Below are 83,403 nucleotides of genomic sequence, written 5' to 3' on the forward strand. Positions count from 1 at the left end.
TGGCCGGTGCTCTCCGCAGATGTGATGGAAAACGGGCCGAGGTGGCTTTCTTTGGCAGAAAACCCCCCGCTCCCCGTGGGACGCCCCCCCCCCCCCCCCCACGGCGGTGGTGTTCCTTGGGGGAGGGGTTACCGGAATGAGTCCTGCCAGAAGACGCGGCATCCTGATCGGCGGCGCGCTGCTCGTCGTGATGGTGGTCGTGGCGGCGTTCTTCGTGCTGAACGGCGGGGGCTCGACCCCCGAAGCGGAAGCCGGGGCGACGGGCGTCGAAAGCCCGGGCGCGCTCGACCCGCGGTCGGCGATCACCGAGTACCTGCAGGACCTTTCCGAGAACAACTCCGACGCGGCGAGCCGGCTGACCGACGACAACACGGCGGCCGCGGTGGCCCTGCGCGACGCGCGGAACACGCTGAGCCCGTCGTCGGTGACCGCCAAGCTGACCGTCCTGCAGCCGACCCCGGCCGGGGCGAAGCAGACGGGCGGCACGTTCAGCCTCACCTGGGCGCTGAAGCCGGGCCAGGTCTGGACCTACGACGTCCCGTTCCAGCTCGCGCTGGCCGGCGGCAAGTGGCTCGTGCACTGGGCGCCGTCGCTGCTGCACCCGAAGCTGGAGACCGGGCAGCGGCTGGTGATCAGCACGGCCGTGCAGGACAGCACCGCGGTCGCCGACCGTGAGGGCAAACCCCTGCTGGTCAGCGGGGCCGGCGGTCTGCACCCGGTCGACGGCGACCCGGCGCCGCTGCTGCGGTCGGCGCTCACCGGCCAGGTCACGGCCGCCGCGGGCAGCGGGTTCGCCGTCCAGCGGGTCGACGCCGCGGGCAAGAGCCTGGAGACGCTGTTCGGCAAGACGTCCGCCGACGGCGCGCCGGCGCTCGTGTCGAGCCTGAGCCTGACCGCGCAGAACGCCGCCCAGAAGGCGGTGAACGGGTACCGGGGATCCGCGATGATGGTCGCGCTCGACACCGGGTCGGGTGACATCCTGGCCGTCGCGCAGAACGCCGCCGCCGGGGACGCGCCGAAGGCCCTGAACGGCCTGTACGAGCCGGGTTCGTCGTTCAAGATCGCGACGGCGGTCGCCGCGGTCCAGCAGAGCGGGCTCAACGCGGGGTCGCCGGTCGACTGCCCCGGCGTCGCGACGATCGGCACCCGCACGGTCAAGAACGAGGGGTTCGAGCTGGGCGCGACGAACCTGCAGACGGCGTTCGCGCGCTCGTGCAACACGACGTTCGGGCAGCTCGCGCTGGCCCTCCCGGCCGACGGCCTGCAGAAGGCGGCCAACGAACTGGGCCTGAACGCCGACTACGAGATCCCGGGGATCTCCACCGAGCTCGGCAAGGTCGAGCCGGCGGCGAGCAAGGACGAGCAGGTCGAGGACGGGTTCGGCCAGGGCCGCATCCAGGCGAGCTGCCTCGGCGGAGCGGTGATGGCGGCGACGGTGGCCTCCGGCAAGGCGATCACCCCGCGGCTGTGGCACGACGTCGAGACGCAGGTGGTCAAGGGCTACTCACCGCCGCCGTCCTCGGTGCTCGGCGAGGTCCGGAAGATGATGCGCGCGGTGGTGACCAGCGGAACGGGCCGCGCCGCCGCGGGGGCCGGCACGGTGTTCGGCAAGACGGGCACGGCCCAGTTCGGCGACGGCGCGTCGGCCACCGGCTGGTTCGTGGGCTACCGCGGCAACGTCGCGTTCGCGGTGGTCCTGGAGAACTCCAACGACTCGGGCCCGGCCGTCCAGCTGGCCGCCACGTTCCTCAAGTCCCTCTGACTCCTGGCCTCGACCGGAGCTTTCACGTGAAAGCTCCGGGTTGGTTCGGCCGCGGGCGAAGGGTGCGGGTCGTACCGTGGTCGTATGGAGACGATCGCGCTGGCCGAAGTGGCCGCCGTGCTCGCGGATCCGAGCCGGGCCACCATGTGCCTCGTGCTGCTGGACGGGCGGGCCTGGACCGTCGGTGAGCTGGCGAAGGCGGCCGGCATCGCGCTGTCGACGGCGAGTGAGCACGTCACGCGGCTGACCGACGCCGGGTTCGTCGCCCGGGTCAAGCAGGGCCGCGCGTCCTACGTCCGGATCGCCGACCCGCGGGTCGCCGAGCTGATCGAGCACCTGGCCCAGCACGCCGAGCACCGGCCGGTCACCAGCCTGAAGTCGTCACTGCGGGTGAAGCGGCTCGGCTTCGCGCGCACCTGTTACGACCACCTCGCCGGTGTGCTCGGCGTCGCCCTCCGCGACGGCATGCTGGCCACCGGCCTGATCGACGCCGGCGACGGGCTCGCGCTGACCGGCCGCGGCCGCGAGGTGCTCGACGGCCTCGGCGTGCCGGTCGCGGCCGGGCGGCGGCCGCTGCTGCGCGACTGTCTGGATTGGACGGAGCGGCGCGACCACCTCGCCGGCGCGCTGCCCGCGGCGCTGCTAGAGCGGGCCGTCGACGCCGGCTGGGTCGGCCACGACGGACATCGCGCCGTGAAGGTGCTTCCCGCGGCGGAGAAGCCGTTCGCGGCGCTCGGTGTCGACCTCACCGCGCTCGGTGGGCCTTAACACACCACGTCCGCGACGCGCCCCAGCGGTACACGAACGAGTTAACCCCACCGCCTCACTATTCTGAGGGCCCACGGCACTCGGAGGGAGGCGGCATGGACCAGCTTCCCGTGCTGCTCGGCATCGGCGGTGTTGTGCTGCTCGCCTCCGTGCTCGCCGTGCGCGTGTCGATCCGGCTCGGCCTGCCCTCGCTGCTGCTCTACCTCGCGATGGGCGTGCTGCTGGGCGAAGCCGGCTTCGGCATCCGGTTCGACAACCCCGAGCTGACCCAGTCGCTGGGGCTCGCCGCGCTCGTCATGATCCTCGCCGAAGGCGGGCTGACGACCCGGTGGTCGGCGGTGAAACCCGCCCTGGGCATCGGGATCGCACTGTCCACTGTGGCCGTCGTGGTCAGCATCGCGGTCACCGGCGCGGCCCTGCACTTCCTGCTGGGCCTGGACTGGCGGTTCGCCCTGCTGTGGGGCGCGGTCCTCGCTTCGACGGACGCGGCGGCGGTCTTCTCGGTGCTGCGCACGGCCGGTGTCGGCAAACGGCTCGTCGGCGCACTGGAGCTGGAGTCCGGCATCAACGACGCGCCGGCCTACATCGCCGTCGTCGTGCTGGCCGAAGGCACCACTGTGGATTGGACGCTGCCGCTGCTGGTGGTCTACGAGCTCGGCGCGGGCCTGGCCATCGGGCTCGCCTTCGGCTGGCTCGGCGGGATCGCGCTGCGCCGGGCCGCACTGCCGGCGACCGGTCTCTACCCGCTCGCCACCGTCGCGGTGTGCGTCGTGGCGTACTCGTCCGGGCAGCTGGCGCACGCGTCCGGGCTGCTCGCCACCTACGTCGCCGCGCTGGTGCTCGGCAACTCGCGGCTGCCGCACCGCTCGGACACGCTGTCGTTCGCCGAAGGGCTGGGCTGGCTGGCGCAGATCGGGCTGTTCGTGCTGCTCGGGCTGTTCGCCTCGCCGGGCCGGCTGCTCGAGACGCTGGTGCCGGGCCTGGTCGCGGGCGCCGTCGTGCTGCTGCTGGCCCGGCCGGTGTCCGTCGTGCTGTCGATGCTGCCGTTCAAGCTGCCGTGGCGGGAACAGGTGTTCCTGTCGTGGGCCGGGCTGCGCGGCGCGGTGCCGATCGTGCTCGCGATGATCCCGCTCTCGCAGGGGCTGCCGGACGCGCAACGGCTGGTCGGCGCGGTGTTCGTGCTGGTCATCGTGCTGACGCTGCTGCAGGGCGCGACGCTCGGGCCACTCGCGCGCTGGCTCGGGTTGTCCAAGAAGTCCGAGGCGCACGAGATCGAGGTCGACTCCGCGCCGCTGGACGAGCTGGGCGCCGAGCTGCTGCAGGTCCGCATCCAGCCCGGGTCGAAGCTGCACGGCGTGTACCTGTCCGAGCTGCGCCTGCCGGTCGGGGCGACCGTCAGCCTGGTCGTGCGCGAAGGCACCGGCTTCACCCCGCAGAAGACGAGCCGGCTGCAGGAGCACGACCAGCTGCTGGTCGTCACGACGAGCGTCGTCCGCGACACCGTCGAACGGCGGCTCCGCGCGGTCGACCGGGCCGGGCGCCTGGCCCGCTGGAAGGGCGAGTCGGGCCGCTAGCCCGTTCGTGGTCGTGGTCAGTCCGTGATCGATCGGACGACTGGGCCGGCGCTGGCCTGCGTCTTGTCCGGTCCTTGTCCGGTTCTCGCGCTGACCTGGTGATCTTTTTCCGCGAGGGTGATCATCGGGCATAAAAACGCCGTGTGATCTTCCCAGTGATCCAACCTTTGGCCTACTGTGCGCTCGATCCGGTTAGTTCGAATGGGTGAGTGAACAGCCAAAGGAGTACGCACGGTGACGAAGCTGCATGTTCGTGGGGCGGTTCTGGCCGCTGTGATGACCGCCGCCTGTGGGCTGCTTGCCTCGCCGGCCGCGAGCGCCGAAGTGGCGCCGTTCCCGGCCCTGGCCCTGCCGTTCAAGGCGGGCCAGCAGGTGTACTCGGCCGGCATCCACTCCGACGACGGCAGCACCAGGGTCAAGAACGCCGTCGACTTCAGCCCGGCCGACCGCACCGTGCGGGCCCCGCTGGCCGGCACCGTGCACCTCCAGCACTGCGCGGGCGGCGACTGGGTGACCCTCGACCACGCCGGCGGCTGGCGGACCGGGTACTACCACATGGAGGGCATCAAGGTCACCGACGGTGAGCAGGTCGAGGCCGGGGCCGAGCTCGGCTCGACCGGCAACGCGCTCCCGTGCGGCGGCAGCAGCACCGGCGCGCACGTCCACTTCACGCTCTGGACGCTGCCGGACGCCCCGGCGGCGAACTGGGACGGCAAGTCCTTCGCCGAGGTTTCGACCGCGGTCACCGCGGCCCACGGCGAGCCGGTCGACGGGAAGACCCTGGGCGGCTGGCGCTTCACAGCCGGATCCGAGCAGTACCAGGGCACCGCGACGCACCTCGCGGACAACGCCGTCACGCAGCTGCCGGGCCACTTCCGCGCGAAGCTCTGACCCTTCTCGCATCCTGCGCAGTCCTGTGAGCGGCGTCTCAGAATGCGAACCGGGGGTTGGCTGCCGCGTCCGGTTTCGGTTACCTTCGAGCCAGGTCATGAGTGCCAGCGTCAAGCCCCGGCTTGCTGGCCGGCAACCCTCCTGCCGCGGTGGGGTGCCCCGGGTGAAGACCGGGCCGGTCGTGTCGTGCGACGGGCAAGCGCGGGCCCCTCGCCGGGGTCCCCCGGACCGCCGAGGAGGCACCGATGACTCTCGCCATCGACCGCACCAGCACCGTCGAGCTCGTCGAAACCGTTGTCCCGCAGGAGATCCCGGCCGTCGTCGGCGCGTCGCTGCGGGTCCCGCTCGTCACCGGCGGCGACATCGGCTACGCCAACCTCGACCACGCGGCGAGCGCGCCGTGCCTGGCGGCCGTCCGCGACGCCGTCGACGAGTTCCTGCCCTGGTACGCCAGCGTCAACCGCGGCGCCGGCTTCGCGTCGCAGGTGTCGACCAAGCTCTACGAGCGCACCCGCGACGCCCTGCGCCGTTTTGCCGGCGCGCGCCGGACCGACACCGTCGTGTTCACCCGCAACACCACGGACTCCTTCAACCTGCTCGCCCGCAGCCTCCCGCCGCGCACCTCGGTGGTCGTGTTCGACACCGAGCACCACGCGGCGCTGCTTCCGTGGCGGGGCCCGCACGTCCGGCGGATCCCGACCCCGCGCACCCGCCTCGCCGCGGTGTCCGCTGTGGACGAAGCGCTCGCCGGCTGCCCCGAAGGACCGCGCCTGGTGGTCGTCACCGGGGCGTCCAATGTGACCGGTGAGCTGCTCCCGGTCGCCGAAATCGCCGCGGTGGCACGGAAACACGGCGCCCGCATCGCCCTCGACGCCGCGCAGCTCGCCCCGCACCGCCGCGTCTCGATCAAGGAGCTGGACGTCGACTACGTCGCCCTGTCCGGCCACAAGCTGTACGCACCCTTCGGCGCCGGCGCGCTGATCGGCCGCGCCGACTGGCTGCGCGCCGCTCAGCCGTACCTCGCCGGCGGCGGCGCGACCAAGCTCGTCACCGACGACGCCGTGGTCTGGAACGACGGGCCCGAGCGCCACGAAGCGGGCTCGCCCAACACCGTTGGCGTGTACGCGCTCGGTGTCGCCTGCGAAACCCTGAGCCGCAGCTGGGCCGCGGTCGAAGCGCACGAGCAGGCCCTGCTCACCCGGCTGCGCAAGGGTTTGGAGAGCATCCCCGGCTGCGCCGAGCTGCGGTTGTTCGACGCGCCGGTCGACCGCGTCGGCACGGTCGGCTTCGTCGTCGACGGCTTCGACCCCGCCTGGCTCGCGGCCGTGCTGTCGGCCGAGTACGGCATCGGCGTGCGCGACGGCGCGTTCTGCGCCCACATCGCGGCGAAGCGGCTCATCGGTGTCGCCGGCGGTGACGGCCGGCAGGCGGTGCGCGTCAGCCTCGGCCTCGGCAGCACCGAGGAGCACGTCGACCGCGTGGTGCTGGCGCTGCGCCAGGTCGTCGCCCGCGGCGCGCGCTGGGAGTACACGAAGGTGGACGGCCGCTGGGCGCCGGTGGGCGACCCGCGGGAGCTGCCGCCGTTCTGCTGAGCGCTAGCCTGGGCCGATGGGGAGGCACGGGGTTTCGTTGGCACTGCTCGGTTTTGCCGAGCTGGTCCTGGTCACGGTCGAGCTGTTCCGCCGCTCGGCCGTGACCGCCGAGCTGGCGTCGCACTTCGCGCCGGCCGCGCCGTCGTACCAGAGCGTCTTCGGGCTCACCGTCGACGACCACGGTGGCCCGCAGCAGTTCCTCAGCACTTCCGACACGGTGATCGCCTACCGCGGTGGGATCGGGATGGCTTGGCAGTGGGCGCTCATCGCCGCGTTCCTCGCCGTGGTCGCCGGGTACGCCCGGCGGCTCGGCGCGAAAGCCGCGGTGCTGTCCGCCGCCGGCGTCGTGCTCGCGGTGCCGCTGCTGGACCTGCTCGCCTACAGCTGGTTCGGCCTCGACGCCACGGCCCGGGGCCCGATCCTGGCGACGCTCGGCCTCGCCGTCGTCGCGGGGTGGGAACGCAGTCCGTTGATCCTCGCCGCCGCCGTGCTGTCCGGGGCGGTCGCCGTCCTCGTCGCGGACCTGCCCGGTGTGCTGATCTCGGCCGGCGTCCTGCTGGCGGGCGCTATCCTGCCCCGATGGGGAGATCGCGCGACTACTGGTTCCCGTTGGCCGCACTGGGGTTCGCGCAGCTCGTGATGGCGGTGGTCGCCCTGGTCCCGGAAACTCCGGAGGCCGGCCAGTTCGTGCACTCGCGCGCCTACGAGCTGACCCAGGACCTGTCCGGGGTCGGGCTCGGCACCGGCGGGGTCGGGGGCACGGGGTGGTATTCCACCGACGTCTACGCGACGAACGTCGTGCCGCCCGCGGCGCTCGGCTGGCTCGCCGGCCTCGCGTGCGTGGTGCTCGCCGTCGCCGGCTGGTACTGGCTGCACCTGCGCCGCGCCGGCACGCCGCCGCGGCCCGTCCGGTTCGTGCTCGGCACCCTGGCCGCGCTCGCCGCCGTCCCGCTGCTCGACCTGCTCGGCACCGTCGAGCTTCGGCTGCCCGGCGACGTCCGGGGCGCGCTCGTCGCGGCGCTGGGACTGCTGGTGCTGGCCGCCTACGAGCGCAGCTGGTTCGTGCTCGCCGTGACCGTGGTGTTCGCGCTGGTCAGCGTGCTGTTACCGACCCCGGTGACCGGGGCGCTGGCCACGACGAGCGTGCTGTTCGCCGCGGCGTTCGCGGTCCTCCTCCGGCGTCCCCGCGACACTGCCGCCGACACACCCTGACCAGGCGTGGACAATGGACCGGTGAGCACCGAGCCCAGCCACTCCGAACCCGAGACCGAAGCCGCCGCCGAAGCGGCGCCCGACCCCGTGGCCGACGCGCCGGAGAACCCCGAGGTCCCGGCGAAGCCTCTGCTGCCGAAGCGCCGCGTCGGCTGGGTGTTCGCGGTCGCGGTCGTGCTCTGGGCGATCGACCTGGTGACGAAGAACCTGGTCGTCGCGAACCTGGAGGGCAAGGAGCCGGTCCGGATCCTCGGCGGGCTGATCTACCTGCAGGTGATCCGCAACCCGGGCGCCGCGTTCTCGATGGCGACCGGGATGACGTGGGTGCTGGCACTGGTCGCGCTGGCCGTCGTCATCGCGATCATCTGGCTGTCGCGGCGGCTGCGCTCGATCGGCTGGGCGATCGGTCTCGGGCTGGTGCTGGCCGGGGCGCTGGGCAACCTCACCGACCGCATCTTCCGCCCGCCGGGCGGCCTGCAGGGCCACGTCGTCGACTTCATCTCGGCGTTCGCCCCCAACGGCAAGGGCTTCGCGATCTTCAACATCGCCGACTCGGCGATCTGCGTCGGCGGCGCGCTCATCGTGCTGCTGTCGCTGCTGGGCAAGGACTACGACGGCACGTCGACGAAGGACAAGAAGAAGGCCGAAGCACAGGAGGACCAGGCGTGAGCTCGCGGATGCTCCCGGTGCCCGACGGGCTTGACGGGATGCGCGTGGACGCCGGTCTCGCGAAGATGCTCGGCCTGTCCCGCACGGTGGTCGCCGAACTGGCCGAATCGGGTGACGTCCTGCTGGACGGTCGCCCCGCGGGCAAGTCCGACCGGCTGGCCGCGGGCGGGCTCCTGGAAGTCACGCTGCCCGAGCCGGCGAACCCGGTGGAGATCGTCGCCGAGCCCGTCGAGGGCATGAAGATCCTGCACGACGACGACGACATCGTGGTGATCTCGAAGCCGGTCGGCGTCGCCGTGCACCCCAGCCCGGGCTGGACCGGCCCGACGGTCGTCGGCGGCCTCGCCGCGGCCGGCCTGCGCATCGCGACGTCGGGCGCGGCCGAGCGCCAGGGCGTGGTGCACCGGCTCGACGCGGGCACGACCGGCGTGATGGTCGTGGCCAAGAGCGAGCACGCGTACACCGTGCTGAAGCGCGCGTTCAAGGAGCGCACGGTCGACAAGGGCTACCACGCGATCGTCCAGGGCCACCCGGACCCGACCCGCGGCACGATCGACGCCCCGATCGACCGCCACCCGCGTCACGACTACAAGTTCGCGGTGGTCCAGGGCGGCCGCCCGAGCGTGACGCACTACGAGGTCGTCGAGGCGTTCCGCGCGGCGTCGCTCGCGCACATCAAGCTCGAAACCGGGCGGACGCACCAGATCCGCGTCCACTTCTCGGCCCTGAAGCACCCGTGCGTCGGGGACCTCACCTACGGCGCGGACCCGGTCCTGGCCCGCCACCTCGGCCTGAGCCGGCAGTGGCTGCACGCGAAGACGCTGGCGTTCGCCCACCCGGCGGACGGCCGCTGGGTCGAGTTCGAGTCGGAGTACCCGGAAGACCTGGCGAACGCGCTGAAGATCCTGCAGGACGAGAGTTACTAGCTGTCCTGTAAGTCATCGGGGCCAGAGCACGATCGCGGCGATGGTGAGTTCGGCCTGGTAGTAGGCAGCGCATTTGGCGTGCCGTCCTTGGTCCACAACCGCAGCCGTTCATGCGCGGTTTCCATGGCCAGTAGCGCACGCCACGGGGCGCCGGTGCGCCGCTTCCGCAGGATCGTTGAGGTGGCAGCAACGGCTCGATCACCGCCCACGCCTTGTCCGTCAACTCACCGCGACCAACCACGTCCGCAACCCAACCGGACCGCGGCCAGACCACTTACAGGACACTCCCTAGTCGTCGATCGACCAGGTCAGGGTGCGCTCGTCCGGCTCCGGCCGCGGGCTCCAGCGGACCGAGACCACACGGGTGGTGTCCGGGAGCACGTACACGGTGTGGCCGCCCAGGGTTTCGCCCGGCTTGACGCCGATTTTGTGCGGCGGCCGCGACGTCAGTGACACCGGCGCCTTGCCGATCGCCGTGCCGTCGGCGGCGAGCAGCTCGAGGTAGTTGTCCGGCAGTGAGGCGAACGGGATCGCGCCGCGGTTGGTGATCTCGGTGTGCACGACCACCGAGCGCTCGCCGTTCTCCAGGCGGTAGCCGGCCGCGCTGAAGAGGAAGTCCGCCGGGTCCTGGACCTCCAGCAGCTGCACCGACAGCTGTTCGCCTTCCAGGCCCTGGGTCTCCATGACCTGGCCGAGCCGGCCCTGCTTGCCGCCGGGAGCGCCGGTGCGCGGGGGTTCGTCACCGCGGGCCCACGACGCCGTCTGCGGCAGGCCCCACGTGCTGACGGACGGGTCGAGCGGCGCCGCGAACTGCTGCTGCGGCGGCCGCGGTGGCTGCTGCTGCGGGGGCCGGGGCGGCGGGCCGGGGTACCGCCCGGACGGCGTGCCCTGGACGTTGTACGGCCCGGAGGGCGCGCCTTGCACGTTGTACGGCCCCGAGGGCGCACCCTGGACGTTGTACGGACCGGACGGCACCCCCTGCGGACCCGGGCCCGGCGGCATCGGCGGCTGCTGCGGCACCGGCTGCGACGGCGGGAACTGCGGCGCCGCGGGCGGCCGGTTCGCCCACGACGGCGGCGCGGCGGCGATGGCGGCGCGCAGGCCGTTCGGGTCGCTTTCGACGCCGACGAGCAGCGGGAGCCCGCTGCCGGACAGGGCGACCAGCCGGTAGGCGACCTCGCGGGGATCCATGCCGACCTTGGCCGCGAGCTCGTGCACCGCGGTCTTGCCGAGGTCGGCGAGCGCGGCGAGCAGGCGGATGTCCACGGGATCGGTCACGGCCACTCGGTGAACGCTACCGCGTCGCCCCGCCGGTCGCGCCGAGGCCGTCCGCCCCCGGCGAACGACCGGCCGTTCTTGTCGGTGATCTCCGTTAGGGTCGGCCGGGAGCACAACACCGATTGCTGGGGGTCCCGCCATGACCGCGGTCACCGAACTCGCCGACGAGTTCGTCGAAGCGCTGTTCGCCGCCGATCCGCTGACGCCGGCGGTGCTGGGCGTCCGCCCGGCGGCGACCGGTTTGCCGGACTTGTCGGCCGAAGCCGAGCAGGCGTCGCGGGCCCGGATCGCGGCGGTCCTGGAGCGGGCGCGCGCGCTCGGGACCGAGGGCCTGCCGGCCGAGGACCGCGTCACCCGGGACGTCCTGATCACCTCCGCCGAGGCCCGCATCGCGGTGATCGACGCCCGGACGGCCGAGTTCACCGTCACCGACCTCTCCATCGGGCCCGCGGCGACCCTGCTCCTGAACCTGCCGATGACCCCCGTGACGGCGGGTGAGACGGCGGAGGCGCAGCTCGGGCGGCTCGCGGCGGTCCCGGAGTACCTGCGCCAGGCCGCGCGCCGGCACACCGAGGGCATCACCGACGGCCTGGTCCCGGTGGCCCACCTGGTCGACGCCGCGGTCGCGCACCTCGACCGCTACCTCGCCGAGCCGGCCGCCGACCCGCTGCGGCGCCAGCCGGCGCCGGACGAGGAGTTCGAGCGCCGGCGCGACGAGCTGCTCGCCGACGTCGTCCGGCCCGCGTTCGCCGAGTACCGCGAGTTCCTGCTCACCGAGGTGAAGCCGCACGGGCGGCCCGCCGACCGTCCCGGTCTCTCCGCGCTGCCGGGCGGCGAAGCGGCGTACGCGCGGCTCGCCCGGGTGCACACGACCACCGACCTGACCCCGGCACAGCTGCACCAGACCGGCCTCGACGTCATCGAGTCGCTGGCCGCCGAATACCGCGAGCTGGGGCTCCGGGTGTTCGGCACCGACGACCTGGCGGAGATCTTCGCGCGGCTGCGCACCGACCCGGCCCTGCGCTGGACCAGCGCCGAGGAGCTGCTCGACACCGCCCGCTCGGCCGTCGCCCGGGCCACCGCCGAGGCGCCGAAGTGGTTCGGCCGGATCCCGGCGCAGCCGTGCACCGTCGAGGCGGTGCCGGCGGAGGTCGCGCCCGGCGCGCCCGCGGCGTACTACCTGCGGCCGGCCGACGACGGCTCCCGGCCCGGCATCTACTTCGCCAACACCCACGAGGCCACCGAGCGGCTGCGGCACCCGGCCGAGACGATCGCGTTCCACGAAGCCGTGCCGGGGCACCACTTCCAGCTCAGCACCGCGCAGGGCCTCACCGGGCTGCCCCTGCTGCGGCGGATCGGCATGTTCACCGCCTACGTCGAGGGCTGGGGGCTCTACAGCGAGCGCCTCGCCGACGAGATGGGCCTCTTCTCCGACGACGTCGCGCGCCTCGGCATGTTGACCGGCGACTCGCTGCGCGCGGGCCGGCTGGTCGTCGACACCGGGCTGCACGCGCTGGGCTGGACCCGGCAGCAGGCCGTGGACTACCTGGTCGAGCACACCCCGGAGGCGCTGCCCGAGATCGAGTCCGAAGTCGACCGCTACATCGCCTGGCCCGGCCAGGCGCTGGCGTACATGGTGGGGCGATTGGAGATCCAGCGGATCCGCACCCGCGCCGAGCAGCGGCTCGGCTCCCGGTTCGACGTCCGCGCGTTCCACGACGTCGTGCTCTCCGGCGGCGCGCTGCCGCTGCCGGTGCTCGCCTCCGTCGTCGACGAGTGGGTGGCCGGGCACGGGGACACGGCGAACGGCCTGGCGGACGAGCTCGTCACGCTGACGTTCGAGCAGGAGCCGCTGCACCCGTCGGTGCTCGGCCTGCCCGGTGACCACGACCGCCTCGGCGACCAGTCCCGGGCGGCGCAGGAGCGTTTCCACGCCGCGTACACGAGTCTCGCGGCCCGCGCGCGGGCTCTGCCGGCCGAGGGCATGACGGCGGAGGAGGCCGTGACGCGCGAAGTCGTGGCGGCCGCCGCGGAAACCGAGGCGGACCGGCTCGCGTCGCGGGCGACCGACATCGCCGTCAGCGACGGGTTCACCTCGCCCGCGCTGGGGCTGCTCATGTACCTGCCCTACTACAGGCTGGACGACGACCGGAAGGCGCGCGGGTACCTGGCGCGGCTCGCCGCGATCGAACCGTTCCTCGCCGCGCTGACCGAGCGGCAGCGCGCGAGCCTCGCCGAGGGGCTCGTGCCGCCGGCGTTCCTCGCCCGGGTCGGCGTCGAGTACATCGACCGCTACCTCGCGGCGGCGGACACCGACGTGCTGAAGGTCGGGACGACGGCGGCGGTCGAGGGGTTCGAAGCCGAACGCGACCGCCTGCTCACCGAGGTCGTCCACCCGGCCTACACGCGCTACCGCGACTTCCTGCGCACCGAGGTCGAACCGGTGGGGCGGCCCGACACCGAGCCCGGGATCGGCCACGTGCCGGGCGGCGCCGAGCGCTACGCCGCGCTGATCCGGGCCGAGACGACGACCGAGCGCACGGCGCAGGACCTGCACGACACCGGGCTGGCGATCATCGGGAAGCTCGCGGAGGAGTACCGCGAACTGGGCGGGAAGGTGTTCGGCACCACCGATCTCGCCGAGATCTTCGAGCGCCTGCGCACCGACCCGGCCCTGCGCTGGCGGGACGGCGAGGAGCTGCTGGCCGCGGCCCGTGACGCCATCGCGCGGGCGGAAGCCGTGGCGCCGCAATGGTTCTCGCACCTCCCCGCGGAGAAGTGCGAAGTCGCGCCGGTGCCCGAAGCGGACGCGGCGAGCGGCACGATCGCGTACTACCTGCCGCCGTCCCTCGAGGGCACCCGCCCGGGCACCTACTACGCCAACACCCACGAAGCCGAGAAGCGGCCGCGGTTCACCAGCGAGGCGATCGCGTTCCACGAAGCCGTGCCGGGGCACCACTTCCAGCTCAGCCTGGCCCAGGAGCTGACGGACCTGCCGCTGCTGCGGAGGGTCGGCATGTTCAACGCCTACGCCGAAGGCTGGGGGCTCTACGCCGAGCGGCTGGCCGACGAGATGGGCCTGTACTCCGACGACGTCGCCCGTTTCGGCCTGCTGACGCAGGATTCGATGCGTGCGGGCCGGCTGGTCGTCGACACCGGGTTGCACGCGCTGGGCTGGAGCCGGCAGCGGGCGATCGACTTCCTCGTCGAACACACGCCGATGGCGCGGCTGGAGATCGAAGCGGAGATCGACCGGTACATCGGCTGGCCGGGGCAGGCGCTCGGGTACATGGTGGGGCGGCTGGAGATCCAGCGGCTGCGGGCCGAGGCCGAGCAGGCGCTCGGCGAACGGTTCGACATCCGCGGTTTCCACGACGTCGTGCTCGGGCACGGCATGCTGCCGCTGTCCGCGCTGGCGAAGGTCGTCTCGGACTGGGTGGCGGGCCAGGGTGACACGCCCGACCGGCTGGCCGACGAGCTGGTGGCGCTGAACTTCGAGCGGCAGCCGATCGCCCCGTCGGTGTTCGGCCTGCCGGGGGCGCACAACCGGCTGCCCGACCCGTCGGCCGAGGCCGAAACCCGGGCCCGCGCCGGCTACGTGGCGATCGCCGCGCGCGCCGAGGCGATCGACCCGGCCGGGCTGACCGCCGCCGAGCGGGTCACGCGGGACGTCGTGGTTTCCCAGGCGCGGACGGAGATCGACACGATCGACTCCCGCCGGGCCGACTTCGCGGTCAGCGACGGGCTCGGCGCGCCCGCGCTGCAGCTGCTGCTGTACCTGCCGCAGACGGTGCTGGACGACGAGCCGAAGGTGGCCGGTTACCTGGCCCGGCTCGCCGCTGTGGGGGAGTACCTCGACGCGCTTGTGGTCCGGCAGCGGGCCGCGGTGGGCGAGGGGCTCGTGCCGCCGGACTTCCTGGTGCGCGCGGGCGTCGCCTACCTCGACCGCTACCTGGGCGCGCCGGAGAGCGACCCGTTGCGGGTGACACCGTCGTACGCGCGCGAAGGCTTCGAGGCCGAACGCGACCGCCTGCTCACCGACGTCGTCCACCCGGCGTACGCGCGGTATCGCGCGTTCCTCGCCGACGAGGTCGCGCCGGTGGCCCGCCCCGAGACCGAGCCGGGCATCGGGCAGCTGCCCGGCGGGCCGGAGCGGTACGCGGCGCTGATCCGCGCCGAGACGACGACCGAGCGCACGGCGCAGGACCTGCACGACACCGGGCTCGCGTTGATCGACGGTCTCGCCGAGGAGTACCGCGAGGTCGGGGCGAAGCTGTTCGGCACCACGGATCTCGCGGAGATCTTCGACCGGATCCGGACCGACCCGGCGCTGCGCTGGCGTGACGGCGAAGAGCTGCTGGCGGGGGCCCGCGCGGCCATCACCCGCGCGGAAGCCGTGGCGCCCCAATGGTTCTCCCGGGTTCCGGAGCAGCGGTGCGAGGTCGCGCCGGTGCCCGCGGCCGAGGCCACCAGCGGCACGATCGCGTACTACCTGCGGCCGTCGCTCGACGGCACGCGTCCGGGTGTCTACTACGCCAACACCCACGAGGCCGGGAAGCGGCCGCGGTTCACGAGCGAGGCCGTGGCGTTCCACGAAGCCGTGCCGGGGCACCACTTCCAGCAGTGCCTCGCGCAGGGGCTCACCGGGTTGCCGTTGCTGCGCCTGATCGCGAGCGTGAACGCCTACGCCGAGGGCTGGGGCCTCTACGCGGAGCGGCTCGCGGACGAGATGGGCCTGTACTCCGACGACGTCTCGCGGCTGGGCATGCTCACCCAGGACTCGATGCGCGCCGGCCGCTTGGTCGTCGACACCGGGCTGCACGCGCTCGGGTGGAGCCGGCAGCGGGCGGTCGACTACCTCGTCGAGCACACGCCGATGGCGCGGCTGGAGATCGAAGCGGAGATCGACCGGTACGTGGCCAACCCGGGACAGGCGCTCGGGTACATGGTGGGGCGGCTGGAGATCCAGCGGCTGCGGGCCGAGGCCGCGAGCGCGCTGGGCGAGCGGTTCGACATCCGCGAGTTCCACGACGTCGTGCTCGGCAGCGGCACCCTGCCGCTGCCGGTGCTGTCCGGCGTGGTCGCCGACTGGGTGGCGAGCCGCCGTGACACGCCGGATTCGCTCGCCGAGGAGTGCCTGGAGCTGATGTTCGAGGCCCAGCCGCTGTGGCCGTCGGTCTACGGCCTGCCGGGCACGCACGACCGGCTCGCCGACCAGACCGCCGAGGCGGCCGCGCGGCACCGCGCCGGGTTCGCCGCGATCATCACACGCGCGGAGGCGCTCGACCCGGCGACCGTCGCCGAGCGCGTCACCCGTGACGTCGTGATCTGGCAGGCGCGCACGCAGATCGACGTGCACGACTCGCGCCGGGCCGACATCGCGGTGAGCGACGGGATGGCCGCGCCTGCGCTCGAGCTGCTGATGATGCTGCCGCAGGTGGTGCTCGACGACGAGGCCAAGGCCCGCGGTCACCTGACCCGCTTGGCCGCCGTCGGCACCTACCTGGACCAGCTGATCGAGCGGCAGCGGGCGACGCTGGCCGAAGGGTTCACCCCGCCGGAGTTCCTGGCGCGCATCGGCGTCGGGTACGTCGGGCGTTACCTGGACGACCCGGAGAACGACCCGCTGAAGGTGCCCGTCCAGGGGCTCGAAGCCGAACGAGACCGGCTGCTGGCCGAGGTCGTGCGGCCCGCTTACGCGCGGTACCGGGACTTCCTGGCTTCGGAGGTGGTGCCGGTCGCGCGCCCGGAGACGTCACCGGGCCTCGGTGACCTGCCGGGCGGGCCGGAGCGGTACGCGGCCCTGATCCGCGCCGAGACGACGACCGAGCGCACGGCCCAGGAGCTCCATGACACCGGGCTGGCGATCATCGACCGGCTGGCGGAGGAGTACCGCGAAGTCGGCGGCAAGGTGTTCGGCACCACCGATCTCGCCGAAATCTTCGACCGGATCCGCACCGACCCGGCGCTGCGCTGGCGCGACGGCGAGGAGCTCCTGGCCGCCGCCCGGACGACCATCGAGCGGGCGGAAGCCGTGGCGCCGCAGTGGTTCGGCCGGCTTCCCGAGCAGCGGTGCGCGGTCGCGCCGGTGCCCGCGGCGGAGGCGGCGAGCGGTTCGATCGCGTACTACATCGAGGCGTCGCTGGACGGCTCGCGGCCGGGAACGTACTACGCCAACACCCACGAGGCCGACCAGCGGCAGCGGACGCTGGGCGAGGCGATCGCGTTCCACGAAGCCGTGCCGGGGCACCACTTCCAGGTGACGCTCGCGCAGCAGCTGACCGGCGTCCCGCTGCTGCGCCGGCTCGCGATGTTCAACGCGTACGCCGAAGGCTGGGGCCTCTACGCGGAGCGCCTCGCGGACGAGATGGGCCTGTACTCCGACGACGTCGCGCGGCTCGGCCTGCTGACCCAGGATTCGATGCGCGCGGCGCGGCTGGTGGTGGACACCGGCCTGCACGCGCTGGGCTGGAGCCGGCAGCGGGCGGTCGGCTACCTCGTCGAGCACACCCCGATGGCCCGGATCGAGATCGAAGCGGAGATCGACCGCTACGCGGGCCACCCCGCGCAGGCGCTCGGGTACATGGTCGGCCGCCTGGAGTTCGAACGCCTGCGCGCCGAAGCCGAGCAGGCGCTGGGTGAGCGGTTCGACATCCGCGAGTTCCACGACACGGTGCTGGGCCACGGAACCCTGCCCATCCCGGTGCTGGCGGACGTGGTGGCCGACTGGGTGGCGGCGCGGGCCGCGGCGCCCCGGGACGAGGAGTGAACGTGACCTGGCTCGACCTGCCCGACACCACGCCGTTCGGCCTGGACAACCTGCCCTACGGCGCCTTTTCCGTCGCCGGCGCGCCCGAACGCCGGATCGGGGCGGCGGTCGGGGAGCACGTGCTCGACCTGACCGCCGCCGCGGCGGAGACGGCCGCGCCGTTCGCCCCGCTGCTCACCTCCGGGGTGCTCAACCCGTTGCTGGCGGCCGGGCCGGGCACCTGGCGGGACGTGCGCGAGAGCGTCCGCGAGTGGCTGACCGAACCCCGCTACGCCGACCAGCTGCGGCCGCACCTGGTGCCGCTCACCGAAGTCACCACGCACCTGGCGTTCGAGGTCGCCGACTACGTCGACTTCTACTCGAGCGAGCAGCACGCCCTGAACGCGAGCAGGATCTTCCGCCCCGACGCGGCCGAGCTGTCGCCGAACTGGAAACACCTGCCGATCGGCTACCACGGCCGGGCCGGCACCGTCGTGACGTCCGGGACCCCCGTCGTCCGCCCGAACGGGCAGCGCAAGCCGCGTGCCGCCGAAGTCCCGGAGTTCGGCCCGTCGCGCTCACTGGACGTCGAGGCGGAAGTGGGTTTTGTCGTCGGCGTCCCGTCCGTCCCGGGCACGCCGGTGTCCACATCGGACTTCGAAGCGCACGTCTTCGGCGTCTGCCTGGTCAACGACTGGTCCGCGCGCGACCTGCAGGCCTGGGAGTCCCAGCCGCTGGGGCCGTTCCTCGGCAAGTCGTTCGCGACGTCGGTGTCCCCGTGGATCGTCCCGCTGGCGGCGCTGGAGCACGCACGCGTCGACGGCCCGCCGCAGGAGCCGGAGCCGCTCGAATACCTGCGCACCGGCGAGAAGTGGGGCCTGGACCTGGCGATCGAGATCCGGCTGAACGGGCACCTCGTGTCGAGCCCGCCGTTCGCCACGCACTACTGGACGGCCCCGCAGCAGCTGGCGCACCTGACGGTCAACGGCGCGAGCCTGCGCACGGGGGACCTGTACGCCTCGGGCACGGTGACCGGCCCGGAGCGGAACCAGCGCGGATCGCTGCTGGAGCTGTCGTGGGGCGGGCGCGAGCCGTTCGAGCTGCCCGGCGGCGGCACCCGCGCGTTCCTGGAGGACGGCGACGAGGTCGTGATCAGCGCGACCGCGCCGGGTCCGGCCGGCACGCGGATCGGGTTCGGCGACGTCCGGGGGACGGTGGTTCCCGGCTGAGGCCGTGACGATCCCCCCTCGGCGGTGTCCGGACTGCGAAGGACGGACGCGGATGAGAGGGTCGGCGAGTGGGACGTGGAGCGGTGAAGGCCGTGCTGGGCAGGCCGCTCCGGCGGTGCGGGGCGACGTTGGCGTGTTACCGGGAACGCGACGGCGACCACTACGCCGCCGCCGTCACCTTCTTCAGCCTGCTGGCGCTCGTGCCGATGATCATGGTCGCCGTCTCGGTGGCCGGGTTCGTGCTGGCCGGCGACCGGCTGCTCGCCGCCGAGCTCGACCAGGTCATCCGCGCCTCGCTGCCGCCCGAGCTGGCCGGGCAGGTCACCGGCGTCGTGCACACCGTCGTCGGGGAGCGCGGCCGCATCGGGCTGCTCGCGCTGGCCGTGGCCGCGTACTCGGGCTGGAGCTGGATCAGCAACGTCCGCGACGCCGTCACCGCGATGCTCGGCCAGGAACGGACCCAGCGGCCGTTGGTGCGCGGCATCGTCGCCGACGTCTTCGTGCTCGCCGGGGTCGGGCTGGCGATGACCGTGTCCTTCGGGCTCGCGGCGCTCACCGGCGCCGCCGGCAGCTGGCTCCTGCGCCTGACCGGGCTGGACGGCGGGTTCGCGCACGTTGTGCTCGTCGCGGGGTCACTCCTGCTCGGGCTCGCCGCGAACTGGCTGGTCATCGCCTGGTGCCTGGCCCGGCTGCCCCGCACGCCCCTGCCGTTGCGCTCGACGCTGCGCCCGGCCGGGGCCGCCGCGCTCGGGCTCGGCGCGATCCAGCAGGCCGGTGGCCTCTACCTGCACATCCTCGGCCGATCCCCGGCCGTCGCGACGTTCGGCACGCTCGTCGGGGTCCTGCTGTTCGGCTACCTGATCGTGCGCTGGCTGCTGATGGTCACGGTGTGGCTCACGGTCCGGGACGAACCGCCGGCCGGCACGCTCGCCGCCGACGTCCGCTACGCCGGGACGACGCTGGGCGCCGGGGCGTCGGCGGAGCTGGTGGTCCGCACCCTCACCGGCCGCTGAGTGGCGGGCCGCACATCGCCCGGGTGGTGACCGGGGTCTCCCGTTAGGATCCGACTAAGCGCTTGCTCAGCAACGGAGGTGGACATGCGGATCGGGACCGCGATCAACTACGCCGGAGGCTTCGCCGACAGCGTCGCGGACATCGTCGAACTGGAGAAGGCCGGCCTCGACGTCGCCTTCGTGCCGGAGGCGTACTCGTTCGACGCCGTCAGCCAGCTCGGTTACCTCGCGGCGAAGACCGAGCGCGTGCAGCTGGCGTCCGGCATCTTCCAGATCTACACCCGCACGCCGACCCTCACCGCGATGACCGCGGCCGGGCTCGACTTCGTCTCCGACGGGCGGTTCATCCTCGGCCTCGGCGCGTCCGGCCCGCAGGTCATCGAGGGCTTCCACGGCGTGAAGTACGACGCGCCGCTGGCCCGCACCCGCGAGATCGTCGAGATCTGCCGCCAGGTGTGGCGCCGCGAACGCGTGGTCCACGACGGCAAGCACTACACGATCCCGCTGCCGCCGGAGCAGGGCACCGGCCTGGGCAAGCCGCTGAAGCTGATCAACCACCCGGTGCGCGAGCGCATCCCGGTGCTGCTGGCCTCGCTCGGGCCGAAGAACGTCGCGCTCACCGCGGAGATCGCCGAGGGCTGGCAGCCGATCTTCTTCCACCCGGAGAAGGCCGCCGACGTCTGGGGCGAGTCCCTGGCCGAGGGAAGGGCCAAGCGCGACCCGGCGCTGGGCGAGCTGGACACGTTCGTCACGGTCGCCCTCGCGATCGGCGACGACGTTGATGGGCTGCTCGACCAGGTGCGCCCGGTCGTGGCCCTGTACGTCGGCGGAATGGGCGCGCGCGGCAAGAACTTCTACAACGACCTGGCCTGCCGTTACGGCTACGAGGCCGAGGCGAAGCTGATCCAGGACCTCTACCTCGACGGCAAGAAGGAAGAGGCCGCGGCGGCGGTGCCGATCGAGCTCCTGCGCGCGATTTCCCTGGTCGGCCCGGCGGGTTACGTGCGCGAGCGCGTGGCGGCGTTCAAGGAGGCCGGCGCGTCGACGCTCATCGTCAACCCGCTGCAGCCCGGCCGCGAGGCACGGGTGGCCGGGGTGTCCCAGCTGCGGGAGCTGATCGACTGAGGTGGGGCGGCGCCGCCCAGGAGCGGCGAAGCGCCAGCCGCTCACACCGGCACCGCGCAGCGCAATCCTCGCGGCGCCGCAATCCCACCCGCACCCGCCGCCCGGATGTGCAGGCTGTCGTTCCAATCAGACCGGCACGGCCGACACCGCAACTCGCGCCGCGTCCAAACCGGCCGTGTCGTTCACACCGTCGCTGGTGATCAGCCGCAGCTCCGGTCCCGTCCCTTCGGGCGCGACCAAAGTGCTGTCCGGCTCGTCCGCCGGATACAGCGCCGTCTTACGGACGGTGAACCGGGACTCGCGGCCGTCCTCGGCGCCGATGATGATCATCGCGCCGCGCTCGAGCTTCCCGAGCCGGGCGAACGCGCCGCTCGTGTACCCGAAGCCCGCGTGCCCGGACAGCACCGCCACCCCCGGCGCGCCCGGGACCGGGCCGTCGGTGAACCAGCCCACACCGAGCGCCGTGCCGGGCTGCTCGCGGCGGCCGCCGCCGACGTGGCCGAGGCCGATCAGGTGGTTCAGGACCAGGCCGAGCGACGGGATCCGCAGGGCGACCGGCGGGGCGCCGGACCCGAGGTCCGCGGGCCCGTTCACCGCCGACGCGCCGGGTGTGACCGACGTTACAGGAGTCAACACGGTCGTGACGCCGAGCAGCACGCAGCCGAGCCCGGCCACGACCGCGAGCACGGCGGCGGCCGGCCGCACGAGCTCGGATCGCCGTGTCGGTCGTTCGGTCACTTTCGCCTGCTCCGCACCGGTTTTGATGTCCGATTAATCGCGCTGGGACGGGGTGGCGTTACCGAATCGTGTCCACTGCTAGGCTCGTTCACTCGATCGGGTCAGCTCGCTGTGACCTTCTTGTCAAGAAGGCACGTCTGTCAGGGGTGCAATCCGTCAAGGTCCGGCAAATCGGTACGAGATCGGACATCATTAGATGTTTGCTGCAGTCGGACTGGGGATATCCACTGCCCGGGAGAGTGAGGTGCGCCGCGCTGTGCGAAAAATCGAAGAGCCCGCGGTGGGCGTGCTGGACGTCGGGTCCTTCAGCGCCCGGCTGGTCGTGGTGCCGATCGACGGCTCACCGCGCGAGCCGGTGCTGAACCACCAGACGCGGCTGCGTCTCGACCGTGAGCTCGACGACCGCGGCCGGCTCACCGACCAGGGCGTCGCCGCCATCACGGCCGCCGTCGCCGCGGGCATGACCATGGCTTACCGCGCCGGCGTGCGCAGCGTCTACCCGCTGGCGACCTCCTCGATCCGCGACGCGGCCAACGCCGCCGAGGTCGTCCGGCACGTCGCCGGCGAAACCGGCGTCGAGCTGCGCTTCCTCTCCGGTTCGCGCGAAGCCGAGCTGACCTACCTGGCCGCCCGCCGCTGGTACGGCGCGTCGGCCGGCCCGCTGCTGGTGCTCGACATCGGCGGCGGCACGGTCGAGCTGGCCGCCGGCTGCGGCGAGACGGCGTCGTTCGCCCGTTCGCTGCCGCTGGGCGCCCGGTCGATGACGCGGGACTGGCTGCCGAGCGAGAAGGTGTCGGGCAAACAGGTCAAGGCGCTGCGCGCGCACGCCCTCGACGTCGTGACGACCACGCTCGGCGCCGCGGGCGTCCAAGACCCCTGGGTCGTCGGCTGCTCGAAGGTGCTGCAGCAGCTCGCCCGGCTGTCCGGCGCCCGGCCGGGCCGGCGCCGCGAACTGCGGCTCGACGACCTGCGCGCCTGGATCCCGCGGCTCACCGCGCTGCCGCCGTCCAAGCGCGCCCAGCTGCCGGGCATCTCCCGCAGCCGCGCCCACCAGGCCCTCGCCGGCGCGATCGTGGCGGAGTCCCTGCTGACGGTGGCCGGCGGCAAGATGTCGATCTGCCCGTGGTCCACCCGGGACGGCCTGCTGCTGAGCCTGCAGGACAAGGCGATGGCCGCGGCCACCAGCCTGCCCGCGGCCTGACCCCTGGTCGTGGCCGGGAAAACCGGGTATGCCGGAAGCATGAGCCAGCAGCAGAGCAGTCACGCCCGCGACGACGAAGACGAAGAGCTCCCGAAGCTCCCGACCCCCGGCTCGTTGACCCACGACGTGCCGACCGCGCCGGACCCGGACGTCAACCCGGGCGGGACCGAAGACGTGCCGGCCCCGCCCGGGCGCGACGTCGTCAGCGACCTTCCGGAGTGACCGGGTTGGTCGGTTCCGCGTACTGACGCACCTTTTCCGAGTCACGGCGCATCGGGGCGCGCCCCGGCGGCTGCTTCGGCGGGTCGCCGGCGTCGATCTTCGGGATCGGGAGACGCCGGGGCTCGGCGGTGATCCGGACGCGCTCGCCGTGGTGCAGCACTTCGATGGGTTCGCCGGCCAGCACGTGGTAGGTGGCCTGGTCGGCGTCGATCTCGACCTGGAACCGGGTCTCGCGGAACATCAGGCGGAACGTGATCCGGTCCAGCTGCGCCGGCAGCCGCGGCGCGAACGCGAGCGTCGAGCCGTGGTCTCGCAGGCCGCCGAAGCCGGCCACGGCACCCTGCCACGCCCCGGCCAGCGACGCCATGTGCAGGCCGTTGCGGACGTTGTTGTGCACGTCGTGCAGGTCGGTCAGCGCGGCTTCGGCGAGGTAGTCGTAAGCCAGGTCGAGATGCCCGACCTCGGCCGCGACCACCGACTGCGTCCCCGCCGAAAGCGACGAGTCACGCACGGTGCGGGCCTCGTAGTAGGCGAAGTTGCGCGCCTTCTCCTCCGGGCTGAACGAATCTCCGCACAGGTACAGCGCCAGCACCAGGTCCGCCTGCTTCACGACCTGCTTGCGGTACAGGTCGAAGTACGGGAAGTGCAGCAGCAGCGGGTACTGCGCGAGCTCGGTGCCCTCGTAGTCCCACTCGTCGTGGTCGAGGAAGCCCTCCGACTGCGGGTGCACGCCGAGCTCCGGGTCGTAGGGCAGGAACATCGCCGCGGCGGCCGCGCGCCACGAGTCCAGTTCGACGGCGTCGACGCCGAACCGCGCCGCCACGTCCGCGTGCCGCTGGCAGGACTCGGCCGCGGCCAGCAGGTTCCGCTTCGCCATCAGGTTCGTGTAGACGTTGTTGTCCGCCACCGCGGAGTACTCGTCCGGCCCCGTGACGCCGTCGATGCGGAACGCGCCGTGCCGGTCGTGGTGGCCCAGCGACGCCCACAGCCGCGCGGTTTCCAGCAGCAGCTCGGTGCCGTAGTCCCGCTCGAACTCGTCGTCGCCGGTCGCGTTGAGGTAGCGCAGGACGGCGTCGGCGATGTCCGCGCTGACGTGGAACGCCGCCGTGCCGGCCGGCCAGTACGCCGAGCACTCGGCGCCGTTGATCGAGCGCCACGGGAAGGCCGCGCCGCGCAACCCCAGCTGGTGCGCGCGTTCCCGCGCTTTGTCCATTGTGGAGTGCCGCCAGCGCAGGGCGTCGCGCGCCGCGTCCGGCATCGTGTAGGTGAGCACCGGCAGGACGAACGACTCGGTGTCCCAGAAGGCGTGCCCGTCGTAGCCCGGGCCGGTCAGCCCCTTGCCGGCGACCGCGCGGCTCTCGCCGCGGGCCCCGGCCTGCAGGAGGTGGAAGAGCGCGAAGCGAACCGCTTGCTGCAGCTCGGGATCCCCGTCGATCTCGATGTCCGACGTCGCCCAGAAGTCGTCGAGGAACTCGCGCTGCTCGGTGACCAGGCCCTTCCAGCCGGTCTGGCGCGCGCCCGCCAGCGCGGCTTCGACTTGCGACCGCAGCGCGGGGACCGAGCGCTGCGCGGACCAGCCGTAGGCGAGGAACTTGGTGATGCGCAGCCGCCCGCCCTTCGGCACGTCGACCGCGACGGTGAGCCGCGCGAGGTCCTCTTCGGAGTGGATGCGGGCGCGGATCCCGTCGTCCACCTCGATCTTGTGGTCCATCGCCGCGGCCATCCGCAGCCCGGAGCGGCGGGTCTGGTGCACCAGCACGGCGTTGTACTCGTGGGCGCGGTGGAACTCGCCGACCAGCGGCGACTCCAGCGCGGCGGCCACCCGCGGGTCGCTGGTGTCGGACTCGATCGGCTCGTTGGCCAGCAGGTCGGACTGGACGACCAGCTGCAGGTCCTCGTCGAGCGGCTCGACCTCGTACCGGATCGCGGCGATCGCGCGCTGGGTGAAGGAAACCAGCCGTTCGGTGCGCACGCGCACCCGCCGCCCGGTCGGCGACGACCACTCGGTGCTGCGGCAGAGCGTGCCCTTGCGGAAGTCGAGCACCCGGTCGTGCTTGGTCGCCGTGCCGTAGCGCATGTCCAACGGCTCGTCCTCGACGAGCAGCCGGATGATCTTGCCGTCGGTCACGTTGACGACGGTCTGGCCCTCTTCGGGATAGCCGTACCCCGCCTCGGCGTAGGGGAGTTCGTGCTGCTCGTAGAACCCGTTGAGGTACGTGCCGGGCAGCCCGCGCGGCTCGGCCTCCTCGAGGGTGCCGCGCAACCCGATGTGGCCGTTGGACACGGCGAACGCCGATTCGGTGCGCTGCAGGGCGTCGACGTCCATGCCGCGCCACCGCAGCTCCCACGGCGCGCACTCGTAGCCGCGGGGTTCTTCCTCGGTCATCGGTCCTCCAGCAGTTCGGCGAGGTCGTCGACGACGACGTCGGCGCCGTGCGCCCGCAGCGCGTCGGCCTGGTCGGCCCGGTTGACGCCGACGACGTACCCGAAGTTCCCGGCCTTCCCGGCCTGGACACCGGACTGGGCGTCCTCGAACACGGCGGCGTGCGCGGGTTCGACCCCCAGCGCCTTGGCCCCGGCCAGGAACGAGTCCGGCGCGGGCTTGCCCTTCAGGTGCTGTTCCCGGATCGTGAGGCCGTCGACGCGGGCTTCGACGTACTTGCTCAGGTCACCCGCGTCGAGCACCTTGGCGCCGTTCGCCGACGACGTCACGACGGCGATCCGCAGCCCGGCGGCCTTGACCGCTTCGAGGTAGCGGATCGAACCGGGGTACGGGCTCACGCCGCGCTCGTCGATGATCTTCAGGACCAGCTCGTTCTTGCGGTTGCCGACGCCGTTCACGGTCGGGGCGTCCACGGCGTCGTCCGGGTCGCCCTCGGGCAGTTCGATCCCGCGCGACTTCAGGAATTCACGCACTCCGTCGGCGCGGGGGCGGCCGTCCACATAGGTCGCGTAGTCGGCGTCGGTGAACTCCTGGAACCCGGCGCCGTCCCGCGCGCGGAGAAGTTCATCGAATGTCCGTTTCCACGCCTCGCGGTGGAGCACCGCCGTTCCCGTGAGCACTCCATCGAGGTCGAACAGGCAGGCGGTGATGGTTTCGGGCAGTCCCGTCATGCCCGCACGCTACCGGTCCTCGTCTTCGTTCGCGGCGTGTTCGGGGTGGGGGCGCACCCGATGGATGAGTTCGTGCACGGTCGCGTCGGCGAGCCGGTAGCGCACCACCCGGCCGGAGCGCTGTGTGGTGACCAGCCCGTGGGCGCGCAGCAGCCGCAGGGCCTGCGACACCGCCGTGTCGGTCATGCCGGTCGCCGCGGCGAGGTCGGTGACGCTGATCTCGCGGGCGTAGTGGATCGAGACGAGCAGCGCGAGCCGCGAGGGGTCGGCGACCACGGAGAACCGCTGGGCCCACTCGTCGATGACGGCGCGGTCGCCCAGCCCGTCGACCGCCGCGGCCACCCGTTCCGGGTCGATCAGCTTGCGGCCGGGGTCGATGTCCACCCCCGGATGATTCCACCCGGGCCGCGGGGCGACCACCGGTGGTCTGGGTCACGCGCGCTTGACGCCGCGGGCCCGGGCGGGCGAGGCTGCGGTTAAGACACTTGTCATAGTCGAGGAGCCGAGATGACGGACGTGGCCGCCGGGGCGCAGACCCGCTCGAAGACGATCACCTGGCAGGACCCGGCGCCGACCGCCCGGCTCGGCCTGACCATGACCGGGCTGGAGTACATGACGGCGATCGCCGAGGGTCGCGTCCCCGGGCCGCCGATCGCCGCGCACTTCGGCCTGCGCTGGGAGCGCATCGCCCCGGGCGAGGTCGTCGCCGTCGCGGAGCCGGACGAGTCGCTGTACAACCCGATCGGCATGGTCCACGGCGGCGTCGCGGCCACGATGCTGGACTCGGTGGTCGGCTGCGCCGTGCACACGACGCTGCCGGCCGGGGTCGGGTACTCGTCGGTGGAGCTGAAGGTGAGCTACCTGCGCGCCATCCACGCGGGCCGCGGCGAGATCCGCGCGACCGGCCGCGTGGTGAAGGAGGGCTCGCGGATCGCGTTCGCCGAAGGGGAGATCCGCGACGCCGAGGGCAAGCTGCTCGCGACGGCGTCGGGGACCTGTGTCATCACGCGCTAGCACGACAGGGCCCCTGGCGCGCTCGACCCAAGGTTGCAGAGTCATCGTCTGCCGGGACTGGTGGTCGTGAGTGGTAATTCGGGTTAGAACCCTAATTGCCACTCACGACCGGCTGCGGCAGACCAGCGTCCGGGACTGGCCTGACAGGCGGTCTCCGGCCGCATCGAGCGAAGATCTGAGCTTGCAGTACTGGATCGCGAAGTCCTTGTGCACGAACAGGTTCTCGAGGCAGTCGACGATCATGCGGTTCGTTTCGCTCATGCCCGTGATGATCGGCCGTGGCAGGTAATCACCGGGGTGGGCGGACCCGGCGCTGCCGGACGGCGTCCTCGCCGCCGTAGCGGCCGATGACCGACGCCAGCAGGGTCCGCGCGTCCTCGACGCGCTCTTCGCCGTACTCCGCCACGAGTTCGTCCTGAAGCGCGCTTCGCAGGACTCGCGTCGCTTCGACGGCTTCGCGCGCGTGCTCGGTGAGGTGCAGCAGCTTCGTGCGCGCGTCGGCCGGATCGGGCCGGCGTTCGAGCAGGCCCCGGCGTTCGAGATCGGCCACGGCTTTGGACGCGGCCTGCTGCGTCACGCCCATCCGCTCGGCCAGCGCGGTGATGGACAGGGGTGCGGCGAGGACGTGCTGGATCACGACGCCGTCGTTGAACCGCAGGTCGCCGAAGCCCTGTCCGGCCAGACGCCGCTGCACCTCGTCGGTCAGCGCCCAGCCCGCGAAGAGGGCCGTGAGTGACAGGTCGAGGTTTGCTGCCGTAGGATGCACAACCATGGTTGTGGAATCTAGCAGAGTGCCGGCCGGGCTGGCCGGGGAGTTCGTGCGCGTGGCCCACCGGATCGTGTGGTGCACGCTGGTGACGGTCGACCGCCGCGGCCGGCCGCGGTCACGGGTGGTCCACCCGATCTGGGCCGACGGCCCGGACGGCTTGACGGGCCGGCTGTTCACCCGCCCGACGCCGCTGAAGCTGGCGCACCTGGCAGCGTCGCCGTACGTGTCGTGCTCGTACTGGGACCCGCAGCACGAGGTCACGGTGGCGGAATGCCGGGCGGAGCTCGTCGACGACGAAGAGACGCGCGAGTACCTGTGGGACCTGTTCGCGTCGACCGCGGAGCCGCTGGATTACGACCCGAAGATCCTCGGTGGTGAGGATTTCCGGGACCCGAAGATCACGGTCATGAAGCTGACGCCGTGGCGAGTTTCAACGGGCGGCGAAGCCTGGCGCGCGGCTTAGCCCGGCCCAGGCGTGCCGTGAATGACTCATTCATGGCGTCCGACGACAGCAATGAGTCATTCACTACGTCCGGGCGGGCCGTCCCCGGCTAAGCAGCGCCGACGCGGCGGTCGAAAACGAGGCCCTGCGCGGCCCGCAGCCCGACGCTGATCGCGCCCGTCAGGACCGCGTCCTCGCCCAGCTCGCCCTGGACCACCTTCGGCACCAACGGCGTGAAGGCCCGCAGCGCCCGGTCGATCGGCTCCAGCAGCAGGTCCGCCGCCGTGCCCATGCCGCCGCCCAGGACGATCAGCTCCGGGTCGATCACCGCCGCCACCGAGGCCACCGTATACGCGAGCCGGTCCGCCTCCGCCTCCAGGGCGCGGCGGGCCAGTTCGTCCCCTTCGCGGGCCAGGCGGAACACCTCGCGGGCCGACTTCGCCGTGCCCAGGCCGAGTTCCCGCGCGCCGCGGACGACCGACTGGGCCGCCGTCGCCTCTTCGAGGTGGCCGCGGGCCGGTGGGGTGCCGTCCTCGTCGCCGGCGCGGGTGCGGCCGTAGGGCAGGTAGCCGATCTCGCCCGCCGCTCCGGTCGCGCCGCGGAACACGCGGCCGTCGACCATCATGCCCATGCCGACACCCGTGCCGATCGTGATGCAGCCGAACACCGACGCGCCGCGCGCGGCTCCGCTCTCACCTTCGCCGACGGCGGTGAGGTTCGCGTCGTTCTCCACCATCAGGTCCGGGCCCAGCGCCGCCTCGAGGTCGTCGATCAGCCCGGCCCGGCCCCAGCCCGGCAGGTTCGGCGCGTGCCGGAAGCAGCGCTTCTCCGGATCGGCGACACCGGGGGAGCCGACCACGCGGACAACGATGTCGCCGGCCGCCAGACCCGCCTCCGCGACCGCCGCGGCGGCGATCTTCCCGACCGCCGTGACCAGCGCCGCGCCGGAGCGCGCCGTGTTGCGCTCGTCGCGGCGCGCCACGAGCGTGCGGCCGAGGTCGGAGACGGCCACCCGGAGGTGCTCACGGCCGATGTCGACGCCCAGCACGTACCCCGCGGTGGGGTCGGCTTCGTACAGCACGGCCGAGCGCCCGGTGCCGGTCGAGGTGTGCCCGGTCGGCCGGGCCAGCCCGGCGGCTTCGAGCGCGAGCAGCGCCTGGCTCACCGTCGGCTTCGACAGCCCGGTGTCCTTCGCCACCTGCGGCCGGGTCGCCGGTCCGCTGCGGCGCAGCAGGTCGAGCACCGCCCGCTGGTTGATCTTGCGCATCCCGGCGGGGGTACCGACCGCGGGAGCTTCTACGCCGGCCACCCGTGCCTGCCTCCTGTCGTCTTTCGTCCGTTCTGCCACGCTAGCCGCCCGAGCCCCGGTTTTCCCGGAATACGTCGTGTTCGGGACCCGTTGACCGGAGCATGAGCACTCCGGTACGCGGGCGGGTCCGCGTGGCAGCAGGCGCGAAGCGGGTACGCGTGTTCCTCGCCGGGCAGGTCGTCGCGGACACGGTGCACCCCCTCCTCGTGTGGGAAGTGCCGTACTACCCCACGTACTACTTCCCGCGCGCGGACGTCGTGAGCGGGCTCCTCACCCCCTCCGGCCGGACGTCGCACTCGCCCAGCCGGGGAGAAGGTGTTCTGTCGACGATAAAGGTCGGCGGGGCCGAGGCGGTGGACGGCGCGCTGGAATACCCGGATTCGCCGATCGCCGAGCTGCGGGACCACATCCGCTTCGACTTCGGCGCGTTCGACTGGTTCGAAGAGGACGAACAGATCTTCACGCACCCGCGCGACCCCGGCGTCCGCGTCGACATCCTGCCGAGCTCGCGCCACGTCCGGATCGAGGTCGACGGCGTGACCGTCGCCGACACCGTCCGGCCGCACCTGCTGTTCGAGACGGGCCTGCCGACGCGGTACTACCTGCCCCGCGTCGACGTCCGGATGGACCTGCTCGAGAAGGCCGACGCCGTGACGCACTGCCCGTACAAGGGCGCGGCCGAGCACTTCGACGTGACCGGCCACGAGGACCTCGCCTGGAGCTATTCGACGCCGCTGCCGGAGAGCGAGCGCGTCGCCGGCCTGGTGGCGTTCCTCGACGAGAAGGTGGACGTCTTCGTCGACGACGTCCGGCAGGAGCGGCCGAAGACGAAGTTCGCCTGACGCGTCACGCGTCCGGCAGCCAGTTCCCGTGGAAGCCGGCGGGGACCCGGCCGGGCAGGTGGACGGTCGCCACGGGCGCCGCGGCGACGTTCCCGGCGTCGAGCACCACGAGGTCGCTGCGGTCCTCCGCCGCGTCGTAGACGTAGCTGAGCAGCCAGCCTTCGCCGTGCTCCGCCGGCACGAACACCGCTTCACCGGGGATCCGCCCGGGCCCGAAGACGTGCTCGGCCGCCGTGCCGGCGTGCAGGTCGTAGCGGCGCAGGACGTCGTGGCCGGTCACGTGCCCGAAGCGCGAGTCGGAGCCCGCGAGCCGGTCGTCGATGCGGGGGAACTCGCCCGGCCGGTCGTCCAGCCGGTCTTCGGTGACCGTCCCGGCCGCGAGGTCGATCGTCCAGCGCCACAGGGACGCCGGCGGGTCCTCGTGCCCCGCCCACCACTGGTGGTCGTAGCGCATGACGTGCACGACGATCCGGCCGTCCGGCGTGTCGAACGCGTTGAGCGTGTGGAAGACGTAGCAGGGCTCGATCTCCAGCCAGCGGACGCCGGCTTCGGGCGCGTCCCGGCGCAGCACGCCGAGCCGCGCGCCGTAGCTCGCGTCCCAGCCGTAGGGCATGCCCTGACCGACCGCCGCCAGGTCGAACACGACGGGCAGGTCGTAGAAGACGACGTGCTCCTTCGTGAGGGCGAAGTCGTGCATCATCGTCAGCCCGGGCACGTCGATCGGCTGCTTGACGACGAGCTTCCCGGCGGCGTCGGCGCGGTAGTACCCCACGTGCGGCGCGGTGATGCTGCCGTAGCCGAAGAAGTGCAGCTCCCCGGTCGACGGGCAGATCTTGGGGTGGGCGGTCATCGAATCGGCCAGCTCGCCGTCGAAGTCGTACACGCCGACGGTGTCGAGCTCGGTGGTGATCTCGTACGGCAGCGAGGATTCGACGAGCGCGAGCGTGCGCCCGGCGTGGTTGACGACGTGCGTGTTGGCGACGCTGGTGCGCAGGTTCCGCGTGCCGTCTTCGTTGTAGAGCTTGCGGTCCGGGTCGCCGAAGCTTTCGGTGCGCACCCAGCGGTTGCGGTACCACGCCGCGCGGCCGTGCTCGAGGCGGACGCCGTGGACCATGCCGTCGCCGGTGAACCAGTGCTTGCTGCCGTCCTGCGGGTTCGGGCCGTTGCGCAGGTACCAGCCGGTCAGCTCGGGCGGCAGCGCGCCGGTCACCGGGAGGTCGGCCGCGGTCAGCTCGTCGTGGACGGGGGCGTAGGCGCCGGTCAGGTGGAAGTCCGTGGTGGTCATGTCAGACGGCTTTCTGGGCGCGGGCGCGCACGATGCGCGGGTAGCGGATGGTGAAGGCGACGGGGACGGCGAAGCCGAGGACCTTGAGCGTGATCAGCGCGGCCGTCGCGTGCGGCGCGAAGTTCAGCAGCGCGATGCCGGCGAGGCCGGTGACGGTGAAGCTCAGCGCCCAGACGAGCGTGATGACGACGTTGACCCGCTTGAAGACCGGGTTGCCCCAGAGCTCCGGCGGCGTCATCGTCCGCGCGATGCCGAGGGTGAACGGCCGGCCGATGGCCAGCGAGCCCCAGGCGGTGAGCGCCAGCCAGGCGTCGGTCAGCGCGCCGGTGTAGGTCTTGAGCGGCGACGCGGGGAAGGTGAACGCGACGGCCGTGAGCAGCGCGAAGAAGGCGAGCGCGCTCCACTCGATGATCAGCGCGTCCGCCTTGCGGCCTTCGCGGCGGGCCAGGACGAGCAGGCCGGCGGCGAGGACGAGCCCGGTGAGGCCGGACCAGCGCCAGTCCGCCTGCGTGGCGACCACGGCGAACGCGATCCACGGAAGGAAGCTCTTGAGGTAGTTCATGTCCCGCTCTCCCCTGACGTTCCAACTTTGACATGTCGAAGTTAGAACCTGCTACATGGACATGTCAAGACTGGAATGTCATGATGGGGTCATGAGCCTTCGCCACGCTGTCCTCGGTCTCCTGGACGAGCACCCGATGAGCGGCTACGACCTGCTGAAACGCTTCGAGCAGGCGATGTCCAACGTCTGGGCGGCGACGCAGAGCCAGCTCTACGGCGAGCTCGGCAAGCTGGAGACGGCGGGCCTGATCCGCGTCCACGCCGAGGGCCCGCGCGGCCGCAAGGAGTACGAGCTCACCGACGCCGGCCGCGCCGAGCTGCGTCACTGGCTGGCCGAGACCGTGCCGAACCGCGTGACGCGCAACGAGTCGCTCCTGCGCGTCTACTTCCTCGGCGCGATCGGCCCGGAGCGCGCGCGGGAGTACCTGGCGAACCTGGGGGAGACGGGCCGCCGCCGCACCGAGCGCCTGACCGACCTCGAGAAGACGATCGACTGGGGCGACGACGCCCCCTCGGTGTACGGCCGGCTCGTCCTGGAGTGGGGCAAGCGCTTCTCGGAGATGCAGCGGGAATGGGCGGAGTGGGCGGTCAAGCAGGTCGAGTGAGGCCTGTATAACGCCGTGTACGGCGGGTGTCTTCGCGGCCGAACGGGTGAACCGGCCGGGGAAGCGTCAACAGGGCGCGACGGCCGCGCGTGGTGGTCGTGGCGAGCCGGCCGGGCCGCCGACACGACGCGAGGGAGCACCCGTGAGACGACGGATCGGACTCATCCTGGGAGCCGCCCTGCTGCTGACGGCGCCGGCCGGCGCCGCCTCGGCGGCGCCGGCGAATTTCGGCGCGGCCGCCGTGCACGCGAATGGCGCGGGCGCCACCGCGGTCTCGGCCACGGGAAACCTCGCCTGGTCGGCTTCGCGGCGGACGGTCACCCTCACCAACGTGAAGATCTTCATCAAGGGCGGTGAGTGCGGATACCTGGACATCTCCGGGTACCAGGGCAGTACGCGGCTGGACTCCACCGACCGCTACCCGGCTTCGGTTTACCGCTGCGCGCCGTCCGACGCCGTGTACGTGGCCGGGACCGAGATCCTGACGACGGATCGGCCGGGCGGCATCGACCACGTGATCGTCGAGGTGACGGACGACAGTCACTCGATCATCGGCTGGGCGAACTGCGAGTACGCCGACACGAAGTGTTACCACGGGCAGTACTGAGCGAACCTCAGGCCGCGTGGCGGCCGTGGGCCTGGCGCCGGAAGGGCCGGGGCCGCGGCCGTCCCGGCGCCGGGGTGTCCACTGTGGACCCGGTCGCCGTCGCGCTCGAGTCCGAAGTCGCCGCCGGGAGCGGGGCCGTGCGGTCACGATGACTCCGGTGGACCGCCCACAGCAGCACCAGCCCGAGCACCACCAGCACGTGCGTCGCCAGCCGGGCGAACGTCACCCGGCCCGCCGCCAGGTCGCCCGCCGAGAGCACCAGCAGCACCCCGACGAACCCGGTCAGCAGCGGCAGCTGTCCCCCCGCGGTGCGGGGCCGGACGACCGCCGCCAGCAGGCCGATCCCGACCGCCAGGTTCCACGCGCCGCTCTCGTGGGCGAGGTGCCCGGCGAGCGCGACGGCGTCGTGCAGCGTGTGTGCGTCCGCCGTGCCCAGCAGCTGCGCGAACGCCAGCCCGAGCTGCGCGATCGCCACCACGGCGAGCGCGATCCGCAGTCCCCACCCCTCGCCGGACGGCGCCGGCGTGCGGTCGAGGATCACCGCGGTGAGGTCCGGGACCGGCGGGGCCGGGCGCAGGAGCATCGTCCGCCGCAGGTCGGACGCGCGCCCGAACCACTCCCGGCACGCCGCGCACGACGCCAGGTGCGCGTCGGGCGACACCGGCTCGTCCTCGCCGTCCAGCCGGGCCGACAGCGCTTCGCGGCAGTCCTCGCACTTCATCTCCCAGTAGTCGGACGGCGGAACCGCGAAGTTCCCCGTCACTGCTACGTTCCGGGTTATGACTCGCGGTGAGGACGACGAACGCGTCACGGCCTTGGCGATGGCCGCCGGCCGCGGCGACCGGCGCGCCCTGGAGGAGTGGGTCCGCGCGACGCAGGCCGACGTCTGGCGCTTCCTCGCGCACCTCACCGACGCCGCCTCGGCCGACGACCTGACCCAGGAGACCTACCTCCGCGCCTTCGGCAGCCTCCGCCGGTTCGCCGGGCGGTCGTCGTCACGGACCTGGCTGCTGGCCATCGCGCGGCGGGTCGTCGTCGACCAGATCCGGGCCGCCGGCGCGCGGCCCAAGCTCGCCGACACCGACTGGGAAGCCGCCGCCGAGCGCACCCGCGACCCCGCGGCCGGCTTCGAGGAGCTCGTCGAGCTCGGCCTGCTGCTCGACGGCCTGGACCCGGAGCGGCGCGAGGTCCTCGTGCTGACCCAGGTGCTCGGCCTGTCCTACGCCGAGGCCGCCGACGTCTGCGGCTGCCCGGTCGGCACCGTCCGCTCCCGCGTCGCCCGCGCCCGGGAGGACCTGATCCAGGCCCGGCGCGCCCGCGGTTCGGACGCCGGCTGAACCACCCGGCGCAACCGCTTGCGCCGTCCGGCACTGTGGCGGCGCACACATTCGGGGGCTTCCGCTGTCATCTCGTCACAGAGATGGGCGAACACGACTACTCCGCGTTGACGCCCTGACAACGCCTGCTTAGCGTGGCGCGCACCCCGCCACCACGCTGCAAGGGATCCCCGATGGCCAGTCCCACCACCAGTCCCGCAGGCCCGGAACCGGGTCAGGTCGGCCGCCGCCGCTTCCTGACCTACCTCGTCGCCGCGCCCACGCTCACCGTCGCCACCAAGCTCACCGCCGACGCGGTGGCCCCGGCCACCGCCGAAGCCGTCGTCCCGACCCTGCCGCAGCCGGCGGAGATCCTCGACCTCGGCGACGTGCTGACGCTCTCGTGCGTGCCGACCGCCGGGATGCTCGTGCTCGAGATGACCACCGACGGCCGGGCGCGCCTGCAGCTGCCGCGCGCCGAGGTCGGCCAGGGCATCACCACGGCGACCGCGATGCTCGTCGCCGAGGAGCTGGACCTGCCGCTCGACAAGGTCGACGTCGTGCTCTCGGACGCCCGCACCGAGCTGCTGTTCAACCAGCTCACCGGCGGCTCCAACACGATGCGCTCGCTCTACGACCCGGTCCGCGCGACCGCGGCGACCGCCCGCGCCCGGATGCTGGCCGCGGCCGGGGCGCAGTGGGGGACCGACGCGTCGCGACTGTCCACTCGCGACGGTGCGGTGCACGCGCCCGACGGCCGCCGGGCCGGCTACGGCACGCTCGCCGGGCCCGCGTCGCGCTCCGGGCTGAGCGTCGGCGCGATCCAGCCGAAGGCCGAGGCCGCGCACACGCTCGTCGGCACGCCGACCTCGCGCAAGGACGCCCGCGCGATGGTCACCGGCAAGCAGGTCTACACGCTCGACCTCGACGTCCCGGGCGCGAACCCGGTGATGGTGCGGCGCCCGCCGACGATCAACGGCACCGTGAAGAAGGTCAACAACGAGGCCGCCGTCCGCGCGATGCCGGGCGTCATCGACATCGCCGTCGTGAAGACCGGCGTCGCGGTGATGGCCGAGACCTTCGGCCAGGCCCTCGACGGCAAGGAGGCGCTCGACGTCACCTGGGGCGCGGGCACGGTCGACGGTGAGGACAACGAGAGCATCAAGAAGAAGCTGCGCGGTGCCGCGCTGCCGTTCGTGGTGCCGCCGCTGCTCACGCAGTACGTCGACGGCGAGTTCGACTTCGCCTTCGCGAGCCACGCGCCGATGGAGTCGAACTCCGCGGTGGCCGACGTCCGCGACGGCAGCGCCACCATCTGGGCCGGCCTGAAGTCGCCGATCGTGGCGAAGCAGACCATCGCCCAGGAGCTGGGGCTGCCGGAGAACAAGGTGACCGTGCACGTCCAGCAGGGCGGCGGCTCCTTCGGACGCCGGCTGTTCTTCGACGCCGCACTCGAAGCGGCGCACATCTCCCAGGCGATGAAGAAGCCCGTCCGGCTCATGTGGAGCCGGATCGACGACATGCGCCACGGCCGCGGCCGCGCGGCGAGCTACCACCGGATCCGCGCGACGTTCGCGCTCGGGCAGGTGCTCACGTTCGAACACCGCGTCGCCAGCGTCGAGACCGACTGGAGCCACGGCCTCGGCGAGATCCTCACGGCGTTCGCGGCGAAGCTGCCCGTCGGCGGCAACCTGAGCTTCGCGCAGACGGTGTTCCTGCTGACGATCAAGTCGCCGTACAACTTCGGCGTCACCACGCAGCTGCTCAACGAGGTGCCGCTGAAGTTCCACACCTCGGCGTGGCGCTCGGTCTACTCGGCGAACACCCGCGGCGCCGAAGAGATCATGGTCGACGAGATCGCCGCGAAGCTCGGCAAGGACCCGCTGCAGTTCCGCCGCGAGTTCATCAAGGAGCCGCGGCAGCGCGCGGTGCTCGACAAGGTCGCCGAGCTCGGCGAGTGGGGCAAGAAGATGCCGAAGGGCTTCGCGCAGGGCATCGCGGTGCACGGCGAGTACAAGTCCTTCACCGCGTGCCTGGTCGAGCTCGACGCGCGCGACACGAAGTACCCGCGCGTCACGAAGGCGACGATCGCGGTCGACGTCGGCAAGCCGGTGAACCCGCGCGGCATCCAGGCGCAGATGCTCGGCGGCCTCACCGACGCGATCTCCACGACGCTCACCGCGGGCCTGCACATCGACAAGGGCCTGCCGCTGGAGGGCAGTTACTCGCAGTTCCACTACGCGCGGCAGAAGAACTCGCCCACCGACGTCACCGTGCACGTGATGCCGGCCAGTGGGGACGACATCGGCGGCGCGGGCGAGCTCGGCCTGCCGGCGCCGGTCGGCGCGATCGCCAACGCCTACGCCCGGGCCACCGGGATCAAGCCCCGCAGCTTCCCGATCACCTTCCCGGTCGACTTCGAACCGTTCCCGCGCTGAGGAGAACCATGCCGAACTACACCTTCGTGGTGAACGGGAAGACCGTCACCGTCGACGCGCCCGCCGACCTGCCGATGCTGTGGGCGCTGCGCGACAAGCTCAAGGTCCGCGGGCCGAAGTACGGCTGCGGCATCAACGTCTGCAAGGCGTGCACCAGCCACCTCGACGGCGAGGCGTTCAACCCCTGCGTCACGCCGGTCGCCGACTGCGCGGGCAAGGAGGTCACCACGATCGAGGGGCTGGCCGACGGCGAGAACCTGCACCCGGTCCAGGAGGCCTGGCTGGAGCAGGACGTCGCGCAGTGCGGCTACTGCCAGCCCGGCCAGATCATGGCGGCCGTCGCGCTGCTGAAGAAGACGAAGAACCCGACCGACGCCGAGATCGACGCGATCCAGAACGTCTGCCGGTGCGGCACGTACTTCCGGATCCGGGAAGCGATCAAGAGCGCCGCCGCCAGGATGTGACGACGCGGATGCGGAGGTTCTACAGAAGAACCTCCGCATCCGCGGTAACTGTAAAAAGTTCACCCGGTCGTGGTGGGCGCTTTCGGGTTAGATGTCGGTCTCAGGCCTCGACGAGGAGGTCGGGGGACCGGAGGGCACCATGCACTACCAGGCGCTGCTGGCCGACGGGCTCGCGCCGAAGGTCGCGTCCCTGGCCGCGGAGGTCGAGCGCAAGCTGCCCGAGCTGATCGAGAGCACCGTGCGGCAGATCCGCGCCGAGATGCCGGTGTACCAGGACGCCCGGTTCGTCACCCACGCCGAGCTGCGGAACTCCGTGCGGGCCAACCTCGAGCACGTCATGCGCACGCTGCGCGGCTCCGACGCCCCGGACCTGTCCCAGGCCAGAGCCACTGGCCGGGCCCGCGCCCTGCAGGGCGCGCCGCTGCCGGAGCTGCTGCGCGCCTACCGGATCGGGCTCACCGAGGTGTGGCACCGGTTCGTGGAGCTGACCGCCCGCGGTGCGCAGCAGGACCTCGCCGGGCTCGTCGCCGCGACGTCGGCGATCTGGGCCCTCATCGACGACCTCGCCGAAGCGCTCACGACGTCCTATCGGGACACGACGGCGGAAGTCATGGTGGCGCACCAGAACCGGCGCTCGGCGCTGGTCGAGGCGCTGTTCGCCGGCGGCTCCGCGACCGAGGGCACCCTCTGGGACATCGCGCGGGTGCTCGACCTCGCCCTGGACGGCACGTTCGTGGTGGTCGCGGCGGAAACCCCGCGGCTGGGCCAGGAACCGCTGCCGCAGATCGAGGCGCGGCTGCGCGAGCTGCACCACGCGTCGGCATGGCGGCTGACGCCGGACCTGCAGGTCGGCGTGGTGTCCCTGCGCGACCCGAGCGCGTCGAAGGCGATCGTCGACCTGGTCCGCGAGCACCCGGTCGGGCGGGTCGGCGTCAGCCCGGTGTTCACCGGCCTGGGCAACACCTCCCGCGCGCTGCACCTGGCCCGGGTGGCGCTGTCGAGCCTGATGCCGGGGACACCGGCGCTGGTCCAGTTCACCGAGTCGCCGCTGGCCGGGCTGGTGGCGAGCGCGCCCGAGGCGTCGGTGCAGCTGGCGCACCACGTCCTCCAGCCGGTCCTGGACCTCCCGGGCGACGACCGGAACGTGCTGCTGCTGACGTTGCGCGCGTGGTTCGACTGCCAGGGCTCGACCAAGCTGACGTCGGAGCGGATGTTCTGCCACCCCAACACGATCCGCCACCGTCTCAAGCGGATCACCGAGGAGCTGGGCCGCTCGCTGACCGACCCGGCCGACATCGCCGAGCTGGGCGCGGCCCTGCGGGCGCTGAACCTCTTCCCGGAAGCGACCCACCTGCCGGCGCCGCGCTGAGCCCTGGCCGGGTGTCCCCGGGGTTCCTGGGGGTGACAGGACCAGGCGCGGGCGGGCGGCGCTGATTACCGTGGAGCCGTGACCGGCGAACCGAACCTCCTGGGTGACCACCTCCGCGCCCGCCGCGAGCTGCTCACCCCCGAGCAGGCGGGCATCCCGGCCGCCGGCCTGCGGCGGGTGCCCGGCCTGCGCCGGGAAGAGGTCGCGATGCTGGCCGGGATCAGCGCCGACTACTACCTGCGCCTGGAGCAGGGGCGGGACCGCAACCCGTCGAGGCAGGTCCTCGAGTCCCTGGCCCGGGTGCTGCAGCTCGACGACGACACGACGGCGTACCTGATCGGCCTCGCCGAGGCCGGGCCGGCGCGCCGGAAACGCCGTCGACGCAAGGAAACCGTGCCGCCGGGCACGGTGAAGTTCGTGGCGGCGCTCCCGCTGCCGGCGTTCGTCGAGGGGCGTTACCTCGACGTGCTGGCGGCCAACCCGCTCGCCGCGGCGTTGTCCCCGCGGCTCGTCGTCGGCGCCAACCGGCTGCGCGACGTGTTCCTCGACCCGGCCGAGCGGGCGCTCTTCCCGGACTGGGACCGGGCCACGCAGGGACTCGTGGCCGGCTTCCGCCAGTCCGTCGGCACCGAGACCGACGACCCCCGGTTCATCGAGCTCGTCGGCGAGCTTTCGCTGGCGAGCCCGCGTTTCCGCGCGCTGTGGGCCCGCCACGACGTCGCGAACCGGCGCGGCGCGACCGTGCGGTTCGACCACCCGCAGGTCGGCGAGCTGGTGCTGAACCGGGAAAGCTCGTCGTCAGCGAGGCGCCGGGCCTCGTGCTCGCCGTCTACCACCCCGATCCCGGCACGGACGCCGCGGACAAGCTGGCCCTCCTCGGCTCCGCCGCCGCTCCGGCCCGATCCGACCAGAAGGAACCCCACGCATGAGCAAGCTCGCCCTCGTCACCGGCGCCACCTCCGGCATCGGCCGGGCGTTCGCCGAACGCCTCGCGGCCGACGGCCACGACCTGGTGCTCGTCGGCCGGCGGCAGGACCGCCTCGACGCGTTCGCCGCCGCCCACACCGAAGTCAAGGTCCGCACCGTGGCCGCGGACCTGTCCACCGACGAAGGAATCGACGCCGTCGCGGAGATCGCCGCCGCCGAGCCGCTCGACCTGCTGGTGAACAACGCCGGGGTCGCCCACTACAAACCGCTGGCCGACCTGCCCGCCGCCCAGGCGCGCGAGCTGGTCAAGGTGAAGGTGCTCGCGCCGACGTTGCTTTCGCGCGCCGCCGTCGGCGGCATGCAGGAGCGCGGCCGCGGCGCGATCGTCAACGTCGCGGGCATGATCGCCTTCAGCGGCCCGGCGCCGCATTCGCAGCTGCCGCGCCGCGCGGTTTACGCCGGCAGTCTCGCGCACCTGGTGGCGATGTCGCAGACGCTGAGCGCCGAGCTCGAAGGCACCGGCGTCCGGGTCCAGGTCGTGTGCCCGGGTGTGGTGGCCACGGAGTTCCACGAGGTCCAGGGCCTGGACCTGAGCGCGGTGCCCCGCATGAGCGCGGCGGACGTCGTGTCGGCGTCCCTGCGCGGCTTGGAGCTCGGCGAAGTCGTCTGCGCGCCCGGCGTCGAGGACACGAGCCTGCTCGACACCGTCTTCCGGGCCGATCTGGCGGCTTTCGGGGGCCAGAGCCCGGAACTCGCCTCCCGCTACCGGACGCCGGGACCGTAACGCCGGGCCATCCCGGTCAGCCACTCGCGGCCGACCGGGTTCGCGGTGTGCACCCGCACCTCCGGCGGCCAGCGGTCGTGCTCACACAGCCAGAGCACGACCGGCCGGGTCGTGTCGTCCCCGCCGAGGTCGTGGTCGAAGGAGATCACGGCGAAGTCGGTGTCCGCCAGGAGTTCGATCGCCTCCGCGCTCGTCGTGGCCCACGTCCAGCCGTCCGGCGCCGGGCGGAGGTCGTCGACCCAGAGGCGGCTCATGCGGCCAGCAGTTCGCGGGTGCGGGCCTGCTCGGCCGCCGAGCCGAACGGCATCACCAGCAGCTCGGTCGCGCCCGCGTTTTCGAGGGCTTTCACCTGGCGGCGCACGGTTTCCTCGTCGCCGACGATGACGCTGTCCGAGACTTTCGCGTAGCCGTCGCGGTCGAGCATCGCCCGGTACGCCGGGACGTTCGCCGCGGCGCCGTAGTTCTCCTCGACCCACGCGCGGCGTTCGTCCACATCGGACGTCACGCAGATCAGCTGCCCGGACACGACCCGCGACTCCCGGCCGAGCGCCGGCGCCACGAACTCGCCGGTCGCCCGCGGGCCGGCCCACGTGGTGATCACGCCGTCGGCCAGCTCGCCGGCCAGCCGGGTCGACTTCGGGCTCACCGAGCCGACCAGCACCGACGGTCGCTCGGCGCCCGGCGCGTCCACCCCGCCCGCCGCGGTGAGCGACTCGCCGTGGACGGCCGCCTTTTCCCCGCGCAGCAAGGGGTTCAGCGCTTCCAGGTACTCGCGCAGGTGGCGCAGCGGGCGATCGTAGGAGTACCCGAACTCGTGCTCGACGATGTGCCGGTGGCTCAGCCCGACCCCGAGGTGGACCGGCACGCCGGTCGCGGCCTGGACGGTCAGCGCCTGCGCGGCCATCGTGATCGGGTGCCGCGAGTAGGTCGGCACGACACACGTGCCGAGCTCGACGCCGGGTGCCGCGGCGCCGAGGGCGGGCAACGCCGTGAGCGCGTCCCAGCCGCCACGCTGAGCCAGCCAGAGCGTCCGGTAGCCGAGCTTCGCCGCTTCGCGCGCTTGTGCGGTCATGGCGTCGAAGCCGACGCCGAGTTCGTCGATCAGGATCCCCGTGCGCATGTGTTCTCCCCGGTGGTCAGTACGCGCGTTCGAGCTGTTTCCGGTCGAGCGCGACGGATTCGGTGAACAGCCCGACCACGCGGGGCGCGATCGCCCGCAGCCGGGTGGTCGAGACGGCGAGCGGCTCGAAGGCGTGCGCGACGGTGTCGGCCAGCAACGCCGGCTCCGGCGGGGAAGCGCCGACGAGGAAGCCGTGCAGCACCGCCTGGTAGGCGACGGCGAGTTCGCGGGCCGGCCGGTCCGCGCGCAGCAGGTCGTTGGCCGCCAGCAGTTCGAGGTACTCGACGAACGCCTCGTCGTGGCGCGGGTCGAGCTTGGTGTGCAGCTTCGGCAGCAGCTTGCCGAGCGTGTCGGTGTCGTCGGCGTACCCGGCGCGCAGCAGCGGCCGCGCGAGGACGTTCCGGTACTGGGCCTCGGTGAGCGTCGACAGCCGCGCGGCGAGCGGGTCCGCTTCGAGCGTCCGGACGAGGTCTTCGATGCTGCGCACGGACTCCCGCAGCAGGACGGCGAGGAAGAGCTCCTCACGGTTCTTCCAGTGCAGGTAGACGGTCCCTTTGCCGACGCCGGCGCGTTCGGCGACGTCCTCGATGGTCGTGCGTCGGTAGCCGGCGCGCAGCAGCAGCCCGGCGGCGGCGTCGAGGATCCGCTCGGCCCGCTCCACGCGGTCTTCGGCAGGAGGCATGCCACCATCGTATGACCAAATACGAAATCTGGTCAAACGTCAGCTCCGAAAGAGGGCGGGACGCGCCGGGCGTCCCGCCCTCCTGGGTGGCTCAGCCGTCCGAGGACCGCTTCCACAGGTTGATGCCCGCGTCGGTCGCGTGGCCGTCGATCTCGGTCAGCTCTTCCGAGCTGAAGTCGAGGTTCCCGAGCGCGCCGACGTTGTCCTCGAGCTGCTTGACGCTGCTCGCGCCGATCAGCACCGACGTCACGCGGTGGTCGCGCAACGCCCAGGCCAGCGCCAGCTGGGCCAGCGACTGCCCGCGGCGGCCGGCGATCTCGTTGAGCGCGCGGACCCGGCCCAGCCGGTCGTCGTCGAGGGTGTCCGGGTCGAGCGACTTGCCCTGCGCCGCCCGCGAATCCGCGGGGACACCGGTCAGGTACTTGTCCGTGAGCAGCCCCTGCGCCAGCGGCGAGAACGCGATGCAGCCCGCGCCCGCCTCGTCGAGGGTGTCGAGGAGCCCGTCCTCCTCGATCCAGCGGTTCAGCATCGAGTACGACGGCTGGTGGATCAGCAGCGGCGTCCCGAGCTCACGCAGCAGCCGCGCGGCTTCGGCGGTCCGCTCCGAGTTGTACGACGAGATCCCGACGTAAAGCGCTTTCCCGGCGCGGACGGCGGAGTCGAGCGCGCCGACGGTCTCCTCCAGCGGCGTCTCGGGGTCGAACCGGTGGGAGTAGAAGATGTCGACGTAGTCCAGGCCCAGCCGGCCGAGCGACTGGTCCAGTGAGGACAGCAGGTACTTGCGGGAGCCCCACTCGCCGTACGGGCCGGGCCACATGTCGTAGCCGGCCTTGCTGGAGATCACCAGCTCGTCGCGGTAGGGCTTGAAGTCGGTGGCCAGCAGCCGCCCGAAGTTCTCCTCGGCCGAGCCGTAGGGCGGGCCGTAGTTGTTGGCCAGGTCGAAGTGCGTGATGCCGAGGTCGAAGGCGCGGCGGGTGATGTCGCGCTGGGTCTGCAGGGGCTTGTCGTGGCCGAAGTTGTGCCACAGCCCGAGCGAGATCGCGGGCAGCTTGAGCCCGGACCGCCCGGTGCGCCGGTAGGGGATCGATTCGTATCGGCCGGAAGCCGCAACGTAGGTCACGCGGCGATGCTAGCTCGCTCGGCGGCACTCGGCGGTCCGGTACAGTCCGGGGTGAGCGACCGCTTAGGAGGCCACTGGTGGGCACCGGATTCTTCACCTCCGTCGACGACGTGTCGGCGAAACTGGCCGAGGCCGGCTACCTGGCGTCCACGGCCGTGGCGACCACGGTGTTCCTCGCCGACCGCCTCGGCAAGCCGCTGCTCGTCGAAGGCCCCGCCGGCGTCGGCAAGACCGAGCTCGCCAAGGCCGTCGCCCAGGTCAGCGGCTCGCGGCTGGTGCGCCTGCAGTGTTACGAGGGCATCGACGAGGCCCGCGCGCTGTACGAGTGGAATCACGCGAAGCAGCTGCTGCGGATCACCGCCGGCCGCGACGAGACGTGGGAGCAGGCCCGCACCGACATCTTCGGCGAGGAGTTCCTGCTGCGCCGCCCGCTGCTCACCGCGATCTCCTCGGACGAGCCGACCGTGCTGCTCATCGACGAGACCGACAAGGCCGACATGGAGGTCGAGGGCCTGCTGCTGGAGGTGCTCGGCGACTTCCAGGTGACCGTGCCGGAGCTGGGCACCATCACCGCGACCCGCGCGCCGTTCGCCGTGCTGACCTCCAACGCGACGCGCGAGCTGTCCGAGGCGCTGCGCCGCCGGTGCCTGTTCCTGCACATCGACTTCCCGGACGAGGAGCTCGAACGCGACATCGTCCGGCTCAAGGTCCCGGGCATCAACGACGCGCTCGCGGATTCAGTCGTCCGGGTGATCTCCGCCCTGCGCGCGATGGACCTGCGGAAGCTGCCGTCGGTTGCCGAGACCATCGACTGGGCGCGCACGCTGCTCGCGCTCGGCGCGACCACCCTGGACGACCAGGTCGTGCGGGAAAGCCTCGGCGTCGTGCTCAAGCACCAGGACGACATCACCAAGGCCGGCGCCGGACTGAAGCTCGAACAGGTCCTGGACGCGTCGTGACCGGCGGTGTGCCGGAGCGGCTCGCGTCGTTCGTCAAGGCACTGCGGGCCCAGGGCATCCCGGCCGGGCCCGCCGAGACGGTCGACGCCGCGGCCGCGCTGGAGGTCCTCGGCTTCGACGACCGGGCGCTGGTCCGCGAGGGCCTGGCCGCCGCCCTGGTCCGCCGGGGCGGGCAGCGCGCGGTGTTCGACGCCGCGTTCGACCTGTACTTCCCCGCGGGGATCGGCGCGCCGGAACGCGCCCGCGAAGACCCGCCGGCCACGCTCGAAGAGCTGCGTGAAGAGCTCGCCGCCGCCCTCACCGACGGTGACCAGCAGGCGCTGGACCAGCTGGCCGGGCTCGCCGTCGAGATGCTCGGACAGTACGGCTCGGCCTCCGGCCCGGGCGGCGGCTTCTCGGCCCACCAGACCCTGGAGCGGCTCCAGCCGCAGACGCTCATCGCCCGCGTGCTGGCCGCGGTCCGCGGCGGCGGCGCGCGCGGCGAGTTCACCGACCGGCTCGACCGCGACGAGATCCGCCGCCGGGTCGAAGGCTTCCGCGGCCGCGTCCGCACCGAAGCGCGCCGGCGGGCCGCCGAGGTCCGCGGCCGCGAGCGCGTCGCCAAGCACGCCATCGCGCCCGCGCCGGACCGCGTCGACTTCCTCATCGCCAGCCGCGCCCAGCTCGCCGAGCTGCGGCGGACGATCCAGCCGCTGTCCCGCAAGCTCGCGACGCGCCTCGCCGCCCGCCGCAAGCGCACCACCCGCGGCCAGATCGACCTGCGCCGCACCCTGCGGCGGTCGCTGTCGACGGGCGGGGTGCCGCTGCGCCCGGCCTACCGCCACCGGCGGCCCGGCCGGCCGGAAATCGTGCTGCTGTGCGATCTTTCCGGGTCGGTGGCCGGGTTCGCGAACTTCACCATGCTGCTCGTTCAGGCGCTGCGCGACCAGTTCAGCAAGATCCGCGTGTTCGCCTTCGTCGACAGCGCCGACGAGGTCACCCACCTGGTCACCACCGGTGTCGCGGACCCCGAACACCTCGGCGCGCGCATGCTGTCCGAAGCCGCGCTGGTGCGGTGGGACGGCCACAGCGACTACGGCGGTTCACTCCGTCAGTTCACGGCGAACTGGCTCGACGCGGTCGGGCCGCGCACGTCGGTGCTGATCCTCGGCGACGCCCGCACCAACGGCGGTGACCCCAACCTGGACGCGGTCCGCGAGATCAAGGCCCGCGCCCGGCACGTCTACTGGCTCAACCCGGAACGGCGCTCGTTGTGGTCCACCGGCGACTCGGCGGCCCTGGAGTACGCCGACGTCGTGGAGATGCACGAGTGCCGCACGGTGCAGCAGCTGTCCACCCTGGTCACCCGGCTGCTGCCGGTGTGAGCCACACGTCGATGTCCCGCAGCATCGCCTTCTTGGTCGCTTCGGGAGCGAAGGACGCCCTGACGCTCGCCCGCGCGAAGTCCGCCATCACGGTGTCGTCGTAGCCGAAGGCGTCCCGGACGCGGGCGTACTCGGCGGCCAGCTGCGCACCGGTGACCGACGGGACGTCGGTGTTGAGCGTGACCGCCAGCCCGGCGTCGAGCAGGCGGGGGAGCGGGTGCCCGGGCAGGGACGGCACCAGCCCCAGCGTCACGTTCGAGGAGGGGCAGACCTCCAGCGCCAGGCCGCGCTCGCGGACCTCGGCGACCAGCGCGGGGTCTTCGAGTACTCGGATGCCGTGGCCGAGGCGTTCGGTGCGGCCGACGTCGAGAGCCTCGCGGATGCTGTCCGGGCCCGCGTCTTCGCCGGTGTGGTGCAGGAGGTGGAGCCCGGCGGCGTGGGCCTTCTCGAAGATCGTGGCGAACGGCCGCAGCGAGTGGTTTTCTTCACCGGCCATGCCGATCGCGAAGACTTCGTCGTACTTCAGGGCGAGTTCGAGGGTGCGCTCGGCTCGCTCGACCGAACGGCGTCGCGAGTGGTCGAGCACGAGCCGGGTTTCGAGCCCGGACAGTCCTTTGAGGACGGATGCCAGCGGCATTTCCGGGTCACCGAGCCGTTCCCCGTGCGACGCCGCGGTGAAGGTGACTTCGGCGTAGCGCGTGCCCTGGCCGGCTTCGTCTTCGCAGTACTCGCGGGCGATGCGCTCGAAGTCCTCGGGCTGCTGGAGACAGGCCCGGACGAGTGTGTTGTAGTCGGCGAAGGCGCGGAAGCCGTCGAACACCGGCGGCTCGTCCGGGACGTCGACGCCGTTCGCCGCGCCGAGCTCACGGAGCGTGCCCGGCCGGATCGTGCTCTCCAGGTGGACGTGCAGGTGGGCCTTCGGCAGGGTGGCCAGGTCGCGCATGATCACGAGCCTAGGGGCCTCCGGTGGGGATCCGCGCGCGATTTTCCGCCTCCGCCGCCACCTCGGCCGGGTTTGGGCTGGGTCACACGGGGAACCTCTGGGGGGTTCGTCCGCGTTGTCAGGATGACCGTAACCGAAGAGGGAGGACCACCGTGGCTTTCTTGCGCAAGCTCACCGTGCTGGCCGGAGCCGCCGGCGCCGCCCGCGCCTACGCCAAGAAGAACCCCGAAAAGGTGAACCAGTACGTCGGCAAGGCGGCCAAGTTCGTCGACGACAAGACCAAGGGCAAGTACCACGAGCACATCGCGGGCGCGGTCCGCAAGGTCAACTCCGTGACCGGCCCGGACGGGCAGCCGGGGCCGGCCGGGCGGCCGGGACCGGCCACCCCGTAGGTCACTCGGCTGACAGGGCTTCGAGGACACCCTCGCCGTACTTGGCGAGCTTGTTCTCGCCGACCCCGCTGACCGTGCCCAGCTCAGCCAGGGAAGCCGGCCGCTGGGTCGCGATCTGACGCAGGGTCGCGTCGTGGAAGACGACGTACGCGGGCACGCCCTGCTCCTTCGCGACCCCGGCCCGCCAGGCACGCAGGCGTTCGAACAGCGGGGCCGCCTCCGCGGGCATGTCCACTGCCGCGGCGGCGGCCCGCTTCGTGCCGCGCGCCTTCGCGGCGGCCGCGCGCTCCGGCTCGCGCCGCAGCATCACCTGGCGCTCGCCGCCCAGCACCTCGGCGCTCGCCTCGGTGAGCACCAGCGAGCCGTAGTCGCCCTCGACCGCGAGCCAGCCCTGGGCGAGCAGCTGCCGCACCACCGCGCGCCACTCCGGCTCGCGCAGCTCGGTGCCGATGCCGAACGTCTTGAGCGTGTCGTGCTGGAACTGCGTGACCTTCGGGGTCGACTTGCCGAGCAGGATGTCGATCACCTGACCGGCGCCGAACTTCTGCCGCCGCTCGTTGCGCAGCCGCACGATCGTGGAGAGCAGCTTCTGCGCCGGGATCGTGCCGTCCCACTTCTCCGGCGGGTTCAGGCACGTGTCGCAGTTGCCGCACGGCTCGGCCGCCTGCCCGAAGTAGTTGAGGATCTGCACCCGGCGGCATTCCACCGTCTCGCACAGCGCGAGCATCGCGTTCAGGTGCGCGCCCAGCCGGCGCCGGTGCGCGTCGTCCCCTTCGGACGTGTCGATCATCTTCCGCTGTTGCACGACGTCCTGCAGGCCGTACGCGAGCCACGCCGTCGACGGCAGCCCGTCACGCCCCGCCCGGCCGGTCTCCTGGTAATACCCCTCGACCGACTTCGGCAGGTCGAGGTGCGCCACAAACCGGACGTCCGGTTTGTCGATGCCCATGCCGAACGCGATCGTCGCGACCACGATCAGGCCGTCCTCGCGCAGGAACCGCGACTGGTGCTTCGCGCGGGTGCGCGCGTCCAGCCCCGCGTGGTACGGCACAGCCGGGATCCCGTTCTGCACCAGGAACTCCGCGGTCTTCTCGACCGAGTTCCGGGACAGGCAGTAGACGATCCCCGCGTCCCCCTTGTGCTCGGTCTGCAGCAGCTCCAGCAGCTGCCGCTGCGGGGAGTTCTTGCCGACGATCCGGTACTGGATGTTCGGCCGGTCGAAGCTCGCGACGAAGTGGCGCGCCTCGTCCAGGTTCAGCCGGGCCGAGATCTCCTTGTGCGTGGCCTCGGTGGCCGTCGCCGTCAGCGCGATCCGCGGCACGTCCGGCCAGCGCTCGTGCAGTGCGGAGAGCTGGAGGTAGTCGGGCCGGAAGTCGTGGCCCCACTGGGCGACGCAGTGCGCCTCGTCGATCGCGAACAGCGAAATCTTGCCGCGGTCGAGCAGCCGCACGGTGGATTCGACCGAAAGCCGTTCCGGCGCCAGGTAGAGCAGGTCGAGCTCGCCGGAGAGGAACGCCGTTTCTACCTCCTGGCGGGCCGCGTAGTCCTGCGTGGAGTTCAGGAAACCGGCGCGGACCCCGGCGTTGCGCAGGGCGTCGACCTGGTCCTGCATCAACGCGATCAGCGGGGACACCACCACCCCGACACCCGGCCGCACCAGCGCGGGAATCTGGTAGCACAACGACTTCCCGCCGCCGGTGGGCATCAGCACGAGCGCGTCACCGCCGCCGATCACGTGCTCGACGATCGCCGCCTGGTCGCCGCGGAAGGCGTCGTAGCCGAACACGCGCCGGAGGGTCTCCAGCGCGTCGGACACGGTCGCGAACTCGGTCTCTGCCACGCGGCCGAGTCTAGAGCGGGGGTCCGACAACTTCCGGCCGCCCTCTCCGGCGCGCCGCCCGTCCGCCGGTGCCACACTGGTCGTGATGGACGAGTACTTCCCGGTTCCCGACCTGGCCGCGCATTTCACCGGCGAGTGGCGGCTCGACCGCGAAATCCTCACCGCCGCGGGGGATCCGGCGGGCGAGGTGAGCGGCACCGCCACCTTCTCGGAGGAGGAGGGCGTCCTCGTCTACCGCGAAGCCGGCGAGATGCGCCTCGGCACGTATCGCGGGCCGGTGACGCGCACGCTGCACTACCGGCCCACCGCGGCCGGCCGGGCCGACGTGCACTTCGACCACGGCGGCTTCTTCCACGCGCTCGACCTGCGCACCGGGCACTGGCGGACCGACCACCCCTGCCGCGACGACCTCTACCGCGGCAGCTACCGCGTGCTCGACGCGCGCCGCTGGCAGCAGGAGTGGGCGGTCCGCGGCCCGGCCAAGGACCACGTGATCGTCACCCGGTTCAGCCGGCCGACGGGCTGAGCAGGTCGGCCAGGTCGATCCGGCGCAGGAACTCGCTGCGGATCCGGTCGCCGACCTCCGAGACCAGCCGGCCGCCGTCGTCGGACGGGTCGATGTGCGTCCGGAACGGCCGCTTGCCCTTGGGCAGGTCCACGACCCGCGCCAGCTCCTCGGCGACCACCGCGACGTCGGCGTCGGCGGGGGTGATCTCGGCCAGCTTCCCGGCGACATGGTCGGTCAGGCCCGCGTAGCGCTCTTCGTAGGCGGCCGCGACGTCCGTGTCGGCCGGGTGCCCGGAGTTCGGGAAGTGGTTGGTGCCCGAGGTGAACGCGCCCGGCACGATGATCGCGGTGTCGATGCCGAAGCGGGCCACCTCGGCGGCGTAGGAGACAGCGAGGCTGTCCATCGCCGCCTTCGCCGCGAAGTACGGCGCGAGGTACGGCGGGGTGCCGCCGCGGACACTGCTGCTCGACACCCACACCAGCAGCCCGTCACGCCGGTCCCGCAGGTGGGGGAGGGCGGCGCGGTTGACGCGCTGGGTGCCGATCACGTTCGTGTCGTACAGCTGCGCGTACTGCTCCGGGGTGAACGCCTCGGCCGGGCCGAGCACCATGTGCCCGGCGTTGTGCACCACGACGTCGAGCCGGCCGTGCTCGGCGACGATCGACGCGATCGCGGCGTCGGCCGATTCCTGGCTGGAGACGTCCAGCTCGACCGAGCGCAGGTCCACGCCGTGCTCACGGGCGTACGCGGCGGCGGCCTCGACCTGCGGGGCGTTGCGGCCGGTGGTGGCACGCATCCCGGCGTAGACGGTGTGGCCGTTCCGGGCCAGCGCCCGGGCGGAGAGGGCGCCGATCCCGCTGGAGGCGCCGGTGACGACGATGATCATGACTCTGTCCTTTGCGGTAGGTGGGGGGTGCTCAGACGATTCCGCCGTTGGCGCGCAGCACCTGGCCGTTGACCCAGCGCGCGGGCCCGGCGAGGAACGCGACGACCTCGGCGATGTCCTCGGGCCGGCCGAGCCGCTCGAGCGGCGGCTGCTTGGCCATCCGGTCGACGGTTTCCTGGTCCTTGCCGTCGAGGAACAGCGCGGTCGCGGTCGGCCCGGGGGCGACGGTGTTCACGGTGATGTCGCGGCCGCGCAGCTCGCGCGCCAGGATCATGGTGATCGCCTCGACCGCGCCCTTGGTGGCGTTGTAGATGCCGTAACCGGGCAGGTTCAGGCCCAGCACCGACGTCGAGGTGGTGATCACCGCGCCGCCGTCGCGCACCCGCTTCGCGGCCTGCTGGGCCACGGCGAACGTGCCGCGGATGTTGGTGCGGTGCACCCGGTCGAGGACGTCGAAGTCGGTGTCCGCGATGGGGGTCGGCGCGGTCATGACGCCGGCCAGGTGGGCTACGACGTCGACGCCGCCATAGGTGCGCTCCGCGGTGTCGAACAGCTCCGCGACCGCGGCCGGGTCGGCCACGTCGGCGCGGACGGCGATCGCCTGCCCGCCCCGCTCGGTGATGGCGTCGACGGCGGCCTGGGCCTCTTTCTCGTTGCCGGCGTAGTTGACGACGACCGCCATGCCGTCGGCGGCCAGGCGCTCGGCGACCTGGCGGCCGATGCCGCGGGAGCCGCCGGTGACGATCGCGACGCGGGTCTCGGTGGTGCTCATCGGGTCCTCATCTTCTCCTCGGGCGGCGCTGGTAGCACCGCTTCCGTCGTTCTGTTATCGACGATAGCACTCGGGCGTTAACGACGCTAGTCCTCGATTGTTACCGTCGTTACACCCGCTGGACGGCAGGGCATCCGGCCGTATCCGCGCCGCCGGTCGGCCGAATCGCGGGCAAAAAGCGTTTCGGGCCCCGGGTTCCGGGCACACCGAACCCATCGGGGGCGAGATCCGTGAAGGAGTTTGCGTAATGCCCACATGGCTGATCGTCGTGATCGTCGTTGTGGCCGTCGCGGTGCTCGGCGCCGTGATTTGGCTTGTGACACAGGAGATGCAGCGAAAACGGCTGCAGCAGCGGTTCGGCCCGGAGTACGACCGGGCGGTCAAGGAGAGCGACAACCCGCGTGCGGCGCAACGGGAACTCGCCGAGCGCGAACGCCGGCACAAGGAGCTCGACATCCGGCCGCTCTCGGCGTCGGCGCGCGAGCGCTACACCCAGAAGTGGGCCCTGGTGCAGGAAAAGTTCGTCGACCAGCCGGCCATGGCGGTTGCGGAGGCCGACCAGGTCCTCGTCGCGCTGATGGCCGAACGCGGTTACCCGACCGAGGGGTACGAGCAGCAGGTGCAGGACCTTTCGGTGCGCCACGCCAAGACCCTGGAGGACTACCGCGCCGCGCACAGCACGCAGCAGAAGCGCGACGGAGCGTCCACTGAGGACCTCCGCGACGCGATGGTCCGCTACCGCACGGTCTTCGAGGACCTGCTGACCGACGGCGACGACGAGCACCACGACGACCGGCACGACCACGGGCACGACCACCACGGGCGCCGGAACGGGCACGACCACAGCGCTCGCGACCGTGCCGACCGCCGCGACACCGACACCGACACCGACCAGCCCGAGCGACAGGCGTCCGCACAGCCGCGGACCGAGTGGAACGGAGGACGCTGACCATGACCGACCGCCTCACCAGGCACAGCGCCGAACACGACGACGACCTCACCGGCCGCGACGACGTCCGTGAGCCGGCCGACCTCCGCGACGACGGCGCCGACGTCCCCGGCCAGGAGCAGGACGGCTTCCACGACTCGGGGGCCGACTCCGCCCGCGGCGCCGAGCAGAACCTGAGCACCGCCGACCTGGCGTCGGCGTCGGCCCAGCCGGAAGCCCCGGCGGACACGGCTTCGGACACCACCACCGGCACCACCACGGACACGGCCGCCGACGCGCGGCCGGGCGCCGGCCGCCACGGATCGGACGCCGGCGACGAAGCACCGCCGTTGATCGACTCGGAGAAGGTCACCGGTTTCCGCGACCGCTGGCAGAACGTCCAGACCGGGTTCGTCGACGACCCGCAGCAGGCCGTCCGCGAGGCCGACGAGCTGGTCGCGGCCGTGATCAGCGCGCTGGCCACCACGTTCGCCGAGCACAAGAGCGAGCTGGAAGGCCAGTGGCGGCACGGCGAGCCGGCCACCGAGGACCTGCGTGTCGCGCTGCGGCGCTACCGCTCGTTCTTCGACCAGCTGCTGCCGCGCTAGCGGGAACCGTTTGCCGGCGGGCATGATCGGGTAGCACGCCGGTGAACGGGACCAGCAACGGGAGGCAAGCGGGATGAACGTGGCCGAACTGCTCGTCGACGGCTTCGGCCGGGTCCGGGAGAACGTGCACGCGGCGGTGGAAGGACTCACCGCCGAGCAGCTCCGGACCCGGCTGGACGACGAGGCCAACTCGATCGCCTGGCTGGTGTGGCACCTGACCCGGGTCCAGGACGACCACGTCGCCGACGTGGCCGGGACCGAGCAGGTGTGGACCGGCCGGGACTGGCTTTCGCGGTTCGGCCTGCCGTTCCCGGCCGGCGACACCGGCTACGGCCACCGCCCGGCGGACGTCGAGGCAGTGCGGGTGAGCGACCCCGGCCTGCTCACCGGCTACTACGACGACGTCCACGACCAGACCGTGAAGTTCCTCGAAGGGCTCGACGGCGCGAAGCTCGACCGGGTCGTCGACGAGGCCTGGGACCCGCCGGTCACCTTGGGCGTGCGGCTGGTCAGCGTCCTCGACGACGACATCCAGCACGCCGGGCAGGCGATGTTCATCCGAGGCCTGCTCGAACGCCGCTAGTCTTCGTAGCCGTCACCGCGGTGGTCGGCGAGCCGCTGCGGACCCGGGCCGTCGGCCCCGAGCCGGTCGCCCGGGTTGGCGAGCCGGCACTTCGCCAGTGACATGCAGCCGCAGCCGATGCAGTCGCCCAGCTGGTCACGCAGCTGTTCCATCTGCCGGATCCGCGCGTTGAGGTCGTCCTGCCAGCACCGCGAGATCCGCGCCCAGTCGGCGCGCGTCGGCGTGCGGTCGTCCGGCAGCAGGGCGAGCACCTCCCGGATCGCCGAGAGCGGCATCCCGACCCGCTGGGACATCCGGATGAAGGTCACCCGCCGCAGCGCGTCGCGGCAGTAGCGGCGCTGGTTCCCGGCGGTGCGGCGGCTGCGGATGAGCCCCTCGTCTTCGTAGAACCGCAGGGCCGACGCGGGCACCCCGCTGCGGCGGGAGAGCTCGCCGACCGTCAAGTCCGGCAGGGTCCGGGTTGTGGCGTTCACCATGGTCCCAGCCAACCACAGCTGCGTGCTTGACTTCAAGCGAGCTTGAGGTCTCATCCTGGCGCGGACGGCAATAATGCCGCTGTGTCAAGGAGGAAGTGTGTCCGAAGCTCCCGTACGGGTCGCGGTGATCGTGGGAAGTGTCCGGGAAGGACGGTTCGGCCCGGTGGTGGCGGACTGGCTGGCCGGGGTCGCGGGCGAGCACGGCGGGTTCGAGGTCGACGTCGTCGACCTCATCGAGCCCGACCTGCCGCTGGTGATGCCGGCGTTCGGCGCCACGCCGCCGGCCGCGGTCGTCGCCGAGGTCGCGAAGGTGACCCCGCGGCTCGAGGCCGCGGACGCGTTCGTCGTCGTCACCCCGGAGTACAACCACAGCTACCCGGCCTCGCTGAAGAACGCCATCGACTGGCACCGCGCCGAATGGACGACCAAGCCCGTCGCGTTCGTCTGCTACGGCGGGATCTCCGGCGGCCTGCGCGCCGTCGAACACCTGCGGGCGGTGTTCGCCGAGCTCCACGCGGTCACGATCCGCGAGACGGTGAGCTTCCACGGCGCCCACGCGCGGTTCGGGTCCGACGGCGTGCCGAAGGACGACGGCGCGGCCGTCGCGGCGAAGGCACTGCTCGACCAGCTCGGCTGGTGGGCCCGGGCGCTGGCCGAAGCCCGGCTGGTCCGCCCGTACCCGGGCTGAGGTTTTCCTTGACCTCAAGCCACCGTGAGGTCCGACGATAGGGGGCATGGCCCCCGAACACCCGCTGCCGGCCCGGCTCGACCGGGCCGACGCACAGCCCGGCGCGACCGAGGTGCGCGAGGTGACGTACGAGCTGCTGCGCTGCCGGCCGAGTGACCGGGTGCTCGACGTCGGCTGCGGCGGAGGCCGGGCCGTCGCCGAGCTGCGTGCCCGCGGGATCCAGGCGGTCGGCGCCGACCGGGACCCGCGGATGCCGGCGGCGGCCCGCACCCGCGGCTTCGCGTTCGTCGAAGCCGACGTGCTCCGGCTCCCGTTCGCCGACGGCGGGTTCCGCGGCTACCGCGCCGACAAGATGCTGCACGAGCTCACCGACCCGGCGGCGGCGGTCGCGGAGGCCCGGCGGGTGCTCGAGCCGGGCGGCCGGGTGGTGCTCTGCGGCCAGGACTGGGACACGCTGGTCCTCGACTCGGACCGCCCGGCGCTGACCCGGGCGATCGTCCACGCCCGCGCGGACACGGTCGCGGGTCCCCGCGCGGCACGCCAGTACCAGGCCCTGCTCGTCGACGCCGGGTTCGGGGAGATCGCGGTCGAGGTCAGGACGATGGTCGACACCGAAGGCACCCTGCTGCCCCTGCTCGACGGACTCGCCGCCGCGGCCCGCCCGGCCGGTGTCGCGACGGAAACCCAGGTCGAGACGTGGCGGGCGGAGCAGGCCGCGCGGGTGGCGGCGGGCCGGTTCTTCCTCGCGATCCCGCTGTTCGTCGCCTCGGCCACGGTGCCGGCGGCTCAGAACGCCTGACAGGTCAGACCAGGCTCCCCGCCGTCCGAACCGTCGAGGGTGATCGTGCCGTCGACCGAGTACCGGTTTTCGGCGGCCAGCGCCGCGAACGCCGTGCAGACCAGCTGGTTGGTCCCGACCGACGTGAGCTGCTTCAGCGGGAAGTCCACGGTGATCACCGCGGGCGGCCCGGGGTTCAGGGTGATCGGGCCGGTCCACTGCGGCAGCATCGTGGCGTACCCGCTGGCCTGCTCCTCGTAGGTCGGCCCGCCCAGCAGCATCGAGAGCGCCGTGGGGACACCGACCGGGCCGCCGGTCCGGCGCGTCACCGGGGTGACCCGCCCGTCGATGACGAAGTAGAGGGTCACGTCCGTGCCACCGCCGCCTGGGTTCCGCAGCGTCGGCGCCGGCCCGGCCGGGACGGCCCCGGTCGGCTTGACCCCGCACGCGCCGGCCAGCAGCAGCACCGTGACCAGGACGAAGAGCCGCTTCACGACGAGTCCCGCGGCAGGCGCAGCTCGAACCGGGCGCCGGAGCCGGTGTTGGCCGCGACGATGTCCCCGCCGTGCAGCCGCGCGTTTTCCCGGGCGATCGACAGGCCCAGCCCGCTGCCCTCGGACCGCGCCCGCGCCGTGTCGGCCTTGGCGAAGCGGTCGAACACCCGCGGCAGCACCGCCTCCGGGATGCCCGGGCCGTGGTCGCTGACGGTGAGCACCACGTCCCAGCGCTCCTGCCGCAGCACCACCTCGACCGGCGGCGCCCCGTGGCGCACCGCGTTGCCGACCAGGTTCGCCACGACGATGTCCAGCCGCCGCCGGTCCAGCCGCGCCGCGATCCCGGACGGCAGGTCCGCGACCAGGTCCGCGCCCGGTTCCCAGCCGCGGGCGGCGAGGCTGTCGGTGACCGCCGCGGCGACGTCCAGCTCCTCCCGGCGCAGCTCGGCGCGTCCGGCGTCGAACCGGGAGATCTCGATCAGGTCCTGCACCAGCCGGGTCAGCCGCCGCGTCTCCGCCGACACGAGCCGCGCGGCGACCGCGGTGTCCGGCGGCAGCTGCTCGGCGTCCTCGTCGAGGACGTCGGTGACCGCGTTCATCGCCGCCAGCGGCGTCCGCAGCTCGTGCGAGACGTCGGCGACGAACCGCCGCGCGTCGGCCTCCATCGCGCGCAGCGTGCCGACCGTGCGCTCGAGCTCCGCCGCCGTGTTGTTGAACGTCGTGACGAGCTCCGCCAGCTCGTCCGCGCCCGTGACGCGCAACCGCACGTCGAGCCGGCCCCGGCCGAGCTGGTTCGCCGCGGTGTTCAGCGCCCGCACCGGCCGCAGCACCTGCCGCGCCGCCAGCAGCGCCACCGCGACCGCGACCGGCAGGGCGAGCGCGGAGTACACCCACGCCTGGCGGGCCAGCTCGTCGACCGCGGCCGCCTGCTGGGTCAGCGGCACCCCCGCGTAGACCTCGAGCCCGGTCGACGTGCCGCTCGTCGACTGGACCGGGATCCCGACGAAGAACATCGGGAACCCCTGGGCGTCGACTCGCTGGAACTGGATGTTCGTGCTCCTCGCCACGGCCCGGCGCAGCTCGACGGGCACGATCTCCGGCGGGATGCCCGACGTCGAGTGCAGGTCGCGGTAGACGACGAGCGCGTCACTGGACTTGAGCGCCGTCGCGAACGCGTCGAGCGTGGCCTGCGACGGCGGCAGCGACACGGTCGGCAGGTACGCGACGATCTGGTCGCGCAGCTTCAGCATCGTCTGGTCCTGGATGCCCTCCAGGATGGCGGTGCGCGCGGTGACGTAGCTCGCGCCGGCCGCGGTGGTGGCGCCGAGGATCATGATCACCGCGAAGGCGGCGACCAGTCGGGGTCTCAGCCCCGCGAGCCACGAGCGGAGCCGCTTCACGACCGGCCGAACCGGTAGCCGAACCCCCGGACGGTCTGCACGTGCTCCGGCTTCGCCGGCACGTCCTCGATCTTCGCCCGCAGCCGCTGCACACACGCGTCGACGAGCCGCGAGTCGCCGAGGTAGTCGTGGTCCCAGACGGCGGAGAGGATCTGCTGGCGGCTGTACACCTGGCCGGGCGTGCGCGAGAGCTCCAGCAGCAGCTTCAGCTCGGTCGGGGTCAGCGACACCGGCGCGCCGCGCTTGGTCACCTCGAGCCCGGCCCGGTCGATCACCAGGTCGCCGTGCCGTTCCGCGGCCGGCGGCGGCCCGGCCGGCGCCTCGCTGACCGCCCGGCGCAGCACGGCCCGGATCCGCGCGTCCAGCACCCGCGGTTCGACGGGCTTGGCCACGTAGTCGTCGGCGCCCGCTTCGAGCCCGGCCACGACGTCGAAATCGTCACTGCGCGCGGTCAGCATGATGATCGGGACCGGCCCGGACGCCCGCATCCGGCGGCAGGTCTCGAAGCCGTCCATGCCGGGCAGCATCAGGTCGAGCACGACGATGTCGGGCCGGTGGTGCACCAGCACCTCGATGCCGAGCTCACCGGATTCCGCGGTGTGCACCACGTGTCCCTGCCGCCGCAGGGCCAGCTGCAGTCCTTCCCGCACCGCCGCGTCGTCTTCTACCACCAGTACCTCGGCCACGGCGCCATTATTCGGAAAAGCGCACGTCGTGGCGACCCGGGCCGATCTTGTAGCAAAACCATGACATCGTGCTGACGGGATCTCGAAATGCCGTCTCCAGACTCGGGGACATGGCAGTGATCTTCTTCGAGGCGGCACCCGTCGCCCCTTCGACCGGCACCGGCCGCCACGCGCTCGTGACCCGGGCCGTGTCCCGCACGGCGGTGCTCGCCGCGAGCGCGGCCGGGTTCACGCTCGCCTTCGTCGCGGCCTACCTGCTCTTCGTGCGCACGGAAGCCGGCCGCGGCGTCGAGAACGGCGTCGTCCGCAGTGCTCAGTCCGCCGGCCACACGGTGAACTGGGCGACACCCCTGGCGGAGCTGGACCTGGTGGTCGTGCTCGGCGGCGTCGCGGTCCTGCTCGTCGTGATCTCCCTGCTGCGCCGCCGGTTCGCGCTCGGCGTGACGGCCCTGCTCCTGCTCGCCGCGCCCCTGGTGGTGGCCCAGCTGCTCAAGCTGTACGTGCTGGACCGGCCGAGCACCGGAGAGCGGCTCGGCGTCGCGAGCCACAACAGCTTCCCGAGCGGGCACGTCAGCGCGGCGATGGCTGTGCTGGTGGCGCTCGCGATCGTGGTGCCCCGCCGCTTCCGCCTGCCGACGCTGGTCGCGGGCGGAGTCGTCGTCGCCTGGGTCTCGGCCGCGGCCGTGGCCCTGGGCTGGCACCGGTTGAGCGACACCGTCGGCGGCTGCCTCCTGGTCGCCGCGGTCACCTGCGCCGGGGCGGCGGTGGTGTCCGCCCGCCGCCCCGACGGTGACCGGGTCCCGCCCATCCCGGTGCTGTGCGGCGTGCTCGCCCCACCGGCGGTGGTGCTGTTCGGTTTCGCGGTCCTCGGCACGGCGACGTCCGGCGCCGCCCAGTTCGTCGCCGCGATGGTGCTGGCCGCGTTGTCGGCGTTGTCGGTCGTGTTGTTGCTGACCGGGCCGCTGCGCCGGGTCACGTTCGACCCGGCCGAGGGGCGGGTCCGGCGGCTCCGGCGTCGTTGAGCGGTACTTCGGGTGGGGCCGATCCCGCGGGCTTCGCGTGTCCGCGGGATCGGTGCGCGCGCCGGGGGACGGGCGGTTCGTGTGCCTCGCGTGCCGGGAGCGGTCGGTTCGCGTGCCTCGCGAGTCGGACCGCGGGCCGGGAGGGGTCGGTTCGCGTTCTTGGACCGCCGATTCGCGTGACTGCGCGGGCATCTCGCGTGATTGAGGGGGCATCTCGCGTGATTGAAGGGGCATCACGTGTGCCTGGAGGGACGACACGCGTGATTGGGGGGTCGACACGGTGGGGCGGGACTGGTGAGGGGGCCAGTTTTGGGGGATTGGCCCGCGACAGCGGGTGGTGCCCGGCCTAGCGTCGGGGAGATGGACCCGAGGCTCGCCGAAGACCTGAACTCCCTGCCCGATCTCCTCGACGCCACAAGGAAACTCGCCGGCGAGGCGCTCGCCGGGCTGCCGGACCGGGCGGCCGCCGTCTCACCGGCCGCGATCGCGCGGGCGGCCCTGCCGCTCCACGGTGTCGGCGGTCGCGGGGCGCTGGAGGAGTTCTCGCGGCGTTGGGAGCCCGGCTTCGCGGGCAGCGCGGGTCCCCGCTACCTCGGGTTCGTGACCGGCGGCGCGACCCCGGCGTCCCTGGCCGGCGACTGGCTCACCGCGGCCTACGACCAGAACCCCGCCAGCGGCCTGGACTCCTCGGCCCAGGACCTCGAACGCGAGACCGTCGGCTGGCTGGCCGAGCTGTTCGGGCTGGGCCCGGAGTTCTCCGGCGCGTTCGTCACCGGCGCCACGATGTCCACGGTGACAGGCCTCGCCATCGCGCGGGAATGGCTCGGTGAGCGGAACGGCATCTCGGTCTCCGAAGACGGCGCTGCCGCGCTCGGCCCCGTCACCGCCCTGTCCGGCTCACCGCATTCGAGCATCCTGAAGGCGTTGTCGTTCCTCGGAATGGGCAGGTCCGCGCTGCGGAGGATTCCCGTGCTGCCGGACCGCGAAGCCATCGACGTCGCGAAGCTCGCCGAAGTCCTCGAGACGCTCGACGGGCCGGCCATCGTCGTCGCGAACGCGGGCACGGTGAACACCGTCGACTTCGACGACCTGAGCGCTATCGCGGAACTCAAGCAGCACCACGACTTCTGGCTGCACGTCGACGCCGCTTTCGGCGCGTTCGCCGCACTGGCCCCGGAGCACGCGGCGCTGGTCGCGGGCCTGGCGGCGGCCGACTCGGTGGTCGTCGACCTGCACAAGTGGCTCAACGTGCCCTATGACTCGGCCGTCCAGTTCACCCGGCGCCGCGACCTGCAGCTGCGGATGTTCAGCAACAACGCCGCCTACCTCGGCGAAATCGGCGAGACCCCGGACTTCCTGCACCTCACCCCGGAGAACTCCCGGCGGCTGCGCGCCCTCCCGGCCTGGTTCTCGCTCGTGGCCTACGGCCGGAACGGGCACCGCGAGATCGTCGAGCGCTGCATCACGCTCGCCCGTGACCTCGGCAGCCGGATCGACGCTTCCCCGCACTGGCGGCTCCTCGCGCCGGTGCGGCTCAACGTCGTCTGCTTCGGCCCCACCGCCGACGTCACCCAGGACGGGATCGACGCCCTGGTCCGCGCCATCACCGAAGACGGGACGACGTTCCTGACCCCGACCGTGTACGCCGGCCGCCCCGCGTTGCGCGCGGCCTTCAGCAACTGGCGGACGACCCCGGCCGACGTCGAGCGGGTGTTCGCCGCGCTGGCGCGCGTGGCCGCCGGTTAGCTGCGGTCCGACTTCGGCATCAGGTACTTCCACGGCGACGCGCCGACACCCAGTTCGCACGGCACGTGCACCAACGCCGGCCGGCCCGCGGCGAACGCCTTCTCCAGCGCGCCGCGCAGGTCGTCCGGGGTGCGCGCGGTCAGGCCGAGCGCGCCGAACGTCTCGGCCAGCCGGGCGAAGTCCGGGTTCCGCAGCCGCCCGCCCAGCGCCCGGCCCTCGAACAGCCGCTCCTGGTCGAGGTGGACGTTGCCGTAGTAGCCGTTGTCGAACACGACCGCCACCACGTTCAGTCCGTATTGGACGGCCGTCGCGAGCTCCTGCGCGGCGAACATGAAGCCGCCGTCGCCGGCCACCGAAACCACTGGCCGGCCGGGGTGGGCCGCCTGCACGCCGAGCGCGGTCGGGTAGCCGAAGCCGAGGGTGCCCTGGTGGCCGCAGGTGACGAACGTGCGCGGCGAGTAGACCTCGAAGCCGAAGTAGGAAGCGAAGCCGACCTGGCAGATCTCCTCGACGAAGAAACCGTCGCGGGGCAGCACGTCCCGGATCGCCCGCAGGTACTCCAGTTCCGGCCCGACGTCGGTGAAACGCTCGGCAACGGCGGCCTTCAGCGCGGTGAACTCCGCGGTCCGATCCGTCCTTTGCGGACCTACGGCTTCGGTCAGCGCGGCCGTCGAGTCGGCGGCGTCGGCGACGATCGTGACGTCCGCCTCGAGCCGGGTCGCCTGCCGCGGGTCGATGTCGAGCAGGATCGTCTTCAGGCCCGCGGGCTTGTCCGGCCACCGGAACCAGGACAGCTCCAGCCGCGACCCGATCCCGACGACGACGTCGGTCTCGGCCCACCGCTCGAACCCGGAGGCGCAGGTGAAGCCGAGCGGGTGGTCGTCACCCACGATGCCGCGCCCGCCGCGGAACGGCACGACCGGCGCCTGCAGCCGCTCGGCGAGCGCCCGCACCTCGGCGGCCGCGTGCCGGGCGCCGCCGCCGACCATGATCATCGGGTGCTTCGCGCGGTCCAGGAGCTCCGCCGCCTCGGCCACGGCGACCGGGTCGACGGCCGGGCGGGGGAGCGGCAGCGGGCCGGCCACCTCGGCGGGCGCACGCAGCCCCAGCACGTCCCACGGCACGGCCAGCGAGACCGGCCGTGGCCGCCCGCCCGCCGCCTCCCGGAACGCGGTCGCCAGCGCGTCCGGGACCTCGGCCGGGTGCTCGACCAGCGCCGACCACTTGGTCATCGTCCGCAGGGTGGCCAGCTGGTCGGGCATCTCGTGCAGGTGCCCGAGCCCGCGGCCGAGGTAGGCGCGCGGGATCTCGCTCGTCAGGCACAGGACGGGCGCGCTCGCCCCGTGCGCCGAGAGGAGCGCGGCCGAGGCGTTGAGGACCCCGGGGCCCGGCACCACGCTGTAGACGCCGGTGCGCCCGGTCGCCTGGGCGTACCCGAAGGCCATGTACGCCACGGTCTGCTCGTGCCGGGCGCCGATCACCCGGATCCCGCCCTCGGTGCGGGCGAGGCTGTCGAACAGCTCGTAGGTCTGCACGCCCGGCAGACCGAAGACGGTGTCCACACCGTGGGCCCGCAGCCCGTCGACGATCAGGTCGGCCGCGGTGGGAGCGGGCTGGGACATCGGCATCGGCACGGCCTCCTGGGCGTCGTCCGTCGGCGAGACAATATATGGTTTCCTACATGATCAGCGCCTCCGCCGGAAGGCCGGCCGTGACCAAGTCCCAGCTGGCCTACGACACGATCAAGGCCCGGATCCTCGACGGCCGCTACTGCCCGGGGTACCGGCTGGTGCTCGACCAGATCGGCCGCGAGCTCGACGTCAGCGCCGTCCCGGTCCGCGAGGCGCTGCGCCGGCTCGAGGCCGAAGAGCTGATCCAGTTCGAGCGGAACGTCGGCGCCCGGGTCGTCGCCATCGACCCCACCGCCTACCGGCACGCGATGCAGACGGTCGCGATCGTCGAAGGCGCCGCGACCGGGCTGGCCGCGCCGCTGCTCACCCCGGACGCGCTGGCGCGGGCCCGCTCGTTGAACGAGCGGATGCGCCGCAGCCTCGCCGAGTTCGACCCGCTCGCGTTCACCGCGCTGAACGCCGAGTTCCACGAGGTGCTGTTCAGCGCCTGCCCGAACCCGAACCTGGTCGACCTGGTGCAGCGGTGCTGGACCCGCCTGGCCGCCGTCCGCGACAGCACGTTCTCGTCAGTGCCGGGCCGCGCGCCGAAATCGGTCGAGGAGCACGAGCGGCTGCTCGAGCTGATCGAAGGCGGGAGCGAGCCGGCGGAGGTCGAGCAGTTCGCCCGCGGACACCGGCTCGCGACGCTGGAGGCGTACCTCGCGCGGGAGCAGTGACGCCGCTGTCCGAGGGTTGCCCGGCGCCGCGGGGAGTGTCAGGGTCGGGAATGCCGATCTTCTCCGCGCCGGACGGGACCGGGCTGGCCGTCCACCTCGCCGGGTCCGGCGCCGAACCGCCGGTCGTGTGCCTGCCTGGCGGGCCGATGCGGGCCGGGACGTACCTCGGTGACCTCGGCGGGCTGGGTGCTCGCCGTCGTCTTGCCGTGCTGGACCTGCGGGGCACCGGGGACTCCGAGGAGCCCGCCGACCCGGCGACCTACCGGTGCGACCGCCAGATCGAGGACGTCGAGGCACTGCGCAAGCACCTCGGCCTCGAGCGGTTCGACCTGCTGGGGCACTCGGCCGGGGCGAGCCTGGCCGTCCGCTACGCGGCCCGGTACCCCGGCCGCCTGCGCCGGCTCGCGCTGATCGCCCCGAGCCCGCGGACCGTCGGGTTCGAGCTGCCGGTCGCCGAACGGCGGCGGATCATGGCGCGGCGCGCCGGCGCGCCCTGGTTCGACGACGCGGCCGCGGCGTACGAGGCGATCGCCGCCCGGACCGCGACCAGCGCCGACTGGGCCGCCGTGGCGCCGATGTACTACGGCCGCTGGGACGCCGCCGCCCGACGGCACCAGGCCACCGAACCCGGCCAGCGCAACGGCGTCGCCGCGCGGACCTACAACTCCGCCGGCGCCTTCGAACCCGAGGTCACCCGGGCCGCGCTCGGGGCCGTCACCGCGCCTGTGCTGGTGCTGTCCGGCGAACTGGACTTCATCGTCAGCCCGGCCGTGGCCGCCGACTTCGCCGCGCTGTTCCCGGACGGCCGGGCCGTCGTCCTGCCCGGGGTCGCGCACTACCCGTGGCTTGACGACGCGGCCGCGTTCGGCTCAGCCGTGGCCGGGTTCCTGGCCTGAACCCGGGTTGCGGCGCGGCTTGATGCGGACCGCGGGCAACGCGGGCGCCGGCAGCCGTTGCGGGGTGCCCGCATAGCCGGTGACGCTGCCGAACTGGTCGGACTCCGCCTGCCAGGCCTCGCGGAAGGCCGCGATCTCCTCGTGGGTCCGGCCGACGAAGTTCCACCACATCAGGATCTCTTCGTCGAACGGTGTGCCGCCGAGCAGCAGGAACCGGGCCGGCGTCGAACCGCGGTTGCTCAGGGTCAGCGAACGCAGGCCGGTGCCGAGGTAACCCAGCTCCGCGGCCCGGACCCGGGTGCCGGCGACGTCGACGTCACCGGTGTCGACGAGGACGCCGTGCTCGAACCGGGGGTCGACGCCGAGGGACATGTGGGCGTCCAGCGCCAGCACGAGCTCCGCGCCCAGCAGCGGGGTGAACGCCGGGATCGGCGACGTCCGCCCGGCCAGCGACCCGAGGAAGACCCGGATCTCGGCGCCCTCGATGCGGTTCACCGACGGGACGTAGTGGTCGAAGGCGCGGGCCGCGTGCCGGTGCCGTTCCGGCAGCGCCACCCAGAGCTGGACGCCGTGGAGGGTCTTCGTGGCCGCGGTCGAGACCTCCGAGTGGCAGATGCCGTGGCCGCCGGTCATCAGGTTCAGTTCGCCGGGCCGGACCATCGCGTGGGTGCCGAGGCTGTCGCGGTGCTCGATCTCGCCGGCGAAGAGCCAGCTCACGGTCTGCAGACCGGTGTGCGGGTGCGGGGCGACGTCCATCGCGCCCGGCTCGGTGACCTCGTCCGGGCCGTAGTGGTCGGCGAAGCACCAGGCGCCGATCAGCGAGCGGGCCCGCTGGGGGAGGGTCCGGCGGACCCGCATGGCCCGCGGGCCGCCGAGGGGGACGTCGCGCGGGGTGAGGATCTGGACGTCCGGGCGGTCGGGGTCGGCGGCCGCGGGCCGGTCGGCACAGGCGAGCGCGGCGGGGTCGGCCTCGGTGTTGCTCATGTGCGCCACGGTAGTCGCGGTTCGGGGTGGGTTTCGGTCGGCGGGCCGGGTTGCGGGGCGCCGGGTGGGTGGGGATCGGGGGCTCGCCGGGCTCGGGTGGGGCGCGAGGTGGGCCGTGTCACCTGGCCGTGGTTCGGCGGTGCGTACGGCAGGGGAGTGCTCGGCGTGGGTGGGCTGAGTGTGGCGCGACCTGCTGGGCGGCGAGCCGGTGGGCCCGGCCGGGCAGTGTGGTGGCTCGCCTTCGCCGGGGTGGGTGAAGGCCAGGCTGCCGCGCAACCTGGCCCTGGTTTGGGCGGTGCGTGCGGCGGTGGGCCGGTGAGTGTGCCCGGCACCGGTGGGGGACCGGGTGCCGCGCAACCTGCCCGTGGTGGGCGGTGCGTGCGGCGGTAGGGCCGGGCGTTGAGCGCCGTTGCCTTCTGGAGTTGTCAAACGTCGGGCCGTCGCCTCAGGCGGCCTGTTGCTGCTCCGCGTTCACGATCGCCTCGCCTGCCGCTGTCAGGCGGGCTGGGACGCGCTCGCCCGGGAGGCCCGGCTGGGCCGCGCAGACCAGGCCCTGGTGGGCCAGCGCGTGGGCGGCGAACTGGTCGCCGCAGGAGAGGCCGTCGATGAACAAGTCGGGTTCGCTGCTGCACGAGACGCAGCCGCGGCCCGCGCCGACCGCTCGCAGCATCGAGAGCATCCGGCGGTTCACCATCGGTCGCACGGCCGGTGATCCGGTCTGGTCGTTCCCGTTCATCTCGGTCCCTCCCGCTCGTGGCTCGGCATCGTCCTACTCATGCGTCGAACCGGCTGACGGGATTTCGACAGTCCATCCGGAGGCAGTTCGGCCACGGCGTCCTTCTGATGGTCGCCGCCGGTCGTCCAAGCCCGGTCGATTCTCCGTCGACCGTCATTCGTGCGCCGGACGTGAACGGATGGGGCCTAGAACGGCACCCCCGCGATCGCCGGCTCCGGTGTCCACGAACTACTGCCTTCGCCGGCGCTCGCGCGGCTCAGCTTCGTGACCTTCGCCGTCGCGTACCGCAGCGCCGGGCCCATCTCCTCGACGTCCAGCTCCGTCACCGTGCGCTTCTCGCCCTCTTTCGTGTCGTACGACCGCTGTCTCAGCCGGCCGTGCACGACGACGCGCGTTCCGCGGCCGAGCGACTCCGCGACGTTCTCCGCGTACTGCCGCCACAGGCTGCAGCGCAGGAACATCGGGTCGCCGTCGCGCCAGGTGCCCGACTCCTTGTCGAACACCCTGGGCGTGGACGCGACCGTGAAGTTCGCGACCGCCGCGCCGGCCGGGGTGAACCGCAGCTCGGGGTCGGTCGTCAGGTTGCCGACCACCGTGACCGTCGTTTCGCCTGCCATCGGGCTCTCCTTCTCCTCCGGGTGCGGGGTGCACCGCTCTCGCCGATGAGGAGAGCACGGGGGTCCGACAGTTCCGGGCCGGGCGACAAGATGCCGACACCCGGCCGGGCTGGTTTCCTGCCGCCATGCCGACGGCGTTTCAGAAGGAGCTCGTCACCCTGGCCCACCGCACGGCGGACCTGTGCGCGCTCGTCGCGAGCACGCTCGACGAGGCCACGCGCTCGGTCCTCGAAAGTGACCACACGCTGGGCGGACGTGCGCGGGAAAACGCTGCCGCGGTCGCCGCGCTGGGCGCCGCGTGCGAGGACCAGGCGTGTGCGCTGCTGGCCCTGCACGCGCCGCGGGAGAGGGAGGTGAAGGCGGTGGTCGCCGCCGTGCACACCGCCGCGGATCTCACTCGGATGGGTGGTCTTGCGCGGGAGGTCGCCGAGCCGCGGGGACCCGTTCCGCACGCGGCCCGGCCGGTGCTCGCCCGGCTGGGTTCGCACGCGGTGGCCGCGGCGCGGGAGCTGCGGGAGCTGCTCGACGGCGGGGATGCCGCGGGGCTCGATGAGGCGGTTGCGCTCGTCGCCGCGGCTGAGCGGGAGCTGCGAGCGTGGGCGGGTGGGGCCGATGGGCCGCGTGGGGCTGGTGTGGCGGTGGAGATCGCGCTCGTCGCCGCGGTTTACGGCCGGTTCGCCGCGACGGCGGTCCGGGTTGCCCGCCGGACTGCCGCCTTCGCGCCGGTTGGTGCCTGACGGGCGGCGGGTCCGGACGTGTGTTCGCGCCGGTGAGCGTGGAAAGCGGCCTCGCCGGTGAGCGTGGAGAAGGCGGGCTTCGCGCCGGTGAGCGTGGAAAGCGGCCTCGCCGGGGAGCGCGGAAAGCGGGCTTCGCGCCGTTGAGCGCCGAAACAACCCAGTCAGCGGCGGTCAGGCTCCGGCCCGACCGCCGTGACGGGAACGGTCAGTGGCCCTGCTGCGGGAACTGGCCCGGCTGGCCCTGCTGCGGGTAGGGCTGCGGGAATCCGTGCGGTTGGGACGGGTGCTGCTGCTGCGGAAACCCTTGCGACGGAGGCTGCTGCGCGAACCCCTGCGACGGGTGCTGCGGCTGCTCGCCCCCCTGCGGGTACCCGGAACCGGCCTGCTGGCCCTGCTCCTCCTGCGCCTGCAGGCGAACCGCGTCCTCCTTCGGGATGCGGTTCTCGATGCCGCAGAACGTGCACTGGGCCGTGTACTTGACGCCGATCGGGAAGAGCGGGATGAAGAACAGGGTGAACTTCGTGACCGCCTTGCGCACCGCGTGCGAGGCGGGGTTGCCACACCGGCCACACAGGAAGGTCGTCATCGCGAGCACGTAGATCCGTGTCCGCCAGCCCCAGATCAGCATCGGTCTTCTCTCTTTCGGTCCTGCGTTCGCCGCGCAGCGTCGCACACCGCCGCCGCGTTCCGTGGCGCTTTGGGAGAACCGGCCGGGACCAGTACCGGGCAAAGTGGACATACGGGCCGAAGGGTGAGCGCCGCCGGGCGGGGCTAGGTTGTGATCATGCCAAGTGATCGCGCCTTGAAGACGATGAACGCCGTCCACCGCGGCCTGATCAAGCTCAGCGGCGGCCGGGTCGGCTGGCAGGCCGCCATGCCGGTGCTGGAGCTCACCACCGTCGGCCGCAAGAGCGGGCAGCCGCGGACGGTGCTGCTGACCTCGCCGCACCAGGAGGGCGACGCGCTGGTCGTCGTGGCCTCGCGGGGCGGCGACGACACGCACCCCGCGTGGTTCCTGAACCTGCGCGACAACCCGGAGGTCGACGTGTCGCTCAAGGGCGCGCCGAAGCGTCCGATGCGCGCGCGGGTCGCCGACGCCGACGAGCGGGCGCGGCTGTGGCCGAAGATCGCCGCCGAGTTCAAGAACTACGCGCAGTACCAGACCAAGACCGAGCGCGAGATCCCGCTGGTGTTCCTCGAACCGCGCTAGTTCCGCGCGGTCAGGTACGCCGGGTCGGGCCCGGGGATCGGCTGGTCCGGCACGCCGGCCAGCAGCTCGCTCATCGCGTGGAAGTACGGCGGCGCGGCGACCGTGCCGCCGAACGCGCCGTGGCCGCAGTTGCCCAGGTGCACCGGGGTGCCCGGGCAGATCTCCCGCGGGTGCGAGCCGTCGGCGAAGACCATCGACGACACCGCGTAGCCGTCCACCCCGCCGACGAACGCCACCGACTCGCTCTGCTGCGTCGTGCCGGTCTTGCCGATGTCCGGGCGGGTCCAGCCGGCCGCGTGGGCGGCCTGGGCCGACGTGCCGTCCGTGGTGTCCTTGCTCAGCCCCGCCTCGAGGGTGTTCGCGACGCCGGTGGGGATCACCTGCTCGCACGGCTGCTGCGACACCGGCACGGCGTTCCCGTTCCGGTCGGTCACCGACAGGATCGGGTTGGGCGGGCACCAGACGCCGCCGCTCATCAGCGTCGCCGAGACGTTCGCCATCTCCAGCGGGCTGACCGGGCTGTTGCCGAGGGTGAACGACAGCAGGTTCTGGAAGTACTTCGACTGCGGCTCGTTGTACTGCGGGTTGCCCGAAGCGGGGTTCGGCACGGCGCCCGCGTCGTTGGTCGCGAGGGTGTTCCGCAGCCCCAGCTTCCGCGCCATGTCGAGCACCGCGGGCATCCCGACCTGGTTCTCCAGCCCGACGAAGGCGACGTTCGGCGACGTCGCCAGGCCGTCGGCCAGGCTGATCGGGTCCGCGTAGTGCCCGTCGTTGTGGACCGTGTAGCACGCCGTGTGGCTGTCGGCGTTCGGCGGCGCGAAGCACTGGCTGTCCGGGTTCGGCAACGGCGTCTCCAGGCCCGCCTTGCCGGTGACGAGCGCGGCGGCCGAGGTGAAGATCTTGAACGACGAGCCCGCGCCGAACTCGTTGCTCGCGTCCGCGACGATGTCCGTGGACGTCTCGCCGCGCGCCGGGTCCGTGCCGAAGTTGCGGTTCGCGACCATGGCGAGCACCTGGTGCCCGGCCGCGCCCGGCTGCACGACGGCGAAGGTGTTGGCCACGCCGTCCTGCGTCGTCGGCACGTTCGCGTCGACGGCGTCCTTGGTCACCTGCGAGACGCGCGGGTCGAGCGTCGTCTTGACCGTGTAGCCGCCGGTGGCCAGCTGGTCCGCCGTGATGCCGGCGTGCACGAGGTAGCTTTCCGCGTAGGCGCAGAAGAACCCCGCGTCCGGCGCCGCGCCCATGCACGTGCCGGACGGCGTGACCGGCCCGTCCGGCAGCAGCCCGAGCGGCGCCGCCTTGGCCGTCGGCGCGTAGGACGCCGGGAGCGAGCCGTTGCTCACCATGGCGTCGATGACGAGGTTCCGGCGCTGCAGCGCCTTGTCCGCGTGGGTGTACGGGTTGTAGACGCTGGGGTTGTTCACCATTCCGGCGAGCAACGCCGCCTGCGGCACGGTCAGTTTGTCCGCCGTCGTCCCGAAATAGGCTTTCGCCGCGGCGCCGACCCCGTACACGGTTCCGCTGAATTCGACCACGTTGAGGTAGTTCGCCAGAATGTCGTCCTTGCTCGTGGTGTCGTTGAGCTGGACGGCCATTTTCGCTTCACGCAGCTTGCGCGCGAGCGAGTCCTCGCGGTCCTGCTGCTGCGCGATCGGGTTGTTCCGGTCGACGACGTTCACGAGGTAGTTCTTGACGTACTGCTGCGTGATCGTCGACGCGCCCTGCAGTGAGCCGCCGGCGCTGTCGTTGACCGCCGCGCGGAGCATGCCCTGCACGTCGACGCCGCCTTCGGTGTAGAACCGGCGGTCCTCGATGCCGATGATGGCGGCCTTCATTGTCGTCGCGATCCCGGCCGAGGTCACCGGGAGGCGGTACTGCGCGTACAGCGTCGCGATCGGCGTGCCGTCCCGGTCGGTCACCGTGGTCGTCAACGGCGGGTCGGCGGCCGCCAGCTGCGCGGAAATCGTGTCCACCGAATCACTGACCTGGTTCGACAGCAGGCCGGCGCCGATGGCGGCGGGCGCCACCGTTCCGGCCACCAGAATTCCGGCGAGCAGACACAATCCGACAAAGGGGACCACGCCCCGGCCACGATTCACGGAATCGAGATTAGGCATTTCCCGATAAAGCTTCCGTTCGGTGAGACATGTGCCTCATCGGGCCAACCTGCCGAGCAGCGCCGAAGCGACTAGAATTGCGGTGGCCATCGCCCCGGTGAGCACGGCGAAGTCGAGCCCGAGGTGCGACGGCGTCCCGATCAGCAGCCCGCGCAGCGCGTCGACCTGGTAGCTGAGCGGATTGACGTGGCTGAGCACCTTCAGCCACGGGGGCATCAGGTCCACCGGGTACAGCGCGTTCGAGCCGAAGAACAGCGGCATCGTGATCGCCTGCCCGATGCCCATCAGCCGTTCGCGGGACAGCACGATCCCGGCGATCACGATCGACAGGCAGCAGAAGAACGCCGACCCGAGCACGAGCACCACGGCCATCGCGAGCAGCTTCAGCGGGTTCGCGGTCAGCCCGACGCCGAGGAGCGCGGCGAGGATCAGCACCATCAGCGCCTGGACGAGCGCGCGGACACCGGCGGCGAACGCCTTCCCCGCGACGAGCGCCGCCCGCGGGGTCGGGGTCACCAGGAGCTTGGCGAGCACCCCCGCGTCGCGCTCCCAGATGATCTGGATGCCGTAGAAGATCGCGATGAACAGCGCCGACTGCGCGAGGATCCCCGGCGCCAGGTAGTCGAGGTACGGGGTCGAGCCGGTCGGGATCGCCCGGATCCGGGTGAACGTCTCCCCGAAGATCAGCAGCCACAGCGCGGGCTGGATCGCGCGGGTGAGCAGTTCGGTCTGGTCGCGGCGCAGCTTCTGCAGCTCCACCAGGCACATCGCGCCGACGCGGTCGACGAGCACGCGAAGCCGGCCCAGCGGGCCGGGGTCAGCCGAGACGGCGGGCGGTGCGGCGAGTGGCACGGACACTGCGGATCCCTCCTTCGGCACTCTCGAGCCGGTTCCCGGTGACCTCGCGGAACACGTCGTCCAAAGTGGACTCCGGGCCGAGCCCGGCCTCCAGCTCGGCCGGGGTGCCCAGCGCGCGGATCCGGCCGGCGTGCATCAGGGCGACGCGGTCGCAGTACTGCTCGGCCTCGTCCATGTAGTGCGTCGTGACGAGCACGGTCATGCCGGTCGCGGCGCGGATCTCGGCGATCCGCTCCCACACCGACGAGCGGGCGACCGGGTCGAGCCCGATCGTCGGCTCGTCGAGGATGAGCAGCCGCGGCGAGCTGACCAGCGCCTGGGCGAGCTCGAGGCGGCGGATCATGCCCCCGGAGTACGTCTTGGCGGTGCGGTCGGCGTCGGCGACAAGCCCGACCAGCTCGAGGGCATTGCGCACCTGCTCGGCGCGTCCGGCGCGCGGCACGTCGAAGAGCCGCGCGAACAGCGAGACGTTCTCGCGCCCGGTTAGCGCGCCGTCGGCCGAGAGCTGCTGCGGGACGTAGCCGATCAGCCGTCGCACGGCCATCCGGCGGCGCGCGACGTCGATGCCGAAGACGGTGATCCGGTCCGGCGTGGCGGGCAGGAGCGTGGTGATCATCCGGAGTGTGGTGGTCTTGCCGGCGCCGTTCGGGCCGAGCAGGCCGAACACCTCGCCGGGCGGGATCTCCAGGTCGACGCCGTCCACGGCGCGCGTCGTGCCGAACGAGTGGCTCACGCCGGTGCAGCGCACCGCGGGTTCGGTCATGGCTGCTCCTTCAGGATGCCCATGAGCTTCTCCAGTGCCGGCAACGCCTGTTCGATCGCGGCGGTGTCCTCTTCGGACAGTCCGGTGAGGGCGTCGGCGACGAGCTCGATCCGGGCGCCGCGCCAGGCCGCCATCCGGCCGGTGGCCGCGGGGGTGAGCTCGAGCCGGGTCGCGCGCCGGTCGTCCGGGTCGGGTTCGCGGCGCAGCAGCCCGGCTTCGACGAGCTGGTTCACCAGGGTGCTGACCGAGTTGGTCGCCAGGTGCAGCTCACGGGCGGCCGCCGCGACGCCGACCCCGGGGTGGTCGGCGACCACCCGCAGGACCTCCACCTGCGCGCCGGGCAGGGGAAAACCGGGCACGTCGGCGCGCACCCGGCGGCGCACCACCCGGCGGAGGCCCTGGACGGCGCCCAGCAGCCGTTCGGCGAGTTCGGTCATGTCCCCAAGGTAGCTCTGACCCAGAACTATTAGCAATGCTAAATGTCTGGTTGGCGAAGAAGGGGAGGCGAAGTCGGGATCAGCCCCGCGCGGCTTCGGCGAGGGCGAGGTCGAGCAGGCCGGGGAAGCGGGCGTCGAACTCCTCGCGACGCAGCGCGTTCAGCCGCTGCGTGCCGCTGTCCCACTGCTTCAGCAGGCCGGCCGCGCGGAGGATCTTGAAGTGCCGCGACGCCGCGGGCTTGCTGACCGGCGGCATGATCGCGCCGCACGACTGGCCGGGTTCGCGGGCGAGCGCGGCGACCATCGCCAGCCGGTACGGGTCGCGCAGTGCCTCCAGCGCCTCGGGGAAGGAGACGTCCTCGAGGGCCGGGTGGTCCAGGGGGGTCGACGTGCGGCTGGCCATGCCCCGAGTATCCCCGGTTGCCGGGCCGCGGCGAGCTGTGCCATGGTCGATGTTAGCCAATCGGTTAACATGAGGGAGTTCCGCGGTGCGCGTCTACCGTTCCGAAGCCGGCCGCCTGGTCCAGCGGCAGGAGGCCGTTCCCGAGCCGCAGCGCGGTGAGGTGCTCGTGCGGGTCCGCGCGACCTCGCTGAACTACCGCGACCTGCTCATCCTCAACGGCGACCACTTCGTCAACGCCGCCGGCAGCCTCATCCCGGTCTCCGACGCCGCCGGTGAGGTCGCCGCGGTCGGCGAAGGCGTCACGCGGTTCTCCGCCGGCGACCGCGTGATCACCAGCTTCCACCCGGCCTGGATCGCCGGCCGGCTGCCGGAAACGCTGACCGGGTACGGGAACGGCCAGGACGGCTGGCTCGCCGAATACCGCGCCGTCCCCGAGCACGCGCTGGTCGCGCTGCCGGACTCGGTGAGCTTCGAGCAGGGGGCGACGCTGCCGTGCGCGGCCGTCACCGCGTGGACGTCGCTGAAGGGCTGCGCGCCGGGCGACGTCGTGCTCACCCTCGGCACCGGCGGGGTCTCGCTGTTCGCCCTGCAGCTGGCGAAGGCGCGAGGCGCCCGCGTGGTCGCGACGACGTCGAGCGCGGAGAAGGCGGCCAAGCTGACCGAGCTCGGCGCGGACGTCGTCATCGACTACGTCGCGACGCCGGAGTGGGGCAAGGCCGTGCTCGACGCCACCGGGGGCCGCGGCGCGGACCGCATCGTCGAGGTCGGCGGGCCCGGCACCTTCGCGCAGTCGCTCGTCGCGGCCGGGACGCACCACGCCGAGATCGCGCTCGTCGGGTTCGTCGGCTCGGGCGGCGCGCCGGTGGACTTCATGGACCTGTTCCGCAGCGGCGCGACCATCCGCAAGATCTGGGTGGGCAGCCGCGAGGACACCGAGGACCTGCTCCGGTGGCTCGCGGTCCGGCCGCTCGAGCCGGTCGTCGACAGCGTTCACCCGTTCGAGGACGCCGAGGCGGCTTTCCGGCACTTCGAGAGCCGGAAGAACTTCGGGAAGGTCGTCATCTCGGTCGCGTAGGGACGAAGGCCTACCGCTGATCGGCGCAACCGGACCCGCGCGGACCGTTCGGCGGCGCGCCGGTGCCGTTCGCCGCGTGATCGCCCGGTTCCGGAGCGGAACGGGCCGCCGCGGGCGCATGCTGTCCTTTCCGACCCCGCGTCCCCGCGCCTGACGTCCACTGTGGACATTGCCAGTGCGCCCGGTCCGGCGGTCTTCTCGACCGGAGATAGGACACCACCCCGTGACCCTGCTGGACAGCAAGCTCGTCCGCTGCTGGACGTCCCGTCCGCACCTGCAGACCCTCTACACCCTCGCCGCGGCCGCCCCGCGGCTGCGCGCCGCGCTGGGCCTCACGCCCACCGGCGGCGGCACCGTCGGCTTCCGGGTGGACGGCGACGCGCTGGCCCGCACCGAAGCGGAGCTGATCGCCGCGACGTCGGCGCGGCTGCCGGTGCACCCGCTGGTGACCCAGGACCTCGACGGCCGCTCGACGGTCCGGTGCTGGCGGCGCAACCGCGACCTGCGCGTGCTGACCGGCGACCTGGTGGACGTCGCGGACCGGCTGTCCCGGGCCGGCTACGGCGGCTGCCTGCGGTCCGCGACCGTCGAGTTCGCCGAGCCGACCGGGCGCCGAGACCGGAAGCTCGCGCTGGTCTACCTGTTCGACCGCGGCACGTTCCACCCCGCCGCGGCCGCCGGGGCCCGGCCCCTCGACCGTGCGCTGGAGCTGCGCGCCCGGTCCGCGCTGCACGGCGCGCTGCCGTTGGAACCGGCCGCGAACCGGCGCTTCGTGGTCTGAAATTCGCGCGTTTGGCGAGGTCGTCGCCTTCTGCGAAGATGCGGCTCTCTTCAAGCGAAGGAGATCACGATGGCTTCCGTCCTGAATCCGTACCTGAGCTTCCGCGACGACGCGCGCCAGGCGATGGAGTTCTATAAGAGCGTTTTCGGCGGCACCCTCAAGCTGAACACGTTCGGGGAATTCGGTTCACCCGAAGGGGCGGACGCGCAGAAGATCATGCACGGCCAGCTGGAGTCCGAAAACGGCTTCACGCTGATGGCGTCCGACACCCCGGCCGGGATGGAGCACAACCCGGGCACGAACATTTCGGTGAGCCTCAGCGGTGACGACGCCGGAGACCTCCGCGGCTACTGGGAAAAGCTGAGCGAGGGCGGCACGGTGACGGTTCCGTTCGAAAAGCAGATGTGGGGCGACGAATTCGGCGCCTGCGTCGACAAGTTCGGCATCCCGTGGATGGTCAACGTCGTCCAGCAGGGGTGACCGGCCGTTGCAGTGAGCGCCCTCGTCGGTGACGATGAAGGGGCCGGCGTGGCGTGGCGCCGGGGCTGAGGAGGCCCGATGGCGGGTTCCCCCTGGACGTGTCCGCAGTGCGGCGCGGGCAACGAAGCCGCGGCGCAGCGGTGCCGCACCTGCTCGAGCCTGGCCCCCGGCCGGGCCCGGGTGCGGGCGCTGTGGGTGCTGCTCACCCTGATGCTGGTCGCCGGGGTCGCGGTGGCCGGGGTGCTGCTGTTCGCCGGGCGCCCGAAGCCGGCGCCGGCCGCGTCCGGGCCGTTCCCGGAGTACACGACCCCCGCGCTGCCGACGACCAAGACCGTCGTCACGACCGCGAACGCCCTGACCCCGCCGCCGGCCCCGCCGTCGACGTCCACCTCGGCCACCCCGGCCGCAAAGCCGTGTCCCGGGGACGCCGCCCGGTACCTGCCGGGCGGCACGGGGACGGCGTTGCTGGTCGCGCAGACCGGGAAGTCGCTCATCACCATCTGCAAGACACCGGACGGGCGCGTCTTCTACGACGGCCAGGCCCGCGGGCAGGCGGCGTCGGACGAGACCCACATCCTCCTGCCCGCCGAAGCTTCGGGTGACGGCTTCGTCGCGACGAACGGCGACTACACCTATCAGGTCTCCGGCGGCCGGCTGGTCGTGACGGCCGGCTCGAAGGTGCTCTCGGACGACGAGCTGACCACGGTCGGCTGAACGTCGTAGAGCTCTTCCACCGGCTCCGCGTCGTACCCGAGGTCCTGCCGCATCCGGGCGCGCATGACGCGGTAGCCGCGCTGGCCCGCGTCCCACGCGGGCCGGGTCTTCGCACTGTCGTCGTCCGGGTCGAGCAGCATGGTGGTGAGCCGCATCCGCGGCAGCGCGGCGTCGCTGACCAGCCGCCGGACCGCCTCCGGGGCGTGCAGGGCGGCCGGGCCGAGTGCGTGCTGGGTCTCGCTGCGGACCTCCCGCAGCTCGGCGGTCAGGTGCTCGTCGAGCGGCTTACCCGTCTCGCGGACGAGGCGGGCCTGGAACAGCACGCCGTCGAACGCCTCCAGCGCGCCGAGCAGCAGGGCGTAGGCCTCGGCGCGGGTTTCGTGCGCGCGGGCCTCCCGTTCGCGCTGCCAGCGGCGCTCCTCGCGGGCCGCGTCCTCGGTCATCCGCTTGGTCTCGCGCCGGCCCGAGAGGACCTGCGTGAGGAGCACGCCGGCCAGGCCGACCAACGCGACGACGATCGGTATCCACACCGGCACCTGGGAACCCACGAACGCACCTTAGCGACGATGCTCAGGATGTGGGAGCAACGCCGCCGGGCCGGCCGGATTCCGCATCCTGGACGTATGTCTTCTCCCCTCGACAACCCGACGTGGGCTTCGCTGTCCGGCCCGCACGCCCACTTCGCGGAGCGGCAGGGGCGCGTTCTGCGGTACCCGGAGGACGTGGCGCCGTTCCTCGCCCTCCCGGACGACCCGGGCGCGCGGGACTGGCGGGACGTCGCGGCGCTGGCCGGGCCCGGCGCGGTCGTCGTGCTGGCCGCGACCACCGCCCGGCCGCCGTCGGGCTGGGAGGTGCTCGACGAGATCCCCGGGGTGCAGCTGGTCGACGAAGGGATCGCGGCCGCGCCGGAGCCCGAGGCCGTCCGGCTCGGTCCCGCGGACGTACCGGAGATGCTCGACCTCGTCGCGCGGACGCAGCCGGGCCCGTTCCGGAAGCGGACCGTCGAGCTCGGCGTCTACCTCGGGATCCGGCGGGAGGGCGCGCTCGTCGCGATGGCGGGGGAGCGCCTGCACCCGCCCGGCTACACCGAGATCAGCGCGGTCTGCACCGATCCGGCGTACCGCGGGCATGGCCTCGCGACACGGCTCGTGCTCGCCGTGGCAGCGGGCATCCGCGAGCGGGGCGAGACGCCGATGATGCACGCGGCCGCGGGCAACACCTCCGCGATCCGCCTCTACCTCTCACTCGGCTTCGGCCTGCGCGCCCGCCCGGACTTCGTGGCGGTCCGCGTCCCGGCCTAGGCCCCGGTCGACGAGCCGGGCCGGACGATCATCAGCACCGTCACCGCCGCCCAGAGCATGTTGAACACGCCGGTGACCATGGCCAGCCGGCCCAGCGCGCCCGAAGGGGACTCTTCGGCCAGCAGGCGCCGCTGGCGCGGCAGCACCAGGAGCGCGAGCAACGCGGCGGCGACGGCGGTCAGCCCGATCGACACGACCACCCACGGGTCGCCCATGACGTGCATGGTGCCCGCGACCCCGAACCCGAACACCGGCACCGCGATGGCGACGTAGGCGTACACCCGGCAGATCCGGTGCAGCAGGGTCGCGGCCTTGACGTCGCCCTTGCGGACCGCGGCGGGGAACATGCTGGCCGCGACGGCGACCGGGCCGACGGCCAGCACCGCGGCGAGGACGTGGAGGGAAAGAAGGATCTTCGACACGGGCGAAAGCTATCGCTCCGCGTTCGGCGCGGGGAGTGGCTGAAATGCCAAGAAGCACCGAAATCCGGCCACGTGTCGATTCCGGCGGCAGCGGTTCGACGTCCGGGTAGAACCGGAAAGGGGACCACGATGACCGCCTCGATCACCACCACACCGGCCCGGGTCTGGAGCCTGCCGGTCCTGCTCGCCACCGAAGACGACGCCGAGGACATGGGCCTGCCGGCGCCGGACCGCTGGTGCCGCGACTGCCGCGCCGAGCTGTCCGTCGCCGTCGACGAGCCGGCGCTGACCGTGCTGATGTCCTGCCCGCGCTGCGGCCACGGCGGCAGCGCCGCCACCACCCGGCTGGCCACGGCCTGCCGGGAGAGCCTGGCCGCCGAGCGCGAAGCCCGGCGCGCGGCCTGAGCTACCGGGGCACGGAGCCGGTCTCGACGCCGAGCGCGTCGAGGCCCGCGTAGACGTCCGGCCGGCGGCGCCGCAGCCAGGCCGCGAGGCCGAGTCCCGCGACCACGGCGAGGGCGAGCAGCCACGGCAGCAACGCGATCGCGGGCGCGTCGGACCCGGCGAGGGTGGGGAAGTTGACGATCGCCAGCACCGTCACGGCGACCAGGCCGAGCCCGCCGAGCCCGGGCGCGACGGCGGTGCGCCAGAGCCGCGAGTCGCGCCGCTTGCGGAAGAACGCGACCACCGCGATCCCGGCCAGCGCCTGCAGGGTGATCACCCCGAGCGTGCCGATGCCGGTCATGCTGGCCGTCAGGTCGGCGAGCGGGTCCAGCCCGGCCAGCGCGTACACCGCGGCGATCAGCGTCGCGAACCCGATCTGCGTCCCACTGGCGAGGTAGGGCGCGCCGTTCGCGGCGTTCGTCCGGCCGAGGGCCGCGGGCAGCACCCGGGCGCGGCCGAGGGCGAACAGGTAGCGCGTCGCCGAGTTGTGCAGCGCCAGCAGGGCCGCGAACAGGCTCACGACCAGCAGCAGCATCATGACGTCGGTGAGGAACGACCCCAGGTAGGTCCGGCTGATCGAGAAGACGAGGTCACCGGCGGCGAGGTGGTCCCGGCCGGCCTGCCCGGCCTGGACGACCCCGGTCGCGCTGACCACCGCCCACGTCGTGACGGCCGCGAAGACGCCGATCAGCGTGATCGCCGTGTAGGTCGCGCGGGAGATCGTCCGGTGCGGGTCACGCGCCTCCTCACTGAACAGCCCGGTCGCCTCGAAGCCGACGAAGGCGTTGAAGGCGAACAGGAACGCGACCCCGATCGAGCCGGAGAACACGACGCCGGGCGCGAACGCGTGGACGTCCAGCCCGGTCCGGACGGCGACCGCGACGTCGAGGACGAGGAGGATCGACACCTCGAGGACCAGCGACACCCCGAGCACCTTCGCGCTGACGTCGACCCCGCGCCGGCCGAGCGCGAACACCGCGACCGCGGACACCAGGCTCCAGAGCTGCCACGGCGTGTGCCACCCGAAGACCTGCTCGACGACGTTCGCGGTGAAGAAGCCGCTCGTTCCGACCGCCCCGGCCACGAAGCAGTTGTAGCCCAGCAGCGCGATCAGCGCCGCGACCAGGCCGAGCGGGCGGCCCAGTCCTTTCGTGACGTAGACGTAGAACCCGCCCGCGCCGGTGACGACCTTGCTCATCTGCGCGTAGCCGACCCCGAAGAGCACGAGGATCACGGCGGAGAGCAGGAACGCGCCGGGCATGCCGCCGCCGTTGCCGAGCGCGATGCCCAGCGACGCGATGACGACGATGCCGGTCAGCGGCGCGACCGCGGCCAGCACGAGGAAGACGACACCCGGCGTGCCCAGTGCGTCGCGGCGCAGCGAACCCGGTTCGGCCATGGGGTTTCTCCTCACGTGACGGTCCGGTCATCGTGCGCCCGAAGCCGCCGCCGGTCTTGTGCCGCAGCGCAGAGCCGTTGTCGCCGGACGCGGTAGCTTGGGATCATGCGGCGGTCCACGGTGCACCACGACGGCGTCCGGATCCCCGTGTCCCGCGGCGGGCGGGGGCGGCCGCTTGTCCTGTGTCCCGGGCTGAACTCGACCCAGGCCGACCTGCACGAGCTGACCGGGCTGCTGCGGCGTGAGCACCACGTGGTGACCTTCGACCTGCGTGGCCACGGCCTGGCCTCGGCCGCCGGCGAATACTCCTTCGACGCGTTCCTCGGCGATCTCGACGCGGTGCTCGCGTCGCTCGAGCTGTCCGAACCGCCCGTGCTCGTGGGGTATTCGCTCGGCGCGGACCTGGTGCTGCACCACGCCGCCGCGCATCCGGGCGGCTTCGCCCGGCTCGTGCTCGTCGACGGCGCGAACCCGGTGCCCGAGCCGTTCCTCACCGAGGCCGACCTGCCGGTGTTCCGCGCGATGTGGGAAGACATGGCGAAGGAGCAGGAGATCCGCCGGGGCACCCCGGGCCAGGTGCTGCTCACCGGCCCGGAGATCCTCGCGCTGAACCTCGAGATCGACGACGTCCGGTCGAAGATCCTCGGCCGCTACCGGGAGGTCGGCGCGCCCGTCTCCGTCATCGCCTCGACGTGGATGGCCGGCGACGGCGGTGAAGAGCTGGTGGAGCGGTGCAACCGGAACTGGCGGGCCGGCTTCGACCGGCTCGCGCGCGAGCGCCCGGACGTCACGACGTCCTGGTTGGACGCCGACCACGGGCTGGTCTTCACCCACGCCCCGGAGGTCGCCCGGCTGGTCATCACCCCGGCACCCACATCGTGACGCGGGTGCCGCGGCCCGGCTGCGAGTCCACCGTGCCGTGCCCGCCGACCTCGGCCAGGCGCGCCACGATGGACTGGCTGATGCCGAAGCCGGGCGGGCGGTCCCGGACGTCGAAGCCGTGACCCTGGTCGCGGGCCACCACCGCGATCCCGCCGTCGCGTTTCTCCACGCGCAGCACGACCTGCTTGGTCCCGGAGTGCTTCACGGTGTTGCGCAACGCTTCCCGGACTGCTTCGCAGAGCGCGACGCGCCGGTCCTGGGAGACCTTGTCGTCGTCGGCGAAGTCCGCGGCGACGAGCTGGGTGCGCAGCCCGTCGCGCGCCATCTCGGTGGCGACGTCGGCGAGCTCGACGGCGAAGCCGCGTGACACGCCGGCAGCCACCGGCTCGGTGATCCGGCGGCGCAGTTCGGCCGCTTCGGCCTTCGCCACCGAACGCAGTTCCGAGAGCCGGGTGACGGCCTGCGCGTCGTCCCCCGGCGCGGAGATGGCGAGCGCTTCGAGGGTCTGCAGCACGCTGTCGTGCATGATGCGGCGCGTCCGGCGGCGTTCGGCCTCCTGCCCGCGCCGGAGCCCGATGTCGACGGCGTACCGGGTGCCGACCCCGAGCAGGACGAGGATGGCCACGGCGAGCACGATCGCCACGGCCAGCGCGACCAGGCAGCCGATCGAGCGGGTCAGGGCGAGCTGGTTGCCGAGCGGGAGGCCCCCGGCGAGGGTCAGCCCGGCCCGCAGCGGGACGGCCGCCGCGAGCAGCCACAGCGCGGCGGGCAGCCCGGAGGTGCCCGCCCACATCGCGACCGCGCCGACCAGCCAGGTCCAGGACACGTCGACGGCGAACGGCTGCACCGCGGCCGGGGCCGTCACCGCCACGGTGACGTTGAGCAGCACGCCGACCGCGAGGTCGAAACCGAGGGCGCGGCCGGTGACGCGCGCCCGCAGGCCGCCGCCGCGCAGCACCCACACCATCGCGACCGTGTTGGCCACGACGGCGAACACGGTGGCGCCCAGTGTCGGCCCGAGCCCGACCGTGCCGTTCGCGGCGGCGAAGCCGATGAACACCTTGATGAAGGCGGCGATCCGGTAGGCCAGCGGCACGACGACCCAGTACCGCGCCGCACGCGCGAGCGTCGCGTCCCCGACGGCGGCGAGATCACCGCTGTCGTCGAGGGACCCGGCGGGATCCCCCGGTGTCCCGCTGCGCAGGAGCGAGCGGACGTACGCGCGCGGCGGTGCGGAAAAGCCCGCCTCGGGCATCGGTGGTCCCCGTTCATCCGGCCGTCCGGGCGGCCTGAGCCTGGCAGCGAGGCGGGGGACTCGTCAACCGCCCGGCGGCGGAGTCCGGTCAGTACGCGTGGTAGAGCGCGTCTTCGGTGGTGTACTCCGCCCAGCCGGGCGCGCCGGTGGCGGCGAAGCGGTGCCAGGCGCCGTTGAGGTCCCTGGCCAGCTCCCGCGGCGACCGCTCGCCGAGCAGGCCCCGGGGTCCGGACATCGTGCCGAGCGCGTCGAACACGAACGGCAGCTCGAGGCCGTGGCACGCGCCGAGCCGGCCCTCGAGCAACGGCGAACCCCACTCGAACTCGTACCGGAAGGTCCGGCCGGCGTGGTTTTCGGCGAGGTCGCGGACGCCGTCGCGGAAGACGAGGTCGGTCAGGGCCTCGACGAGGACCTCACCCGCCGTGCGGTCGGTGCCGAGGCCGTAGGCCTGCAGGATCCCGGCCGGGTCGGGGTGCGAAACCGCCAGTGACGCGATCGCCTGGTCGTCGGTGACGGCTTCGAGCGCGCCGCTGGGCACCAGGAACAGCCGCATCTCTTCACTGCAGCTGCCGGCGACCAGGTCCACGTCGGCGCCGGCGCCCGCCCGGATCGCCTTGGCCGGGTGCTCCGGCAGGACGTCGTCGCCGACCACCGGCAGGAACGGGCTGAGGCCGTACCCGCGGTCGTACCCCAGCGAGTCGCGGAGGTCCGGCGCGCCGCCCGGCCGCAGGACGGCGTCCTGCGCGTCGAGCAGCTGCTCGGTCGAGACCTTCCGGAACGCTTCGGCGGTCGGCTCCGCCTTCAGCTCGTCGGCGACGACCTTGGCCAGCCGCCGGGCCTGGACGCCGTCGCGCACCATGTCCGGGTGTCCGCTTTGGACGATCGCGCGGTGGAAGAGCCCGGTCGAGAGCGGCGAACCGAGCAGGCAGGCCACGCTGACCGCGCCGGACGCCGCGCCGAAGAGCGTGACGTTTCCGGGGTCGCCGCCGAACGCGGTGATGTTCTCGCGGATCCAGCGCAGCGCCGCCAGCTGGTCGCGCAGCCCGAGGTTCGTCGCGCCGCCGTCGACGGGCAGGAACCCGTCGATGCCGAGCCGGTACTGCACCGTCACCAGCACCGCGCCGGCGCGGGCGAACGCCGTGCCGTCGTAGACCGCGGCCGACCCGGTGCCGCCGAGGAACGCGCCGCCGTGCACGAACACCAGCACCGGCAGCCCGGCCCCGCCCAGCTGCGGGGTCCAGACGTCGACCGTCAGGTATTCCGGCCCCGGCTGCCAGCCGGCGCCGGCGATCGGCGACAGGTCGATCCCGGGCACGTCGTGGCGGCGCTGCGGCGCGGTCGGCCCGGGTCTCTGCGTGTCGCGGACGCCTTCCCACGGCGGGGCCGGGACGGGTTCGGCGAAGCGGAGCTCACCCTCGGGCGCGGCGGCGTACGGGATGCCGCGGAACCGCGCGACCCCGGCGGAGGTGACCTGACCGCGGACCGCGCCGGAGGAGGTGGGGACGACGGGGTCGGTCATGCGGGGAGTCCCTTCGAGGAGCAACAGCGGGGGCGGCTCGGCGCCGCGCCCGACAGCCTAGGACCGCCGACACCCCGGCGTCATGGTCGAACCGTCCCCGTTGTTGTCGCGGAAGGGTAACGGCGGCCGGGCCCGGATCCGGGCCCCAGCAGCGACGCCCTCCCCCTCCTCACAACACCTTCCCCGTTGGGGGGGAGTGGGTCGAACACTGCGTCGCGGGCTTGGTTCACACCCCTG

At 72.6% G+C, this 83,403-nt stretch carries 85 protein-coding genes, 1 pseudogene and 1 riboswitch; of the genes and pseudogenes, 48 read left to right on the forward strand and 38 right to left on the reverse strand.

What is annotated here, in order from left to right:
• Positions 1-136 precede the first annotated feature (136 nt).
• From ACZ61C_RS23305 to ACZ61C_RS23345, 9 genes are all read left to right on the forward strand, one after another.
• The gene (locus tag ACZ61C_RS23305) at positions 137-1,762 is read left to right on the forward strand and encodes a penicillin-binding transpeptidase domain-containing protein (protein ID WP_465309900.1); all 1,626 of its coding nucleotides are present in this window, start codon (positions 137-139) and stop codon (positions 1,760-1,762) included.
• Between the two features lie 84 nt (positions 1,763-1,846).
• Positions 1,847-2,530: an ArsR/SmtB family transcription factor gene (locus ACZ61C_RS23310; protein ID WP_465309901.1), complete on the forward strand. Its 684-nt coding sequence runs from the start codon at positions 1,847-1,849 to the stop codon at positions 2,528-2,530.
• A 95-nt stretch (positions 2,531-2,625) separates the two neighbouring features.
• Positions 2,626-4,104 (forward strand): potassium/proton antiporter, encoded by a 1,479-nt coding sequence (locus ACZ61C_RS23315; RefSeq protein ID WP_465309902.1) that lies wholly within the window; start codon positions 2,626-2,628, stop codon positions 4,102-4,104.
• Positions 4,105-4,338: 234 nt separating this feature from the next.
• Positions 4,339-4,995, forward strand: coding sequence for a M23 family metallopeptidase (locus ACZ61C_RS23320; RefSeq protein WP_465309903.1), 657 nt, complete (start codon positions 4,339-4,341; stop codon positions 4,993-4,995).
• Positions 4,996-5,088: 93 nt separating this feature from the next.
• Positions 5,089-5,203: riboswitch (SAM riboswitch) on the forward strand.
• 37 nt (positions 5,204-5,240) lie between these two features.
• Positions 5,241-6,587 (forward strand): aminotransferase class V-fold PLP-dependent enzyme, encoded by a 1,347-nt coding sequence (locus tag ACZ61C_RS23325; RefSeq protein WP_465309904.1) that lies wholly within the window; start codon positions 5,241-5,243, stop codon positions 6,585-6,587.
• Positions 6,588-6,603: 16 nt separating this feature from the next.
• Positions 6,604-7,227 carry a hypothetical protein gene (locus ACZ61C_RS23330; protein ID WP_465309905.1) on the forward strand — a complete coding sequence of 208 codons (624 nt, stop codon included), beginning with the start codon at positions 6,604-6,606 and terminating at the stop codon, positions 7,225-7,227.
• Positions 7,167-7,799: a hypothetical protein gene (locus tag ACZ61C_RS23335; protein ID WP_465309906.1), complete on the forward strand. Its 633-nt coding sequence runs from the start codon at positions 7,167-7,169 to the stop codon at positions 7,797-7,799. The genes ACZ61C_RS23330 and ACZ61C_RS23335 overlap by 61 nt, the downstream gene beginning before the upstream one ends.
• An 87-nt stretch (positions 7,800-7,886) precedes the next feature.
• Positions 7,887-8,468 (forward strand): signal peptidase II, encoded by a 582-nt coding sequence (gene lspA / locus ACZ61C_RS23340; RefSeq protein ID WP_465310216.1) that lies wholly within the window; start codon positions 7,887-7,889, stop codon positions 8,466-8,468.
• On the forward strand, positions 8,465-9,394 hold the full coding sequence (locus ACZ61C_RS23345; RefSeq protein ID WP_465309907.1) for an RluA family pseudouridine synthase: 930 nt from the start codon (positions 8,465-8,467) through the stop codon (positions 9,392-9,394). Before lspA ends, ACZ61C_RS23345 begins: the two co-directional genes overlap by 4 nt.
• A gap of 288 nt (positions 9,395-9,682) precedes the next feature.
• Here the strand turns inward: ACZ61C_RS23345 and ACZ61C_RS23350 are convergent, their stop codons facing one another.
• Positions 9,683-10,678, reverse strand: a complete 996-nt coding sequence (locus ACZ61C_RS23350) for an AsnC family protein (RefSeq protein WP_465309908.1) — start codon at positions 10,676-10,678, stop codon at positions 9,683-9,685.
• Positions 10,679-10,811: 133 nt separating this feature from the next.
• Between ACZ61C_RS23350 and ACZ61C_RS23355 the strand changes: the two genes are divergently transcribed.
• The 4 genes from ACZ61C_RS23355 (at position 10,812) to ACZ61C_RS23370 (ending at position 20,787) form a co-directional block, all read left to right on the forward strand.
• Entirely contained in the window at positions 10,812-17,441 is a 6,630-nt protein-coding gene (locus ACZ61C_RS23355) for a DUF885 domain-containing protein (RefSeq protein WP_465309909.1), read from the forward strand.
• Positions 17,438-18,649, forward strand: coding sequence for a fumarylacetoacetase (gene fahA, locus ACZ61C_RS23360; RefSeq protein ID WP_465309910.1), 1,212 nt, complete (start codon positions 17,438-17,440; stop codon positions 18,647-18,649). The genes ACZ61C_RS23355 and fahA overlap by 4 nt, the downstream gene beginning before the upstream one ends.
• 83 nt (positions 18,650-18,732) lie before the next feature.
• Positions 18,733-19,662, forward strand: a complete 930-nt coding sequence (locus ACZ61C_RS23365) for a YihY/virulence factor BrkB family protein (protein WP_465309911.1) — start codon at positions 18,733-18,735, stop codon at positions 19,660-19,662.
• Positions 19,663-19,746: 84 nt separating this feature from the next.
• On the forward strand, positions 19,747-20,787 hold the full coding sequence (locus ACZ61C_RS23370; protein ID WP_465309912.1) for an LLM class F420-dependent oxidoreductase: 1,041 nt from the start codon (positions 19,747-19,749) through the stop codon (positions 20,785-20,787).
• A 126-nt stretch (positions 20,788-20,913) separates the two neighbouring features.
• On the opposite strand, the gene ACZ61C_RS23375 is transcribed toward ACZ61C_RS23370, so the two are convergent.
• Positions 20,914-21,525, reverse strand: coding sequence for a class F sortase (locus ACZ61C_RS23375; RefSeq protein ID WP_465309913.1), 612 nt, complete (start codon positions 21,523-21,525; stop codon positions 20,914-20,916).
• Positions 21,526-21,781: 256 nt separating this feature from the next.
• On the opposite strand from ACZ61C_RS23375, the gene ACZ61C_RS23380 reads away from it, so the two are divergent.
• A complete protein-coding gene (locus ACZ61C_RS23380; RefSeq protein WP_465309914.1) occupies positions 21,782-22,726 on the forward strand; it encodes a Ppx/GppA phosphatase family protein in 945 nt (314 codons plus the stop codon).
• Positions 22,727-22,765: 39 nt separating this feature from the next.
• The gene (locus ACZ61C_RS23385) at positions 22,766-22,948 is read left to right on the forward strand and encodes a hypothetical protein (protein ID WP_465309915.1); all 183 of its coding nucleotides are present in this window, start codon (positions 22,766-22,768) and stop codon (positions 22,946-22,948) included.
• Here the strand turns inward: ACZ61C_RS23385 and ACZ61C_RS23390 are convergent.
• The 3 genes from ACZ61C_RS23390 to ACZ61C_RS23400 are packed head-to-tail and all read right to left on the reverse strand — an operon-like array spanning position 22,929 to position 26,440.
• Positions 22,929-25,334, reverse strand: a complete 2,406-nt coding sequence (locus ACZ61C_RS23390) for a glycoside hydrolase family 65 protein (protein ID WP_465309916.1) — start codon at positions 25,332-25,334, stop codon at positions 22,929-22,931. The genes ACZ61C_RS23385 and ACZ61C_RS23390 overlap by 20 nt on opposite strands.
• Positions 25,331-26,062, reverse strand: a complete 732-nt coding sequence (locus tag ACZ61C_RS23395; RefSeq protein WP_465309917.1) for an HAD family hydrolase — start codon at positions 26,060-26,062, stop codon at positions 25,331-25,333. The genes ACZ61C_RS23390 and ACZ61C_RS23395 overlap by 4 nt, the downstream gene beginning before the upstream one ends.
• A 9-nt stretch (positions 26,063-26,071) precedes the next feature.
• Positions 26,072-26,440 (reverse strand): ArsR/SmtB family transcription factor, encoded by a 369-nt coding sequence (locus ACZ61C_RS23400; RefSeq protein ID WP_465310217.1) that lies wholly within the window; start codon positions 26,438-26,440, stop codon positions 26,072-26,074.
• A gap of 129 nt (positions 26,441-26,569) precedes the next feature.
• On the opposite strand from ACZ61C_RS23400, the gene ACZ61C_RS23405 reads away from it, so the two are divergent.
• Positions 26,570-27,076, forward strand: a complete 507-nt coding sequence (locus tag ACZ61C_RS23405; protein ID WP_465309918.1) for a PaaI family thioesterase — start codon at positions 26,570-26,572, stop codon at positions 27,074-27,076.
• A 102-nt stretch (positions 27,077-27,178) separates the two neighbouring features.
• Here ACZ61C_RS23405 and ACZ61C_RS23410 read toward each other — a convergent pair whose 3' ends face one another.
• Together ACZ61C_RS23410 and ACZ61C_RS23415 are read right to left on the reverse strand one after the other, a co-directional pair.
• A complete protein-coding gene (locus ACZ61C_RS23410; protein WP_465309919.1) occupies positions 27,179-27,337 on the reverse strand; it encodes a hypothetical protein in 159 nt (52 codons plus the stop codon).
• Between the two features lie 28 nt (positions 27,338-27,365).
• Positions 27,366-27,848, reverse strand: coding sequence for a MarR family winged helix-turn-helix transcriptional regulator (locus tag ACZ61C_RS23415; protein ID WP_465309920.1), 483 nt, complete (start codon positions 27,846-27,848; stop codon positions 27,366-27,368).
• On the opposite strand from ACZ61C_RS23415, the gene ACZ61C_RS23420 reads away from it, so the two are divergent.
• Entirely contained in the window at positions 27,847-28,308 is a 462-nt protein-coding gene (locus ACZ61C_RS23420) for a pyridoxamine 5'-phosphate oxidase family protein (protein WP_465309921.1), read from the forward strand. The two genes, ACZ61C_RS23415 and ACZ61C_RS23420, sit on opposite strands and share 2 nt — an antisense overlap.
• Positions 28,309-28,396: 88 nt before the next feature.
• Here ACZ61C_RS23420 and ACZ61C_RS23425 read toward each other — a convergent pair whose 3' ends face one another.
• Entirely contained in the window at positions 28,397-29,596 is a 1,200-nt protein-coding gene (locus tag ACZ61C_RS23425) for an ROK family protein (protein ID WP_465309922.1), read from the reverse strand.
• 101 nt (positions 29,597-29,697) lie between these two features.
• Between ACZ61C_RS23425 and ACZ61C_RS23430 the strand changes: the two genes are divergently transcribed.
• Positions 29,698-30,438, forward strand: coding sequence for a DUF427 domain-containing protein (locus ACZ61C_RS23430; RefSeq protein ID WP_465309923.1), 741 nt, complete (start codon positions 29,698-29,700; stop codon positions 30,436-30,438).
• Between the two features lie 4 nt (positions 30,439-30,442).
• Here the strand turns inward: ACZ61C_RS23430 and ACZ61C_RS23435 are convergent, their stop codons facing one another.
• Positions 30,443-31,723, reverse strand: coding sequence for a carotenoid oxygenase family protein (locus ACZ61C_RS23435; RefSeq protein ID WP_465309924.1), 1,281 nt, complete (start codon positions 31,721-31,723; stop codon positions 30,443-30,445).
• Position 31,724: 1 nt separating this feature from the next.
• Positions 31,725-32,285 (reverse strand): hypothetical protein, encoded by a 561-nt coding sequence (locus ACZ61C_RS23440; RefSeq protein WP_465309925.1) that lies wholly within the window; start codon positions 32,283-32,285, stop codon positions 31,725-31,727.
• A 91-nt stretch (positions 32,286-32,376) separates the two neighbouring features.
• Here ACZ61C_RS23440 and ACZ61C_RS23445 point away from each other — a divergent pair, with 91 nt between their 5' ends.
• Entirely contained in the window at positions 32,377-32,889 is a 513-nt protein-coding gene (locus ACZ61C_RS23445) for a PadR family transcriptional regulator (protein WP_465309926.1), read from the forward strand.
• Positions 32,890-33,031: 142 nt separating this feature from the next.
• Entirely contained in the window at positions 33,032-33,496 is a 465-nt protein-coding gene (locus tag ACZ61C_RS23450) for a hypothetical protein (RefSeq protein WP_465309927.1), read from the forward strand.
• 7 nt (positions 33,497-33,503) lie between these two features.
• Here ACZ61C_RS23450 and ACZ61C_RS23455 read toward each other — a convergent pair whose 3' ends face one another.
• Positions 33,504-34,259 (reverse strand): zf-HC2 domain-containing protein, encoded by a 756-nt coding sequence (locus ACZ61C_RS23455; protein ID WP_465309928.1) that lies wholly within the window; start codon positions 34,257-34,259, stop codon positions 33,504-33,506.
• 16 nt (positions 34,260-34,275) lie between these two features.
• Between ACZ61C_RS23455 and sigC the strand changes: the two genes are divergently transcribed.
• From sigC to ACZ61C_RS23485, 6 genes and pseudogenes are all read left to right on the forward strand, one after another.
• A complete protein-coding gene (sigC, locus tag ACZ61C_RS23460) occupies positions 34,276-34,833 on the forward strand; it encodes an RNA polymerase sigma factor SigC (protein ID WP_465309929.1) in 558 nt (185 codons plus the stop codon).
• 173 nt (positions 34,834-35,006) lie between these two features.
• A complete protein-coding gene (locus tag ACZ61C_RS23465; RefSeq protein WP_465309930.1) occupies positions 35,007-37,250 on the forward strand; it encodes a xanthine dehydrogenase family protein molybdopterin-binding subunit in 2,244 nt (747 codons plus the stop codon).
• An 8-nt stretch (positions 37,251-37,258) separates the two neighbouring features.
• Entirely contained in the window at positions 37,259-37,714 is a 456-nt protein-coding gene (locus ACZ61C_RS23470; RefSeq protein ID WP_465309931.1) for a (2Fe-2S)-binding protein, read from the forward strand.
• Positions 37,715-37,853: 139 nt separating this feature from the next.
• Positions 37,854-39,083, forward strand: coding sequence for a PucR family transcriptional regulator (locus tag ACZ61C_RS23475; RefSeq protein WP_465310218.1), 1,230 nt, complete (start codon positions 37,854-37,856; stop codon positions 39,081-39,083).
• A gap of 78 nt (positions 39,084-39,161) precedes the next feature.
• A pseudogene (locus ACZ61C_RS23480) lies at positions 39,162-39,824 on the forward strand (helix-turn-helix domain-containing protein); the annotation flags it as partial.
• Between the two features lie 184 nt (positions 39,825-40,008).
• The gene (locus ACZ61C_RS23485) at positions 40,009-40,794 is read left to right on the forward strand and encodes an SDR family NAD(P)-dependent oxidoreductase (RefSeq protein ID WP_465309932.1); all 786 of its coding nucleotides are present in this window, start codon (positions 40,009-40,011) and stop codon (positions 40,792-40,794) included.
• Here ACZ61C_RS23485 and ACZ61C_RS23490 read toward each other — a convergent pair.
• The 4 genes from ACZ61C_RS23490 to mgrA all read right to left on the reverse strand — a co-directional run bounded on the left by ACZ61C_RS23490 (position 40,773) and on the right by mgrA (position 43,716).
• Positions 40,773-41,048 carry a cyclic-phosphate processing receiver domain-containing protein gene (locus ACZ61C_RS23490; protein WP_465309933.1) on the reverse strand — a complete coding sequence of 92 codons (276 nt, stop codon included), beginning with the start codon at positions 41,046-41,048 and terminating at the stop codon, positions 40,773-40,775. The genes ACZ61C_RS23485 and ACZ61C_RS23490 overlap by 22 nt on opposite strands.
• Positions 41,045-41,914, reverse strand: a complete 870-nt coding sequence (locus ACZ61C_RS23495) for a TIGR03564 family F420-dependent LLM class oxidoreductase (RefSeq protein ID WP_465309934.1) — start codon at positions 41,912-41,914, stop codon at positions 41,045-41,047. The genes ACZ61C_RS23490 and ACZ61C_RS23495 overlap by 4 nt, the downstream gene beginning before the upstream one ends.
• Positions 41,915-41,930: 16 nt before the next feature.
• Entirely contained in the window at positions 41,931-42,596 is a 666-nt protein-coding gene (locus ACZ61C_RS23500; protein ID WP_465309935.1) for a TetR/AcrR family transcriptional regulator, read from the reverse strand.
• A gap of 91 nt (positions 42,597-42,687) precedes the next feature.
• Complete coding sequence (gene mgrA, locus ACZ61C_RS23505; RefSeq protein ID WP_465309936.1) at positions 42,688-43,716, reverse strand: L-glyceraldehyde 3-phosphate reductase; 1,029 nt, start codon at positions 43,714-43,716, stop codon at positions 42,688-42,690.
• Between the two features lie 77 nt (positions 43,717-43,793).
• Here mgrA and ACZ61C_RS23510 point away from each other — a divergent pair, with 77 nt between their 5' ends.
• Entirely contained in the window at positions 43,794-44,675 is an 882-nt protein-coding gene (locus ACZ61C_RS23510; RefSeq protein ID WP_465309937.1) for an AAA family ATPase, read from the forward strand.
• Entirely contained in the window at positions 44,672-46,039 is a 1,368-nt protein-coding gene (locus ACZ61C_RS23515; protein WP_465309938.1) for a vWA domain-containing protein, read from the forward strand. The genes ACZ61C_RS23510 and ACZ61C_RS23515 overlap by 4 nt, the downstream gene beginning before the upstream one ends.
• Here ACZ61C_RS23515 and add read toward each other — a convergent pair.
• A complete protein-coding gene (add, locus tag ACZ61C_RS23520; RefSeq protein WP_465309939.1) occupies positions 46,017-46,982 on the reverse strand; it encodes an adenosine deaminase in 966 nt (321 codons plus the stop codon). The genes ACZ61C_RS23515 and add overlap by 23 nt on opposite strands.
• Positions 46,983-47,134: 152 nt before the next feature.
• Here add and ACZ61C_RS23525 point away from each other — a divergent pair, with 152 nt between their 5' ends.
• The gene (locus ACZ61C_RS23525; RefSeq protein WP_465309940.1) at positions 47,135-47,374 is read left to right on the forward strand and encodes an antitoxin; all 240 of its coding nucleotides are present in this window, start codon (positions 47,135-47,137) and stop codon (positions 47,372-47,374) included.
• A gap of 1 nt (position 47,375) precedes the next feature.
• On the opposite strand, the gene recQ is transcribed toward ACZ61C_RS23525, so the two are convergent.
• Complete coding sequence (gene recQ / locus ACZ61C_RS23530) at positions 47,376-49,214, reverse strand: DNA helicase RecQ (protein ID WP_465309941.1); 1,839 nt, start codon at positions 49,212-49,214, stop codon at positions 47,376-47,378.
• Between the two features lie 85 nt (positions 49,215-49,299).
• On the opposite strand from recQ, the gene ACZ61C_RS23535 reads away from it, so the two are divergent.
• The gene (locus ACZ61C_RS23535; RefSeq protein ID WP_465309942.1) at positions 49,300-49,740 is read left to right on the forward strand and encodes a DUF6314 family protein; all 441 of its coding nucleotides are present in this window, start codon (positions 49,300-49,302) and stop codon (positions 49,738-49,740) included.
• Here the strand turns inward: ACZ61C_RS23535 and ACZ61C_RS23540 are convergent.
• Together ACZ61C_RS23540 and ACZ61C_RS23545 are read right to left on the reverse strand one after the other, a co-directional pair.
• Positions 49,721-50,608, reverse strand: coding sequence for an SDR family oxidoreductase (locus ACZ61C_RS23540; protein WP_465309943.1), 888 nt, complete (start codon positions 50,606-50,608; stop codon positions 49,721-49,723). The two genes, ACZ61C_RS23535 and ACZ61C_RS23540, sit on opposite strands and share 20 nt — an antisense overlap.
• A 31-nt stretch (positions 50,609-50,639) precedes the next feature.
• A complete protein-coding gene (locus tag ACZ61C_RS23545) occupies positions 50,640-51,380 on the reverse strand; it encodes an SDR family oxidoreductase (protein ID WP_465309944.1) in 741 nt (246 codons plus the stop codon).
• Positions 51,381-51,627: 247 nt separating this feature from the next.
• Between ACZ61C_RS23545 and ACZ61C_RS23550 the strand changes: the two genes are divergently transcribed.
• The 3 genes from ACZ61C_RS23550 to ACZ61C_RS23560 all read left to right on the forward strand — a co-directional run bounded on the left by ACZ61C_RS23550 (position 51,628) and on the right by ACZ61C_RS23560 (position 53,499).
• Positions 51,628-52,329: a hypothetical protein gene (locus ACZ61C_RS23550; RefSeq protein WP_465309945.1), complete on the forward strand. Its 702-nt coding sequence runs from the start codon at positions 51,628-51,630 to the stop codon at positions 52,327-52,329.
• Between the two features lie 2 nt (positions 52,330-52,331).
• A complete protein-coding gene (locus ACZ61C_RS23555) occupies positions 52,332-52,916 on the forward strand; it encodes a hypothetical protein (RefSeq protein ID WP_465309946.1) in 585 nt (194 codons plus the stop codon).
• A 73-nt stretch (positions 52,917-52,989) separates the two neighbouring features.
• Positions 52,990-53,499, forward strand: coding sequence for a mycothiol transferase (locus ACZ61C_RS23560; protein WP_465309947.1), 510 nt, complete (start codon positions 52,990-52,992; stop codon positions 53,497-53,499).
• On the opposite strand, the gene soxR is transcribed toward ACZ61C_RS23560, so the two are convergent.
• Entirely contained in the window at positions 53,496-53,975 is a 480-nt protein-coding gene (soxR, locus tag ACZ61C_RS23565; protein WP_465309948.1) for a redox-sensitive transcriptional activator SoxR, read from the reverse strand. The genes ACZ61C_RS23560 and soxR overlap by 4 nt on opposite strands.
• A gap of 97 nt (positions 53,976-54,072) precedes the next feature.
• Between soxR and ACZ61C_RS23570 the strand changes: the two genes are divergently transcribed.
• Complete coding sequence (locus tag ACZ61C_RS23570; protein ID WP_465309949.1) at positions 54,073-54,663, forward strand: NADPH-dependent FMN reductase; 591 nt, start codon at positions 54,073-54,075, stop codon at positions 54,661-54,663.
• A 46-nt stretch (positions 54,664-54,709) separates the two neighbouring features.
• Positions 54,710-55,462 (forward strand): methyltransferase domain-containing protein, encoded by a 753-nt coding sequence (locus tag ACZ61C_RS23575; RefSeq protein WP_465309950.1) that lies wholly within the window; start codon positions 54,710-54,712, stop codon positions 55,460-55,462.
• On the opposite strand, the gene ACZ61C_RS23580 is transcribed toward ACZ61C_RS23575, so the two are convergent.
• The 3 genes from ACZ61C_RS23580 to ACZ61C_RS23590 form a co-directional block, all read right to left on the reverse strand.
• Entirely contained in the window at positions 55,450-55,935 is a 486-nt protein-coding gene (locus tag ACZ61C_RS23580) for a hypothetical protein (protein WP_465309951.1), read from the reverse strand. The genes ACZ61C_RS23575 and ACZ61C_RS23580 overlap by 13 nt on opposite strands.
• A complete protein-coding gene (locus ACZ61C_RS23585) occupies positions 55,932-57,269 on the reverse strand; it encodes an ATP-binding protein (protein ID WP_465310219.1) in 1,338 nt (445 codons plus the stop codon). Before ACZ61C_RS23585 ends, ACZ61C_RS23580 begins: the two co-directional genes overlap by 4 nt.
• A gap of 62 nt (positions 57,270-57,331) precedes the next feature.
• Positions 57,332-58,021: a response regulator gene (locus tag ACZ61C_RS23590; RefSeq protein WP_465309952.1), complete on the reverse strand. Its 690-nt coding sequence runs from the start codon at positions 58,019-58,021 to the stop codon at positions 57,332-57,334.
• 110 nt (positions 58,022-58,131) lie between these two features.
• On the opposite strand from ACZ61C_RS23590, the gene ACZ61C_RS23595 reads away from it, so the two are divergent.
• Both ACZ61C_RS23595 and ACZ61C_RS23600 read left to right on the forward strand, forming a co-directional pair.
• Positions 58,132-59,043, forward strand: coding sequence for a phosphatase PAP2 family protein (locus ACZ61C_RS23595; protein ID WP_465309953.1), 912 nt, complete (start codon positions 58,132-58,134; stop codon positions 59,041-59,043).
• Between the two features lie 360 nt (positions 59,044-59,403).
• Positions 59,404-60,789 (forward strand): pyridoxal phosphate-dependent decarboxylase family protein, encoded by a 1,386-nt coding sequence (locus ACZ61C_RS23600; protein WP_465309954.1) that lies wholly within the window; start codon positions 59,404-59,406, stop codon positions 60,787-60,789.
• Here the strand turns inward: ACZ61C_RS23600 and ACZ61C_RS23605 are convergent.
• Entirely contained in the window at positions 60,786-62,417 is a 1,632-nt protein-coding gene (locus ACZ61C_RS23605) for a thiamine pyrophosphate-dependent enzyme (protein WP_465309955.1), read from the reverse strand. The two genes, ACZ61C_RS23600 and ACZ61C_RS23605, sit on opposite strands and share 4 nt — an antisense overlap.
• 41 nt (positions 62,418-62,458) lie before the next feature.
• On the opposite strand from ACZ61C_RS23605, the gene ACZ61C_RS23610 reads away from it, so the two are divergent.
• Positions 62,459-63,136: a GntR family transcriptional regulator gene (locus ACZ61C_RS23610; protein ID WP_465309956.1), complete on the forward strand. Its 678-nt coding sequence runs from the start codon at positions 62,459-62,461 to the stop codon at positions 63,134-63,136.
• A 50-nt stretch (positions 63,137-63,186) separates the two neighbouring features.
• The gene (locus ACZ61C_RS23615) at positions 63,187-64,032 is read left to right on the forward strand and encodes an alpha/beta fold hydrolase (protein WP_465309957.1); all 846 of its coding nucleotides are present in this window, start codon (positions 63,187-63,189) and stop codon (positions 64,030-64,032) included.
• On the opposite strand, the gene ACZ61C_RS23620 is transcribed toward ACZ61C_RS23615, so the two are convergent.
• The 3 genes from ACZ61C_RS23620 to ACZ61C_RS23630 form a co-directional block, all read right to left on the reverse strand.
• Positions 64,006-65,016, reverse strand: coding sequence for a pirin family protein (locus tag ACZ61C_RS23620; RefSeq protein ID WP_465309958.1), 1,011 nt, complete (start codon positions 65,014-65,016; stop codon positions 64,006-64,008). The two genes, ACZ61C_RS23615 and ACZ61C_RS23620, sit on opposite strands and share 27 nt — an antisense overlap.
• A gap of 445 nt (positions 65,017-65,461) precedes the next feature.
• Positions 65,462-65,752 (reverse strand): hypothetical protein, encoded by a 291-nt coding sequence (locus ACZ61C_RS23625; protein WP_465309959.1) that lies wholly within the window; start codon positions 65,750-65,752, stop codon positions 65,462-65,464.
• 185 nt (positions 65,753-65,937) lie between these two features.
• Entirely contained in the window at positions 65,938-66,369 is a 432-nt protein-coding gene (locus ACZ61C_RS23630) for a single-stranded DNA-binding protein (RefSeq protein ID WP_465309960.1), read from the reverse strand.
• A 125-nt stretch (positions 66,370-66,494) separates the two neighbouring features.
• Between ACZ61C_RS23630 and ACZ61C_RS23635 the strand changes: the two genes are divergently transcribed.
• Positions 66,495-67,106, forward strand: coding sequence for a PhoU domain-containing protein (locus ACZ61C_RS23635; protein ID WP_465309961.1), 612 nt, complete (start codon positions 66,495-66,497; stop codon positions 67,104-67,106).
• A 205-nt stretch (positions 67,107-67,311) separates the two neighbouring features.
• On the opposite strand, the gene ACZ61C_RS23640 is transcribed toward ACZ61C_RS23635, so the two are convergent.
• Positions 67,312-67,734, reverse strand: a complete 423-nt coding sequence (locus ACZ61C_RS23640) for a zinc ribbon domain-containing protein (RefSeq protein WP_465309962.1) — start codon at positions 67,732-67,734, stop codon at positions 67,312-67,314.
• Between the two features lie 156 nt (positions 67,735-67,890).
• Between ACZ61C_RS23640 and ACZ61C_RS23645 the strand changes: the two genes are divergently transcribed.
• Positions 67,891-68,316: a nitroreductase/quinone reductase family protein gene (locus ACZ61C_RS23645; RefSeq protein ID WP_465309963.1), complete on the forward strand. Its 426-nt coding sequence runs from the start codon at positions 67,891-67,893 to the stop codon at positions 68,314-68,316.
• Here the strand turns inward: ACZ61C_RS23645 and ACZ61C_RS23650 are convergent.
• The 5 genes from ACZ61C_RS23650 to ACZ61C_RS23670 all read right to left on the reverse strand — a co-directional run bounded on the left by ACZ61C_RS23650 (position 68,313) and on the right by ACZ61C_RS23670 (position 72,894).
• Positions 68,313-70,433: a transglycosylase domain-containing protein gene (locus ACZ61C_RS23650; RefSeq protein WP_465309964.1), complete on the reverse strand. Its 2,121-nt coding sequence runs from the start codon at positions 70,431-70,433 to the stop codon at positions 68,313-68,315. The genes ACZ61C_RS23645 and ACZ61C_RS23650 overlap by 4 nt on opposite strands.
• Positions 70,434-70,469: 36 nt before the next feature.
• Positions 70,470-71,291, reverse strand: coding sequence for an ABC transporter permease (locus tag ACZ61C_RS23655; RefSeq protein ID WP_465309965.1), 822 nt, complete (start codon positions 71,289-71,291; stop codon positions 70,470-70,472).
• Complete coding sequence (locus ACZ61C_RS23660) at positions 71,251-72,054, reverse strand: ABC transporter ATP-binding protein (RefSeq protein WP_465309966.1); 804 nt, start codon at positions 72,052-72,054, stop codon at positions 71,251-71,253. The genes ACZ61C_RS23655 and ACZ61C_RS23660 overlap by 41 nt, the downstream gene beginning before the upstream one ends.
• Positions 72,051-72,491, reverse strand: coding sequence for a MarR family winged helix-turn-helix transcriptional regulator (locus tag ACZ61C_RS23665; protein WP_465309967.1), 441 nt, complete (start codon positions 72,489-72,491; stop codon positions 72,051-72,053). The genes ACZ61C_RS23660 and ACZ61C_RS23665 overlap by 4 nt, the downstream gene beginning before the upstream one ends.
• Positions 72,492-72,570: 79 nt before the next feature.
• Positions 72,571-72,894, reverse strand: coding sequence for an ArsR/SmtB family transcription factor (locus ACZ61C_RS23670; RefSeq protein ID WP_465309968.1), 324 nt, complete (start codon positions 72,892-72,894; stop codon positions 72,571-72,573).
• An 85-nt stretch (positions 72,895-72,979) separates the two neighbouring features.
• Here ACZ61C_RS23670 and ACZ61C_RS23675 point away from each other — a divergent pair, with 85 nt between their 5' ends.
• From ACZ61C_RS23675 to ACZ61C_RS23690, 4 genes are all read left to right on the forward strand, one after another.
• Complete coding sequence (locus ACZ61C_RS23675; protein WP_465309969.1) at positions 72,980-73,969, forward strand: zinc-dependent alcohol dehydrogenase family protein; 990 nt, start codon at positions 72,980-72,982, stop codon at positions 73,967-73,969.
• A gap of 223 nt (positions 73,970-74,192) precedes the next feature.
• Positions 74,193-74,750, forward strand: coding sequence for a PspA-associated protein PspAB (pspAB, locus tag ACZ61C_RS23680; RefSeq protein WP_465309970.1), 558 nt, complete (start codon positions 74,193-74,195; stop codon positions 74,748-74,750).
• Between the two features lie 69 nt (positions 74,751-74,819).
• Entirely contained in the window at positions 74,820-75,230 is a 411-nt protein-coding gene (locus ACZ61C_RS23685; protein ID WP_465309971.1) for a VOC family protein, read from the forward strand.
• A gap of 78 nt (positions 75,231-75,308) precedes the next feature.
• The gene (locus tag ACZ61C_RS23690; RefSeq protein ID WP_465309972.1) at positions 75,309-75,944 is read left to right on the forward strand and encodes a zinc finger Ran-binding domain-containing protein; all 636 of its coding nucleotides are present in this window, start codon (positions 75,309-75,311) and stop codon (positions 75,942-75,944) included.
• On the opposite strand, the gene ACZ61C_RS23695 is transcribed toward ACZ61C_RS23690, so the two are convergent.
• Complete coding sequence (locus ACZ61C_RS23695) at positions 75,866-76,492, reverse strand: hypothetical protein (protein ID WP_465309973.1); 627 nt, start codon at positions 76,490-76,492, stop codon at positions 75,866-75,868. The genes ACZ61C_RS23690 and ACZ61C_RS23695 overlap by 79 nt on opposite strands.
• A 75-nt stretch (positions 76,493-76,567) precedes the next feature.
• Here ACZ61C_RS23695 and ACZ61C_RS23700 point away from each other — a divergent pair, with 75 nt between their 5' ends.
• Complete coding sequence (locus tag ACZ61C_RS23700) at positions 76,568-77,245, forward strand: GNAT family N-acetyltransferase (protein WP_465309974.1); 678 nt, start codon at positions 76,568-76,570, stop codon at positions 77,243-77,245.
• On the opposite strand, the gene ACZ61C_RS23705 is transcribed toward ACZ61C_RS23700, so the two are convergent.
• On the reverse strand, positions 77,242-77,667 hold the full coding sequence (locus tag ACZ61C_RS23705; protein WP_465309975.1) for a hypothetical protein: 426 nt from the start codon (positions 77,665-77,667) through the stop codon (positions 77,242-77,244). The two genes, ACZ61C_RS23700 and ACZ61C_RS23705, sit on opposite strands and share 4 nt — an antisense overlap.
• A 129-nt stretch (positions 77,668-77,796) precedes the next feature.
• Between ACZ61C_RS23705 and ACZ61C_RS23710 the strand changes: the two genes are divergently transcribed.
• Positions 77,797-78,072, forward strand: a complete 276-nt coding sequence (locus tag ACZ61C_RS23710) for a hypothetical protein (protein WP_465309976.1) — start codon at positions 77,797-77,799, stop codon at positions 78,070-78,072.
• A 1-nt stretch (position 78,073) separates the two neighbouring features.
• Here the strand turns inward: ACZ61C_RS23710 and ACZ61C_RS23715 are convergent, their stop codons facing one another.
• The gene (locus tag ACZ61C_RS23715; RefSeq protein ID WP_465309977.1) at positions 78,074-79,510 is read right to left on the reverse strand and encodes an APC family permease; all 1,437 of its coding nucleotides are present in this window, start codon (positions 79,508-79,510) and stop codon (positions 78,074-78,076) included.
• 105 nt (positions 79,511-79,615) lie between these two features.
• Between ACZ61C_RS23715 and ACZ61C_RS23720 the strand changes: the two genes are divergently transcribed.
• Entirely contained in the window at positions 79,616-80,392 is a 777-nt protein-coding gene (locus ACZ61C_RS23720; protein WP_465309978.1) for an alpha/beta fold hydrolase, read from the forward strand.
• On the opposite strand, the gene ACZ61C_RS23725 is transcribed toward ACZ61C_RS23720, so the two are convergent.
• Positions 80,370-81,647, reverse strand: coding sequence for a sensor histidine kinase (locus ACZ61C_RS23725; RefSeq protein ID WP_465309979.1), 1,278 nt, complete (start codon positions 81,645-81,647; stop codon positions 80,370-80,372). The genes ACZ61C_RS23720 and ACZ61C_RS23725 overlap by 23 nt on opposite strands.
• Positions 81,648-81,735: 88 nt before the next feature.
• Entirely contained in the window at positions 81,736-83,166 is a 1,431-nt protein-coding gene (locus ACZ61C_RS23730) for a carboxylesterase/lipase family protein (protein WP_465309980.1), read from the reverse strand.
• Between the last annotated feature and the right edge of the window lie 237 nt (positions 83,167-83,403).

This window comes from Amycolatopsis sp. NPDC104587, from assembly GCF_055583645.1.

Bases quoted from the DNA above. Each gene is read 5' to 3' on its own strand.
- ACZ61C_RS23305 (WP_465309900.1), top strand. From the start codon at position 137: ATGAGTCCTGCCAGAAGACGCGGCATCCTGATCGGCGGCGCGCTGCTC.
- ACZ61C_RS23310 (WP_465309901.1), top strand. From the start codon at position 1,847: ATGGAGACGATCGCGCTGGCCGAAGTGGCCGCCGTGCTCGCGGATCCG.
- ACZ61C_RS23315 (WP_465309902.1), top strand. From the start codon at position 2,626: ATGGACCAGCTTCCCGTGCTGCTCGGCATCGGCGGTGTTGTGCTGCTC.
- ACZ61C_RS23325 (WP_465309904.1), top strand. From the start codon at position 5,241: ATGACTCTCGCCATCGACCGCACCAGCACCGTCGAGCTCGTCGAAACC.
- ACZ61C_RS23330 (WP_465309905.1), top strand. From the start codon at position 6,604: ATGGGGAGGCACGGGGTTTCGTTGGCACTGCTCGGTTTTGCCGAGCTG.
- ACZ61C_RS23335 (WP_465309906.1), top strand. From the start codon at position 7,167: ATGGGGAGATCGCGCGACTACTGGTTCCCGTTGGCCGCACTGGGGTTC.
- ACZ61C_RS23355 (WP_465309909.1), top strand. From the start codon at position 10,812: ATGACCGCGGTCACCGAACTCGCCGACGAGTTCGTCGAAGCGCTGTTC.
- ACZ61C_RS23370 (WP_465309912.1), top strand. From the start codon at position 19,747: ATGCGGATCGGGACCGCGATCAACTACGCCGGAGGCTTCGCCGACAGC.
- ACZ61C_RS23385 (WP_465309915.1), top strand. From the start codon at position 22,766: ATGAGCCAGCAGCAGAGCAGTCACGCCCGCGACGACGAAGACGAAGAG.
- ACZ61C_RS23390 (WP_465309916.1), bottom strand. From the start codon at position 25,334: ATGACCGAGGAAGAACCCCGCGGCTACGAGTGCGCGCCGTGGGAGCTG.
- ACZ61C_RS23395 (WP_465309917.1), bottom strand. From the start codon at position 26,062: ATGACGGGACTGCCCGAAACCATCACCGCCTGCCTGTTCGACCTCGAT.
- ACZ61C_RS23405 (WP_465309918.1), top strand. From the start codon at position 26,570: ATGACGGACGTGGCCGCCGGGGCGCAGACCCGCTCGAAGACGATCACC.
- ACZ61C_RS23410 (WP_465309919.1), bottom strand. From the start codon at position 27,337: ATGAGCGAAACGAACCGCATGATCGTCGACTGCCTCGAGAACCTGTTC.
- ACZ61C_RS23420 (WP_465309921.1), top strand. From the start codon at position 27,847: ATGGTTGTGGAATCTAGCAGAGTGCCGGCCGGGCTGGCCGGGGAGTTC.
- ACZ61C_RS23415 (WP_465309920.1), bottom strand. From the start codon at position 27,848: ATGGTTGTGCATCCTACGGCAGCAAACCTCGACCTGTCACTCACGGCC.
- ACZ61C_RS23430 (WP_465309923.1), top strand. From the start codon at position 29,698: ATGAGCACTCCGGTACGCGGGCGGGTCCGCGTGGCAGCAGGCGCGAAG.
- ACZ61C_RS23435 (WP_465309924.1), bottom strand. From the start codon at position 31,723: ATGACCACCACGGACTTCCACCTGACCGGCGCCTACGCCCCCGTCCAC.
- ACZ61C_RS23440 (WP_465309925.1), bottom strand. From the start codon at position 32,285: ATGAACTACCTCAAGAGCTTCCTTCCGTGGATCGCGTTCGCCGTGGTC.
- ACZ61C_RS23445 (WP_465309926.1), top strand. From the start codon at position 32,377: ATGAGCCTTCGCCACGCTGTCCTCGGTCTCCTGGACGAGCACCCGATG.
- sigC (WP_465309929.1), top strand. From the start codon at position 34,276: ATGACTCGCGGTGAGGACGACGAACGCGTCACGGCCTTGGCGATGGCC.
- ACZ61C_RS23465 (WP_465309930.1), top strand. From the start codon at position 35,007: ATGGCCAGTCCCACCACCAGTCCCGCAGGCCCGGAACCGGGTCAGGTC.
- ACZ61C_RS23470 (WP_465309931.1), top strand. From the start codon at position 37,259: ATGCCGAACTACACCTTCGTGGTGAACGGGAAGACCGTCACCGTCGAC.
- ACZ61C_RS23475 (WP_465310218.1), top strand. From the start codon at position 37,854: ATGCACTACCAGGCGCTGCTGGCCGACGGGCTCGCGCCGAAGGTCGCG.
- ACZ61C_RS23485 (WP_465309932.1), top strand. From the start codon at position 40,009: ATGAGCAAGCTCGCCCTCGTCACCGGCGCCACCTCCGGCATCGGCCGG.
- ACZ61C_RS23490 (WP_465309933.1), bottom strand. From the start codon at position 41,048: ATGAGCCGCCTCTGGGTCGACGACCTCCGCCCGGCGCCGGACGGCTGG.
- ACZ61C_RS23495 (WP_465309934.1), bottom strand. From the start codon at position 41,914: ATGCGCACGGGGATCCTGATCGACGAACTCGGCGTCGGCTTCGACGCC.
- ACZ61C_RS23500 (WP_465309935.1), bottom strand. From the start codon at position 42,596: ATGCCTCCTGCCGAAGACCGCGTGGAGCGGGCCGAGCGGATCCTCGAC.
- add (WP_465309939.1), bottom strand. From the start codon at position 46,982: ATGCGCGACCTGGCCACCCTGCCGAAGGCCCACCTGCACGTCCACCTG.
- ACZ61C_RS23535 (WP_465309942.1), top strand. From the start codon at position 49,300: ATGGACGAGTACTTCCCGGTTCCCGACCTGGCCGCGCATTTCACCGGC.
- ACZ61C_RS23540 (WP_465309943.1), bottom strand. From the start codon at position 50,608: ATGATCATCGTCGTCACCGGCGCCTCCAGCGGGATCGGCGCCCTCTCC.
- ACZ61C_RS23545 (WP_465309944.1), bottom strand. From the start codon at position 51,380: ATGAGCACCACCGAGACCCGCGTCGCGATCGTCACCGGCGGCTCCCGC.
- ACZ61C_RS23550 (WP_465309945.1), top strand. From the start codon at position 51,628: ATGCCCACATGGCTGATCGTCGTGATCGTCGTTGTGGCCGTCGCGGTG.
- ACZ61C_RS23555 (WP_465309946.1), top strand. From the start codon at position 52,332: ATGACCGACCGCCTCACCAGGCACAGCGCCGAACACGACGACGACCTC.
- ACZ61C_RS23560 (WP_465309947.1), top strand. From the start codon at position 52,990: ATGAACGTGGCCGAACTGCTCGTCGACGGCTTCGGCCGGGTCCGGGAG.
- soxR (WP_465309948.1), bottom strand. From the start codon at position 53,975: ATGGTGAACGCCACAACCCGGACCCTGCCGGACTTGACGGTCGGCGAG.
- ACZ61C_RS23575 (WP_465309950.1), top strand. From the start codon at position 54,710: ATGGCCCCCGAACACCCGCTGCCGGCCCGGCTCGACCGGGCCGACGCA.
- ACZ61C_RS23585 (WP_465310219.1), bottom strand. From the start codon at position 57,269: ATGATCCTCGGCGCCACCACCGCGGCCGGCGCGAGCTACGTCACCGCG.
- ACZ61C_RS23595 (WP_465309953.1), top strand. From the start codon at position 58,132: ATGGCAGTGATCTTCTTCGAGGCGGCACCCGTCGCCCCTTCGACCGGC.
- ACZ61C_RS23600 (WP_465309954.1), top strand. From the start codon at position 59,404: ATGGACCCGAGGCTCGCCGAAGACCTGAACTCCCTGCCCGATCTCCTC.
- ACZ61C_RS23605 (WP_465309955.1), bottom strand. From the start codon at position 62,417: ATGCCGATGTCCCAGCCCGCTCCCACCGCGGCCGACCTGATCGTCGAC.
- ACZ61C_RS23610 (WP_465309956.1), top strand. From the start codon at position 62,459: ATGGTTTCCTACATGATCAGCGCCTCCGCCGGAAGGCCGGCCGTGACC.
- ACZ61C_RS23615 (WP_465309957.1), top strand. From the start codon at position 63,187: ATGCCGATCTTCTCCGCGCCGGACGGGACCGGGCTGGCCGTCCACCTC.
- ACZ61C_RS23620 (WP_465309958.1), bottom strand. From the start codon at position 65,016: ATGAGCAACACCGAGGCCGACCCCGCCGCGCTCGCCTGTGCCGACCGG.
- ACZ61C_RS23625 (WP_465309959.1), bottom strand. From the start codon at position 65,752: ATGAACGGGAACGACCAGACCGGATCACCGGCCGTGCGACCGATGGTG.
- ACZ61C_RS23630 (WP_465309960.1), bottom strand. From the start codon at position 66,369: ATGGCAGGCGAAACGACGGTCACGGTGGTCGGCAACCTGACGACCGAC.
- ACZ61C_RS23635 (WP_465309961.1), top strand. From the start codon at position 66,495: ATGCCGACGGCGTTTCAGAAGGAGCTCGTCACCCTGGCCCACCGCACG.
- ACZ61C_RS23640 (WP_465309962.1), bottom strand. From the start codon at position 67,734: ATGCTGATCTGGGGCTGGCGGACACGGATCTACGTGCTCGCGATGACG.
- ACZ61C_RS23645 (WP_465309963.1), top strand. From the start codon at position 67,891: ATGCCAAGTGATCGCGCCTTGAAGACGATGAACGCCGTCCACCGCGGC.
- ACZ61C_RS23650 (WP_465309964.1), bottom strand. From the start codon at position 70,433: ATGCCTAATCTCGATTCCGTGAATCGTGGCCGGGGCGTGGTCCCCTTT.
- ACZ61C_RS23660 (WP_465309966.1), bottom strand. From the start codon at position 72,054: ATGACCGAACCCGCGGTGCGCTGCACCGGCGTGAGCCACTCGTTCGGC.
- ACZ61C_RS23665 (WP_465309967.1), bottom strand. From the start codon at position 72,491: ATGACCGAACTCGCCGAACGGCTGCTGGGCGCCGTCCAGGGCCTCCGC.
- ACZ61C_RS23670 (WP_465309968.1), bottom strand. From the start codon at position 72,894: ATGGCCAGCCGCACGTCGACCCCCCTGGACCACCCGGCCCTCGAGGAC.
- ACZ61C_RS23685 (WP_465309971.1), top strand. From the start codon at position 74,820: ATGGCTTCCGTCCTGAATCCGTACCTGAGCTTCCGCGACGACGCGCGC.
- ACZ61C_RS23690 (WP_465309972.1), top strand. From the start codon at position 75,309: ATGGCGGGTTCCCCCTGGACGTGTCCGCAGTGCGGCGCGGGCAACGAA.
- ACZ61C_RS23700 (WP_465309974.1), top strand. From the start codon at position 76,568: ATGTCTTCTCCCCTCGACAACCCGACGTGGGCTTCGCTGTCCGGCCCG.
- ACZ61C_RS23710 (WP_465309976.1), top strand. From the start codon at position 77,797: ATGACCGCCTCGATCACCACCACACCGGCCCGGGTCTGGAGCCTGCCG.
- ACZ61C_RS23715 (WP_465309977.1), bottom strand. From the start codon at position 79,510: ATGGCCGAACCGGGTTCGCTGCGCCGCGACGCACTGGGCACGCCGGGT.
- ACZ61C_RS23720 (WP_465309978.1), top strand. From the start codon at position 79,616: ATGCGGCGGTCCACGGTGCACCACGACGGCGTCCGGATCCCCGTGTCC.
- ACZ61C_RS23725 (WP_465309979.1), bottom strand. From the start codon at position 81,647: ATGCCCGAGGCGGGCTTTTCCGCACCGCCGCGCGCGTACGTCCGCTCG.
- ACZ61C_RS23730 (WP_465309980.1), bottom strand. From the start codon at position 83,166: ATGACCGACCCCGTCGTCCCCACCTCCTCCGGCGCGGTCCGCGGTCAG.